Here is a 106497-nt window from a genome sequence, read left to right as displayed (position 1 = left end):
CCCGAGGCCGCCCCGCAGCGCGAGCCGCAGGGTGATCTCGATGTCGTCGGCGCCGCCGCTCGGGCGGCCGAGGCCGCCCGGCGCCTGCCAGCAGGCGGCGAGCGCCGGGTAGAGCTCCGCCAGGGTGTCGGCGGGTCTGGTCGCCACCCGGGCGACCGGCACCGGGACCGTGGCGCGCAGGGTCTGGGGCAGGCTCAGCGGGTAGCCGCCGCCCGGCCCGTCGGCGTAGCCGTAGAAGGGGGCGCCGTCATAGGCCGCGGCGGCCGCCGGGATCAAGCTCAGCAGGAGGATCGAGGCGGCGCGCCGGCCCGGCATGCGGCCGCTACTTGGCCTTCTCGGCGAGCGTCATGCTGACAATCTTGTCGGGATCCTGGACGGCCCCGCCCGGCGCGCCCGGGGCGGCCTTCTTGATCTTGTCGAGGACGTCGAGCCCGTCCGTGACGTTGCCGACGATCGTGTACTGGCCGTTCAGGAACGGCGCGTCGCCGAGGCAGATGAAGAACTGCGAGTTCGCCGAGTTCGGGTCCTGCGAGCGGGCCATGCCCACGGTGCCGCGGCGGAACTGGGCCGACTGCGTGAACTCGGCCGGGATGTTCGGCAGGCTGGAGCCGCCGGTGCCGTTGCCCTTCGGGTCGCCGGTCTGGGCCATGAAGCCGTCGATGACGCGGTGGAACTTGAGGCCGTTGTAGAAGCCCTGCGAGACCAGCGTCTTGATCTGCTTGACGTGCTTGGGCGCGATGTCGGGCCGCAGCTCGATGGTGATCCGCCCGTCCTTGGTCTGGAGATAGACCGTGTTGGCGTCGGCGGCCCGGGCGGCCTGGGCGGTGCCGAGCGTGAGGGCGAGCGCGAGGAGGGCGTGGCGTCGGTTCATCGGAATCCTTTCGGGATCGGGCAATCGTCAGGACTGAGCGGCGAAGCGCTGCCGGAGGCGCGCGGCGACGGGAGCGGGCACGAAGGGCGAGACGTCGCCCCCCATGCCGGCGATCTGGCGCACCAGGGTCGCGGTGATCGGGCGGGCCTGCGTCGAGGCGGGCAGGAACACGGTCTGCACCTCGGGCGCCATGGCGCCGTTCATGCCGGCGAGCTGCATCTCGTAGTCGAGATCCGTGCCGTCGCGCAGGCCGCGGATGAAGATCGCGGCGCCGCAGCGCCGGGCGGCCGAGACGGCGAGATCGTCGAAGGTGACGATCTCCAGCGCCGCGCCCTCGGCCTGGGCCACCGGCCCGCAGGTCTCGGTCAGCAGTGCCGCCCGCTCCTCGGCGGAGAACAGCGGCGCCTTGCCGGGATGGACGCCGATGGCGATCACGAGGCGGTCCACCAGCCGGCAGGCTTGGCGGACCACGTCGAGATGGCCGTTCGTGACCGGATCGAACGAGCCGGCGTAGAGGGCGGTGCGGGTCATCGCGACCCGACCTAGAGCATTTTCGCGCCGGACGGAACCGGGCGGTGCCTCACGCCTCCTCGCCGCCCTCCGGGCTGGCCTCGGCGCCCTCGTCCTCGCCCTCGATGTGCTCCACCGAGACGACCTTCTCGTCCTTGGCGGTGTTGAACACCGTCACGCCCTGCGAGGCCCGGCCGACGATGCGGATGTCGTCCACCGGCACGCGGATCAGCTGGCCGCCGTCGGTCACCAGCATGATCTGGTCCGAGGCCTCGACGGGGAAGGACGCCACGAGGCTGCCGTTGCGGGGATTGACCCGCATCGCCGTGATGCCCTTACCCCCGCGTCCCGAGGTCCGGTACTCGAACGACGAGGAGCGCTTGCCGAAGCCCCGCTCCGACAGGGTCAGCACGTACTGCTCGGCCGCGCCCATCTCGTTGTAGCGGTCGAGCGAGATCGCCGCCGCCTCGGCGCCGTCCTCGGGCTCCGCGTCGCCGTTCTCCTCGGCCTCACCGGTCACGGCGCGACGCATCTTCAGGTAGCCGGCCCGCTCCTCCGCGGTGGCGTCGAAGGCGTTCAGGATGGTCATCGAGATGACCTTGTCGTCCTTGCCGAGCAGGATGCCGCGCACGCCGGTCGAATCGCGGCCCTTGAACACGCGCACGTCCTCGACCGGGAAGCGGATGCACTGGCCCAGCGCCGTAGTCAGCAGAACGTTCTGGTCCGGACGGCAGATCTCGACATGGACGATGTGATCGCCCGGATCGAGCTTCATGGCGATCTTGCCGTTGCGGTTCACCGTGGTGAAGTCCGAGAGCTTGTTGCGCCGGACGTTGCCGCGGGCGGTCGCGAACATCACGTCGAGCGTCTCCCAGGACGCCTCGTCCTCCGGCAGCGGCATGATCGTGGTGATGCGCTCGGAGGTGTCCTGCAATTGCAGGATGTTCACCAGCGCCTTGCCGCGGGCGTTCGGGGCGGCCATCGGCAGGCGCCAGACCTTCTCCTTGTAGGCCTGGCCCTGGCTGGAGAAGAACAGCACCGGCGTGTGGGTGTTGGCTACGAACAGGCGGGTGACGAAATCCTCGTCGCGGGTCGCCATGCCGGAGCGGCCCTTCCCGCCGCGGCGCTGGGCCCGGTAGGTCGAGAGCGGCACGCGCTTGACGTAGCCGGCGTGCGACACGGTCACGACCATGTCCTCGCGGGCGATCAGGTCCTCGTCCTCGACGCTGCCGTCGAAGTCGACGATCTCGGTCCGGCGTGGGGTCGCGAACTGCTCGCGCACCTCCACCAACTCCTGCTTCACGATGGTCTGGATGCGCACCCGCGAGCGCAGGATGTCGAGATAGTCGGCGATCTCGTCGGCGAGCGTCTTCAGCTCGTCGCCGACCTCGTCGCGGCCGAGCGCCGTGAGGCGCTGCAGGCGCAGGTCGAGGATGGCACGGGCCTGGGTCTCGGACAGGCGGTAGGTCCCGTCCTCGGCGACCCTGTGGCGCGGGTCATCGACGAGCGCGATCAGCGGCGCGATGTCGTGGGCCGGCCAGTCGCGGGCCATCAGGGCTTCGCGGGCGGTGTTCGGGTCCGGCGAGGTCCGGATCAGGCGGATCACCTCGTCGATGTTGGCGACCGCGATGGCCAGCCCGCACAAGACGTGGGCCCGCTCGCGGGCCTTGCCGAGGAGGAACTTGGTGCGGCGGGAGACGACCTCCTCGCGGAAATCCACGAAGGCCTGGAGCAGGTCCTTCAGGTTCATCAGCTCGGGGCGGCCGCCGTTCAGCGCCACCATGTTGCAGCCGAAGGAACTCTGCAGCGGCGTGAACCGGTAGAGCTGGTTCAGCACCACGTCGGCCATGGCGTCGCGCTTGATCTCGACGACGATGCGCATGCCCGTCCGGTCGGATTCGTCGCGCAGGTCGGAGATGCCCTCGACGCGCTTCTCCTTCACCAGCTCGGCGATCTTCTCGACCAGCGTCGCCTTGTTCACCTGATAGGGGATCTCGGTGAAGATCAGCGCCTCGCGCTCCTTGCGCAGCTCCTCGACATGCGACTTGGCGCGCATGATCACCGAGCCGCGGCCCGTCGCGTAGGCCTGCCGGGTGCCGGCGCGGCCGAGGATCATGCCGCCGGTCGGGAAGTCCGGACCGGGCACGATCTCGGTGAGCTGCTCGATGGTCAAACCCGGATCGTCGATCAGCGCCACGCAGGCGTCGATCAGCTCGCCGAGATTGTGCGGCGGGATGTTGGTCGCCATGCCGACCGCGATGCCGCCCGCGCCGTTGACCAGCAGGTTCGGGAAGCGGGCCGGCAGGACGGTCGGCTCCTCGCGCGACTCGTCGTAGTTCGGTCCGAAATCGACGGTGTTCTTGTCGATGTCGGTGAGCAGCGCGGTCGCGGGCTTGGCGAGCCTTGATTCGGTGTAGCGCATCGCGGCCGGCGGATCGCCGTCCACCGAGCCGAAATTGCCCTGCCCGTCGATGAGCATGAGGCGCATGGAGAAGTCCTGCGCCATCCGCACGAGGGCGTCGTAGATCGATTGGTCGCCGTGCGGGTGGTAGAGGCCGATCACGTCGCCGACGATGCGGGCCGACTTGACGTATTTCCGCTCGGGCAGATGCCCGGATTCGAAGGCGGAGTAGAGGATGCGCCGGTGCACCGGCTTGAGCCCGTCGCGCGCGTCGGGAAGCGCCCGGCTCACGATCACGCTCATCGCGTAATCGAGGTAGGAGCGGCGCATCTCGTCGGTGATGGAGACGGGGCGGATGTCGCTGGCGGGCGGGGCTGCGCCAGTCGGATCGTTCTCGGCCAAGTCGGTTTCCGTTCTGAAGCCCGGACGGGCGATGCTCTCGGCCGTTCCCGGGCGGCGCGCGATGCGCCGGAACGGCCTCTCGGAAGAGCAGTGATATCAGACGGTTAAATAAGGTTTTCCAAGGCCGCCCGCAAGGTCGCAGCGCGGCTGCCGGCATGGTTGCCGGCATGGTTGCCGGCCGGGGTGCGTCCCGGCCGGATCGGGCCGGGACGCGGAGGGCCGCGCTCAGTAGAACGTGACGTGCCGGTGGCCGTACGGGCGGCCGTACGGGCGGCCATGCCAGACGTGGTGGCGGTGCCAGTGGCGGCGGAAATGGTGGTGCCGGTGCCAGTGATGGCGACGGTGCCAGTAGTGGCGGCGGTGGTGCCAGTGGCGCCGCCAGTGGTGGTGGCGGTGCCAGTGGCGGCGGTAGCGCCAGTGGGCCTGCTGCACCGCCGGCGCGGGCGCGGCGGCCTCGGCGCTCGCGGGGACCGGNGGGCGCACTCGCCAGCCCGCCGAGCAGCGCGGCGAGGAGGACCAGGATCGGCCAGGGTCGCATCGTTTCTCTCCCGTGTGAGCGCCCGTCCGAGTCCAGCGGATCCGGGCCGGCACGAGGCTCGCGCCGTCGCCTGAAACGGCCAAGGTCGGCAAACGGTTCGATCCGTTCTGACTGCGCAGACGCGCCGCCGTCGCGCAGCGCCCTCGCGCACCACCCTCGCTCGCCGCCCTTGCGCGGGGCCGGAAAGCGCCCAGTTTCCGACGACAGGCGCTTCCGGGCCGTCTCCCGCCCGGCTTCCCGATGAGCCGCGTAAGACCCCATGGCGTTCGCGTTCCCCGACACTTTCCGCGCCCTCCTCCCGCGCCGCTTCCGGGACCGACGCCCGCGGGTCGCGGTGGTCCGGCTGTCGGGCACGATCGGCGCGGTCTCGCCGCTCCGGCCGGGGCTCTCGATCGGGGGCGTCGCGGGCAGCCTGGAGCGCGCCTTCGGGATGCCGGGGGTGAAGGCGGTGGCGCTGGTGATCAACTCGCCCGGCGGCTCGCCGGCGCAGTCGCACCTGATCCACCGCCGCATCCGGGCGCTGGCCGACGAGAAGGGTGTGCCGGTGATCGCCTTCGTGGAGGATGTCGCGGCCTCCGGCGGCTACATGATCGCCTGCGCGGCCGACGAGATCGTCGCCGACCCGACCTCGATCGTCGGCTCGATCGGCGTGGTCTCGGCCGGGTTCGGCTTCCACGGTCTCCTGGAGAAGCTCGGCGTCGAGCGCCGGGTCCACACGCAGGGCGAGGCGAAGTCGATGCTCGACCCGTTCCGCCCGGAGGATCCCGCCGACGTGGAGCGCCTGAAGCGCATCCAGGCCGACGTGCAGGACCTCTTCACCGGCCTCGTCACGGCCCGGCGCCCGGGCCTGTCGCGCTCCGAGAACCTGTTCACCGGCGCGGTCTGGACCGGGCGGCAGGCGCTGCCCCTCGGCCTCGTCGACGCGCTGGGCGACGTGCGCACCGCGATGCGCGCGCGCTTCGGCGAGAAGGTCGACCTGCGCCTCGTCGCCGAGGCGCGCGGCGGCCTGCTCTCCCGCATCCTGCGCCGCGGCGGCGCGCCGGGCGGGATCGACCTGGCCGAGGGGGCGATGGCCGCGTTCGCGGAGCGCGCGGCCTTCGCCCGCTACGGGCTCTGAGGGCTCAGGCCGCGACCTGACCGAGGAAGCGCTCGATCTCGCCCTCGAGATCGGCCGCGACCGTGTCGACGGTCTGAGCCGCCTCGGTGACGGTGGCGGCCATGCGGGCCGAGCGCCGTGCGGCGCCGGCGACCGTGGTCAGGCCGCCCGCGATGGCCTCGGTGGCGCCGGCCGTGTCGGCGACGTTGCGGGAGATCTCCGCCGTGGCCGCCCCCTGGGCCGAGACCGCTGACGCGATCCCGCCCGTGGTGGCGCTGACCGCGCGCATCCGCTCGCCCATCCGGCCGATCGCCGCCACGGCCGCGGTCGTCGAGGCCTGCACGCCGGCGATCTGGCTGCCGATCTCCTCGGTCGCCCGCGCGGTCTGCGACGCCAGCGCCTTCACCTCCGCGGCCACCACGGCGAAGCCCTTGCCGGCGGCGCCGGCCCGGGCGGACTCGATCGTCGCGTTGAGGGCCAGCAGGTTGGTCTGCTCGGCGATCTGGCGGATCAGCCCGACCACGGCGCCGATGCGCCCCGCGGCCTCGGCGAGTTCGCCGATCTCGGCGTTCATCGCGTCCGACTCCGCGGCGGCCGTGGCCACCAGGGCCTCGGCCTGATCGAGCTGGGCGCCGATCTCGGCGATGGAGGCGGAGAGTTCCTCGGCGGCGCTCGCGACGGTCTGGACGCTGGCCGAGGTCTCGTGCGAGCCGCGCTCGGTCTCGGCGACGGCGACCTCCGCCTCGGCGGAGCTGGCCGCCATCTCGCCGGCCCGGGCGCGCATCGCGCCGGTGCTGGCGGTCAGCGCGTCCTTCAGGCGGACGACCTGCCCCCGGAACGCCTCGATGGCCCGGTCGAGGGCGGCCCGCCGCCGCGTCTCGTCGGCCGCGCCCGCGCTCTGCAGGCCCTCGAGCTCCCGGGTCCGCAGCCCGGCGACGCGCAGCACCTCGAGGGCGCGCGCCACGGTGCCGATCTCGTCGCCGCGCTCGGCGTGGGGGATCGCCGAGTCCAGGTCGCCGCCCGCGAGGCCCTCGATCCGCGAGGCGATCGCCGAGAAAGGTTGGAACAGCCGCGCCGCCGCGAGCCCGACGAGGGCGCAGGCCAGCACCGCGATGATCAGGGCGGCGACGCTGAGGCTCGTCATCGTCTGGGCATGGGCGTCGAAGTACATCTCGATCGGCAGGCCGACGAACAGGACGCCGTTCACCTTGCCGGCGGCGTCGACCGTCGGCTGGTACACCGTGTAGTAGCGCCGCCCGAACAGGGCCGCCGGCCCCTCGTAGATCCGCCCGGCGCGGATCGCGGCCTGGGCCGGGCTGTCGGCGGCGAGGGCCGTGCCGACCGCGCGGGTCCCGTCCTCCCGGCGCACCGTGGTCTGGCGCCGCACGAAGCTGTCGGAGGCGGGCTCGTAGCTGAACACCGTCGCCAGGCCGCCCGAATAGGCGACGGCGTCGTCCACCACGCCGGCATCGGCGAAGCCCGACAGGCTCGGCGTCGACACCCGGGCGACGCGCGCGCCGTCGAGATCGGCCGCCGCGCCCTCGACCCGCGCCGCCAGGACGAGCGCCAGAGTTCTCAGGTTGCGCTCGCCGTTGCTGCGCTGACGCGCCTCCATCTGCGACCAGGTCTGCCGCGAGACCGTGATCCAGATGGCGCCGGCGGTGAGTGTCACGGCGAGCATCGCCAGCAGGATGACTTTCGTAGACAGAGTCATCCTGCGCAGCGAATAGGAATGTGTGCGCATATATTGGTATCCGTGCCTATAGCCGGCGCGCACACTCGATTGTGAAGTCGAAATGACGGGTTAAGGCTCGCCAGAAAGGCGATGCATCGTCGTCGATCTCAACCCTGACCTGCACGGCGAGCAGAGACGCGGGCGAGCGCCGCGAGGTCCTTCTCGCCGTCGCCGTGGCTGATCGCCTCGATGAGACCGTCCCGCAGCACGCTCGCGAACGGCATCGGCACCCCGGCGCCCTCGGCCGCCTGGAGGGCGAGCCGCACATCCTTGGCCCCGAGCTTGAGGATGAAGCCCGGCGGCTCGTAGCGGTTCTGCGCGATCGAGGCGCCGTAGCCCTTGTAGACCGGCGAGGCGAACAGCGTGTTGGTCATCAGGTCGAGGAAGTCGGCGCCCGGGACCCCGTGGCCCTCGGTGAGGGCGCAGGCCTCGGCCATGGCCTCGATCGCCGAGATCAGCATGAAGTTGCCGGCGAGCTTGACGGCGTTCGCCCGCGTCGGGTCGTCGCCGAAGCGCCAGGTCTTCGCGCCCATCGCGTCGAGGAGCGGGCCCGCGCGGTCGATCAGGGAAGCCTCCCCCGCCGCCACGATGTTGAGCTTGCCGGCCTCCGCGACGTCCGGCCGCCCGAAGACCGGTGCCGAGATGTACGGGACGCCCGCCCGCGCGTGCACCGCGGCGAGCTGCTTCGCCAGGGCCACCGAGACCGTGCTCATCCCGACATGCAGGCCGGGCCGCTCCGGCCGGTCGAGGAGGCCGCCGGCCACGATCACGGCCTCGAGGGCCGCGTCGTCGGCCAGCATGGTGACGACCGCATCGCCGGCGAAGGCCTCGGCGGCGCTCGCCACCGGGGTGACGCCGTCGATGCCGCGCGCGGCCTCCGGCGAGCGGTTCCAGGCGCGGACCGTGTGGCCGGCCCGCGCGAGGTTGGCCGCCATGCCGCGGCCCATCCGCCCCATTCCGATGAATCCGACGTCCATGCCGTGCTCCTCGACGCGCTCTGCCGTCTGGCAACCTGGGAAACCCCGGCCGGCGGTCAACGGCCCCGGCCGCATTTGCGGCGATGTCACGGCGTGGCAAGCTCGGTCCATGCCGCAGAATCGCATCACCGACATTCCCGGCCTGCGGGTCGGTCACGCCACCGACCTGCGGCTCGCCAGCGGCGTCACCGCGATCCTGTTCGATGAGCCGGCCATCGCCGCCGTCGACGTGCGCGGCGGCGGGCCGGGCACCCGCGAGACCGACCTGCTCGACCCCGAGCGCACGGTCGAACGGGTCGACGCCTTCGTCCTCTCCGGCGGTTCGGCCTTCGGCCTCGACGCGGGGGCCGGCGTGGCGGCGTGGCTCGCCGAGGCCGGGCGCGGCTTCGCGGTCGGCGCCGTGCGGGTGCCGATCGTCCCCGGGGCGGTCCTGTTCGATCTCCCCAACGGCGGCGACAAGGCCTGGGGCCGCTATCCGCCCTATCGCGAGCTGGGCTTTCAGGCCGCCGCGGCCGCGGCCGCGGATTTCGCCCTGGGCTCCGTCGGCGCCGGGACGGGCGCGCGCACCGGGCGACTGAAGGGCGGGATCGGATCCGCCTCGGCGCACGTGCCTGGAACGGGCTTCCGCGTCGGGGCGCTCGCGGCCGTGAACGCCTTCGGCAACGCGACGATCGGCGCCGGGCCGCATTTCTGGGCGGCGCCCTTCGAGGTGGGCGACGAGTTCGGCGGCCTGGGCGCGCCGGTCCGGGTGCCGCCGGAAGCCCACGCCTTTCCGGCCCGCGCGCTGCCGGGCGCCGCCACGACGCTGGCCGTGGTGGCGACCGACGCGGCGCTGACAAAGGCGCAGTGCCGGCGCCTCGCGGTCGCCGCGCAGGACGGACTCGCCCGCGCGCTCGTGCCGGCGCACACGCCCCTCGACGGCGACCTGGTCTTCGCCGCGGCGACCGGCGCCGTACCCCTCCCCGAGCCGGTGGTCGACCTCGCCCGCCTCGGCGACGTCGCCTACCCCTCCCCGAGCCGGTGGTCGACCTCGCCCGCCTCGGCGACGTCGCCGCGCGGGTCCTGGCCCGGGCGGTGGCCCGCGGCGTGTTCTCCGCGACGAGCCTGCCCGGACACGCGCCGTCGCCGCCCCTGGCCGGGACGGGGCTTCCGCCGGCCTGGCGCGACGTGTTCGGCGCCTGAGCGGCGGTGCCGGCTCCGCCCGCGCGCGAAACAGCGCCACCGGCCTCGATCCAGGCCCGGTCGAGCGCGGTCGTCACGCATCGGGCCCGCCGCGCGGGCGGCCGCTTCCGTGGGGCCGGCGGTCAGCGCAGGGGCGAGCGTCCCTGGGGGAGCGCGATCGTCGCGGTCGCCTCCGCGATCTGGTCCGGGCCGCCCTTCGGGGGCCAGACCCCCGCTTCGTAGGCGCGGGTCCGCAGCGCGGCCCGCTCCTCCAGGCTCCGGAAGCCCCAGATGTGCGTGATGCGCGGCGCGCCGTCGAGGGCGTACAGGTTCACGACGAGGTGCTGCGTGTAGGCGCCTGCCGGCCCGATCGCGGCCTCCCAGGCCGCGAGGGTCGGCGGCAGGCCCCCCGGCTTCAGGCGATAGGTCCGGACCTCGTACACCCCGCCCCGGTCGCCCGTCCGGACCGGCGGCAGGAAGGGAAACGGGGCGTAGCTGTCCATCTCCAGCGCGGTGATCACGGGCCCGGCGTTGAACGGGTTGGCGCTGAGGAGGGCGCGCCGGCGCTCGGCGGTCATGTCCTCGGGCGCCGCGAACCCGCGCAGCACGATCAGGCGGCCCAGCGTGCCGATCTCGGTGCGCCAGCAGCCGACCAGCTCTCCCTTGGCATCGGGATCGTCCAGCCAAGCCTCGACGCCGGCAGAGACTTGGCCCACCGCGAGCAGCGGGCACGAGAGGGTCGCGAGTTCGTACAGCATGGGCGCCTCGGCGACGTCGTCCCGTCGACGTCAGGCCGTCAAAGCGGGAGAGCGTCTTTCGTTGCCATCCGGACGCCCGGACACGCCTCCGCCCGAGAGGCCCGGCCTCACAGCTCCGCGCGGGCATCCTCCAGCAGCTGCGCCAGCCCGCTGTCGACCTCGTCGGCGAGCATCGCCCGCTCGGCGTCGGTGAGGTCCTTCGCCCAGGCGCCGCTGCCGAACCCGTCCGTGCAGCGTGCCCGCTCCGAGGCGATGTAGGCCTCGGTCTCGACCGGCCGGGTCTTCATCGCGTGGACGAAGCCGAACCACGCCGCCCGCTCCACCACCGCGAGCCGCGCCCGCAGCCGGATGGCCACTGCCTTCTCCGGATCGATCCCGTCCGCACTCATCGTGGTTCTCCCGCGTCCTTCTCGGCGAGCCGATCGAGCAATCCCTGGAGCTGCCCCGGCACCGGCTCGGTCGCCGAACGCGCGTAGAGGACGCGCAGTTGCCGGCCGATCTCCGCGAGGCTCATGGAGCCCTTAGCGATCACCCGATCGGCCTGCCGGTTCAGGCTCTCCTTCTCGGCCGCCGTGACCTCCTTGGCGGTGAGCACCACCACGGGCACGTCGCCGTCGGGCCGCGACCGGAGCGCCCGCAGGAAGCCGAAGCCGTCCATCTCGGGCATCATCAGGTCGAGCAGGATCAGGCTCGGCCGCGCCTGGCTCACCCGCTCCAGGGCGATCCGGCCGTTCTCCGCCTCGTCGACGGTCCAGCCCTCGCGGCCGAGGGACCGGCGCAGGCGGTCGCGGGCATCCGCGTCGTCGTCGACCACGAGGACCCGCGCCTCGTTCGGCGCCGCGGGCCGGTAGCGCTCCATCAGGCCCTTGAGCCGGTCCCAGTCGATCGGCTTGACGAAGTAGTCGGTGGCGCCGAGCGCCTGGCCGAGCCCCTGCTCGGCCACCACCGAGGTCATGATCACCGGCGTCCCGGCGAGGTCGGGGTCGTTGCGCACCGCGTGCAGCACCGCCCAGCCGTCCATGCGCGGCATCTCGACGTCGAGCAGGATCGCCCGCGGCTTCAGGGCCCGGGCGAGCGTCAGGCCGGCACGGCCGTCGTTGGCGCTGCGGACGTGGAAGCCCTCGCGCTCCAGGAAGCGCTGGAGCAATTCCCGGGCGGCCGGGTCGTCGTCGACCAGCAGCACCGTCTCGTGCTGCTCGTGCGGCTCCACCGGCGTGTGCGCCTCGGCCTCCGCCGGCGGCGCGTCCTCGGGCCGCAGGGTCGCGGGCAGGCGGACCGTGAAGGTCGCCCCGGCGCCCGGCGTGCTGTCGACGCCGATATCGCCGCCCATCGTCCGGCAGAAGGCGCGGGTGATGGCGAGCCCGAGGCCGGTGCCGCCGAACTGCCGGGTGGTCGAATCGTCGGCCTGGACGAACCGCTCGAACAGGCGGCCGATCTGGGCCTCGGTCAGGCCGATGCCGGTGTCGGCGACCGCGAAGGACAGCCAGTCGGCCCCCGCGTCCCGGTGCCGTCGCACCGTCAGGGTGATCGTCCCCCGCTCGGTGAACTTCGCGGCGTTGCCGATCAGGTTCAGCAGGCACTGGCGGATCTTGGTCTGGTCCTGGTGCATGGAGCCCAGGCCGTCCGCCCCCGCCGCGCCGGCGTCGAGGACGAAGCGGTTGCCCTTCTTCTCGACCAGGGATCCGGTGGAATCGGAGACGTCCCGGAGCAGGTCGGCCACCGTGAAGGTCTCGGCCGAGGCGGTCATGCGGCCGGCCTCGATCTTCGAGATGTCGAGGACGTCGTTGATCAGCGACAGCAGGTGGCGGGCGGCCGCCTCGATCTTGCGCAGGTCGGGCAGGAGGGCGGCCTGACCGATATCCTCCAACTCCTCGCCGAGCATCTCGGAATAGCCGATCACCGCCGAGAGCGGCGTGCGCAGCTCGTGGCTCATGTTGGCGATGAACTGGCTCTTCGCCCGGTTGGCCGCCTCGGCGGCCTGCCGGGCACGCTCCACCGCCTCCTCGGCCTCCTTGCGCTCGGTGACGTCGACGCAGGTCCCGACCCATTCCCGCAGGGAGCCGTCCTCGGCGAGGACCGGCACGCCGCGCACCTCCATGGCACGCCAGGCCCCGTCGTGGCGGCGCAGCCTGTACTCGACCTCGTAGGTCGCGCGCGCCTCCACGCAGGCGGCCCAGGCATCGGCCGCGTGGCCCCGGTCTTCGGGATGGACGGCATCGAGCCAGCCCCAGCCCTGGTAGGCCTCCTCGGTCTGCCCGGTATAGGTGCTCCACCGGACCTGCGGCGGCATCAGCTCGCCCGCCGCGTCGGTGTTCCAGATCACCGCCGCCGAGGCGTCCACCAGCGCCCGGAAGCGCTGCTCCGAGTGGCGCAGGCGCTCCTCGACCGCGCGGCGGCCCGTGATGTCGGTGTTGGTCCCGTACCAGCGCAGGATCCGCCCGGCTTCGTCCCGGTAGGGCAGCGCCTTCGACAGGAACCAGCGATAGCTCCCGTCGCGACCGCGCAGCGGGAACGTGTCCTCCCAGGACCGGCCCAGCGTGATCGCGGCGCGGTAGCGCTCGGTCACCGCCGCGACGTGGTCCGGGTGGTGGACCGTGCGCCAGCCCCAGCCCCGCATCTCGTCGAGGGAGGTGCCGGTGTAGTCGTACCAGCGCTGATTGTACCAGACGATCGTGCCGTCGGCCTCGGCGATCCAGGCGAGCTGCGGCAGCGTCTCGGCGAGGTTGCGGTAATCGGCGTCCGTGACGGATCCTGGGCCGCTCTCAGTCTCGCTCATCGACCCGACGCTGTCCCGTCACCCGCCCCGGCGGCGGCTTGAACCAGTATTCCTTATACACGCATCGCGTCGGGATCCGACCGCGCCGCCGCGGCCGGCGGGCGGCGGAATCGCAGGGCGTCGACCGTGTAGAGCGCGAGCGCCGCCCAGATCAGCGCGAGCATCAGCGCCCGATGCGGCTCGACGCGCTCGCCGTAGACGAGGACGCTCAGGACGAGCAGGCAGGTCGGCGCCACGTACTGCAGGAGGCCCAGGGTCGTCAGCCGCAGGCGCACCGCCGCGGCGGCGAACCAGATCAGCGGCAGCGCGGTGGTCAGGCCGGTGAGCATCAGCAGGGCGCGGTCTGCCGGCGCGGCCGGCAGGAACGGCTCGGGCGACAGGACGAGCCAGACGACCGCGGCCGGCAGGAGCAGCAGGGTCTCGGCCAGGAAGCCGACCAGCGCGTCGACGCCGACGATCTTCCGGGCGAGCCCGTAGAGCGCGAAGGTCACCGCCAGCGACAGCGACACCAGGGGCAGCTCGCCGGCCCAGACCACCGCGGCGGCGACGCCGGTCGCGGCGATGCCGATCGCGACGGCCTGCGCCGGCCGCAGGCGCTCGCCCAGCACCACCCGGCCGAAGGCGACGCTCACGAGCGGATTGATGTAGTAGCCGAGGCTCGCGTCGAGCAGGTGCCCGCTGCTGACCGCGTGGAGGTAGAGCAGCCAGTTCACGCCGATCATCGCCGCCGAGAGCAGCAGCAGTGCGTGGCGCCTCCGGAGCGGCCGCGGCAGGTTGAGGCGGTGGCGGGCCGCGAGGATCAGCGCCAGCGCGCCGGCGAACACGCTCGACCAGACGATCCGCTCCGACAGGATGTGGTACGGCGAGTAGGCCCCGAGCATCCGGAAATGCACCGGGACCAGCAGGCCCCAGCTCAGGTAGGCGGCGAGCGCGTAGACGAGGCCCACGGAGTCCTCCCGATCGACCCGGATGGAAGGCCGGGTCCGCGGGCTTTAGCGCGCCGGCCCGGGCGCCGTCATGGGGGATGGTGCAGGGCTGCCACCCGGCCGGTTTCAGCCGGCCCGAATGGTCGCGCGGAAGCGCCGGACCTCGCCGATGCGCCCCGCGACGGTCTCGGTCGCCCCGACCTGTCGCGGACCTGTCCGTCGACCCGCGGCCTGGAGGGGCTGCCGCGGCGCCGGCGTCAGGGGGCCCGCCAGCCGCCCTGCCAGCCGGCATCCGAACGGTGCCAGGCCGCCCGCCGGTGGCCCCGTCGGTCGAGGTAGAGGAGATCCAGGCGCTCGGCCCGGACGAGAACGGCGGCGAAGTGCGGCCTGCCGAGCGTCGCGGCCGCGGTCTCGTCCGGAAGGCTGTAGGCGCCGCCCGCCGGCAGCGCCGTGCCGGGACCGGGCTGCGCCCCGTAGCACACCCGGCTCATCGCCCGGGACCCCGTCCAGGCGGCCTCGGCCAGCGCGTCGTCGGTGTGCAGCGCGGCGCGACCCTCGACGCGGATCTGGATCTTCGCCGCCGCGTCGTAGGCGGCGAGGGCGCAGGCGGGATCGGCCAGGATCTCGGAGGCCTTGTCGGAGCGGCGGTCGCAGTGGAACCGGAGCGTTCCCTCGGCCGGGTCGGCGGCGCGCAGGACCACGGTGCGCAGCCGCGGCCCGCCATCGGCCCCGACCGTCGCCAGGGTCGGCAGGTGGAAGCCGCCACGGCCATGGGCGGCGCCGTCCGCGAGCAGCCGCCAGAGTTCCGCGAAGGCGGCGTCGAGATCGTCGTAGAAGGCGGGCAGCGGCGTCCGTGTCATGCGGCGCCCCGCTTCCGCCGCCGCTCGCGGAAGATCAGCGCGAGGTTGCGCAGGTAGATGCCGGTGGAGAGGCCCTGGCCGATGATGATCACCGGCTCGCGGCGCACGAATCCGTAGACCAGCGTCATCATCCCGCCGAGGATCGACAGGAACCAGAACGACAGCGGCATCACGCTCCGCCCGGCCCGTTCGCTCGCGATCCATTGCAGGATGAAGCGCGATCCGAACACCACCTGGGCGACGATGCCGAACACCAGCCAGAAGTCGAGCCGGGTGACGAACACGTCGTAGAAATAGGCCGGCAGATCGTGGGCGAGCTGGATCAGCATCCGACGTCCTGGTCCGCGGGTTGGCCGGCCGGCGGCTCCGCCGACGCGCCGGTCGGGCCGGCGACCTCCTCGGGCCGCGGATCCGCGCGCTTGCGCCGGATCAGCCACCAGACGCCGGCGAGATCGAGGAGCCCGACCCAGAGGCGGTCGAACAGGCCGTAGTTCGACACGCCCGTCAGCCGCGGCCGGTCGACCACGTCGCGGTGGACGACCGAGAAGCCCTCGCGGGCGACCAGCGCCGGCATGAACCGGTGGAGCGCGTCGAAGTACGGCAGCCTGAGATACACGGCGCGGCGGAAGACCTTCAGGCCGCAGCCGGTGTCGCGGGTGGAGTCGTTGAGGATCCGGCCGCGCACGCCGTTGGCGATCCGGGACTGGAGCATCTTGAAGCGGCCGTCCTTGCGGCCGCGCCGCTGGCCCTGGGCGAGGCCGGCCCCCGGTCCCGCCGCCTCCAGGGCCGCGAGCAGCGTGGGGATGAAGGCCGGATCGTTCTGGCCGTCGCCGTCGAGGGTCGCGACGATCCCGCCGCGGGCCGCCAGGACGCCGCTGCGCACCGCCGCCGACTGGCCGCCGCTCCGNTCTACGTGGATGACGGCTCCACCGCCGGCGTGCCGTCGGTGGAGCCGTCATCCACGTAGATCAGCTCGAAGGCGAGATCCGCGCAGGCGGCCTCGATCTCGGCCACCAGGGGGGCGATGTTGCCGGCCTCGTTCTTGACCGGCACGACGACGCTGAGATGCGGGGATGCGCTCACGGGGCCACCGCGTAGGCCGTCACGAAGACCCGGCGGCCGGTGTTGAGGTTGAAGCCCTCGACCTCCGCCAGGGGCGCGGGCGCGCCGCGGCCCACCGGCCAGGCCGCGTTGAAGTCGTCGCGCTCGCGCGACTCCACGTAGAGCAGGCGGCAGCCGCCGCCCTCGAGGAAGGACCGGGCGGCGGCCCCGTCGGGCGGCAGGGCGAGGCCGGTGCCGATCAGGAAGACGAGGCTGGGCTCGCGGTAGCCGAGGCTCGCCACGAGCGGGTTCGCGCACGGCATCCGGTCGCGCAGGGCCGCGAGCCGCGGCGAGACCTTCAGCGCCGGCAGCGAGCGCTGCGCTACGCCCAGCACCGCCGGTCCGAGCAGGACGGAGGCCAGGACCCCCAGGACGAGGGCGCGCTCGGCCGAACCCTGCGCGAAGGCGAGCCAGGCCAGGAATGCGACCGCGCAGGCGGCGGCGAGCAGCGGGAGGGCCGGCCACGGGATCGTGTGGGCGTCGAGCCGCCAGCCGGCGAGGCAGAGGCCGAGGGTCAGGGCGACCGGGATCGCCGGCAACAGCAGGGCCGTCAGGCGCGCGCCCCGTAGGCGGGGGTCAAGCGCGCCCCGCTCCAGCGCCACCACGGTCAGGATCGCCAGCCAGGGCATCAGCGGCAGCACGTAGTGGGGCAGCTTGGTCGGGACCGCCTCGAAGATCAGCCACGCCGGCAGCACCGCGGCGATGAGGAAGGCCGGGGCGGCCTCCCGCCGCGCCCGCCACGCGAAGGGCAGGCTCATGGCGGTGAAGGAAGCCGCCGGCCAGAAGGTCGCGAAGAACACGAGGGCGTAGGCCCCGGGCGGTCCCCAGTGCCGCTCCGCCGCCCCGCCGACCTTGCCGAGCATGTCGTGCCCGACCGCCTCGGCGTAGAAGGCGCCGCCGCTCTTCCAGGCGATCGCCGCGAACCAGGGCGCCACCAGCAGCAGCGTGAGGGCGACGCCCGGCCACGGCCGCAGGGGCAGGAGCCAGCGGCCGGACCGCGCCGCGAGCGACAGGCCGAGCGCCGGAAGCGCGACGAACAGCGGCACCATCGGCCCCTTCACCAGGATCCCGACCGCCATCCCGAGCCAGAACGCCGCGAAGGTCGGTCCCGAGACCGGCCCGCCGTCCCGCGGCGCCAGCCACGCGCGGGCGAGCGCGGCGAGGCTCGCGGTGGCGCAGGCGGCGAGCAGCGCGTCGGTCTTAGCGAGGTGGGCCTCGGCCGAGAGCATCAGGCAGGCGCCGTAGAGGGCGGCCGCCAGCAGCGCCGACCGTCGCGGCAGGAAGGCGAGCGCCGCCCAGTAGGCGAGCAGCACCGAGGCGACGGCGCCGATCAGCGAGGGGATGCGGTACAGGGCGATCTGGGTGCGGGCGCCGGGCACGCCCAGCGCCTCGCCGGCCGCCACGGCGGCGGCCTGCGCCCAGTAGATCCCCACCGGCTTCTTGTGCCGCGCTTCCCCCTGGAAGCGGATATCCACGAGGTCGCCGCTCTCCAGCATCTGCTTCGAGGCCTGGGCGAACCGGGGCTCGTCCCGGTCCATCGGCTGCAGCGAGATCTGGCCCGGCAGGAACAGGATCAGGCACAGCGCCAGAAGGGCGGCGACGGCCCTGGCATGGGTGAGGCTCAGCGCGTCGAGCCCGCGACCGATCCGGTCGACGGGGGCAAGGCGCGGCGCGCCGCCGGCGGAGAGGCTCGTGGTCATGCCGGGCCGGTCAATCAGGAACGCGCCGCGAGGTCAAATACGGCGCTCTCGCCGCGACCGGGATCTCAGGCGCCCCGATCCTCACCTGTCCGGGACGGGGCCGCCCGGAGCGCGGCGCCCGGCCCCGTCCCGCCCTAGGACGCCGCCCGGAGGCGCGCGAAACCGGCGTCGAGGTCGGCCTTGAGGTCGGCGGTGTCCTCGAGGCCGATGTGGAAGCGGAGCGCCGGTCCGCCGGGGGCCCACCGGGTCGCGGTCCGGTAGCCGGCGCAGTCGAACGGGATCACGAGGCTCTCGAAGCCGCCCCAGGAGAAGCCCATCCCGAAGAGCTGCAGCCCGTCCAGCATGGCGGCCACCGCCGCCTCCGGCACCGGCTTGAGGATCACCCCGAACAGGCCCGAGGCGCCGGAGAAGTCGCGCTTCCAGATCGTGTGGCCGGGATCCTCGGGCAGGCCGGGATGCAGCACCCGCAGCACCTCGGGCCGCGCCTGGAACCATCGGGCCATCTCCAGACCGGCGCGGCCGTGCTCGCGCAGCCGCAGGGACATGGTCCGCAGGCCGCGCAGTGCCAGGAAGATGTCCTCGGCGCCGGCGCACATGGCGAAATGGTCGAAGGTGCGGCGCACGGCCGGGTAGTAGCGCGCGTTCGCGGAGGTCAGGCCGATCAGCAGGTCCGAGCCGCCGCTCAGGTACTTGGTGCCCGCCTCCACGGCGATGTCGACCCCGCGCGCGTGCGGCGGGAACAGCAGCGGCGTCGCCCAGGTGTTGTCCATGATCACGCAGGCGTCGTGGGCGTGCGCGACCTCGGCGATGGCCGGGATATCCTGCATCTCGAAGCTCTGCGAGCCGGGCGCCTCGACCAGCACGGCCCGGGTATTCGGGCGCATCAGATCCGCGATGCCGGCCCCGATGACCGGGTCGTAGTAGGTCACCTCGACGCCGTAGCGCGCCAGCACGCCGTCGCAGAACTGGCGGGTCGGCCGGTAGGCGGAATCGGTGACGAGGAGGTGGTCGCCCGCCGAGACCGCGGCCATCAGCGCGACGGTGAGCGCCGCGAGGCCGGAGGGCGTCACGACGGTGCCGGCGGCGCCGGCGAGTTCCGTCCACGCCTCCGTCAGCGAGTCCATCGTCGGCGTCGCCGAGGTCCCGTAATTGTAGCGGCCGCGCCGGTTCTTGATCGCGTCGTAGCTCGGGTAGAGGACCGTGGAGCCGCGGTAGATCGGCGTGTTCACGAAGCCGTGCTGCTCGCCCGGGTCACGGCCCGCGTGGACGAGGCGCGTCGCGGGCGCGAAGGTCTGCTTGGCGTCGGGCGAGGGCTTCAGGGACATCGAGGCTCGGAGATCGCGTTGCGGTGCACCGCACGAAGCGCGCCGCGCCGGGCGAGGTCAAGCCGGACGCGCGGCCTCCCGGCGCCGGCCCGCCGCGTTATCCGCGATCACGGCTTCTCGGGCGGGTCCGAGACGACGGCCTCCTCGTAGGCCTCCATCCAGGCGGCGCGCTCCTGGGAACCCTCGGGATAGGGGCATTCGCTCACGGGCTTCCCGTAGAGGCGCGCGTTGCGGCCCTGGATGAACGGGCTGTCGCTCGCGGTGGCCTGGACGTTGGTCAATATCGCCTCCCGAAGACTTGGAGTGGGGCTTCGTTAACGGCCGCGCCGTAAATCTGTTGCCGTCTCAAGTCGCGCCCCGGGTCGTCGCGTGCGTATCCTGCGTTCCCTTCTCGGCGCCGTCCTCGTCCTCGTCTCGACGGCGACCGTCGCCCTCGTCAGCGCCGACCGGCTCGCCCATCTGGCGCCGGCGCCGGTGGTCCGTGCCGCCCAGGCCGAGCCGTCGGCGACGGGGTCGATCCCGGCCCCGGCGAAGGCCGCGCCCGCGCCGAAGCCGGCCGTGCCCAGCATCCCGAACGGGTTCGACACGGAGCGGCTGCACGCGCTGATGCGCGGCGACCCGATCCTGCCGGGCCGCTGACGGCGGGCCGGATCGCGCTCACCCCGTTCCGGGTCTCATCGCGCGGCGCTCGGCGCGCGGCGCGACGGGGAATCGGGCCGATCGGCCGTGGACCGCCCTACCGCGCCGTCCGGAAAACCTGCAGGTCGAGGTCGCGGACCTTCTTGCGCAGGGTGTTGCGGTTGACGCCGAGCAGCTCCGCGGCCCGGATCTGGTTGCCGCGGGTGGCGGCGAGCGCCGCGCCGATCAGCGGTCCCTCGATCTCCCGCAGGATCCGGTGGTACAGCCCGGGGGGCGGCAGCGTGTCGCGATAGCCGGAGAAATAGTCCGAGAGGTGCCGCTCCACCGCGCTGGACAGGGTCTCCGATTCGCCGTTGGCCTTGCGGGCGGCGCCGTTGGCGGCCGGGGTCGCGGGCGTCGCCAGCGGCAGCGTGTCGAGCTCGGCCTCGATCACCGGGCCGGTGATCGTCTCCTGCGGGTAGAGGGCGGCGAGCCGCCGGACCAAGTTCTCGAGCTCGCGGACGTTTCCGGGCCAGCGGTAGCGCTTCAGCCGCTCCATCGCGTCGCCGTCGAGGGTCTTGCGAGTCAGGCCCTCGCGCTCGACCAGAACGAAGAAGTGGCGGACGAGGTCCGGCACGTCCTCCGAGCGCTCGCGCAGGGCCGGCAGCCGCAGCGGCACGACGTTGAGGCGGAAGAACAGGTCCTCGCGGAAGATGCCCTGCTGGATCGAGACCCGCAGGTCCTTGTTGGTGGCCGCGATGATCCGGACGTTGGTGCGGATCGGGACGCGCCCGCCCACCGTCGTGTACTCGCCCTGCTGCAGCACGCGCAGCAGCCGGGTCTGCGCCTCCATGGGCATGTCGCCGATCTCGTCGAGGAACAGCGTGCCGCCCTCGGCCTGCTCGAACCGGCCGGCGGAGCGCTGGAGCGCCCCCGTGAAGGCGCCCTTCTCGTGGCCGAACAGCTCGGACTCGATCAGGTCGCGCGGGATCGCCGCCATGTTCACCGGCACGAACGGGCCGGTGCGGCGGCGGCCGTAATCGTGCAGCGCCCGGGCGACCAGCTCCTTGCCGGTGCCGGACTCGCCGGTGATCATCACGGTCAGGTCGGTCGGCATCAGCCGGGCGAGCGCCCGGTAGATCTCCTGCATGGCCGGCGAGCGGCCGACCAGCGGGATGTCCTCATTCTCGGGGGGCGCCCCGGCCGGCGCCGCGCCGCGGGGGCGCGAGAGCGCCCGGCCCACGATGGCGATCAGCTCCTTGAGGTCGAAGGGCTTCGGCAGGTACTCGTAGGCGCCCCGCTCCGAGGCGCGGATCGCCGTCATGAAGGTGTTCTGCGCGCTCATGACGATGATCGGCAGCTCCGGCCGCACCCGCTTGATGCGCGGCAGCAGGTCGAACACGTTCTCGTCGGGCATGACCACGTCGGTGATGACGAGATCGCCCTCCCCCTGCGCGACCCAGCGCCAGAGGGTGGCGCAGTTGCCCGTCGAGCGGACCTCGTAGCCCGCCCGGGACAGCGCTTGGTTCAGCACGGTGCGGATGGCGGCGTCGTCGTCGGCGACGATGATGTGGCCGTTCGGCATGACTCTCTACTCAGACCTCCGACGGGGGCCGGATTCGGGGATCGACATCACGGATCGACCGCCGATTCGCGCCCGTCCCGGGCACTCGACATCGGCAGAAGGATGCGGAACGCCGTGCGGCGCGGGGCGGGATCGCACTCGACGATCCCGCCGTGATCGCCGACGATCTTGGCCACCAAAGCAAGACCCAGGCCGGAGCCCTGCGCCTTGGTGGTGACGAACGGGTCGAACAGGTCGGGCAGCAGGTCGGCCGAGATGCCCGGGCCGTTGTCGCGCACCGCCACCTCGATCGGCAGGCTGACCCGCTCCCGCGAGCCCGGGACCTGCAGGCGCAGGCCGGTGCGGAAGGCGGTCGACAGGGTGATCTCGCCCTCGACCGCGTCCGGGCCGATCGCCTCGGCGGCGTTCTTCACGAGGTTCAGGATCACCTGGATCAGCTGGTCGCGGTTGCCGAGCACCGGCGGCAGCGACGGGTCGTAGGTCTCGATGAACCGGATGTGCCGCGCGAAGCCCGACTGCGCCGAGCGCTTCACTTGGTCGAGCACCCCGTGGACGTTGACGGCGCCGCGATCCGAGGGGCGCTCGTCGCCGAACAGCTCCATGCGCTCGACGATGCGGACGATCCGGTCCGACTCGTCGCAGATCAGGCGGGTGAGCAGCCGGTCCTCCTCGGCGCCGGTGCTCTCCAGGAGCTGCGCCGCGCCCCGGATGCCCGCCAGCGGGTTCTTGATCTCGTGGGCCAGCATCGCGCCGAGCGCCACCATCGAGCGCGCCGCGCCGCGATGGGTGAGCTGGCGGTTCATCTTGTCGGCGATGGTGCGCTCCTGGAGCATCATCACCACGGCGTCGCCGTCGTCGCCGAGCGGCGTCGCGAACACGTCGACGCTGCGCTCCAGGCCGAGGCGCGGCTGGGTCAGCTCGACCCGGTACTCGCTGACGCTGGCGCGGCGGCGCCGGACCTCGGCCACGAGCGCGATGATCGGCGAGGCGAAGGGGATGATGTCGCGCAGCCGCCGGCGCTGCATCAGCCGCGCCGAGTAGTCGAAGAACGCCTCCGCGGCGTGGTTGCAGTGGAGGATCTGCTCGTCGGCGCCGATGGTCAGGACCGGCAGCGGCAGCGCGTTCAGCACGGCCTCGGCGGCGGTGTCGCGCCGGGTGCCGGGCTCGCGCGGGAGGGGCTCGTCGGTCACGCGGCCTCCTGGACGGGGTTCGCCGCGCCCGCAAAGGCCCGGGCCAGCAGGGTCAGCGCGATCCCCGGATCGGTCGTGGTGAGGAGAGTCGCGCGCTCCGCGGGGCTCAGCGCGCCGCCGGTCTCGGCGTAGGCGGCGAGGTGCTTGCGGGCGTGGCGCACGCCCATGTCGCGGCCGTAGATCGACAGCAGCCCCGCGTAGTGCTCCGCGGCGAGGGCGGCCTGCTCGGCCGCGACCTGCCCGACCAGCCAGGGGCGGCCGGTCGCCGCGCGGCCGATCATGACCCCCGCGGCGCCCGAGGCGTCCAGGCAGGCGCGGGCGCTGGCGAGGTCGGTCACGTCGCCGTTGGCGATCACCGGGATCGACACCGCCGCGACGACGGCGCGGATCGCCGCCCAGTCGGCGCTGCCCTTGTAGAATTGCTGCCGGGTCCGCCCGTGGACGGTCACGGCGTTCAGGCCCAGGCGCTCGGCCCGGGCGGCGAGATCCGCGGCGTTGCAGCGCGCGTCGTCCCAGCCGAGGCGCATCTTCACCGTCACCGGGACCGACACCGCGCCCCGGACCGCGGCGAGGAGGCGCTCGGCGTGGTCGAGGTCGCGCATCAGCGCCGAGCCCGAGGCGATCCCCGTCACGATCTTGGCCGGGCAACCCATGTTGACGTCGATCACGTGGGCGCCCCCGGCCTCCGCGAGCCGGGCGGCCTCCGCCATCGGGCCCGCCTCGCAGCCGGCGAGCTGGACCACGTGCAGGTCGACGCCCGACCCCTCGGCGCGCAGCGTCGCCTCGCCGGACCCGCGGGTGAGTTCCCGGGCCGCGACCATCTCGGAGACGACCGCGTCGGCGCCGCAGCGGCGGGCGACGCGGCGCATGTGCAGGTCGGTGACGCCCGAGAGCGGGGCGAGCAGGCAGAGCGGAGCGGGGTTCGCCCCTTCCGCGGTCGCTCCGGTGCGGCGAAGCGCGCTCAAATAATGGTCAGTCGTCATTCTGCACAACAATGAGGCAAGGCCGGTCCGCTGGCAAGCGGGACCGCGCGTTGATTTCGGGCCCTCCCCCGCTTAAACGACGGGCACCCTTCGCGGCAGGGTGACGCCGGCACTGCTGGCCCGCGCGCCGGCCGCCCCTCCGCCCCTCAGGACGTCGCGAGTTCGCCGCCCATGCCCGCCACCGGCACGCCAGCCACCGGACCCGCCAGCGCGGGAGCCGGCGTCGCCGCGGTGGTGGTGGCGGCCGGACGCGGCATCCGCATCGGCGGGGGCACCCCCAAGCAGTACCGCCGGGTCGGCGGGCAGGCGGTCCTGACCCGCACCCTGGCGGCGCTCGCGGCGGACGACGCGATCGCGCGGATCCAGCCGGTGATCGCCGCCGACGCGGCGGCGTTCTTCCGCAGCTGCCTGGAGGAACTCGCGCCCGCGATCCGCGCCAAGATCACGCCGCCGGTCGAGGGCGGCGCGACGCGCCAGCTCTCCGTGCGCGCCGGTCTCGAGGCCCTGGCCGCCGGCGACGCGCCCGAGATCGTGCTCGTCCACGATGCCGCCCGCCCCTACGTGGATTCCGCGCTGATCGCCCGGGCGATCGCGGCCGGGCGCGACCACGGCGCGGCCGTTCCGGGCGTGCCGGTGACCGACACGGTCAAGCGCGTCGTCGACATCGCCCCGGGCATCGGCCGGGTGCACGAGACGCCGCCGCGGGAGCACCTGCGCGCGGTCCAGACGCCCCAGGCCTTCGCCTTCGGCCCGCTGCTCAAGGGCCACCGCGACGCCGCCGCGCAGGGCCTCGACGGTTTCACCGACGACGGCGCCCTCGCCGAATGGGCCGGGCTGCCGGTGGTGGTGTTCGCGGGCGACATCGCCAACCGCAAGATCACCCAGCCCGCCGACCTGATCGAGGCGGACCGCGCCTTCGCGACCGACACCACCGCATTGCCAGCGCCGGGAGCCCGCGCCATGACCACCTACGTGACCCGCCTCGGCACCGGCTTCGACGTGCACGCCTTCACCACCGGCGACCATGTCTGGCTCGGCGGCGTGAAGATCCCGGCCGACCGCGGCGTGCTCGCCCATTCCGACGGCGACGTGGCGCTGCACGCCCTGACCGACGCCCTGCTCGGCGCCATCGCGGACGGCGATATCGGCACCCACTTCCCGCCCTCCGACGAGCGCTGGCGCGGAGCCGCCTCGGACCAGTTCCTGGCCCATGCCTGCGACCTCGTCCGCGCCCGTGGCGGCCGCATCGATCATCTCGACATCACCGTGCTCGCCGAGGCGCCCCGCATCGGCAAGCACCGCGAGGAGATCCGCGCGCGCATCGCCGCCATCGCGGGCGTCCCGCTCTCGGCGGTCTCAATCAAGGCGACGACCACCGAGAAGCTCGGCTTCGTCGGCCGGGCCGAGGGGCTCGCCGCCCAGGCGGCCGCGACGGTCCGGCTGCCCGAGGAGGACGGCCCCGCCCTCGACGCGCAGGCCGAGACCGCGATGCGGCAGGGCTGAGCGGTTTCGGGACCGGGCGCGGTTCCCCCTCCCGAGCGGGAGAGCGGCGCGCGTCGCGCTCGGTCTCAGGCCACCCGCACCAGCAGCGCGATCGCCGCGACGCCCAGGGCCGCCATCGTCAGCAGGATGCCGCCGCCCCGGCAGGCGAACTGGCGCGGCGAGTTCGGGGGCGCGAACATCCCGATCGGGTGCAGGATCCGGGCGGCCAGCAGGGCGACCAGCAGCGCCCGAACCAGCCCGTGACTGCCGCCGCTCGCCTCGAGCAGGCCGATGACGATCAGGGCCAGCGGCACGTACTCGGCGAAATTGGCGTGCGAGCGCACGCGCTTGAGGACCGTGTCGTCGCCGCCGTCGCCGAACAGCACGTTCTCGGAGACGCGGGCCCCGATCACCCAACCCGAGAGGCCCAGATACACGAGAGCGAGCAGCCCGGCGTAGAAGGCCGTGGTCGCGGGGAAGATCATGGAAAGGGTGTCTCCGATCGGCGGCCGCCGGTCCTTGAGCCGGGCTCGGCCATGGGCCACAACCACCAGATAGGGCGCAGCCGCCCCGGGGGAGCCCGTTCGCCATGGTCGACGACGCAGAGCTTCTCGCCGGGGCCGAGGCGCTCGTGGCGGCCTACGCGGCGGCGGGGCTGACCGTCGCGACCGCCGAATCCTGCACGGGCGGCCTCTTGGCCGGCCTGCTCACCGCGGTGCCGGGCTCGTCGGCCGTCCTGGAGCGCGGCTTCGTCACCTACTCGAACGAGGCCAAGGCCGAGGCCATCGGCGTCCCCATGGACCTCATCCGCCGGCACGGCGCGGTCAGCGAGCCCGTGGCGCGGGCGATGGCCGCCGGGACGCTCGCGGCGTCGCGCGCCTCCGTCGCGGTGTCGATCACCGGCATCGCCGGCCCCGGGGGCGGGAGTGCCGAGAAGCCCGTCGGGCTGGTGCATTTCGGCCTCGGCCGGCGGGACGGCGAGACGCGCCATCTGGAGCGGCGCTACGGCGATCTCGGGCGGGCGGGAATCCGCCGCGCCGCCGTGGCCGACGCGCTCGGTCTGCTGGAGGACGCTCTCGGCGACTGATCACGGTACGGGAAGGAGGGCCCCATGGACACGGTGACGACCCGCCTCTGCATCGTCGGCGGCGGCCCCGCCGGGATGATGGCCGGCCTGCTCTTCGCCCGCGCGGGTCTCGAGGTCACCGTGCTGGAGAAGCACGCCGACTTCCTGCGCGACTTCCGCGGCGACACCATCCATCCCTCCACCCTCGACCTGATGGACGAACTGGGCTTCACCGAGCGCTTCCGCGCCCTCCCCCAGCGCCGCGTCGAGAGCTTCTCCGGCGTCGTCGACGGGCGCAGCTACCGGGTCGCCGATTTCAGCCGGCTGCCGACCCGGAACCGCTTCATGTCCTTCATGCCGCAATGGGACTTCCTGGATTTCCTGGCCGGCGAGGCCGCCCGCTACCCGGCGTTCCGCCTGATCCGCCGCACCGAGGCGCAGGACCTGATCGAGGCGGAGGGGCGGGTCGCGGGCGTGCGCGCCGCGGGGCCGGACGGCCCGGTCGAGATCCGGTCCGACCTCGTGCTCTGCGCGGATGGCCGTCACTCGCGGATGCGCGCGCAAGCGGGCTTCGCGCCCCGGGCCTTCGGCGCGCCGATCGACGTGCTCTGGTTCCGCCTGCCGCGCCGCGACGGGGACCCCGAGGCGGCGGCGGGGCGGTTCGGGCCGGGACGGATCCTGATCACCCTCGACCGGGGCGACGCGTGGCAATGCGCCTACGTGGTGCCGAAGGGCGGCGACGCCGCGCTCCGGGCGAGGGGCCTGCCGGCCTTCCGGGCCGCGGTGGCCCAGATCGCCCCGTTCCTGGCCGACCGCACCGACGCCATCGCCGGCTGGGACGACGTCAAGCTCCTGACGGTCACGGTCGACCGGCTCGACCGCTGGCATCGGCCGGGCCTGATGTGCATCGGCGACGCCGCGCACGCCATGTCGCCGGTTGGCGGCGTCGGGATCAACCTCGCGATCCAGGACGCGGTGGCGGCGGCCAATCTCCTGGCCGAGCCCCTGCGGGCGGGGCGCCTCGCGGAGGCCGACCTCGCCCGGGTCCAGGCCCGGCGGATGTTCCCGGTGCGGGCCACGCAGGCGCTGCAGCGGATGATCCAGTCCCGCGTGATCGCCGCGTCGCTGGCGGCCGACGCGCCGTTCCGGGCGCCGCTCGCCCTGCGCCTCCTCGACGCCCTGCCGCGGCTCCAGGTCCTGCCGGCGCGGATGATCGGGATGGGCGTGCGGCCCGAGCACGTGCGCCCGCCGCTGCGGGCCTGACCGGACGCCCCGCCGGTCCGGCGGGGCGATGACACCCGGGCTACAGCAAGTGCCAGTCGGCCAGCCGGCCGTTCACGAAGACCAGCTCCAACCGGTTGCCGGCGCCCCGGGCCCTGGCGGACGAGGCCGCGGAGGCGGCGGCGATCGTCTCGACATCGTTGACGCTGTTGCCGGCGCGATAGAGCGCCTCGCCCGCCCGCGAACCGAGCGGCGTCAGGGACGCGATGGCGCCCAGCGTGTCGCCGACCCCGGCCTTGACCGCCTCGGGCCGGATATAGGTCATGACGCTCCGGTCGCCCGACGGGGAGGCGACGTTGTCCCGGCTCGCCGGTGGGCCGTACAGCGCCAGGACCTGATCGACCGTCGTGCGCCTGACCTTGAGGTGAGCGTGGATGAAGGACGGGCCGAAGCGGTCCTCGGCCAGCGCCACCGGTACGGCGCTCGCGGCGGCCGCCGTCGGGGCCGCGCCTCCGCTCGAAGCCGTGCCGGTGCTGTTGCAGGCCGTCAGCGTGATCAGGGCAGCCGCCGACAGAGGAATGGCGAGTAACGCCTCCCGATAGGTCATGATCAGATCCCGAATGTGCTAGTAAATATACGGAATCGACAGGATTCCGGTGCGTTCTGCTGCCACGGCCCCCCAGAGCTGTAAAGCTGAGGGCCGCTGCGACGCCGTCCTGCGCATGGTCTGCGGTTTATCGTCTATTTATTGGTGGGTATAATAGGTACAAATATCTACCGATCGCGAATACAGTGCTGTCGCGATCGCTGCGTGAATTGTGAAATATTGATGCGGACGCGATCGCGAGGTCGCGACGCTGTCAACCCGGTCACCCGACCTAGGCGGTCGTTACCGGATCGCCGGCGGTTCGCGCGCGCAGCGGAGTATCGGACGCGACGGTCCGGGAGCGCGAACCGCTGGGGGGGCGCGTCGCCGCGCCCGTGTGGACGCCGGCGCCGACGGGCCGCCTCAGGCGGTGCCGTACATCCGGTTCGCCCGCCCCTCGAAGGCGTCGGTGAACTTGCGGAAGGCCCGGTCGAACATCGTGCCCATGAGGAGCCCCAGGGTGCGGCTCTTGAACTCGTAGGTTATGAAGAAGTCGACGTTGCAGCCGCCGTCCGGGCCGTCCTTGAACAGCCAGCGGTTCTCCAGGTGCCGGAACGGGCCGTCGATATACTCGGCGACGATCTTCAAGCTCGCCGGATCGAGGGTGACCCGGGTGGTGAAGCGCTCGCGGATCGCCTTGTAGCCGACGCCCATCTCGGCGATCAGCACCTGCCCGCCATCGGGCATGTCCTGACGGCGGATCACCCGCAGGGATTCGCAGAGCGGCAGGAACTCGGGGTAGCGCTCCACGTCGGCGACGAGGTCGTACATCTGCTGCGGCGTGTGCTTCACCGCGCGGGTGACCCGGAAGGACGGCATGGTCTTCGGATATCCTCAGGCCGAGAGCGCGGGCGACAGTTTGGCCAGACGCGCCGCCTGCAAGCGCGCGAAATCCTCGCCGGCATGGTGCGAGGAGCGCGTGAGCGGCGTGGCCGAGACCAGCAGGAAACCCTTGGCGTAGGCGGTGGTCTCGTAGGCCTTGAACTCGTCCGGGGGGACGAAGCGCACGACCTCGTGGTGCTTCTTCGACGGCTGCAGGTACTGGCCGACGGTGAGGAAGTCGACGTCGGCCGAGCGCAGGTCGTCCATGAGCTGGAGGACCTCGTTCCGCTCCTCGCCGAGCCCGACCATGATGCCCGACTTGGTGAAGATCGTCGTGTCGAGCTCCTTCACCCGCTGCAGCAGGCGCACCGAGTGGAAGTAGCGGGCACCCGGCCGCACCGTGAGGTACTTGGCCGGCACCGTTTCCAGGTTGTGGTTGAACACGTCCGGCTTGGCGGCGACCACGACCTCGAGTGCCCCGTCCTTGCGCAGGAAGTCGGGCGTGAGGATCTCGACCGTCGTGCCGGGGCTCGCCCGCCGGATCGCCGCGATGGTGCGGGCGAAGTGCTCGGCGCCGCCGTCCTTCAGGTCGTCCCGGTCCACCGAGGTGATGACCACGTGGTGCAGGCCGAGCTTGGCCACCGAATCGGCGATCTTGTCCGGCTCGCCCAGGTCGAGGGCGTCGGGCAGGCCGGTGCGCACGTTGCAGAAGGCGCAGGCCCGCGTGCAGGTGTCGCCCATGATCATGAAGGTGGCGTGCCGCTTCTCCCAGCACTCGCCGATATTCGGACAGCCCGCCTCCTCGCAGACCGTGACCAGCCCGTGCTCGCGCACGATCTTCTGCGTCTCGGACCAGGCCCTGGAGCCGGGTGCCTTCACGCGGATCCAGTCCGGCTTCTTGGCCTGGACGGGCTGGTCGGGCCGGTGCGCCTTCTCGGGGTGGCGCAGGCGGACCGGCCGCGGATCGTTCTTCAGGGTGTCGAGGACGACGGCCATGGGTCGGGGGCACACCGCGGGCAAGCGCCCCAGGGGCGCGGTCGGGATCGCCCTGACTTAAGGCCCCAGGCCGCGCGCCGCAAACCACCGCGACGCCGGGCCGCCCCGCGGTGGTTGAGGGTGCGGCCGTTCCGTCAGATCCCGAGCACCCGGACGAACAGTCCGGCCAGCACCGCTCCGACCAGGGGCGCGGCCACCGGGATCAGCGCGTAGCCCCAGTCGGAGGTGCCCTTTCCGGCGATCGGCAGCACCGCGTGGGCCACGCGCGGCCCCAGGTCGCGGGCCGGGTTGATGGCGTAGCCGGTGGTCCCGCCGAGCGACAGGCCGATGCCCCAGACCAGCATGCCGACCATGTAGGGCGCGACGGCCCGCGGGATCGCGCCGGCCGAGCCGAGCGTCGTGGTCACGAGGGCGGAGATCGTCAGGATCAGGAAGAAGGTCGCGATGATCTCGGAGATCCAGTTGGCCTTCGCGTCGCGGATCGCCGGGCCGGTGCAGAAGCAGGCGAGCTTGAGGCCCGGATCCTGGGTCGCACCCCAGTGCGGCAGGTAGTGCAGCCAGACCAGCACGGCGCCCACGAAGGCGCCGAGCATCTGGGCCGGGATGTAGACCGGAATCTTGCTGAAATCGCCGGAGCTGACCGCGCCCGCCACGGTGACGGCCGGGTTGATGTGGGCGTCGGCGCTGCCGGTGGCGTTGGCGACGAAGACGCCGGCGAGGACCGCGAAGGCCCAGCCCGCCGTGATGGCGATCCAGCCGGCATTCTCGCCCTTGGAATGCTTGAGCAGGGCGCCGGCCACGACGCCGTCGCCGAGCACGATCAGGGTCATCGTGCCCAGGAATTCGCCCAGGAAGGGTGATGTCATCGTCTCGTCTCCCCCGTTCGCTGCTTTTTGTGAACGTTCAAAGCTTTGGCGAGCGCGTGACCGCCGGGGGCGGTCACCGGTATCGGCGCAGATCCCGTCCGCGTCCCGCATCCTGAGGTGCCGAGGCGCCGCGAAGGTCTCGACGGAGAGCTCCGGGGATCGCGCGGCTGGCCGGAGCCCTCCGTCGAGGCGGCTCCGCCGCAGCTCAGGATGCGGTCGCGTGGGCGATGGAGGCGGTCACGCGGCCGTCAGGCCCGCGCGCCGCGCGGACGAACCCGACGGCCCTCCGCTCAATCCTCGTCGGTCTTCCAGTCGAAGGAGCGCTGCACCGCCCGGCTCCAGGCGGCGGCGATCTTCTCGCGCTGGCCGGCATCCATCTTCGGCGTCCAGCGCTTGTCGACGCCCCAGTTGCGCTTGAGGTCGTCGAGGCCCTTCCAGTAGCCGACCGCGAGACCCGCCGCGTAGGCGGCGCCGAGCGCGGTGGTCTCGGCCACCTTCGGGCGCACCACCGGCACGTCGAGCAGGTCGGACTGGAACTGCATCAGCGTGTTGTTGGCGACCATGCCGCCGTCGGCCCGCAATTCCTTGACGGGGATGCCGGAATCCTTCGCCATCGCCTGCAGCACCTCGCGGGTCTGGAAGGCGGTCGCCTCCAGCACCGAGCGGGCGATGTGGCCGCGGTTGACGTAGCGGGTCAGGCCGATGATCAGGCCGCGGGCGCCCTCGTTCCAGTGCGGCGCGTAGAGGCCCGAGAAGGCCGGCACGAAGTAGACGCCGCCGTTGTCCTCGACCGTCGTGGCGAGCGTCTCGACCTCGGCGGAATCCTTGATCATGTGCAGGTTGTCGCGCAGCCACTGCACCAGGGCGCCCGTGATGGCGATCGAGCCCTCCAGCGCGTAGGCCGGCTTCTGGCCGTCGAGGCGGTAGGCCAGCGTGGTGACGAGGCCGGCCTTCGACGGGACCGGCTCCGCGCCGGTGTTCATCAGCGCGAAGCAGCCGGTGCCGTAGGTGTTCTTGGCCTCGCCGGGCGCGAAGCAGGTCTGGCCGAACAGGGCCGCCTGCTGGTCGCCCAGGATGCCGGCGATCGGCACGCCGGCGAACGGCGCCCGGGTCTCGCCGTAGACCTCGCTCGACGAGACGATCTTCGGCAGCATCGCCCGCGGGATGCCGAAGGTCGTCAGCATGCCGTCGTCCCAGTCGAGTGTCTTGAGCGACATGAGCTGCGTGCGGCTCGCGTTGGTCACGTCGGTGACGTGGAGTCCGCCCTCGGTGCCGCCGGTCAGGTTCCAGACAAGCCACGTGTCGATGTTGCCGAACAGCACGTCCCCGGCCTCGGCCTTCTGCCGGGCGCCCTCGACGTGGTCGAGCAGCCAGCGCAGCTTGAGGCCCGAGAAATAGCTGGCGAGCGGCAGGCCGGTGAGGTCGCGGAACCGGTCGCGGCCGCCGTCACGGGCGAACTCGCCCACCAGCCGGTCGTTGCGGGTGTCCTGCCAGACCAGGGCGTTGTGCAGGGGCTTGCCGGTCGTCCGGTCCCAGATCAGCGTGGTCTCGCGCTGGTTGGTGATGCCGACCGCCGCGAGGTCGGACGGTTGGAGCCCGCCCTTCTCCAGCGCCTCGCGCATCACGCCCTGCGTCTTCGTCCAGATCTCCGTGGCGTCGTGCTCGACGTGGCCGGGAGCCGGGTAGATCTGCGCGTGCTCGGCCTGGGCGAGCGCGATCACGCTGCCCTCCCGGTCGAACACGATGAAGCGGCTGCTGGTTGTGCCCTGGTCGATGGCCCCGACGTAACGGCTCATCGTTCCCTCCCCTGATAGGCCCGACCGGTCTGCCGCCGGATCGGGTTCGAAATCGAAAGCGTCATCGAAAGCGTCAAGCGGCCTCGGCCCTGCGGTCGAGGTAGGCGGCGAGGCGCGCGGCGCTCTCCGCGCCGGTGCGCAGGCCGAGCTTGGACCGCCGCCACAGGATGTCGTCCGCGGTCACCGCCCATTCCTCGGTGCGCAGGTAATCGACCTCGGCCGCCGTGAGGCCGCCGTCGAAGGCCTCGCCGAGATCCGCCAGGGACTGGGCCGTCCCGACGATGTCCCGGGCCCGGGTGCCGTAGGCGCGGGCGAGCCGGCGGGCGGTCTCCTCCGGCAGGAACGGCTTCTCGGCCCGCAGCTTGGCGAGGAACTGGTCGAAATCGGCGTCCTTCATGGCGCCGCCCGGCAGGACCGCGTCGCCGGTCCAGGCCTTCTTGACGTGCGGGAAGTAGGGCTTCAGCTTCTCGAGCGCGTGCTCGGCGAGCCGCCGGTAGGTCGTGATCTTGCCGCCGAAGACCGACAGCACCGCCGCGGCCCCGCCCCGGTCCTCCACGTCGAGGACGTAGTCGCGGGTCACGGCCGACGCGTTCTCGGCCGCGTCGTCGTAGAGCGGGCGCACGCCCGAGTAGCTCCAGACCACGTCGGCCGGGGTGATCGTCGTGTCGAAGGAGCGGTTGATGCAGCCGCAGAGATAGTCGGTCTCGCTCTCGGAGATCGAGACCGGGCCGGGCTCGCCCTCGTAGGGGACGTCGGTGGTGCCGATCAGCGTGAAGTCGCGCTCGTAGGGGATCGCGAAGATGATGCGCTTGTCGGGCTGCTGCAGAATGTAGGCCTGGTCGCCCGCGAACAGGCGCTTGACCACGATGTGGCTGCCCTTGATCAGCCGCACCGCCGCGCGGCTGTTGATGCCGAGGGTGCCGCCCAGCGTCTCGCTGACCCAGGGGCCGGCGGCGTTGACGACGGCCTTCGCGTGGATCGTCCGCTCGGCGCCGCCGCGCTCGTCGCGCAGCGTCGCGACCCAGCCGTCACCCTCGCGCCGGGCCGAGACCACGCCGGTGCGGGTCAGCACCGTGGCGCCGCGCTCGCGGGCGTCCATGGCGTTGAGCACCACGAGGCGGCTGTCCTCGACCCAGCAGTCGGAATAGACGAAGCCGCGCTTCAGGCGCCGCTGCAGCGGCGCGCCGTAGGCGGAACCGCGCAGGTCGACCCCGTGCGAGCCCGGGAGCGTGCGCAGCCGCGCGAGGTGGTCGTAGAGGAACAGGCCGAGCCGCAGCATCCAGGCCGGGCGCAGGCCCTCGTCGTGGGGCAGGACGAAGCGCAGGGGCCAGATCACGTGCGGGGCGAGGCGCAGCAGCCGCTCGCGCTCGGCGAGCGCCTCGCGCACGAGGCGGAACTCGTAATACTCGAGGTAGCGCAGGCCGCCGTGGATCAGCTTCGTCGAGGACGAGGAGGTGAAGCCGGCCAGGTCCCCGCGCTCGGCCAGCAGGACCGACAGACCCCGGCCGGCCGCGTCCCGGGCGATGCCCGTGCCGTTGATGCCGCCGCCGATGATCAGGAGATCGTAGGCGTCGGACGGCTCGCGCTGTCGCGGTTCTGCCGCCATGGTTCCTCCAGCGCCGCCTTGGTGGCGGTTCGGCACTATATTGACGCGGCGGCCGGCTTTCGCAAGCGAAAAATCGATGTTCGTTACGGCTCGTCCGCGCTGTCGGCGACCGCCAGGGTGACGCCCTGGCGGTCCATGAGCGCGGCGATCTCGGCCGGCGGCGCCCGGTCGGTGAAGAAGGTGTCGACCTGCTCCAGGCGCCCGACCTGGACCATCGGGCGGCGCGTGAACTTGGTATGGTCCGCCACCAGGAACGTCTTCCGGGCGTGGGCCAGGATGGTCTGCGTCGCCCGCACCTCCTCATAATCGTAGTCGAGGAGCGCCCCGTCGCCGTCGATGCCGCTGATGCCGATCACCGCCACGTCGACCCGGAACTGGCTGAGCGTGTCGCAGGTGAGCTGCCCGAGCACCGCGCCGTCGCGGTTCCGCACGGTCCCGCCCGCCACGACGATGCGGAACTCGGTGGTCTCCGCCAGCGAGATCGCCACGTTGAGGTTGTTGGTGATGATGCTGAGATCGTCGTGCCGGGTCAGCTCGCGGGCGACGGCCTCCGGCGTCGTGCCGATGTTGATGAAGACCGAGCAGTGCGACGGGATGCGGCTCGCCGCGAGGCGGCCGATTCGGCTCTTCTCCGGCAGCAAGGTCACCCGGCGGTCGGCGTAGTCGATGTTCTCGACGCTGGAGGGAAGGCCGCCGCCGCCGCGGTAGCGTTCCAGGCGGCCCTCGGCGCTCAGTTCGTTGAGGTCGCGCCGGATCGTCTGGACGGTGACGCCGAACTGCGTCGCGAGGGCCTCGATCGTCACGAATCCGCGCTGACGGACCGAGGCAACGATGGCGCTGCGCCGCCCCTCGACGCCGGTCGCCTCGATCCTGTCGTCGGATCGTCGGTCGAGCGGTCGTGACATCGATGCTCCCTCGCCTTCTCTGGGGCTGCCGCGCGATGGACGACCGAGCGATGTTCGTTTGCGAACATTCTCCGAGGTCGCGGCTTTCGCGCGAGCTTGGACCGTGCCGCGTCTGTTCGCAACCGGCAGCCGCGATGCATTATGCTTCACGTCCGCGCGGCCGGCGCTTCGCCTGTGAACGGGCACAAAAAAGGCCTGCCGCGCGTGCGACAGGCCGTGCCACCCGGGCGACGCCGCCTGCGGCGCGCCCCGGTGTCCGCCGCTCACATGTGGTGGCGCATCCGGCGATGATGCTTCATGCGCTTGTGCTTCATGCGCTTGCGCATCATCGGACGCGCGGCCGGAGCGGCACCCTGCTCCATCGCGGCCGCCTCACCGGCGCGCTCCATGCCGCCGCGCGGGCCGCCGGCCTGAGCGCCAGAGGCGTTGTAGGGTGAGTTACCCTGGGCGTAAGCGGAGCCCGCGAGGAGCGTCAGCGACGCGGCGGCCAACAGAAGTTTCCTCATCGTCAATCCCTGGCGTAGACCGGCGCAGGCGAAGCACCGCACCTCGTCAGGCGCGTTGCCGCTGCGTCGGAAAATAAGCGGCTCAGACGAGACTTGGTTCCGCGTCATCGCGCCGGTGCGGCGCACAATTGCCGGCAGCGTTAACTCGGCCTATGTCGCGACCCGTCCCGGCCCGGCCGCGACCGAGCAACAGGGGAGCGGGTGGCGGTGGCCAGCAGCGGTTCGGCCTATCTCCTGCTGGATGTCGCCGGCACGGCCTGCGCCCTGCCCCGCGGCGCGGTCGCCGAGATCCTGCCGCTCCCGGATCTGCACACGCCGCCCGCCGCCGGCGGCTGGCTCATCGGCTTCCTCAATCTCGGTGGCACGCCGATCCCGGTCGTCGACCTCGCGGCCCTCCTCGGCCTCCGCCCGGTCGTCGCGCCGCCCGGTCTCTACGCCCATCTCGTCCTGATGCAGGGCGACGCCGTCGCGTACCTCGTCGATCGCGCGGCCGACCTCACGACGGTCGCCGAGTCCGCGATCCGGCCAGCCGAGGCGGCCGACACGCTGAACGGCTGCGTCGCCGCCGAGCTGGTCCTCGGCGAGCGCCTCGTCCACGCGCTGGCGCCGGAGCGCCTCTTGACCGTGCAGGAACGGGCGCGTGTCGACGCCCTGGCCCGGGCCGCCGCCGAACGTCTGGCCGCGCTGCCGCGCGCCGTCTGACCGCCCGATGGCCCGACCGGGTAATCCCCGTCCCGACCTGAGTGCCGATCCCGCCTACGCGCCGCTCAAGGCGCGGATCATCGCGCGCACCGGCCACCACTACTACACCGACAAGGACGAGTTGCTCATCGAGCGGCTGCACCGCCGCTTCCGCGCCGCGGCCGTGGGCGACTGCGCCGCCTACGCGGCCCTCCTGTCGAGCGGGGCGGAGGGCGAGGCGGAATGGGCCGGGCTCGAGGCGGAGATCACGGTCGGCGAGACGTTCTTCTTCCGCTACGCCGAGCAGTTCAACGCGCTGCGCGCGACGATCCTGCCGGCGCTGATCGCGGCGCGGGCGTCCGAGCGCGTCCTCCGGATCTGGAGCGCGGGCTGCTCCACCGGGGCCGAAGCCTATTCCCTGGCGATCCTGGTGCACGAGCTGCTCGGCGACGCCCGGTCCGACTGGCGGGTCTCGATCCTCGGCACCGACATCAGCGTCGAGGCGCTCGCCACGGCCCGCGCCGCCGAGTACGGCCGCTGGGCTCTCCGGACCATGCCGCCGGAGGAGCGGCTGCGCTACTTCACACGGCTGCCGGCCGCGCCGGGCATCCGGCGCGAGGGCGGCTACGCCCTCCGACCGGAATACCGCGGTTCGGTCCGCTTCGAGCGCGGCAACCTGCTGACCCTCGTCGACCCGGGGCCGCCGCAGGGCGAGCCCTTCGACCTGATCCTCTGCCGGAACGTGCTGATCTACTTCGACGCCCGGACGGTCGCCGCGGTGGTTCGCGGTCTCGGCCGCAGGCTGCGGCCGGAGGGCTGGCTGCTCCTCGGCCACGCCGAGCCGAGTCCCGCCTTCGCGAGCTTCCTCGACGCCGTCAGCCTGCCCGGGACCGTGGCCTACCGACCGCGCGCCGAGGCGCCCCCGGTCGCGCTGCCCGGAATGCCGGTGCCGGATCCCGTCCCTCCGACGGGGCAGGCGCCGGAGCCGCCCGCGCGGGATCCTGGTCGGGGCGGGTCCGCGNGACGGCCCCCAGGTGAAGCGGCCGGAGCGGGATCTGCGCGCCCAGCGCGCGGCCGCCCTCGCGCGGCGCGGTGGCGTCGCGGTCGCGACCGATTCGGGTGTCGATCATCTCGTCTGCGCCTGCGGCGGCGAGCGCTACGGCGTGCCCCTGGCGGCCGTCGCCCAGGTCCTGCCGTCGCGCCCCACCACGCCGATGCCCGGGGCCGTGCCGGCGCTGGACGGCCTCATCGCCCTGTCCGGACGGATCGTCGGCGTGCTCAGCCTCGCCCGGGCCCTCGGCCGGCCGGATTCCGGCGCGGAGGCGGCCGGGCACCTGATCGTGCTGCGCGGCGTCCAGGCCCAGCCGCTCGCCCTCGCGGTGGACCGGGTCCTGGGCATCGCCCGGGCCGGAGGTGCGGCGGCCGCGGAGGCGGTCGATCCCGACGGCTTGGGGAACGAGGCCGCCTCGGTCTATGCCCCGGCTTCCGGGGCCGCGGGCGACGGCCGGCCCGACTTCGTCGTCGTCGACCTCCCCCGCCTCCTGCGCCGCGCGCTGCCCTGACCGGGCCGCCTGCCCCAACCGGAGCCATCCCCGCCCGTGTCGCTCTCGATCGGAAAACGCATCCTTCTCGGCTTCTTCGCCATCACGGTCGTGGTGGTGGCGCTCGGCTTCTACGCGCTGGAGCAGATCGGCGCGGTGCGCGACACGACCGACGCGATCGTCCGGCGGGACATGACGATCCTGCGCCAGCTCGACGATCTCGGGAACGAGGCGCGCGACCTCGGCCTCCTGCGCCGCACCGCCGTGATCGCGATGCTGATGCGGGCCCAGGGGCGCACGAGCCAGGCCGGCGACACCCTGGCGGCCTGGCGCCAGACCGCGGCCCAGGTCGAGAACCGGCTCGCCACGACGATCCAGCTCGCCGGCGAGTACCGGACGCAGGTCGTGTCCGCCGAGCGCGTCGCGGCGTGGGACCGCATCGCCGCGGCGGCGACGGCGGTCCAGGGCTCGTTCCGCGAGGTCAGGGCGCAGGGCGAGGCGCAGTTCGCCGCCATCGCCCAGCAGGACGTCGCGGCGGTCGAGGCGCGCAACGCCGAGATCGCCCGCCTGCAGGCGCCCTTCCTCGAGGGGATCAAGACCCTCCGGTCGCAGCTCGACGGCGGCATGGCGCTGGGCCAGCGCGCCGCGCAGGAGGTCTACGAGCGCTCGCGCCTCTCGATCTACCTGACCCTGGCCGCCGCGGTGCTGCTGGCGATCCTGATCACGTGGCTGATCAGCCGCGCGGTGGTGCGGCCCCTCGAGACGGTCATGGCCTTCGTCGCCCGCGTCGGCGAGGGTGACCTGTCCGGTCAGCTGGCGGCGGGCGGGCGCGACGAGATCGGCCGTCTGAGCACGACTTTGAACACGATGGTGGCGGGTCTTTCGGACTTGGCGCGGACGAACCGCGCGGCGACGGCGGACCTGAACGCGGCCGCGGCCGAGATCCGGGCCTCGGCGCAGGAGCAGGCCGCCTCGGTCGAGCAGCAATTCGCCGCGGTGCAGGAGACGGCCGCCACGGTGGACGAGATCACCCACTCGGGGGCGCAGATCTCCAAGCGCGCCACCGAGGTGATCGCCACCGCCCAGGCGACCGCGCAGACCTCGCGCCAGGGTCTGCGCGCGGTGTCCGACACCGCCAAGGCCATGGACGCGATCCGCGAGCAGGCGGAGGCGGTGGCGGGCAACATCGTCAGCCTGTCGGAGAAGACCCAGACGATCGGCGACATCATCGAGACGGTCAACGACATCTCNCCCCGGGGGCGCCGTGGAGCGCCTCCTGCGCCTGCGGCGCGGCGCGCTGCCGGTCGCCATGGGCCGGACGATCGTGCGCCTCGGCGACGGGGACGCCGCGACGAGCCACCCGGTGACGGACCTCGCCGCGATCCTCGGTCAGGTCGCGGATCCGGCCGATCCCGCCACGCTGACCGCCGTGGTGCTGCGGACCGGCGGCGGCCGTCTGGTCCTGGCGGTCGACCGCCTGCACGACGTCCGCCCGTTCCTGGTCCTGCCCGCGCCGGATTTCGGCGCCGATCCGGGGCTGATCGCCGGCACGGCGGTGCTGCACGGGGACGTGCCGGTGCTCGTCCTCGACCCCGAGGGGCTCGCGGCGCGCGCCCTGGCCGGGATGTCGGGCGGTTCGCTCGGAACGATGGCGCCGGCGCCACGTTCGACGACTCACGCCTCGCCGGGCGCGTCCGCGCGCGCGACGATCCTGGTCGTCGACGATTCGATCACAACCCGGACTCTGGAGAAGGGAATCTTGGAAGCCGCCGGCTACCGCGTGGTCGTCTGCGTCGACGGGCAGGACGCCCTCGACCGGCTGCGCGCCGAGATCGAGCCCGTGAACCTCGTGCTCGCAGACGTGGAGATGCCGCGCCTCGACGGGTTCGGACTCCTCAAGGCGCTGCGGGCCGACGAGCGCTTCGCCCGGCTTCCGACGATCCTGATGACCTCACGCGGGGACGCCGCCGACGTCGCCCGGGGCCTGGATCTCGGCGCCGACGCCTACCTGACCAAGCAGAAGTTCGACCAGCGCCAGCTGCTGGATACGATCGGGCAGCTCCTATGACCCCCGTCCGTGTGATGCTCGTGGAGGACAGCCTCGTGGTGCGCGAGCTGCTGCGCCACATCGTCTCCCGCGATCCCCGCCTCGAAATCGTGGCCGCGGTCGCTTCCGGCGAGGAAGCCCTCGACAGGCTCCGGACCGTGCGGCCGGACGTGATCTCGATGGATATCCGCCTGCCGGGGATCGACGGCCTGGAGACGACCCGCCGGATCATGGCCGAGCACCCGACCCCGATCGTCGTGGTGGCGGATTCGGTCGAGGATTCCTCGCTGCGCATCTCGATGAACGCGCTGCGGGCCGGGGCCCTGTCGGTGGTCGAGAAGCCCGTGGCCACGACCCATGCCGGCTACGAGGGCGTCGCCGGCGAGATCTGCACGCAGCTGCGGATCATGGCCCAGGTGCCGGTCATCCGCCGCCGCCCGATCGGCACCGAGTGGGCCGGTCGCAGCGTCGCCGCACCCCAGGCGGCGCCCGCCGAACTGACCGGGCAGGCCCCGAGTCTCCTGGGCATCGCCGCCTCGACGGGCGGTCCCCCGGCGCTGGCGCGGGTGATCGGCGCCCTGCCCAAGGATTTCCCGCTGCCGGTGCTGGTCGTCCAGCACATGGGCGCGGCCTTCATGGACGGCTTCGCCAGCTGGCTCGACAGCGTCGTGACCCTCCCGGTCTCCCTCGCCCAGGACGGCGAGCGCGCCGAACCCGGTCGGGTCTACGTGGCCCCGGGTGATCGCCACCTGGAGATCGGTGCCGGCCGGATCCTGCGGGTAATCGATTCGGCGCCGGTCTCGGGCCAGCGCCCGGCCGCCACCGTGCTGTTCCGGTCCATGGCCCGCCAGTCCGGCGCGTCCGGCATCGGCGTGCTGCTGACCGGCATGGGCGAGGACGGGGCCCTCGGCCTCGCCGACATGCACAAGGCCGGCGCCCAGACCGTCGCCGAGCACGAGAGCACCGCCGTCGTCTACGGCATGCCGGCGGCGGCCGTGCGGCTCGGGGCCGCCCGCGCCGTCCTCCCCCTGGACCGCGTCGCCGACCACGTCCTGCGCTTGGTGGACGCGGGAGCGCGACCGTGAGCGAGGCCGGCACGGCGGAGGTGCCGGCCCGGATCCTGCTGGTCGAGGATTCGGAGACGCAGGCCCTGGAACTGCGCCTGCTGCTGGAGGCGCACGGCTTCGCGGTGGAGCGCTGCGCCTCTGCCGAGACCGCCCTCGATCATCTCAACCGCAGCCAGCCCGACCTCGTGGTGGCCGATTATCACCTTCCGGGCATGAACGGCGACGAGCTGATCCGGCAGATGCGCCTGTCGCTGCGCACCCGGGCCCTGCCCGTCCTGATGCTGACGGGGGGCAGCGGCGGCGAGCGCCAGGGTCTGGAGAGCGGCGCCGACGCCTACCTGCCGAAATCCGCCGACCGCGACCTGATGATCCTGCGCATCCGCGCCCTGCTGCGCGAGCGCCGGCCGACGACCGACGGCGAGGGGCCGGGCGCGGCCGCGTTCCGGCGCGGGCGAGTCCTGGTGATCGACGGCAGCGCGACCTACCGGACATTCCTGGCCGGCGTGATGGGCCAGGACGGACACCAGGTGGCGAGCGTCGACGGGCCGGAGGCGGCCCTGGCCGCCCTGGACGCGGCCGCCGGCGACGAGGCCTTCGACTGCGTGACCGTCGATCTCCTGGGCCACGCCTACGACGGCCTCGCCCTGTGCCGGGCGATCAGCCAGCGGCGCTCAGGCCAGGCGGCCGGCGCGGGCTTCCACCTCGTCGGCATCGCCGGCAGCGATCCGGCCAAGGACTTCCTGGTCGAGGCCTACGCGGCCGGCGCCGACGACGTCGTCTCGAAGACCGACGCCGAGGTGCTGGCGCTGCGGGTCCGCGGCTTCGTCCGGCGGCGGCTCCTGGAGGAGGACGACCGGCGCATCGCCGGCCAGTTCGGCGAGCGCGAGCGGGCGGTGGAGCGCGCCCGCGCGGAGGCCGAGGCGGCCGAGGCCCGGGCGCGCCTCGCCGATGCCCTGGAACGGGCCAACCGCGACCTCGCCGACGCCAACCGCCAGCTCACCGAGGCGCAGTCCAAGCTCGTCCAGGCCGCCAAGATGGCCTCGCTCGGCGAGCTGGTGGCCGGGATCGCCCACGAGATCAACAACCCGCTCGCCTTCATCCTGGCCCACCAGGGCACGGTCGAGCGCCTGCTCGGCGAGTTGCCGGACGCCGCCCCGGAGGCCGCCGCCCGCGCCATCGACAAGGCCCGGCAGCGGGTCGGCTCGATGCGCATGGGGCTGACCCGGATCCAGGATCTCGTCCTGAACCTCCGCAAGTTCTCGCGCCTGGACGAGGGTGAGCGCGCCCTGGTCAACGTGCCGGAGGCGATCGAGACGGTGCTCGCGCTGATCCAGCACAAGCTCGGCGAGCGCATCGCCGTGGAGCGCAGCTTCGCCGGCCGCGCCGAGATCCACTGCACCCCGGCGCTGCTCAACCAGGTGGTGATGAACATCCTGGGCAACGCCGCCGACGCCATGCCGGAGGGCGGCACCATCCGGATCATCACGCAGTCGAATCCCGAAATCGACGAGATTCGCATCAGCGATACGGGGCCAGGCATCCCGGATACGCTGCGGGAGAAGATCTTCGAGCCGTTCTTCACGACGAAGCCGGTCGGATCCGGTACGGGCCTGGGTCTTGCGATTGCCTACAGCGTCGTTCAAGCGCATAGCGGCTCGCTCACCGTGGAGACGGCCCCGGGTGGGGGAGCCTGCTTCGTTATCGGGATTCCGCGGCAGGCGGCCAGTGCATGAGTGACGGTACGGCAGGTGTAGGGACGATCCTGGCCGTCGACGACGAGCCGGACATCCTGATCGCCCTGGAGGACCTGTTCGAGGATTCCTATCGGGTTCTGACGACCTCGCGCCCGGCCGAGGCGCTGGAGATCCTGCGCGCCGAGCCCGACATCGCCGTGGTGCTCTCGGATCAGCGGATGCCGGGCCTCACCGGCGACGCGCTCCTCGCCGAGGCCCGCACCTTCCACGACGCGCAGGCGATCCTACTGACCGGCTACGCCGACATCACCGCGGTGATCGCCGCCCTCAACCGCGGCGGCATCGTCGGCTACGTGACCAAGCCCTGGGATGCCGGGCTGCTCCGCTCCACCGTCCGGCAGGCCTTCGAGCGCCACCGCCTCGGCCGGGACCTCGCCACCGAGCGGGCGCTGCTGCGCGGCCTCCTCGACCATGCCCAGGACGCGATCAGCTTCAAGGACGCGGACGGCCGGTTCGTGCGTCTGAACGGCCGCAAGGCCGCCCTCCTCGGCCACGACGTCGCCGCCAGCCTCGGGCGGCGCGAGGGCGATCTCCTCGGCCCGAAGGCGGAAGCGGTGACGGCGGCGGACGCGGCGGCGATCCGGTCCGGCGCCGTGGCCGAGAGCCTCATCAGCGACGGCCCGACCGGCGCCGAGCACTGGAGCCACGTGACGCGGGTGCCGATCCGCGACGCGGGCGGGGCGATCAGCCACCTCGCGACGATCGAGCGCGACGTGACCGAGCAGCGAACCCTCGAGGCGCGCCTGCGCCAGTCGGACAAGATGCAGGCGCTGGGCACCCTCGCGGGCGGCATCGCGCACGACTTCAACAACCTGCTGACCGCCATCCTCGGCAGCCTCGAACTCGCCGGCCCGAAGGTCGCCGACCAGCCGCGGGTCCAGCGCCTGATCGAGAACGCCCGGGGCGCCGCCGAGCGCGGGGCGTCCCTGACCAAGCGCCTCCTGAGCTTCAGCCGCGCCCACGACCTCCAGGCGCGCGCCGTTGACGTGAACACCCTGATCGCCGGGATGAGCGACCTGTTCGGCCGCAGCCTCGGCGGCCTCGTCACGGTCCGGACCGATCTCGCGGACGGTCTGCCGGCGGTCCAGGTCGATCCGGACCAGCTCGAACTCGCGGTGCTCAACCTCTGCATCAACGCCCGGGATGCCATGCCGGACGGGGGCGCGATCACGGTCGCGACGCGCCGGCTCGCGATCAGCGGCGACCCCGAGATCGCCGACGGCACCTATCTGGGCATCAGCGTCACCGACGAGGGCACCGGCATCCCGGAGGAGATCCTGCGCCGGGTCTGCGAGCCGTTCTTCACCACCAAGGCCGTCGGCCAGGGCACGGGGCTCGGCCTCGCCATGGTGTTCGGCCTCGCGCAGCAATCCAAGGGCCGGCTGGTGATCGACAGCGTGGTCGGCCGGGGCACCCGCGTGGAACTCGCCCTCCCCTTCGCCGATCAGGCGCCAGAACAGGCGCCCGAGGCTTCCGGTTCGGTCCCGGTCGCCGGGCGGCGGGCCCACGTCCTGATCGTCGACGACGATTCGCAGGTGCGCCACGTGACGGCCTCGTTCCTCACCGGCTTCGGTCACAGCACCACGGAGGCCAGCGACGGCGAGGCCGCGCTCCGGCTCCTCGCGGCGGACCGCTACGACATCGTCGTCGCTGACCTCGCCATGCCCGGCATGAGCGGCATCGAACTGGCCGCCGAGATCCGCGAGCGGGATCCGCGCCTGCCGGTGCTGATTCTCACCGGGCACGCCGAGGCGATGCAGATCCCCGAGGACCTGCCGGTGCTCACGAAGCCGTTCCGCTCAGCCGATCTCGCGGCCCGGGTCGCCTCACTGCTCGACGGCGGGGCCGGACCCGTCAGCTGACGGGGCTTGCAACGGGGCTTGCAACCGATCGATTGCCGGCTCATTCTCTGTCCGTGGGGCTCGGAGGCCCCGGGTTACGAAGAGGAGGTGGACCATGAGCAATCACGGCATCTTCCCGCGCCGCAGGCGTGACAACGACTTGGACCAGGACGGTCCACCGGACGAGTTCCGGCAGGGATAGGGGTTTTCGGAGCGCGGCGCGGTCGAGTTCCCGCCCTGTCTGAGACGGGCCGCGAGCGCGAGCTCCCGCGACGATCCGAGACGTGGACCCTGCTTCAGACCCGTCGGCGCGAGCCGGCGGGTTTTTTGTCATCCGCGCATCGTCGTCGCGCCCGCAGCGAAGTGGCCCGGCAACATGCGATGACTTCGATCGCTTCGCCGCGCCCGCGATGAGACGGGGGCGAAACGCGAGAAGCCGCCCCGGAGGATCCGGGACGGCTTCTCACAGACCCGACGCGTCGGGACGCTCCGTGCCCGATCAGGCGGCTTCGGCGACCTGGCTCGGACCGGAATCCTTGCCGCGGGCCTCGACGTCGCGGTCGACGAACTCGATCACCGCCAGCGGGGCGTTGTCGCCCTGGCGGAAGCCGGCCTTCATGATCCGGCAGTAGCCGCCCGGACGGCCCTTGTAGCGCGGGCCGAGCACGGTGAAGAGCTTCTTGACCATATCGGCGTCGCGCAGCTGCGCCATGGCGAGGCGGCGGGTGTGGACGCTGTCGATGCGGCCCAGCGTGATCAGCTTCTCGACGACCGGACGCAGGTCCTTCGCCTTCGGCAGGGTGGTGATGATCTGCTCGTGCTTGATCAGCGCGGCGGACATGTTGGCGAACATCGCCTTGCGATGCTCGGCGGTGCGGTTGAAACGGCGGCCGCGATAGGCGTGACGCATGGTGCTGGCTTCCTTCTCGTCTCGGCCGCCGTGCCACGGTACGGCCGGGTGCCCCATTGGGGCTGTTGCTCTCCGCTTGACCCCGCGGCGGGATTGGCTGGGACCTCGCGTCGGCTCGGCGAAGTCCCGGGTCTGAGCCGGCCAAACAAGCGGCGCCGTGTGGCGCCGCCCAGTTCAGCCCGAGGCGGCTTCGCCGCTCAGTAGTGCTCCTCGAAGCGCTTGGCGAGGTCCTCGATGTTCTCCGGCGGCCAGCCGGGGATGTCCATGCCGAGGTGCAGGCCCATACCGGCGAGCACTTCCTTGATCTCGTTGAGCGACTTGCGGCCGAAATTCGGGGTCCGCAGCATCTCGCCCTCGGACTTCTGGATCAGGTCGCCGATGTAGACGATGTTGTCGTTCTTCAGGCAGTTCGCCGAGCGGACCGACAGCTCCAGCTCGTCGACCTTCTTGAGCAGCGCCGGGTTGAAGGGCAGCTGCGGCGCGAGCGGCGCGGCCTCTTCCTTGCGCGGATCCTCGAAGTTCACGAAGACCTGCAGCTGGTCCTGGATGATGCGCGCCGCGTAGGCGAGCGCATCCTCCGGGGAGACCGCGCCGTTGGTCTCGACCGTCATGGTCAGCTTGTCCTTGTCGAGATCCTGGCCCTCGCGGGTGGTCTCGACGCGGTAGCTGACCTTGGTGACCGGCGAGAACAGCGAGTCGACCGGGATCAGGCCGATCGGCGCGTCCTCGGGGCGGTTGCGCTCGGCCGGGACGTAGCCCTTGCCGGTGGCGACCGTGAACTCCATGCGGATCTCGGCGCCGTCGTCGAGGGTGCAGATCACGAGGTCGGGGTTCAGGATCTGGATGTCGCCGACGGTGCCGATGTCACCGGCGGTGACGAGGCCCGGGCCGGTCTTGCGCAGGGTCATGCGCTTCGGCGCGTCCGTCTGCGAGCGGATCGCGATGGTCTTGATGTTGAGGACGATGTCGGTGACGTCCTCGCGCACGCCCGGGATCGACGAGAACTCGTGCAGCACGCCGTCGATCTGCACCGAGGTCACGGCCGCGCCCTGGAGCGACGACAGGAGCACGCGGCGCAGGGCGTTGCCCAGCGTCGTGCCGAAGCCGCGCTCAAGCGGCTCGGCGACGACCGTGGCGACCCGCTTGGGGTCGTCACCGGTCGTGACCTGCAGCTTGTTCGGCTTGATCAGTTCCTGCCAATTCTTCTGAATGACCACGATCCTACCTCTCGTCCTTGCCCGGGATCCGCGACGCCCGTCCCCGCGCTTCGGCCGTCCGGCGCAGCCCCCTGGCGCCCCGAACGGTCCCTGAAATCCGTATCCGCCGTTACTCGCCGCCGACCCACAGCACCGGCACGAAGCTGTAGCCAGCCCCGTCCCGATCCACGTAGCCGAGCGCCGGGAATTCGAGGTGGCCGCCGGCGATGAGCGTCCGCTCGCGCGCCACCTCGTCCAGGATCCGCTTGCGCGTCTCCCGCGCCTGGTCGCCGTCGACGTCGAAGCCGACGCCGGCCTCCGGGTTCTTGAACTGGATCGCCGGCAGGTGCACCACGTCGGTCCACATCAGCAGCGACTGTCCACCGGAGACGATGCGGAAACCACAATGGCCCGGCGTGTGGCCGGGCAGAGGGACCGCCGTGATCCCCGGGAGGACCTCGCCGCCCCGGTGCTCGCGCACCTTGCCGGCGTAGGGCGCCAGGGATTTGCGGGCGCCCTCGAAGTAGGGCTTCGCGGCCTCCGGCGCCTTGGCCAGGGCCTCGTCCGGGAGCCAGTGCGCCGCCTCGTCGGCGTGCAGCACGATCTCGGCGTTCGGGTAGCGCGCCGCGCCGTCCTTCACGAGACCGCCGACATGGTCGGGGTGCAGGTGGCTGACGAGCACCGTGCCGATGTCCTCGGGCTCGACGCCGGTGAGCGCGAGCGCCGCGCCGGCGCGACCCAGGGTCGGTGCCGGCGCGAGGTCGCCGTAGCCCGTGTCGATCAGGGTCGGCTTGAGGCCGGGACCCGTGATCAGGAAGGCGTTCAGCGTGATCTTCGGCTGCTCGGTGCGGAAGCCCGCGACCTGGAGCCGCCCGGCCTCCTCCTTGGAGATGCCCGTGACGAGATCGAGGCTGGCCTGAAACCAGCCGTCGTTGAGCGCGGTGACCGTGAGGTCCCCGAGGTTCCAACGCAGCACGCCCGGAAGCGGCTTCGATCCCGTCATGAGCTTCTCCGTCAAAAGGCTTCGCTGGTCTCGGATCAGACGCGGCGGCGCTTGCGCGGCCGGCAGCCGTTGTGCGGGATCGAGGTGACGTCGCGGATCGAGGTCACCGTGAAGCCCGCCGCCTGGAGGGCGCGCAGCGCCGACTCGCGGCCCGAACCCGGACCCGACACCTCGACCTCGAGGGTGCGCATGCCGTGCTCGGCCGCCTTGCGGCCGGCATCCTCGGCGGCGACCTGGGCGGCGTACGGGGTCGACTTGCGCGAGCCCTTGAAGCCCATCGCGCCGGCGGACGACCACGAGATCGTGTTGCCCTGCGCGTCCGTGATGGTGATCATCGTGTTGTTGAACGAGGCGTTCACGTGGGCGACGCCCGACACGATGTTCTTGCGCTCGCGGCGGCGGACGCGTTGCGGTTCCTTGGCCATTCTGGTCTCACTCTTCCTTCAGGCACGCCCGTAACACCAGGCGCTCGGGATTCTTCTTGGGACTTGGCCGGAGCACCCGTGTCGGGCGGTCGAGCCGGCGCCGGACCCGCTGCGGGACACTTGGCGCGACGGGAAGGAGGCCGAGCTGAGCACGGCCTCCCAGTTCCAAAAAATTACTTCTTCTTGCCGGCGATCGGCTTCGCCTTGCCCTTGCGGGTGCGGGCGTTGGTGTGGGTGCGCTGGCCGCGGACCGGCAGCTGCTTGCGGTGACGCAGGCCGCGGTAGGCGCCGAGATCCATCAGGCGCTTGATGTTCATGGAGACTTCGCGGCGCAGGTCACCCTCGACGAGGTAGTCCCGGTCGATCGTCTCGCGGATCGACAGAACCTCGGCGTCGGTCAGCTGGTTGACGCGACGCTCGGCGGGGATGTTCACCTTCTGGGTGATCTCCTCGGCCTTCTTGGCGCCGATGCCGTGAATGTACTGGAGCGCGATGACGACGCGCTTGTTGGTCGGGATGTTGACGCCTGCGATACGGGCCACGATCACTCTCCATGTGAGGCCCGGGGATCCGGGCCGGTGTCGCGCGCGTCCGGTGGAGGCCGGCCCCTGCGCACGTGAAACGACGACGCGGCCCGCGGGCGGCCCTGGACAGGGCACCTCGGACCATCGTTCGGTTGGACGAAGGAGGGCCTGCTAGCGCGCGGGCGGCCCGATGTCAACGACGGCTCGACCCGTCTCTGTCCCGCCCCGCGCCCGAAGCGGGCCTTACTGGAAACACCGAGGAGCGGAAATGGCAGTGGTGACGAGCGATGGCGCGACGCTGCGGTCCTTCGCCGATTCGGTGCTGCGCGCCGCGGAGGAGACTCTGGAGGAGGTCATGCCGGTGACGCTGGCCGTGATCGGCGGCGTCCTCGCCGAGGCGGAACCCGGTTCGGTCGCCCTCCAGGGCGCGGATGACGGGCCGCCCCTGCTCTGGGCGACCTTCGCCGGGCGCCGCATGGTGTTCCGTTACAACACGATGACGGCGATGATCGAACTGCGCGACGGCACCGCGGAGGGCTACCCGTTCCGCCTCTTCGGCCACCGGTCGCTGCAGATGGACATCGTCAACTTCTTCGGAAGCCTCCGCCGCGAAGGGCGGATCTGAGCGACGGTCCCGGGCGAAGTGCCGGTACCCGGGACCGTGCCGACCCGCGCGACGTCTCAGCGGAAGCCCTGGTTCCGCAGCCGGCAATACCCGCCCATGGACTGGTAGCCTGCCGGGCAGCGGCGGACGCAGGTCCCTGCCGCGTACTTGAGCGGCGGCCGGCAGGCGTGCCGGAATCGCTTCTGGCCGTACACGAAGGACTGCGCCGGGCTCTGCGCGAAGGCCGGCAGTGGCGGGACGGCCACCGCGAGCAGCAGGGACGCGGCGGCGAGAAGGCGGACGGTCATGGCGTCTCCGATCGTGGATCCGCCCCATAACCCGCCGAGATACCGCCGGGTTCACGGGCGCGCTTCACCAATCGGTCAACGCGCCGCGATCGCGTCAGGAGACGACGCGCTCCTCGTGCGGCTCCAGCACCGCCATCAGGTCGGCGGTGACCTTGTCGATCGGCTGCATGCCGTCGATGGTCTCCAGCATGCCCTTCTGCGCGTAGTAGGCCGAGAGGGGCGCGGTCTGGGCGCGGTAGGCCTCGAGCCGCTGCTTGAACACCTCGGGGGTGTCGTCCTTCCGCACGGCCTGGCCGCGGGCCAGGGTCTCGGCGGCACGCTTCTCGATGCGGCCGACCAGGGCGTTCTCGTCGACCTTCAGCTCGACGACCGCGGAGAGGCTCATCCCCTTGCCGGCGAGCATCTCGCCGAGGGCCTCGGCCTGCGCGACCGTGCGCGGGAAGCCGTCGAGGATGAAGCCGCGGCGGGCATCCGGCTCCTCGATCCGGTCGGCGACGATGCCAACCACGATCCGGTCGGAGACGAGGCCGCCGGATTCCATCACGGCCTTGGCCTCGAGGCCGACGGGCGTGCCGGCCGCCACTGCGGCGCGCAGCATGTCGCCGGTGGAGAGCTGCGGGATGCCGAAGCGCTGTACGATCCGCTCGGATTGCGTCCCCTTCCCCGCACCGGGCGGACCGAGCAGAATGATGCGCATGGCGTTGTCCTCGTTCGGCCCACTCTCTCAGTGGGCACAAGCCGTGGTGGCGAAGCCTCCCTGGCATCGCCGGGTTCGGGGTTTTCTAGCCGGTCCGGGCCGGTGAGGCATCCAGACCTTTGGGCCAGAGGCGGGCGTGTGCTTAGGGTCGGCCCGCCTCTGTAGCAGGCTCAGCGCCGCCGTTGCGTGGTCGAGGCGCCACGCAGCTTGGCCTTCTTCACCAGGCCCTCGTACTGATGGGCCATCAGGTGGCCGTGGATCTGCGCGACCGTATCCATCGTGACCGAGACCACGATCAGCAGGGAGGTTCCGCCGAAGCCGAGGCTGGCGGCCGCGTAGGACGACAGGATCTCCGGGCAGAGGCACACGAGGGTCAGGTACAGGGCGCCGATCACCGTGATGCGGGTCAGCACCTTGTCGATGAAGGCCGCGGTGCGCTCGCCCGGGCGGATTCCCGGGATGAAGCCGCCATGCTTCTTCAGGTTGTCGGCCGTCTCCTGCGGATTGAAGACCACCGCGGTGTAGAAGAACGTGAAGAAGATGATCAGCGCCGCGTACAGCACCATGAACAGCGGCGTGCCGTGGCCGAGATAGGCCGTGACCGTGCCGAGCCACCCGGTGGCGCCGCCGTTGGCCGAGAAGCTCGCGGCGGTCGCCGGCAGCAGCAGCAGCGACGAGGCGAAGATCGGCGGGATCACGCCCGAGGTGTTGAGCTTGAGCGGCAGGAACGAGGTCTGGCCCTCGTACATCCGGTTGCCGACCTGGCGCTTCGGGTAGTTGATCAGCAGCCGGCGCTGGGCTCGCTCCATGAACACGATGAAGTAGACGAGCGCCACGGCCGCGACGCCGACGCCCAGGATGATCGCCGGCGACAGGGCGCCGGTCCGGCCGAGCTCCAGCGCGCCCGCGATCGCCACCGGCAGGTGGGCCACGATGCCGGCGAAGATGATCAGCGACGAGCCGTTGCCGATGCCGCGCGAGGTGATCTGCTCGCCGAGCCACATCAGGAACAGGGTGCCGCCCGTGAGCGTGATCACCGTCGAGGCCAGGAAGAACGGGCCCGGGTCGATCGCGGCCGAGGAACTCTGCAGGCCGATGGCGATGCCCCAGGACTGGACCAGCGCCAGCACCACCGTGAGGTAGCGGGTGTACTGGTTGATGACCTTGCGGCCGGACTCGCCCTCCTTCTTCAGCGCTTCCAGGCTCGGGATCACCGAGGTCAGGAGCTGCACGATGATCGAGGCCGAGATGTAGGGCATGATGTTCAGGGCGAAGATCGCCATGCGCTCCACGGCGCCGCCCGAGAACATGTTGAACAGGCCGAGCACGCCGCCCGCCTGCTGCTGGAAGTTCCGGGCGAACTGCTCCGGGTCGATGCCGGGGATCGGGATGTACGTGCCCAGCCGGAACACCACGAGGGCGCCGAGAGTGAACCAGATGCGCTTCTTCAGCTCATCGGCCTTGGCGATCGCACCGAAATTGAGATTGGCGGCAAGCTGCTCGGCGGCTGAGGCCATAAGCGTCGCGTCCTGGAAGTGTCGCCGGGCGACCGGCACCCGGATGAAATGAAAACGGCGGCCCGCGTGGTCGCAGGGCCGCCGCTCGAAGGATCGGCTTAAAGGGTGCGCGGAGCCCGTGCAACGGGTCCCGCGGTCGCCCCGTCGCGTCCGTCAGGCCGTGGCCGCCTCGCTGCCGCCGCGGGTGGAGGCACCCTGGGCGTAGACGGTGCTGACCGAGCCGCCGGCCTTCTCGACCGCCTCGACGGCGGACTTGGAGGCGCGGGTGACCTCGAAGCTGAGCTTCGCGGTGAGCTCACCGACGCCGAGCAGCTTCACGCCGTCACGGGGACGGGCGATGATGCCGGCGGCGACGAGGCTCTCCACCGTGACGGTGGCGGCCTTGTCGAGCTTGCCCGCGTCGACGGCCTCCTGGATCCGGCCGAGGTTCACCTCGTTCAGGTCCTGGGCATAGAGGTTGTTAAAGCCGCGCTTCGGCAGGCGACGATGCAGCGGCATCTGACCGCCCTCGAAGCCCTTGATGGACACGCCGGTCCGGGCCTTCTGACCCTTCACGCCGCGGCCCGCGGTCTTGCCCTTGCCGGAGCCGATGCCCCGACCCACGCGCATCCGGTTCTTGGTTGCGCCGGGGTTGTCGCTGATCTCGTTGAGCTTCATCGGGACCTCCTCACGCCACGTCGCCGTGGACGCGCACGAGGTGCGCAACCTTGCGGATCATGCCGCGCACGGAGGGGGTATCCTCCAGCTCGGACACGCGGTGGAGCTTGTTGAGCTTGAGGCCGATCAGCGTCTGGCGCTGGCTGGCCTCGCGGCGGATCGGCGAGCCGATCTGCTCGATGCGGACGGTCTTCTGTGCCATCGGACCCTCCCTCACGCGACCGCGGCTTCGGACTGGTCGGCCGGATCGGCATCGCGGCGACGCGACTGGAGCGTCGACACCTTGATGCCGCGGCGGGCCGCCACGGAGCGCGGGCTGTCCTCGTTCTTGAGCGCCTCGAAGGTGGCGCGCACGAGGTTGTAGGGGTTCGACGAACCCAGCGACTTGGCGACCACGTCCTGCATGCCGAGCGTCTCGAACACGGCGCGCATCGGGCCGCCGGCGATGATGCCGGTGCCCTGCGGGGCCGCGCGGAGGATCACCTTGCCGGCGCCGTGGCGGCCGTTGACGTCGTGGTGCAGGGTCCGGCCCTCGCGGAGCGAGACGCGGATCAGGCCGCGCTTGGCCGCCTCGGTCGCCTTGCGGATGGCCTCCGGCACCTCGCGGGCCTTGCCGTGGCCGAAGCCGACGCGGCCCTTCTGGTCGCCGACGACGACGAGGGCCGCGAAGCCGAAGCGACGGCCGCCCTTCACCACCTTGGCGACGCGGTTGATGTGGACGAGCTTGTCCACGAACTCGCTGTCGCGCTCCTCGCGATCCTCGCGGCGGCCGCGGCCCCCGCCTTCACGTTCACGTGCCATGTTGTCTACCTGTCCATCTCACTGACGCGGCCGGCGGGGCCGCTCGCTCGATCGGGTTTCGGATCTGCCGGGCGGAGAGGATCCGCCCGGCCCGCCGTCGTGACTCAGAACTCCAGGCCGCCCTCGCGGGCGGCCTCGGCCACGGCCTTGACGCGGCCGTGGTAGATGTAGCCGGAGCGGTCGAAGATCACCTTCGTGACGCCCGCGGCCTTGGCGCGCTCGGCGACAAGCTTGCCCACCGCGGTCGCGGCGGCGACGTCGGCGCCGGTCTTGAGTTCGCCCTTGAGAGCCTTGTCGATCGACGAGGCCGAGGCCAGCGTCTTGCCGGCGACGTCGTCGATGACCTGCACGTAGATCTGCTTCGACGAGCGGAACACCGAGAGCCGCGGGCGGCCGTTGGCGGCGGCCCGCAGCGCGCGGCGGACGCGCGCCTTGCGGCGATCGAGGGCTTCGAGCTTGCGAGACATGATGCCCTCCTTACTTCTTCTTGCCTTCCTTGCGGAAGATGAACTCGCCCGCGTACTTCACGCCCTTGCCCTTGTAGGGCTCGGGTCCGCGGTATTCGCGGATCTCGGCGGCGACCTGACCGACCTGCTGGCGGTTGATCCCGGAGATCGTGATCTCGGTGGGCTTCGGGGTTGCGATCGTGATCCCCGCGGGGATCGCGTACTCGATGTCGTGGCTGTAGCCGAGCGACAGCTTGAGCGCCTTGCCGGCCATCGCGGCGCGGTAGCCGACGCCGGTGATCTCGAGCTTCTTCTCGAAGCCCTTCGACACACCCTCGACGATGTTGGCGATCTGCGCCCGCGACGTGCCCCACAGGGAGCGCGCCGGCTTGGACTGGTTGACGGGCTGCACCTCGATGGCGCCGTCCTTCATCGCCACGTTGACGAGGGCGGGAACGACGAACGACAGCTCGCCCTTCGATCCCTTCATCTTCACCGTCTGACCGGTGACCGTGGCGGTAACGCCGGCCGGCACGGGGACCGGCTTCTTGCCTACGCGAGACATGGGATAACCTCCTCCGTCCCGATCAGAACACGGTGCAGAGCACTTCACCGCCGACGTTGCGCTCGCGCGCCTCGTGGTCGGCCATGACGCCCTGCGGGGTGGAGACGATGGTGACGCCGAGGCCGTCGGCCACGTGCGGCAGCTCACCGACCGACGAGTAGACCCGGCGGCCCGGCTTCGACACGCGCTTGATCTCGCGGATCACGGGGCGCCCGTCATAGTACTTGAGCTCGATGGCGAACTCGGTGCGGCCGTTGCCGAGGTCGGTCGCCGCGTAGTCGCGGATGTAGCCCTCGGACTTCAGCACGTCGAGGACGCTGGCGCGCAGGCGCGAGCCGGGCGTCTGGACGACGTTGCGACGGCGCAGCTGGCCGTTGCGGATGCGGGTGAGCATGTCGCCCACGGGATCGTTGACCATGGGGACCTCCTTACCAGCTCGACTTGACCAGGCCGGGGATCAGGCCCCGGTTGCCAAGCTCGCGCAGCGCCACGCGCGAGATGCCCATCTTGCGGTAGTAGGCGCGCGGACGGCCGGTCATGCCGCAACGGTTGCGGATGCGGGTGGCCGACGAGTTGCGCGGCAGTTCCGCGAGCTTGAGGCGCGCCTCGAAGCGCTCCTCCATCTCGAGGGCGTCGTTGTTGGCGATCTCGAGGAGCGCCTTCCGCTTGGCCGCGAAGCGCTTCACCAGCGCCTTGCGGGCCTCATTCTTCTCGACTGAGCTTTTCTTCGACATGTCGTCTATCTCCGGTGTCCGCGTCTGAGACCCGAGGGCCTCACTGCCGGAACGGGAACTTGAAGGCGGCGAGCAGCGCCTTGGCCTCGGCATCGGTCTTGGCGGTGGTCGCCACGACGATGTCCATGCCCCACATCTGCTCGGCCTTGTCGTAGGAGATCTCCGGGAACACGAGGTGCTCCTTGAGACCCAGGGCGTAGTTGCCGCGGCCGTCGAACGAGCGCGGGTTCAGGCCGCGGAAGTCACGCACGCGCGGCAGCGCGATGGTGATCAGCCGGTCCATGAACTCGTACATGCGCTGCTTGCGCAGGGTCACCTTGCAGCCGATCGGCATGCCCTCGCGGACCTTGAAGGTCGCGATGGCCTTGCGGGCCTTGGTGATGACCGGCTTCTGGCCGGCGATCAGGGCGAGGTCGCCCGCCGCCACCGAGGCCTTCTTCGAGTCCGCGGTGGACTCGCCGACACCCATGTTGATCACGATCTTCGTGATCTGCGGCACTTCCATGGGGTTCTTGTAGCCGAACTCTTCGATCAGCTTCTGGCGAACCACCTCGTCGTAGTGCTTGCGCAGGCGCGGGGTGTAGGCGTTCTTGTCGGCCTCAGCCATCGATCTGATCCCCCGTGGTCTTGGCGAACCGGACCTTGCGCCCGTCTTCGAGGATGCGGAAACCCACGCGGGTCGGCTTGCCGTTGGCGTCCGCGACCGCGATGTTCGAGAGCTGGATGGCGGCCTCCTTGGAGATGATGCCGCCTTCCTGGTTCTGGGTCTGCTTCTGGTGCTTCTTCACCAGGTTGATGCCGCGCACGAAGGCCCGGCCTTCCTTCGGCAGAACCTGGATCACCTCGCCCGACCGGCCCGAGTCGCGGCCGGTGAGCACGACGACCTTGTCGCCCTTCTTGATCTTGGCGGCCATCACAGCACCTCCGGAGCCAGGGAGATGATCTTCATGTGGTTGCGGGCGCGGAGTTCGCGCGGCACCGGTCCGAAGATACGGGTGCCGATCGGCTCCTTCTGATTGTTGATCAGGACCGCGGCGTTCTTGTCGAAGCGGATCACCGAACCGTCGGCGCGCTTCACGTCCTTGGCCGTGCGGACGACGACCGCCTTCATGACGTCGCCCTTCTTGACGCGACCGCGCGGGATCGCCTCCTTGACGGAGACGACGATCACGTCGCCCACGCCGGCATACTTGCGCTTCGACCCGCCGAGAACCTTGATGCACATCACACGGCGTGCACCCGAGTTGTCGGCAACGTCCAGATTCGTCTGCATCTGGATCACGTGCGTGACTCCTTGTTTCAGGCGGGTTTCCGCACGCGGACGGTATTGCCCGGCGGACGACGCCTGATGGGGACCTGACGCCCCCGGCTCATGTGTTCGACCGCGCTGACGGTGTTTGAGACACCGGCGCGGTCACCGCGTTCACGGGGTGCGAGCACCCATCGGAAATGTCGCGAAGGCCGGGCGCATACTACGGGCAGCCGGTGATGGCAAGCGGAGCCGCGGGAAATCGTCGCCGCCGCATAGGGGGGGCGATCCGGTTTCGGGGCTCGCCGGCGGGGCCGCGCGCGGCGTCATCGCGGCGTCGGCCGGTTCGGCGGTGCGGCCGCGGACGGCCGGCCCCGACGTGCGACGACCGGCACGCCTGTCGGCGCACCGGTCGGTGGTCGTGCAGCGATCGGGATCGATCAGATCGGCTGGCCGGCCGTCTCGAACAGGAAGCCGTCGAGGCTCGGGATGGTCACCGAAGCCCCGCTCGCGGGCTTCGACAGGCGCCAGGGTCGCTCCGACCGGGCGCGAATCGCCTCTGACGGTCGGAGCCGGCGCATCAGGCCGTCCTCGCCCACCTCCTCGATCGCCAGGAAGCCGTAGACCTGCAGCCGCGAGGCGGTGAGCTTGAGCCCGCGATCCTCCGCGGCGACGACCATGCTGCCGGTGGTGTAGACCGCGTCCAGCAGGGAGCGCTGCTCGCTGCGACGCCGGTTGCGCGCCTCCCTCTCGCCGGGGGGCTGGGGGGGGATCGGCCGCCGGAACGGAACGACGTTGCTGACCGCGACGCAACCCATACGCAACACCCTCGACGCGAACCTGCGGCGGCGACCTGGCCGCCCGATGAGCGCGACATTTCGATGGATCGCTTTAATTCTCCGTAGACCGTGCCGGCGCGCGCCTGCCCCGATCCGGTACGCCTTGCACGTGTGCTCGGGTGAAACGGTCGTGTCGCGCGGGCGGGCCTGGGCACATCGGACCCCGGGCCCGCCGTTCCGTCACTCGGCGCGATGCGCCGGTGCCTTGCCGGGCCTCGTCACCCGGGAGGCCAACCCGTCCAGGGACACGCAGAGGGCCGCGTAGACGCCGCCGACGAAGAGGAAGATCTCGGCCGGGTAGACCATGGCGCGGTTGTTCACCTGCGCCGCTACGAAGGCGAGTTCGGGCACACCGATCACGTAGGCGAGCGACGTGTCCTTGATGAGCGCGGTCCACTGGTTGACGAAGGACGGCGCCATGGTCCGCAGCGCCTGCGGCAGGACGACGAACCGCAGGGCGCCCCAGCGGCCGAGGCCGAGCGCCAGCCCGGCCTCCCACTGGCCGCGGCCGACGCTCGCGATGCCCGCTGCGACCCCATGGGACAGGTAAGCGCCCCCGACGAGCGACAGCGCCGCCGCGACCGTCCCGATCTCGGGGACCGACACGCCGAGCAGGACCGGCAGCAGGAAGTAGGTCCAGAAGATCAGCATCACGACCGGCACGGCGCGGAGGAAGCCGAGCGCGGCGGTGAGCGCTGCCCGGGCCGCGCCCGCGCTCATGGCGAGGGCGATGCCGAGGACGAGCCCGAGCGCGGCCGAGGCCAGACCGGACAAGCCGGAGAGAATCAGCGTCAGGGCCAGCCCGCCGACCGGCCCGTCGGGCCACGCCCCGACAAGCAGGTAGCCGAGATTGTCGGTGATGACCGATGGATTCATCGATGCCGGTCCGCAGGGCGGGCGCGGCGGCCGTGGATCTGCCCGGCCGCCTCCACCGCGGCCGCGGCGCCGACATAGAGCAGCGTCGCGATGCCGAAGGCCTGGAAGGTCTCGAAGGTCTCGGTCTCGACCTGCCGGGACGCGTAGGACAGCTCCGCGAGGCCGATCGTCATGGTCAGCGACGTGTTCTTGAGCGTGTTGAGGTACTGGCCGACGATCTGCAGCCAGGCGACCCGCAGGGCCTGGGGCAGCACGATGTGGCGGAACGCCTGAGCGGGCGTGAGGCCGAGGGCGAGGGCCGCCTCGCGCTGTGTGGGCCGGACGGCCTCGATGCCGGCGCAAACTTCCTCGGCGATGTAGGCCCCCGCGTACAGGGTGAGCCCGCAGAACCCGGCGAGGCTCTCGTAGGCGGGCCAGCGCAGGGCGCCGAGCCCCAGGTCCAGGACGTGCGGCGCGTTGAGCCAGACCGTCACGCTCTGCGGCAGTGCGGCGGCCACCGCGAAGTACCAGACGAAGAGCTGCACCAGCAGCGGCGTGTTGCGGACGATAAGGACGGAGCCGGTGACGACGCCGCGTCCCGCGGGGCCGCCCGCCACCCGGAGCCCGCACGCCGCGAGGCCCAGGGCCGTGCCGGCGAGACAGGCGGCTGCCGACAGGGTCAGGGTCACGCCGAAGCCCTGCAGCAGCCAGACGAGGTAGCGCGGCGCGAGCGGTTCGCCGAACAGCGAGGCCATCGCGGCCGTTCCGTCCCGGTCAGCCGCGGTCCCCGATCCGGAACAGGCGCGGCAGCGGCTGCTCGGTCTCGGGTCCGAACCAGCGGTCGTAGATCGCCGCCGCCCTGCCGCTCGCCTCCAGGCCGCGCAGGGTCTCATTCACGAGGTCCCGCAGGCGCGTCTCGCCTTTCGGGATGCCGACGCCGATGTCGTCGTTGGAGATGCTGAAGGCGGGAATCTCGTAATTCTGCCGGTCAGGGACCTTGGCGAGCAGTCCGACGAGCTTCGGTCCGTCCTGCGTGATCGCCTGGACATTGCCGTTGCGCAGGGCCGTGAACGCGAAGGGCGTGTCGTCGAAGGCGACCACAACCGCCTTCGGGAAGTCGCGGCGCAGGACGATCTCGTTGGTCGTACCCTTGTCGGCGCCGATCCGGAGCCCGTTCAGCTGCTCGGGCGACGACAGCGTGCCCTTCCGCGCCAGGAACTGCTGTCCCGAGGCGAAGTACGGGATGCTGAAATCGAGCTGCTTCGCCCGCTCCTCGGTGATCGTGAAATTCGCCAGGACCAGATCGACCTTGCCGGAGATGAGCAGCGGGATCCGATTCGCCGGGTTGGTGGGCCGGACCTCCAGCTTGACGCCGAGCGTAACGGCGAGGGCCTGCGCGTAGTCGATGTCGAGTCCGGTGATCCGCTTCGTTGCCGGATCGACGAAGCCGAACGGTGGGTTGCTGTCGAAGGTGGCGACGCGGAGGACGCCGGCCCGTCTGATCTCGTCCAGACGGTCTGCCCGGGCGGCCCCGACAGACAGGAGGGTCGCGAGGGCGATGGCGAGGAGGTGGTGCACACGTTGCTCCATCGGATGGTTCGATGTCCGTACAGAGAGAGAAGATTCGGGACCGATCGCGAGAGTTCGATCGATCCAGCGTAGTGGCGGAGTTCTTCCCCGATTTTGTCTGGCATCGATTTACCGATCACGCTCCGACAGAGCCGATCGTGAACGATGAATCGATGAACGCCTCGATCTCACCTTCGGATCGGCGCGAGATCAACGGAGAAAGATTTTGTTTTGTCGGCGATCTGCAGCACGGGCTGTCATGGATGACGGCCGCCGCGGCGCGGATCTTCTCGTCGCACCGGCGCCGGCGCGGCGCCCGAAGCGCCGCGGTCGTCCACCCCGGACCGCGGGCCGACGCGCCTCCTCGATCTTTCTCGGCCTCGCCGACGCGCGGGCGCGAGGACCGAGCGCGCCCTTGACCGATCCTTAACCTCCGCCGCGATGCAGTTTTCTGCCGCGAACGCATTGACCTGCGGGGCAACCGCGTCTAGAAGCGCGCCACTTCGGACGGCCATCGGCTGCCGACGGCCCTTGGGTGCCACCCCGGAAGCCGCCGCGAACGCCCCGAGCGCTCCGAGGGTTCAAATCGCCTGACGCTGTAAGTCAGATCCGTAGGTACGAGCGCGTTCGTTTCGGGCGTGCTCCTCTGCCCACACCGCGCCGAGGGTCCGTGACAGGCCCTCCGGCGCATATTCGTTTTGCGGACTGCCCTGTGCAGTTCGGACTAGGTGACCGAGGAAGAGGGCACAGGATGCCGACGATCAACCAGCTGATCGCCCAGCCGCGGAAGATCCAGCGGAGCCGCAACAAGGTTCCGGCGCTCGACGCTTGCCCGCAGAAGCGCGGCGTCTGCACCCGCGTTTACACGACGACCCCGAAGAAGCCGAACTCGGCCCTCCGGAAGGTCGCCAAGGTGCGCCTCACCAACGGTTTCGAGGTGATCGGCTACATCCCGGGCGAGGGTCACAACCTTCAGGAGCACTCCGTGGTGATGATCCGCGGCGGCCGCGTGAAGGATCTTCCGGGCGTGCGCTACCACATCCTGCGCGGCGTGCTCGACACGCAGGGCGTGAAGAACCGCAAGCAGCGCCGCTCGAAGTACGGCGCCAAGCGGCCGAAGTAAGTCGGACGCCCGGATATTTCCCGGGCGCCGGAACGCGTTTCCACGGCCTCGCAAGGATGTCGCCGGCCTCAGGGCTGAGGCGGCCTGCGCGGGGCGCTTAAGATCTTTTCGTTCGAGAGTCTCAGAAGATGTCCCGTCGTCACTCTGCCGAGAAGCGTGAGATCATCCCGGACCCGAAGTACGGGGACGTGGTGCTGACGAAGTTCATGAACTCCATCATGTACGAGGGCAAGAAGTCGACCGCCGAGCGGATCGTCTACGGTGCCTTCGACATCGTCGAGAACCGCGCCCGCGCCAACCCGATCGAGGTGTTCCGGGCCGCGCTCGACAACGTCGCCCCGATGATCGAGGTCCGGTCCCGCCGCGTCGGCGGCGCGACCTACCAGGTCCCCGTCGAGGTCCGCACCGAGCGCCGTCAGGCCCTCGCGATCCGCTGGCTGATCCAGGCCGCCCGCTCGCGCAACGACCGCACCATGGTCGAGCGCCTCTCGGCCGAGCTGCTCGACGCCGCCAACAACCGCGGCAACGCCGTCAAGAAGCGCGAAGACACGCACCGGATGGCGGAAGCCAACCGCGCCTTCTCGCACTACCGCTGGTAAGCGGTTCCGCCGTCTCTCAGGAGCAATTCGATGCCCCGCACGCACGCGATCGAGGACTACCGCAACTTCGGCATCATGGCCCACATCGATGCCGGCAAGACCACGACGACCGAGCGGATCCTCTACTACACCGGAAAGTCCCACAAGATCGGCGAGGTCCATGAGGGCGCCGCCACCATGGACTGGATGGCGCAGGAGCAGGAGCGTGGCATCACGATCACCTCGGCTGCGACGACCTGCTTCTGGCGCGACAAGCGCCTGAACATCATCGACACCCCCGGCCACGTCGACTTCACCATCGAGGTGGAGCGCTCGCTCCGCGTGCTCGACGGCGCCGTGTGCGTGCTCGACGGCAACCAGGGCGTCGAGCCGCAGACCGAGACCGTGTGGCGCCAGGCCGACAAGTACGACGTGCCGCGCGTCGTGTTCGTCAACAAGATGGACAAGATCGGCGCCGACTTCTTCAAGTGCGTCGCCGACATCATCGACCGCGTCGCCGGCAAGCCCGTCTGCCTGCAGCTGCCGATCGGTGCCGAGTCGAGCTTCCAGGGCGTGATCGACCTCATCAAGATGAAGGCGATCGTGTGGTCGGGTGAGGCGCTCGGCGCCAACTTCGACGAGACCGAGATTCCGGCCGAGCTCAAGGACCAGGCCGTCGAGTACCGGACCAAGCTGGTCGAGGCCTGCGTCGAGCTCGACGACGACGCCATGGCCGCCTACCTCGACGGCAACGAGCCGGACGAGGCGACCATGCGCACCCTGGTGCGCAAGGCCGTCCAGCTGCGCGCCTTCCACCCGGTGCTCTGCGGCTCGGCGTTCAAGAACAAGGGCGTGCAGCCGCTCCTCGACGCCGTCGTGGACTACCTGCCCTCCCCGGCCGATCGCGGCGAGATCAAGGGCATCGACTTCAAGACCGAGGAAGAGACCGTCCGCCACCCGTCGGATTCGGATCCCTTCTCCATGCTCGCCTTCAAGATCATGGACGATCCCCACGTCGGCACGATCACCTTCTGCCGCGTGTACTCGGGCAAGGTCGAGACCGGCGCCAACGTGCTGAACTCGTCGCGCGACAAGAAGGAGCGCGTCGGCCGCATGCTCCTGATGCACGCCAACAACCGTGAGGACATCAAGGAGGCCTTCGCGGGCGACATCGTCGCGCTGGCCGGCCTCAAGGACACCCGCACGGGCGACACCCTCTGCGACCCGCAGAAGGCCGTGATCCTCGAGAAGATGGAGTTCCCCGAGCCCGTCATCGAGATCGCCGTCGAGCCGAAGTCGAAGGCCGACCAGGAGAAGCTCGGCATCGCGCTCTCGAAGCTCGCCGCCGAGGACCCGTCCTTCCGCGTGTCCACCGACCAGGAGTCGGGCCAGACCATCCTCAAGGGGATGGGCGAGCTCCACCTGGACATCAAGGTCGACATCCTGCGCCGCACCTACAAGGTCGACGCGAATATCGGCCAGCCGCAGGTCGCCTACCGCGAGAAGCTGACCCGCCGTCAGGAGATCGACTACACGCACAAGAAGCAGACCGGCGGTACCGGTCAGTTCGCCCGCGTGAAGTTCGTCGTCGAGCCGAACGAGCCGGGCGCCGGCTTCTCGTTCGAGTCGAAGATCGTCGGCGGCGCGGTGCCCAAGGAGTACATCCCGGGCGTCGAGAAGGGCCTCAACTCGGTTCTCGGCGCGGGCGTGCTCGCCGGCTTCCCGGTCGTCGACGTGAAGGTCGAGCTGGTCGACGGTGCGTACCACGACGTCGACTCGTCGGCGCTGGCCTTCGAGATCGCCTCCCGCGCGGCCTTCCGCGAGGCCCTGCAGAAGGGCGGCTCGGTCCTGCTCGAGCCGGTGATGAAGGTCGAGGTCGTCTCGCCGGAAGAGTACACCGGCTCGGTCATCGGCGACCTGAACGCCCGCCGCGGCCAGATCCAGGGCCAGGACATGCGCGGCAACGCCAACGTCATCAACGCGATGGTGCCGCTGGCGAACATGTTCGGCTACGTGAACCAGCTGCGCTCCTTCTCGCAGGGCCGCGCCAACTTCACGATGCAGTTCGACCACTACGAAGAGGTGCCGCGCGGCGAGGCCGACAAGGTCATCGCCAAGTACGCCTGAGGCTCACGCCTAGGCATCTCTTCTTCCGCAACGCGAATTCGAATTTAGGAGGCTCTGATGGGCAAGGAAAAGTTCTCCCGCACCAAGCCGCACTGCAACATTGGCACGATCGGCCACGTTGACCACGGCAAGACGTCTCTGACGGCGGCGATCACGAAGGTTCTGGCCGAGACGGGCGGGGCGACGTTCACGGCCTACGACCAGATCGACAAGGCTCCTGAGGAGAAGGCGCGCGGGATCACGATCTCGACGGCGCACGTGGAGTACGAGACGCAGAACCGTCACTACGCGCACGTGGACTGCCCCGGTCACGCCGACTACGTGAAGAACATGATCACGGGCGCGGCGCAGATGGANCAGGGCCAGCAGGGACAGGCCCGCGCCCAGCGCGGCGCGGCGGCAACACCGAAGATCGCGCGCCGCATCTCTTCTTCCGCAACGCGAATTCGAATTTAGGAGGCTCTGATGGGCAAGGAAAAGTTCTCCCGCACCAAGCCGCACTGCAACATTGGCACGATCGGCCACGTTGACCACGGCAAGACGTCTCTGACGGCGGCGATCACGAAGGTTCTGGCCGAGACGGGCGGGGCGACGTTCACGGCCTACGACCAGATCGACAAGGCTCCTGAGGAGAAGGCGCGCGGGATCACGATCTCGACGGCGCACGTGGAGTACGAGACGCAGAACCGTCACTACGCGCACGTGGACTGCCCCGGTCACGCCGACTACGTGAAGAACATGATCACGGGCGCGGCGCAGATGGACGGCGCGATCCTGGTTGTGTCGGCGGCGGACGGCCCGATGCCGCAGACCCGCGAGCACATCCTGCTGGCCCGCCAGGTGGGCGTTCCGGCGCTGGTGGTGTTCCTCAACAAGGTCGACATGGTCGACGACGAGGAGCTGCTGGAGCTGGTCGAGCTCGAGGTGCGCGAGCTCCTGTCGAAGTACGACTTCCCCGGTGACGACATCCCGATCACCAAGGGCTCGGCGCTGATGGCGCTGGAGGACAAGGAGCCGAAGATCGGCAAGGAGGCGGTGCTGGCGCTGATGGCGACCGTGGACGCCTACATCCCGCAGCCGGAGCGCCCGATCGACATGCCGTTCCTGATGCCGATCGAGGACGTGTTCTCGATCTCGGGCCGCGGCACGGTGGTGACGGGCCGCGTCGAGCGCGGCATCGTGAAGGTGGGCGAGGAAGTCGAGATCGTCGGCATCCGGGCGACCACCAAGACGACGGTGCGGGTTCGGTGAAGCCGCACTCGAAGTTCAAGGCCGAGGCGTACATCCTGACCAAGGAGGAGGGCGGCCGCCACACGCCGTTCTTCACCAACTACCGGCCGCAGTTCTACTTCCGGACCACGGACGTGACCGGCATCTGCACGCTGCCCGAGGGCACCGAGATGGTGATGCCGGGCGACAACGTGACCATGGACGTGGCGCTGATCGTGCCGGTGGCCATGGAGGAGAAGCTGCGCTTCGCCATCCGCGAGGGCGGCCGCACCGTCGGCGCCGGCGTCGTCGCCGCCATCAACGACTGAGCTCGAGCAAGCATCCTTAGCAGGGCGCGGCGGGGTGAGCGCCCCGCGTACCCCGCCGTCCCTCTCAAGGTTCCAGGATCATGAACGGTCAGAACATCCGCATTCGCCTCAAGGCGTTCGATCACCGCATCCTCGATGCGTCGACCAAGGAGATCGTCTCCACGGCCAAGCGTACGGGCGCGACCATCCGCGGCCCGATCCCGCTCCCGACGCACATCGCCAAGTTCACCGTGAACCGCTCGCCCCACATCGACAAGAAGTCGCGCGAGCAGTTCGAGATGCGCACGCACAAGCGGGTGCTCGATATCGTCGATCCGACGCCCCAGACCGTGGACGCGCTGATGAAGCTCGACCTCGCCGCCGGCGTGGACGTGGAGATCAAGCTCTGAGTCCGCTGAGGACTTAGAGCTTACCGTTTCATCGCGCGAGGGAGAGAACCTATGCGCTCAGGCGTCATCGCACAGAAGGTCGGCATGACCCGCGTCTTCACGGACGCGGGGGAGCATGTCCCCGTCACCGTGCTCAAGATCGATCAGTGCCAGGTGGTTGCCCACCGCACCGTCGAGAAGAACGGCTACGTCGCGCTGCAGGTCGGCGTCGGCAAGGCCAAGGTCAAGAACGTCTCGGCCGCCGAGCGGGGCCGCTTCGCGGTCGCCAAGGTCGAGCCGAAGAAGAAGCTCGCCGAGTTCCGCGTGTCCGAGGACGCGCTGATCCCGGTCGGCGCCGAGATCACCGCGGACCACTTCATCCCCGGCCAGTTCGTGGATGTCACCGGCACCACGACCGGTAAGGGCTTCGCTGGCGGTATCAAGCGCTGGAACTTCGGCGGCCTGCGCGCCACCCACGGCGTGTCGATCTCGCACCGCTCGATCGGCTCGACCGGCGGCCGTCAGGACCCGGGCAAGACCTTCAAGAACAAGAAGATGCCGGGCCACCTCGGCGTCGAGCGGGTCACCACCCAGAACCTGCGCGTCGTGCGCACCGATCCCGAGCGCGGCCTGATCCTGGTCGAGGGCGCGGTGCCGGGCGTCGCCGGCGGCTGGATCCAGATCCGCGACGCGGTGAAGCGCAAGCTCCCCGCCGACGTTCCGCTGCCGGGCAAGTTCCGCGAGAACGGCGCCTCCGCCCCGGCGACCGAGGCCCCTGCGGCTGAGGAGACCGCGTGATGAAGCTCGATATCAAGACCCTCGACGGTGCCGGTGCCGGCTCGGTCGAGCTGAACGAAGAGATCTTCGGCCTGGAGCCCCGCGCCGACCTGCTGCAGCGCATGGTCCGCTGGCAGCTCGCCAAGCGGCGCGCCGGCACCCACGCCGTGCAGAACCGCTCGGACGTGAACCGGACCCGCAAGAAGCTCTACAAGCAGAAGGGCACCGGCAACGCCCGCCACGGCGCCGCCTCCGCGCCGCAGTTCCGCGGCGGCGGGCGCGCCTTCGGCCCCGTGCCGCGCGACCACAGCCACGACCTGCCCAAGAAGGTCCGTGCGCTGGCCCTGCGCCACGCGCTGTCGGCCAAGGCCAAGGCCTCGACCCTGATCGTCGTCGACGACATCAAGATCGAGGATCACAAGACCAAGGGTCTCGTCGAGCGCTTCGGCAAGATGGGCCTCTCGAACGCGCTGATCATCGGCGGTGCCGAGGTCGACGTGAATTTCGGCCGGGCCGCCCGCGCCATCCCGCAGATCGACGTGCTGCCCGTGCAGGGCATCAACGTCTACGACATCCTGCGCCGCGACACGCTCGTCCTGACGAAGGCCGCCGTCGACGCGCTGGAGGAGCGTTTCAAATGAGTGCCGATCCGCGCCACTACGACATCGTCGTCTCCCCGGTGATCACCGAGAAGGCGACGAACCTGACCGAGCAGAACAAGGTCGTGTTCCGGGTCGCCCCCAAGGCGACCAAGCCTCAGATCAAGGAGGCCGTGGAGAAGCTGTTCGACGTCAAGGTCACGGCCGTGAACACCCTTGTCACCAAGGGAAAGAAGAAGATTTTCCGCGGCCTCCGCGGACAGCGCTCCGACGTGAAGAAGGCGATCGTGACCCTGGCCGAGGGCCACACGATCGACGTCACGACCGGGCTCTGAGGACGGGTTTTAGGGATCCAAGCCGATGGCCTTGAAGACATTCAAACCGGTCACGCCGAGCCTGCGCCAGCTCGTGCTCGTCGACCGCCGTGAGCTCTACAAGGGCAAGCCGGTGAAGGCGCTGACGGAGGGCAAGTCGTCCTCCGGCGGCCGCAACAATCTCGGCCGCATCACCGTCCGCTTCCGCGGCGGCGGCCACAAGCGCGTGCTGCGCAACGTCGACTTCAAGCGCCGCGAGCAGCTCGGCGTCGCCGCCACGGTGGAGCGGATCGAGTACGATCCGAATCGGACGGCGTTCATCGCGCTGATCAACTTCCCCGACGGGAAGCAGAGCTACATCCTGGCCCCGCAGCGCCTGCAACCGGGCGACAAGGTGGTGGCCGGCGAGAACGTCGACATCAAGCCGGGCAATGCCGGTCCGGTCGGCTCGATGCCGGTGGGCACGATCGTCCACAACGTCGAGCTGAAGATCGGCAAGGGCGGCGCGATCGCCCGCTCGGCCGGCAACTACGCGCAGATCGTCGGCCGCGACCAGGGCTACGTGACGCTCCGCCTGAATTCGGGCGAGCAGCGCCTGGTCCACGGTCAGTGCTTCGCCAGCGTCGGTGCGGTCTCGAACCCGGACCACATGAACATCTCGCTCGGCAAGGCCGGGCGCAACCGTTGGCTCGGCAAGCGCCCGCACAACCGCGGCGTGGCGATGAACCCGGTCGACCATCCGCACGGCGGCGGCGAGGGTCGCACCTCGGGCGGCCGCAACCCGGTCACGCCCTGGGGCGTGCCCACCAAGGGGAAGAAGACCCGGTCCAACAAGCGGACCGACGTGTTCATCCTGTCCAGCCGCCACAACCGCAAGAAGTAATCGCTATGGCACGCTCTCTCTGGAAGGGGCCGTTCGTCGACGGCTACCTCTTCAAGAAGGCCGAGGCGGCGCGGGGCTCCTCGCGCTCCGAGGTCATCAAGATCTGGAGCCGCCGCTCCACGATCCTCCCGCAGTTCGTCGGGCTCACCTTCGGTGTGCACAACGGGCAGAAGCACATCCCGGTCTACGTCACCGAGGAGATGGTCGGGCACAAGTTCGGCGAGTTCTCGCCGACCCGCACCTTCCCGGGCCACGCGGCCGACAAGAAGGCGAAGAGGCGCTGAGATGGGCAAGCAAGCCACCCCCCGCGCGCTCCCCGAGAACGAGGCGAAGGCCGTCGCGCGCATGCTGCGCGTCAGCCCGCAGAAGCTCAACCTCGTGGCGCAGATGATCCGCGGCAAGAAGGTCGACACGGCCCTCGCCGAGCTCCAGTTCTCCCGCAAGCGCATCTCGACCGAGGTCAAGAAGTGCCTCGAGAGCGCCATCGCCAACGCCGAGAACAACCACGACCTGGACGTGGACGACCTCGTCGTCTCCCAGGCCTTCGTGGGCAAGGCGCTGGTTCTCAAGCGTTTCCACGCCCGCGCCCGCGGCCGCGGCGCGCGCATCCTGAAGCCCTTCTCGAACCTCACCATCGTGGTTCGCGAAGTCCGCCAAGCCGAAGCGGCTTGAGGAGGATCTGATGGGTCAGAAAGTCAACCCGATCGGTCTCCGGCTCGGCATCAACCGGACCTGGGATTCCCGCTGGTTCGCCAACAAGGGCGACTACGCGAAGCTCATGCACGAGGACGTCGCGATCCGCGCCGCCCTCATGAAGCAGCTCAAGCAGGCGGCGGTCTCCAAGATCGTCATCGAGCGCCCGCACCGGAAGTGCCGCGTTACCATCCACTCGGGCCGTCCGGGCGTGGTGATCGGCAAGAAGGGCGCGGACATCGAGAAGCTGCGCAAGCTCGTCGGCACGATGACCAAGGCCGACGTCACGATCAACATCGTCGAGGTGCGCAAGCCCGAGATCGACGCCACCCTGGTGGCCGACTCGATCGCCCAGCAGCTCGAGCGCCGCGTCGCCTTCCGGCGCGCCATGAAGCGGGCCGTCCAGTCGGCCATGCGTCTGGGCGCCGAGGGCATCCGGATCAACTGCTCGGGCCGTCTCGGCGGCGCCGAGATCGCCCGCCAGGAATGGTACCGCGAGGGCCGCGTCCCGCTGCACACGCTGCGCGCCGACGTGGATTACGGCACCGCCACGGCGTTCACGACCTACGGCACCTGCGGCATCAAGGTGTGGGTGTTCAAGGGCGAGATCCTCGAGCACGATCCGATGGCCCAGGACAAGAAGGCCCAGGAAGAGGGCGGCCGCTCCGGCGGACGCCGTGAGCGCGATGGCGAGGGCGGCCGCGAGCGCGGACGCCGCGAGCGCGAGCACGCGTAAGGTAGGAAGCCATGCTGCAACCGAAAAAGACCCGCTTCCGCAAGCAGTTCAAGGGCCGCATCCACGGGGCGGCCAAGGGCGGCTTCGAGCTGAACTTCGGCCAGTTCGGCCTGAAGGCGGTGGAGCCCGAGCGCGTCACCGCCCGCCAGATCGAGGCGGCCCGCCGCGCGATCACCCGCGAGATGAAGCGCCAGGGCCGTGTCTGGATCCGGGTGTTCCCGGACGTCCCGGTCTCGTCGAAGCCGACCGAGGTCCGCATGGGCTCCGGTAAGGGCGCCCCGGACTATTGGGCGGCCCGGGTCCATCCCGGCCGGATCATGTTCGAGGTCGACGGCGTTGCCGAGAACATCGCCAAGGAGGCGCTCCGCCTCGGCGCCGCGAAGCTTCCGATCCGCACGCGGGTCGTCCAGCGCATCGCCGACTGAACGGAGGATATCGTGAAGTCGACCCAGAGACTGTCTGATCTGAAGGCGCTGTCGCCGGATCAGCTGAATGACGAGCTGATCAACCTCAAGAAGGAGCAGTTCAACCTGCGCTTCCAGGGGGCCACCGGCCAGCTCGAGAACGTCGCCCGCGTCCGCGAGGTCCGTCGCGACATCGCCCGTGTCCGGACTCTGCAGCGTTCCAAGACGCTGCAGCAGGCCAAGGGCTGAGGCGGGTTTTAGGAGACAACCATGCCGAAGCGCATCCTGCAGGGCACCGTCGTCAGCGACAAGGGTGAGAAGACCATCGTGGTGAAGGTGGAGCGCCGCTTCACCCACCCGGTGATGAAGAAGACCGTCCGGCGGTCGAAGAACTACCACGCGCACGACGAGGGCAACGTCGCCAAGGTCGGCCAGACGGTGTTCATCGAGGAGTGCCGTCCGTTCTCCAAGACCAAGACCTGGAAGCTGGTCGAGGGCGAGACCGCCCAGGCCGAGGCTGGCGAGGCCGCCTGATCGCGGGATCCCGGCGGCTGCGGTCCTCGCAACCGCCAGATCCCGGCCCGCGGCGTCGCGGGATGGTGCCCCACGGGGTGGCCATCCCGGGAGCGCCCGGTGACCGGTACGACGAACGCCCGGACGCAATTCGACTCGCGAGAGCCGGATTCGTGCCGGGCGTCGTCGTTTTCGGCCATCTGTCCGGCAGGCGGATCCCGGTCGCTGGCGGGCCGGGCCCGCTGCGGGGCCGCGGAAGGCGTCGCCATCGCGGCCGGCCATCGTCCCGTCCGGCGCGCGGTGTGGGCGTCCGTACGGGGCTTCGCGGCCGATTTCGGGATTGGATCGATGTCGCGCGGTATCCGGGTCTCGAGCCAGGATTTCGCGAGCTGCGCGCAGCAAAACGGCGTTCCGGCCTTGCTCAACGAGAACAAAACGGGTACATGGAGGCGGTGGCGACGCGCGTTGTGAACTGCGCCCAACCCCTTCATAAGGAGCCCGCCAGATGGCCCAGCCCGCATTGAAAGTGGTCGACATGCCCCCGGTGGACAAGGACAAGTCCAAGGCGATCGACGCCGCCCTGTCTCAGATCGAGCGCGCCTTCGGCAAGGGCTCGATCATGCGGCTCGGCAAGAGCGACAAGGTCCAGGAGGTCGAGACCATCTCCACCGGCTCGCTGGGCCTCGACATCGCGCTGGGCGTCGGTGGCCTGCCGCGCGGCCGGGTGATCGAGATCTACGGTCCCGAATCGTCCGGCAAGACGACGCTGGCGCTCCACACGATCGCGGAGGCCCAGAAGAAGGGCGGCGTCTGCGCGTTCGTGGACGCCGAGCACGCCCTCGATCCGGTCTACGCCCGCAAGCTCGGCGTGAACCTCGACGACCTGCTGATCTCCCAGCCCGACACCGGCGAGCAGGCGCTCGAGATCACCGACACGCTCGTGCGCTCCGGCGCCATCGACGTGCTGGTGGTCGATTCGGTGGCCGCGCTGACGCCGCGGGCCGAGATCGAGGGCGAGATGGGCGAGAGCCAGCCCGGCCTCCAGGCCCGCCTGATGAGCCAGGCCCTGCGCAAGCTGACCGGCTCGATCTCGCGCTCGAACTGCATGGTCATCTTCATCAACCAGATCCGGATGAAGATCGGCGTCATGTACGGCAGCCCAGAGACGACCACGGGCGGCAACGCGCTCAAGTTCTACGCCTCGGTGCGCCTCGACATCCGCCGGATCTCGACCCTCAAGGACCGCGACGAGGCGATCGGCAACCAGGTCCGCGTCAAGGTGGTGAAGAACAAGGTCGCGCCGCCCTTCAAGCAGGTCGAGTTCGACATCATGTTCGGCGAGGGCGTGTCGAAGGTCGGTGAGCTGATCGACCTCGGTGTGAAGGCCGGGATCGTCGAGAAGTCCGGTGCGTGGTTCTCGTACAATAGCCAGCGCCTCGGCCAGGGCCGCGAGAACTCGAAGGGCTTCCTGCGCGACAACCCGAAGATCGCGGCCGAGATCGAGGGCTCGATCCGGCAGAATTCCGGCTTGGTCGCCGAGAAGATCCTGGAGAACGCCGCCCCGACGGCGGACGATCTCGACGACGGCGAGGCTTAAGGCCGCGTCGCCGCGCACCGGGATCGGCGCGCGGCGGAACCTGCCACCGGCGAAGATCGGCGGCCCCGGAGTCTCTCCGGGGCCGCTTCGCTTTCAGGGGCGGAGGGCGGACGCGTCGGGGCGGACCGTCAATCCGCCATCGTCTTCTTCACGGTCTCGACCAGCTGCTTCAGGCTGAAGGGTTTGGGCAGGAAGTTGAAGGTCTCGCCCTCGGGCAGGTTCTTGCGGAACGCGTCCTCGGCGTAGCCGGAGACGAAGATCACCTTCAGGTCGGGCTGGTGCTTGCGCACTTCCCGCAGGAGGGTCGGGCCGTCCATCTCGGGCATGACCACGTCGGAGACGACGAGGTCGATGGTCTGCGCGCCCTCGCGGACGATCGCCAGGGCCTCCAGGCCGGAGGCCGCCTCCAGCACCGTGTAGCCGCGGGCCGAGAGCGCCCGGCTGTTGACCGCCCGCACCGGATCCTCGTCCTCGACGAGCAGGATGGTGCCCTGCCCGGTGTGGTCGGCGGCGGGCTTGCGCGCGGCCGGCTTGGCGGCCGCAGCGGGCGGCGCCTCGCCCCGGCCGGTGCGAGCGGCTCCGCGCGCGGCAGGGCCGGCTCCGCGGCCGCGGCCGGCACCTCCTCGGGCTCGGCTACGGGCACGTGGCGCGGCAGGTAGATGCGGAAGGCCGTGCCCTCCCCGACCTTCGACTGAACGTCGATGGTGCCGCCGGATTGCTTGACGATGCCGAACACCGTCGAGAGCCCGAGGCCCGTGCCCTTGCCGATCTCCTTGGTGGTGAAGAACGGCTCGAAGATCTTCTCCATCAGCTCGGGCGGGATGCCCTGGCCGGTGTCGCGCACCTCGATCAGCACGTGGTCGCCCGCGGGCGCCCCGCCGCGTCCCTCCGTCCCGGCGGCCGCCCCCGGATCGGAAACGTTCTCGGTGCGGATCGTCAGCTTGCCGCCCTCCGGCATGGCGTCGCGGGCGTTGACCGCGAGATTGACGATCACCTGCTCGAACTGGTTGACGTCGGCCTTGACGGGCCAGACCTCGCGGCCGTGCTTCAGCTCCAGGGCGACGCGCTCGCCGAGCAGCCGCTTGAGGAGGAGGGTCAGCTCGGAGAGCGCCTCCCCGACATTCATGACCTCCGGACGGAGCGTCTGCCGCCGTGAGAACGCCAGGAGCTGGCGGACGAGGCCCGCCGCCCGGTTGGCGTTCTGCTTGATCTGCATGATGTCCTGGAAGGCCGGGTCGGTCGGCCGGTGGCTCGCGAGCAGCAGGTCCGAGTAGCCGATGATCGCCTGGAGGACGTTGTTGAAGTCGTGGGCGATGCCGCCGGCGAGCTGGCCGACCGCGTTCATCTTCTGAGCCTGGGCGACCTGCTGCTCCAGTTGCCGCTGCGCCGTCGTGTCGAGGGCGTAGAGGATCACCCGCTCGGCCTCGTCGGTCTGCTGGCCGGGATCGCCGCCGTCGGCCGGGCTCAGCCAGACCCGGGCCGAGCGGCCGCCGGGCCCGTTCAGCTGGACCTCGATCGGCTCCGGATCGGTACGTCCGCTCGCCGCGCGGGCGAGCCCGGCCTCCAGGGCGGTCCGGTCGGCCACAGAGTCGGAGACGTTGGGCTCGACCCGGGGCACGCCCTCCCCGTCCGGGGCGCCGTCGTCGGCCTGCCGCGGGACCGTGCCGAACAGGCGGGTGAACGAGGCGTTGGCGCGGGCGATCCGGCCGCCGCTGTCGAGGGTCGCGATCGCGATCGGCGAGTTGTTCAGGAAGCGGGCGAGTCGGACCTCGGCGGCGCGTTGCGGCTCGTCGGTCTCGGCCCCGGCGGAGCGGTTGATCACGAAGGTCCGCGACGAGCCGGGCTTGCCGTCCTTGCCGAAGGCGACCCGGTGGTAGAGCCGGACCGGGAGCGTGTGGCCGTTGCGGCGGCGCAGGTCGAGGTCGAAGCGATCGGTCCGGACCTCGCCCGGCAGGCCCGCGGTGCGCACGAGGACATCCGCCTCCGGGGCGATCTCGGTGAGGTGCGGGCCGCCGGGGCCGACGCTGGCGAGGTCGTAGCCGAGCCAGGCCGCCAGGGTCGCGTTCATGTAGACGATGGCGCCGGCCGGATCGATCGACAGGAAGCCCGCCGGGGCGTGGTCGAGATAGTCGATCGCGTGCTGGAGTTCCTGGAAGACGTTCTCCTGCCGCTCGCGCTCGGCGGTGATGTCGGCCACTGTCCAGAGGGAGGCCGCCCGGCGCGGGCGCGCGAGGGGCCGCACCGAGACCCGGTACCAGCCGAAGCCGCGCTCGCCGGCCGTGGGGCCGAGGGGCGGCGACATCCGCACCTCCTCGGTGTGGGCGCGAGCGTCGCGAGAGGCCTGCGACAGGCGGTAGACCGCCTCGGAGACCTCGGGGGAGCCGACGAGGATGCGCTCCACAGGCACGAGGTTGGAGAAGGTGTCGCCGCTGGCGATCCGGAGATAGGCCTCGTTGGCGTAGATCAGCCGGCCGCCGTCCTCGACGACCAGCTGGCCGTCCGGCGAGGCGTCGACGATGCCCTTGGTGATGTCGTCCCGGGCGGCGCTGCCGCTGAGCTGGAGCGCCCCGATGGCGAGGGCGAACAGGAAGAACACGCCCGCCATGGCCAGCAGGGCCAGCAGCCAGACGATCAGCGACTGGGCCTGCTCGTTGGCCACGAAGGACAGGCCGATGGCCGCGCCGACCAGCAGGCCGGCGAGCACGAGCAGCAGCCCGACCCGGCCCGGCTGCTCCGAGCGGTCGATCGAGCCCGTTCCCAGCAGGGCGGAGGTCTGCGCGACCGGGGGACCCGGATTCTGCGGGCCCGCGGCGGGCGCCGGAGGTCCAGTGACGTCGGCCATCGGCTTCATTCCAGAACAGTCACCCGGTTAGTCCGCCGGCCATATCAGGACATGCGGGGCGCGGCATCAGTCTCGTCGCGCCAAGCCTTGACACAGGCTCGCGAAAAAAGGTGGAGGAAGCGTGGCTTTCGCTGGCCCGGCTGTTCGGCGAGAGGGCCCGGCGGAAAGGCTCTGCGGCGAGCGGGCGCGGGGGCCTACGCCGCCCGCCTCCGCAGACGCAGCACGAACCCGATGACCTCCGCCACGGCCCGGTAATGCTCGGCCGGGATCTCCCGGTCGATCTCCACGGTGGCGTGGAGCGCCCGGGCGAGCGGCGGGTTCTCGATCACCGCGACGCCGTGCTCGGCCGCGACCGCGCGGATGCGCAGCGCGAGCGCGTCGACGCCCTTGGCGACGCAGACCGGGGCGGCCATGCCGGTCTCGTAGCGCAGCGCCACCGCGTAGTGGGTCGGGTTGGTCACCACGACGGTGGCGGTGGGGACTGCGGCCATCATGCGCTTCTTCACCCGGGCCATCCGGAGCTGCTTCAGGCGCCCCTTGACCTCGGGATTGCCCTCCGACTCCTTCATCTCCTGCTTGAGCTCCTCCTTCGACATCCGGTGGCGCTTGCGCCAGCGGAACCGCGCGTAGAGCGCGTCGCCGAGGGTGATCGCGAGGTGCATGCACAGCATGCCGGCGAGCAACTTCAGGCTGAGGGACAGGATCGCCGGCATGGAGGCGGCCGGGTCCAGGCGGGCGAACACCTCGAGCCGGTCGCGGTCGTTCCACAGCATCACCGCGCCGACCACGCCCACGGCGGCGATCTTGGCCAGCCCCTTGCCGAACTGGAACAGGGCCTCGACGCCGAGGAGCCGCTTCACGCCGGCCATCGGCGAGAGGCGCGAGAATTTCGGCATCAGCGTCTCGGCGGAGAAGACCAGCGGGTGCTGCAGGAGCCCCGCGGCCAGCCCGGCCACGACGGCCAGTCCCACCGGCACCGCCACAGCCTGGAGCCACAGCCACAGGCCGCGCGTCATGGCCGCCTTCATGGCCGTGGCGTCGTCCGGCAGGGTATGGGCGTTGGCGAGGTAGGCCCTGAGCCCGTGCAGGAGGTTCGTGGCGATGGTCGGGGCCGCGACCAGCAACGCCAGGGTGAACGCGGCCAGCATCGCGAACGTGTWGATCTCGGTGCTGGTCGCGACGTCGCCGCGCTCGATCGCCTGGTCGAGCCGCCGTTGGGACGGCTCCTCGGTCTTGTCCTCGTCGTCGGTATCGTCGGCCATCGCGCGTCGGGCTCAGAGCGGGGACATCGTCGGGTCGCGGGCGGTCCGGCCGCTCAGCGACCGACGTAATCCCCGAGATACCGGCCCAGGTCGTCCAGGAAGACGCCCATCATGACGCCGAGGCAGCCCATCAGCAGCAGCATGCCGATCAGCACCGAGGCCGGGACCGCCAGGAAGAACACCTGCATCTGGGGCATCAGCCGCGACAGCACGCCGAGCCCCAGGTTGAACAGGATCCCGAAGGCGATGAACGGGCCGGAGATCTGCACCGCCAGGGTGAAGCCCCTGGCGAGCGCCTTCGTCGCCAGCATCAGCGCGTCCGAGAAGGACGGCACGCCGTCGGGCGGCAGCACCACGTAGCTGCGGGCCACGCCCTCGATGGCGAGGTGGTGCAGGTCCGCGGCGAAGATCAGCGTGATCCCGAGAAGCGACAGGAAGTTGCCGATCGCCACCTGCTGGCCGCCCTGACTCGGGTCCACCGTCATGGCGTAGGACAGCCCGACCTGCGCCGAGATGATCACCCCGGCGGTCTGAAGGGCGGCGAGGATCATGCGCACCGTCAGGCCGAGCACCAGCCCGATGATCGTCTCGCCGAACAGGAGCCCGATCAGCCGTGGGCCGGCCACGCCCTCGGTGCCGCCGAGCAGCGGGCGCACGGTCGGGAACAGCACCAGCGCCGTGAGCAGCGCGAAGGCGAGGCGCAGGCGCGGCGACACAGACTGCTCGCCGATCCCCGGCATCAGCATGATCAGCGTGCCGATGCGCGCGAAGGTGATCAGGTAGGCCGAGGCGATGCCGGGCAGGAGCAGGTTCATCGCGGCCCCTATGGCACGCGGCGGCCGCGCCTGTCCCGGCCGGCGCGCGCATCAGCCGCCGGCCGCGATGCGGGCGGCGATGCGGGTCATGTAGCCGGCCATGGCGTCGCCCATGAAGGGCAGCATCAGCAGCAGCGCGGCGAACACGGCCACGACCTTCGGCACGTAGATCAGGGTCTGCTCCTGGATCTGCGTCAGGGCCTGGACCAGGGAGACGGCGAGGCCGACCGCCAGGGCGACCAGCATCAGGGGGCCGGCCACCTTGAGGAACACGAAGATGCCGTCGCGGGCGACGTCGAGGATGGCGAGGCCGGTCATGGGGGTGCGATCTGTGCGGGGGAGTGGGCGGGGAAGCGGTCGGCCGGTCAGATCTGCATCCGCATGATCTCCTCGTAGGCGGAGATCATGCGGTCGCGCACCGCCACCATGGTCTGCAGTGCGGTCTCGCTCTCGGCCACCGCGGTGACCACGTCCACGACGTTGGCCTTGCCGGCGGCCGCCGAGACGGCCTGGGTATCGGCCCGGCGGCCGGCATCGCCGACGCTGTCCAGGGTCTGCCCGAGCATCTGCATGAAGTCGGTGCCGGTGCCGGTCGTCGGCTGCACCCGGGGCGCGGGCCGGCCGCCGGCGAGGCCCTGGACGGCCGCGTAGGCACCCGCCGCGAAATTGCTCGAAGCCATCGCCGTGCGTCCTTGCTATGCGGCCCTGCCGCGGGCTTCGGAGCTCACTTCAGGATGCCGAGGGTCTGCGCCAGCATCTTGCGGGTGGAGCTGATCATGTTGAGGTTCGCCTCGTAGGAGCGCTGGGCCTCGCGCAGATCCATGTTCTCGATCAGCGCGTTGACGTTGGGCATCTGCACCACGCCCTGGGCGTTGGCCGCGGGGTTGCCCGGCTCGTACTTGGTCCGGAAGGCCGACGGATCGCGCTTGACGCGCCCGGCTTCGACGAGCTTGGCACCGGTCTCGTCGTCGAGGTGGCTGGTGAAGGTCGGGATCTTGCGCCGGTAGGGCTGCGCCCCGGCGGAGGCCGGCGCGGAATCGGCGTTGGCGATGTTCTCGGCGATGATGCGCATCCGGCCCGACTGGGCCTTGAGGCCCGCGGCCGCCACCGCCAGCGACTTGGTGAATTCCATGGCTCAGGACCCTCCCGCTGCCGCGACATCGCGGCCGTCAGCGCTCCGCCGTCGTCCCGCGCGCATCAGCTCTTGCCGATCGCGATCTTCAGGGTGGTCAGGCTGTGCTGGTACAGCGAGGCGGCGAGCTGGTAGTCCGACTGGTTCTCGCCGGCCTTCATCATCTCGTCCTCGAGGTTGACGCCGTTGCCGCTGGGGCGGATCTCGAAGCCCTTGGCGCGCTTGGAATCGGCCCCGACCGTCTGGCCGGGCGGGGCCATGTGGCCGGCGCTGGTGAGCGTCAGGCTGGAGCCGGTGGTGGCGAGGGCGCCGGTCGCGCGGTCGAAGCGCGGCTCCACGAGGTCGCGGGGCTTGAAGCCCGGCATGTCGGCGTTGGCGACGTTCTCGGCGATCACGCCCTGGCGCGCCTGGGCCCATTGCATGCGCGTGCGCAGCATGCTCAGCACGGGCAGATCGGTGAGGGCCATGGTCGCCTCCGGATGGCGTGGCCGCGCCGGGACGAGCGGGCTCGGCAAAATCTGCCGCCTGCATGGTTAACGGCGCGTTAAGCCCGGTCTCAGGGCCGAGCCGCGCCGGATCGCCCCGGGGGCTGGGGCTCCTCGGTGCAGCGCGCGAAGAAGCACCCCGGCACGCCGCCGTCGACCGGCGGCGCGGCGTGGCCGAAGGGCTGGGACTCGCCGTGGGGCTCGACCGACGAGTCGAGATGCGCCGCGACCGTGACGTCCCGGCCGTAATCGCAGAGCGGCGTGTAGGCGATGTCGCACACGGCCCGGACGGGCCGGCCGCAATCGTTGAACAGCTGGAAGACGTACCAGCGCGCGGTCCCGGCCTGAACGGTGCCGCGCCGCTGCTGGAGGCAGCGCGACGGCGCACCGTCCGGCCCGGCGCTCCGCTCGTAGGGGGTCCAGGTCGGAAGCCGCGGTGCCGCCGCGGCGGGGACGCCGGCGGCCAGGAGGACGAGGATGGAGAGCGGGAGGGGACGCATCATCGCGGGAGCCTGCGGCAACCCGCGGGCGCGGGTCGGGGGGACGGCTTCTGGGCGCCCGATGTGTCCGCTCTGTCTCCCCCGGCCCGATGCCGGTCGCGTGCGGCGGCCGCGGACAGCCGGATGCCGATCCGGCCGGGGCGGCGCCGCAGTCCCGAGCTATTGTCTTGCGGCCGCTCAATTAAAAGGTCTGTTAACGAACTCTTAACGTCGTTTGCCTTGCCGCCCCTCCGGCGTGATATGGATTCGGTCCGTGCCGGCGCGCACCCGCGCCGGTCGGAACGTGCGAGTGCGTAATCTTGCGATGGCTGCAATCCGTGTTCGGCTCTGACGGCTCCCCCATCGTCCAGTATATCGTGATCTTCGCCGTCATCTTCACGGCGCTCGCGGCGATCGTGTTCACGGTGCGCCGGCTCACCGGCCGGAGCCTCGCCCTGCCGGGCCGATCCGGGAGCCGCGGGCGACAGCCGCGGCTCGGGATCGTCGACGTGTACGAGCTCGACCGGGCCCGGCAGCTGATCCTGCTGCGCCGGGACAATGTCGAGCACCTGCTGCTGGTGGGCGGTCCCAACGACGTGGTGGTCGAGCGCAACATCCAGCGCGGTCAGCGGCCGCTGCCGGAAGCCGCGCTCCGGCCGGAGCTGGCGCCGGAGCCGCTGGACGAGCCGCTCCCGGACCCGCTCGTGCAGGGTGGCCGCCTGCCCGAGCCGCCCAGGGTCCTGCCGGAATCCGGCGGGCGGCGCGCGGAGCCGCTGTTCGACCCGGGCTTCGCGATGCCGGTGGTGGTGCCGTCGCCGGTGCCGCGCTCGGCCTCCGCCCCNGAGCCGCAGGGCGCGCCACCGCCTCCGCCACCGCCTCCGCCCCCGGCCAAGCCCGTGCCGCCGCCGGCGATGCCGAAGGCCGATCCCGTTCCGACCGCGCCGGCTCCGCCTGCCCCGCCACCACCCGACGCGCCGCCGCCCGACGCGAAGGGATCGGGTAACCCGTTCTCGGTGGAGGAGATCGAGGCCGAGTTCGCCCGCCTCCTCGGTCGTCCGCTCGACAAGCGGAGCTGACGCACCCGCCGCCCGCAGCAGAGCGGGCGCGCGACGGACCGCGTCCCCGGTCGAGACAGCTGCGGTTAACCGATGGTTAACCGTCTTCCGGGACGCTCGGTCCCGGAGGATCACGCAATGCTCGCGCTGGATGCTGGTACGGCTCACCGGAGCCGCGCTTACAGGGCCTTCAGGCTCGACCGGGCCGGTCGTGTCTGCGCGGCCGAGATCCTGTCGGCCGCGGACGACACGCAGGCGCGCCGTCGCGCCCGGGCGTTGGTCGGGCGCGACGCGATCGAGCTGTGGGATCGGACCCGCTTCCTCGGGCGCTTCGAGCCTACCGTCACGGCGGCTCAGGATCGTGCCGGCCGCTGAGGCCGGCGCCCGACCGCCCCGTCAGCGGCCTGCGGTTTCCGGCATGGCCAGCACGGCGAGGAAGCTGAGGATCGCGGCCCCGGCCAGGTAGAACCCGACGAAGCCGATGCCGCCGTAGGCCGCGAGCTGCTGCGCGATGTAGGGCGCGCCCGAGGCCCCCAGGATCCCCGCGAGGTTGTAGGTGACCGAGGCGCCGGTGTAGCGCACCCGCGTCGGGAATAGCTCCGGCAGGACGGCGCCCATCGGCCCGAACACCCAGCCCATCGTCAGCAGGCTGAGGCAGAGAAAGCCCAGCACCGGTGGCCAGGTGCCGGTGCCGGCGGCGTGGCCCAGCATCGGCCCCATGAGGAAGCCCAGCAGGAACGTCACGGCCATGCCGGAGAGCAGCACCGGCCGGCGGCCGAAGCGGTCGGCCGCGGCCCCCGACGCGACGGTGCCGAGCGCCATGAAGCAGACCGCGATGCACTCGAACAGCAGGAAGATCGGCCGGCTGTAGCCGAGGGTGCCGGTGCCGTAGCCCAGGGCGAAGACGGTGGAGAGGTAGAACACCGCGTAGACCGCCACCATCGCGAAGGTGCCGACGAGGACGGCGTGTCCGTGCCGGGTCAGCATGGTGGCGAAGGGCACGCGCTCCGGTCGCGCCTGGCTGAGCGCGGCCTTGAAGGCCGGCGTCTCGGTGAGCTTGAGGCGCACGTAGAGCCCGACGCCGACGAGCGCCGCCGAGGCCAGGAACGGCAGGCGCCAGCCCCAGGCCTGGAAGCTCTCAGGCGTCAGGCCGAAGCTGAGGGCGAGGAAGCCGAGATTGGCCAGGATGAAGCCGACCGGCGCCCCGAGCTGCGGGAAGATGCCGTACCACGCGCGGCGGCCCGGCGGCGCGTTCTCGACCGCCAGCAGGGCCGCGCCACCCCACTCGCCGCCGAACCCGATCCCCTGCCCGCAGCGGAGGAGGCACAGCGCCGCCGGCGCCCACCAGCCGACCGACGCGTAGGTCGGCAGGCAGCCGATCAGCACCGTGGAGATGCCCATGATCAGCAGGGACGCCACCAGCGTCGCCTTGCGGCCGACCCGGTCGCCGAAATGCCCGAACAGGGCCGCGCCGACGGGCCGCGCGATGAACGCGATGGCGAAGGTCGCGAAGGCACTGAGCTGCTGCACGCCGGGCGCGCCGGCGGGGAAGAAGACCGGACCGATCACCAGGGCGGTGGCGGTGGCGTAGATGTAGAAGTCGAAGAACTCGATCGCCGTCCCGACGAAGCTCGCGGCGAGGATACGCCGAGCGCTCGGAGGGGCGCTCGGGGCGGCCTGCGAGGGGTCTGCGGTGTTGCCCGCGGGGTCGATGGTCTGCAGCATGATCGGGACGGGGGGATCCAAGTCGGTGGCGGCGCTTTCGCACGGGCCGCCCCGGGGCCGATAGCCCGCTCCGGACATGGGCATTTGACCTCAACGCGGAGGTCGCTGTGCGGTGCACCGACGGCGGCCTTGCGTTCCCCTTCCCCCTTCGCCAAGCTGAACGGCCATATTCCGCGACGGCCGCCGGCCGCGGCGCCGTCCCTACCACTTGAGTATTGCGATGAGAGTCACTGTCGAGCGCGCGGCCCTGCTCAGGTCGCTCGGCCACGTGCACCGGGTCGTCGAGCGCCGCAACACGATCCCGATCCTGTCGAACGTGCTCCTGCGCGCGGAAGGGTCTGGACTCCAGCTGCGCGCGACGGATCTGGACATCGAGGTGACCGAGAGCGTGCCGGCGGACGTGGCGGACGCGGGCGCCACGACCGTGCCGGCGCACGTGATCTACGACATCGTGCGCAAGCTCCCCGACGGCGCGCAGGTCTCCCTGGAGACCGGCGGCGAGTCCGGCCAGATGACGATCCGGTCCGGCCGCTCGCGCTTCGCCCTGGGCGCCCTGCCGGAGGGCGACTTCCCGGACCTCGCCGCCGGCGAGATGCCGCACGGGTTCGAGATCGCCGCCGCCGACCTGAAGCGGCTGATCGAGAAGACCCAGTTCGCGATCTCCACCGAGGAGACCCGCTACTACCTGAACGGCATCTACCTGCACACGCTGGAGACCGAGAGCGGCCCGGCGATGCGGGCTGTGGCGACCGACGGCCACCGGCTCGCCCGCGTCGAGATCCCGGCCCCGCAGGGCAGCGTCGGCATGCCGGGCGTGATCGTGCCCCGCAAGGCGGTCTCCGAGATCCAGAAGCTCCTCGACGACGGCGGCGAGACCGTCGCGGTCGACCTGTCGCCCGCGAAGATCCGCCTGCGCTTCGCCGGCGGCCTGACGCTGATCTCCAAGCTGATCGACGGCACCTTCCCGGATTATCAGCGGGTGATCCCGGCCAACAACGACAAGCGGCTGACCGTCGAGCGCGACGCGTTCGCGAAGGCGGTCGACCGGGTCTCGACGATCTCGTCGGAGCGCGGGCGCGCGGTGAAGCTCGGGCTGGCCGAGGGGCGCCTCGCGCTCTCGGTGAACAACCCGGATTCGGGCAGCGCCACCGAGGAGCTCGACGTCGACTACGAGGCGGCCGGCCTCGATATCGGCTTCAACGCCCGCTACCTCCTGGACATCACCGCGCAGCTCGAGGGCGACACCGCCCTGTTCAAGCTCGCGGATCCCGGCTCGCCGACCCTGATCCAGGATCGCGAGGGCGCGCCGGCGCTGTACGTGCTGATGCCGATGCGGGTTTGAGGCGGCCGCGCGGATCCCGGCCCCGCCCTCGTCCCGAGGTGCCGGGGCGTAGCCGAGGCCTCGCGAGGGGGCTCCACGCGGCGACGCGGTCTCGGGAGCCCGCCCGCGCGGCCCGCTGACGCGGGCCCTTCGGGTTGCGGTGGTTGGATAGGATGTCAGACAGCAAGGGACGGTTGAGCACGACGCGTCTCGGCCCCTCGGTTCACCCCTCGGTTCACCGATGAGCGACATCCCCGATCCGCGGGTCGAGCCCGACGGGGCCGCTCTGCGCGTCACCCGCCTGATCGCCCGCGATTTCCGCAACCACGCGGACCTCGAGCTGACGCCCGAGGCCCGCTTCGTCGCGCTGGTCGGGGAGAACGGCGCGGGCAAGACCAACCTGCTCGAGGCGCTCTCGCTGTTCGTGCCGGGCCGCGGCCTGCGCCGGGCGGAATTCGCCGCCATGGCGCGCAGCGGCGGCCCGGGCGGCTTCGCGGTCTCGCTCACGCTCGACCGCGAGGGCGCCGAGCACCGGCTGGGCACCGGGCTGGAGCCGCCGGGCCCGGACGGACGGGCGAGCCGGCTCTGCCGGATCGACGGCGCGACCGCCGCCTCGCCGGTGGCGTTCAGCGAGTTCCTGCGGGTCGTCTGGCTGACCCCCGACCTCGACGGGCTGTTCCGCGGGGCGGCCGGTGACCGGCGGCGGTTCCTCGACCGGCTCGTGCTGGCGGTCGACGCCGCCCACGGCGCCCGGGTCTCGGCGATGGAGCGGGCCCTGCGCTCCCGCAACCGCCTGCTGGAGGAGCGGCCCGACGACGAGCGCTGGCTCGACGCCATCGAGCGGGAGGTTGCGGAGCTTGGCGTTGCCGTGGCCCTCGCCCGGCGCGAGACCGCCGAGCGCCTGGACCGTCTGATCGCCGAGACCCGGGACGACGCGCAGCCGTTCCCCTGGGCGGCCATCCGCCTCGAGGGCGACCTCGACGATCTCGTGGCGGTCTGGCCGGCCATCGAGGCCGAGGACCGCTACCGGATGGCGCTCCGCAACGGCCGCAATCGGGACCGGGCCGCCGGCCGCACCCTGATCGGGCCGCAGAGCAGCGACCTCGTGGTCCGCCACGGTCCCAAGGATGTGCCCGCCGGCACGGCGTCCACGGGGGAGCAGAAGGCGCTGCTGATCGGGCTCGTCCTCGCCCACGCCCGACTGGTGCGGGCCATGAGCGGCATCGCCCCGCTGATCCTCCTCGACGAGGTGGCGGCCCACCTCGATCCCCGCCGCCGGGCCGGCCTGTTCGAGGCGCTGGAGGCGCTCCCGGGCCAGGTCTGGATGACCGGCGCCGACCCGGACGCCTTCGCGCAGGCCGGCACCCGGACGGAGGTCCTGCGGATCGGGGCGTGAGCCGGCCTCACGCGGCCCGGACCGTCCCGAGGAAGCGCGAGACTTCGGCGCCGAGATACTCGGACTGGCGCGACAGCTCGCCGGCCGCGCCCAGCACCTGGGCGGCCGCCGCGCCGGTCTCCTCCGAGGCCTTGGCCACGCCCGTGATGTTGCTGGTGACCTCGTCGGTCCCGGCCGCCGCCTGCGACACGTTGCGGACGATCTCCTGCGTGGCCGCGCCCTGCTGCTCCACCGCCGCCGCGATGGTCGTCGCGACCGCGTCGATCTCGCGGATGCGCGCCGTGATCCCACCGATGGCGGTGACGGCCTGCCCGGTCACGTCCTGGATCTGCCCGATCTGCTGGCTGATCTCCTCGGTCGCCCGGGCGGTCTGCCCGGCGAGTTCCTTGACCTCTGCGGCGACCACCGCGAAGCCGCGCCCGGCATCGCCGGCGCGGGCCGCCTCGATCGTGGCGTTGAGCGCGAGCAGGTTGGTCTGCCCGGCGATGGTCGAGATCATCCCGACCATGTCGCCGATGCGGGTCGCCGCCTGGCTCAGGGCCTGCACGAGGTGCTGGGTCTCGTCCGCCTCGCCGACCGCCGTCTGCGCGAGGTTGGCCGAGCCGAGGACCTGTCGGCCGATCTCCTGCACCGACGTGCCGAGCTCCTCGGCGGCGGCCGCCACGGTCTGGACGTTGGCGGAGGCCTCCTCGGCGGCCGCCGCGACGGTGGTGGACTGGCTCGCCGTCTCGGTGGCGCTCGACGTCATCGCCTGCGCGGTGGCCTGGAGTTCCGTCGCAGAGGACGAGACCAGCCCGACGATGCCGCCGACCGCCCGCTCGAACCCGTCGGCGAGGTCCAGCATGGTGCGCCGCCGCTCGGCGAGGGCCGCGGCGTCGGCGATGCGCCGGACCTCCGCCTCCTCCGCCGCCTTGCGGGCGACCATCGCCTTGATCCCCTCCACCGCACGGCCGACCGCGCCGATCTCGTCCCGTCGCGCCGCCTCCGCGATGTCGGCGTCGACTTCGCCCTGCGCCATGCGCTGCAGGACCTTGACCAACCGGTCGAGGGGCCGCGTGATCCCGACGGTGGCGATGACCACCGCCGCGAGCAGGCCCGCCAGCATCCCGAAACCGCTGACGGCGATCAGGGTCCGGCGGGTGGCGTTGGTCTCGCCGGTGAGATCGTCCGACCCATCCCGTATGTAGGCGGCGATGTCGTCGGCGATCCTGTTGCCCTCGGTCAGCAGGTCCGAGAAGGTCGGATCGATCGCCGTGTGGACCAGCGCGATGGCTTGCTCGTTCTGGTTGATCGTGCCGAGCCGGCGGACCTCGCTCACGTCCCGGAGATAGCGCTCGATCCGCACCGTCTGCGCGTCGATGCGCGCGGCGAAGGTCGGCGCGTGCGACCGGAGGACCGGGAGCAGCGCCTGCAAGCGGGGCCGGACAGCCTCGAAACCCGCGTTGGCGTCCCGCATCTGGTTCTGATCTGTCTCGGCGATGATCCGGTAGACCCAGTAGTTCAGCTCGATCACAAGCCGGTTCAGCCGGCGCGCGTCTGCCACGGCCGCCGCCTCGTTGGCGATGAACCGACTGTAGCCGTCGTCGATCGTCGTCATCCGCGCCTGCGCGTACCAGATGCATCCGCCGACGATCGCGCTCATCAGGGCGATGACGGCCGCGATCTTTGGCATAAGATCGATATTGGATAGCCGAAACACGGTATTCATGCCCTTGTGCTTAGTCTCTGGACGGATTTGTGATCAGATTGTTTTCATGATGTTGATAGGATTCAAGGATGATCCCAATGGACTGGTGGAGTCAAGCGTTAAAATATTAACTTCTGGTGTCAAATTTGATTTGCAGATGGAGTATTGTTCGTACTCAAATACAGAGTGTGAATTACTGATCCGAATATATTTCCTGGAACGGTTAAATGGACGAATGAAACTGTTCGTCTGTCATTACAGGATCGCGGCTGTCTCGAGACGGTTCCCGATCTCACCGCCCGCGCCTGTACACTGCGCGACACCGGAGCCGCGCAGGGCGGCCTTCCCGCGGCCGCGCGCGGCGCCACATAAGAGGCGCGCACGCCGGCCGCGTGCCCACGGAATCCCGAGCGCATGTCCAAGCCCGTCCACGCCATGATCCGCGTCCTCGAGGAGGAGCGCGCGCGCGACTATTATGCCCGGGCCTTCGGCCTCGAAGTCTCCGGCCGGTTCGACTTCCCGGACTTCACCCTCGTCTACATGCGGGATCCGGCCTCGCCGTTCGAGCTGGAGCTCACGGTGAACAAGGGCCGCGACAAGCCCTACGACCTCGGCGACGGCTACGGGCACATCGCCTTCGTGGTCGACGACGTGGAGGCCGAGCACGCCCGTCACCGGCGCGAGGGCTTCACGGCCACCGACGTCAAGGCTCTCCAGCACGGGGACGACGTGCTCGCGCGCTTCTTCTTCGCCACCGACCCGGACGGCTACAAGATCGAGGTCATCCAGCGCGGCGGCCGCTTCGCGTGACTCTGCCGGCGCGCCCCTCCCATCCCGACACGTCTCCGAGATCCATGCCGGACAAGACCCGCATCGTCTGCATCCGCCACGGGCAGTCGACCTTCAACGCCGCGCACAAGCTCGGGCGCGGCGATCCCGGCCTGCCCGACGCGCGCCTGACCGAGCTCGGCCAGGCCCAGGCCCGGGCCGCGCGGGAGCACCTCCGGCCGATCCCCTTCGACCTCGTGGTGGTCTCGCCCCTGACCCGCGCCATCGAGACCGCCGCGATCCTGTTCGGCGACCATCCGAGCCGGCCGCGGGTGCTCGTCGAGGTGCTGCACCGCGAGTGTCAGGAGAGCAGCTGCGACGTCGGCCGGGCCGCCTCGGAGATCGCCGCGGAGTTCCCGCACCTCGATGTCGGGCACCTGCCCGAGGTCTGGTGGCACGCGGAGCCGGGCTGCGAGGTCGGCGGCTACCCGGTGGAGCCGCGCCCCCTGTTCGACGCCCGGATCGCGGCGTTCCGCGACTGGCTGCGGGCCCGCCCGGAGACCACCATCGCGGTGGTCGGCCACGGGACGTTCTTCTACCACCTCACCGGCACGTTCCTGGAAAATTGCGGCACCATCGACCTCGATCTCGACGCCGCGCCCGCGGCGGCCTGATCAGGCCGGCATCCGGGCGCGCGCCGCGTCCATGCGCTGACGGGCGCCGACGAGGGCGATCTCCGGCGCCTGCCGGCCGATGGCGAGGACGTCCGCGAGGATCGCGCAGGCCTCTCCCCAGGTCCCGTTCCCCGACACTTTCCGCGCCCTCCTCCCGCGCCGCTTCCGGGACCGACGCCCGCGGGTCGCGGTGGTCCGGCTGTCGGGCACGATCGGCGCGGTCTCGCCGCTCCGGCCGGGGCTCTCGATCGGGGGCGTCGCGGGCAGCCTGGAGCGCGCCTTCGGGATGCCGGGGGTGAAGGCGGTGGCGCTGGTGATCAACTCGCCCGGCGGCTCGCCGGCGCAGTCGCACCTGATCCACNGCCAGGCCGGCGACGGCGCAGAGCGGCGCCAGGATGCGGCGGACGCTCTCCAGGGCGAGCTGCCGGGTGCGGGCGGCCTCGATCTCCGCCGTGTCGGCGCTGCCCGACAGGCGCAGGACGAAGGCCATCAGCTGGGGCCGCGCCTCGTCCGGCATGGCGTCGTTGAGTCCGAGGGCGTAGGCGGCGGCCGGCCGCGAGAAGCAGGGCGGGCAGTCGGCGCTGGAGCGGATCGCCCGGTAGGGCAGGCCCGCGGCGACGATCGCGGCCTCGTTGATGCAGGTCCCGCCGTCTGGCCCGGGGAAGGGATGCGATCCGGCGAGCAGGCGCCAGTTCAGGATCGTCGCGAAGTCGGGATGCATCGGCGCGCTCTCCGTCTCGGTGGCGCAGCGTGGCACGCCGCGCCCCGGAAGGCGAGACCCTTCAGCCGCCGAGGCCCGGCGCGAGGCCGGAGAGCATCGCGGCGCCCAGGACCAGCACGAAGGCGGCGGCGACGAGTTCGAGGCCGCCGAGCGCCAGCAGCCCGGCCTGCCCCCGACCGCCCGCGAGGCGCAGCGCCATCCGCTTGGCGAAGACCGCGAGGCAGGCCAGCGCGGTCGTGGTCAGCGCGGTGCCGAGGGCCATCGCCAGGACCGCCAGCACGCCCGCCCCGGGCACGCCCTGCGACACCGCGAAGACCAGGACCAGCACCGCCCCCGCGCAGGGGCGCGTGCCCGCCGCCAGCACCACCCCGGCCCGCTCGCGCCACGTGTCGAGGGTGTCGAGGGCCTGCGGTCCCGGGAGGTGGTTGCAGCCCGGGCCGCAGCCCGCGCCGAGATTGGCGAGGCGACCGGCCTTGCGCCATGTCAGGACCAGCCCGATCAGGGCGACGAGGGCGAAGCTCACGGTCTCGATCAGGGTGCCGGCCCGGGTGATGCTCGCCGCGGTGGCGTTGAGGACCAGCGTGCCGAGGCCGATGATCGCCCCGGCCACGCAGGCCTGGAGCAGAGCGGCGCAGACGCTCAGCGCGGCACCGCGCCGGAGCGCCCGCTCCCCCGCCAGGATGTAGCCGGCGATCACCGCCTTGCCGTGGCCGGGACCGGCGGCGTGGAACACGCCGTACGCGAAGGCGAGGCCGACCAGCGGGGTCCAGCTGCCGCCGCCCCGCAGCGCGCTCACCGCGGCGTTGAGGCTGCGGGAGAAGCTCGCCTGCAGCGCCAGGATGACGCCGCCGAGACCCGTGGCGGCCGGCGCGGCCTCGCGGAAGCCGATACCGAAGGGCGAGCGCGGGGGCGGCGCCGCGAGGCCGGGCGCGACGAGCCACGCGATCGCGGCCGCCAGCAACGCGGCGAGCCCGATGGCCAGGGCCATGAGGCCGAGCCGCAGGCCCAGCCGCCCCGCCCCCGCGGGGGCGACGATCCCGATGCCTACGGACATGCCACGAGAACCCGGCTGGCGAACTGCACCCCATAGGTCGAGGCGGCGGTGAGCGCCTCGAAGAAGGCCTCGGTCATGCCCGGCGACCCGGCATCGGCCGTCTTCGGCTGCTCGGTCTTCGGCCGGGTGACCGTGGCGGCGCAGCCCTGTGGCGCCCCGGCTAGGGTCGCGGCGTCGGCGCCCTCGGCGAACGAGAAGGCGACGAAGTAGGTCGGGTCGTAGACCTCCAGCGCGGCGACCCCCCGCCCCTGCTGGACCGGAGTCTTCAGGGGCAGCAGGAAGGTCATGACCAGCGCCCGGTCGTCCATGTGCGCGGCCGGCTCCTTCGGCTCCGCGAAGGCCTGCTCCTTGCCGCCGACCTTCAGCTTCGTGAAGTAGCCGAACTCGGCGAGGTTGGCGGTGTTCTCGGCGGCGAGCCCGGCGAGTTCCTCCGGGCTGAGCTTGCCGTCCTTGTTGGTGTCGAGGCCCTGCGTGACGAAGGCCGTGTACTCGGGATCGAAGCTCCACGTGTCGCGGACGCCGACGAGCTTGCCGTCGGCGTAGACGAGCTGCGCCTTGGCGGTCACCCAGACGTGCGGGTGGGCGGAGGCCGCGGAGGCGGCGCAGCCGAGGGCGGCGGCCAGTACCAGGGCGAGCGGTTTCGGGCAGGGCGCGGCGATCAGCATGGACGGTGGCACGCTCGCGACGGGAGGGAGGCGGTCAGGCCGGGTCTTCCTCGCGTGCCGGTTGGGCGAAAGCGAGGCGCCGTCCCGTCTCCGCGCCGCTCACTCGCCGCCGTCGAGGCCCATCAGCTGGAAGCTCACCCGCAGGTCGTTCGACATCGGGATGTCGAGGCGCTCGCCGTTGGGCAGGCGCTTGAGGAACCAGCGCTCGTAGGTCCAGCGCAGCGCCCGGGACTCGGCGAGCCGCGTGAAGGTCTGCTGCACGATGCCGGCGAGCTCCGGGTCGTCCTTGCGGAACATGATGCCGTAGGGCTCGTAGGAGAGCTTGTCGGGCAGCACCGTGTAGTTCACCCCGTCCTGCGCGTCCGTGGCGATCAGGCCGTAGAGCAGCACGTCGTCGGTGGCGAAGGCGTCGGCCTTGCCGGCCTTGACCATCGCGTAGGAGGCGGCGTGGTCGGGGGCCGTCACCACCTGCGCGTCGATCTTCAGGCGGGCGAGCAGGTCGCGCACGGCCCTCTCGTTGGTGGTGCCGGCCGTCACCACCACGGTCTTGCCGCCGAGATCCCGGTAGGAGGCGATGCCCGCGCCGCGCTTCACCAGCAGCTGCGTCGCGCTGATGTAGTCCACCGGCGAGAAGGCGACCTGCCTTCGGCGCTCGGCATTGGCGGTGGTCGAGCCGCACTCGAGGTCGATCTTGCCGGAGGTCACCGCCTCGATGCGCGTCTCGGCGGTGACCGGCGCGTAGCGGACCCGCACCGGCCGGCCGATCGCTGCCTGAACATCGTCGGCGATCTCGTTGCAGAGGTCGATGGCGTAGCCGATCGCCCGGGGGCTGCCGTCCGGCCGTCTGCCCTCGACGAAGGAGAACGGCACCGAGCTCTCCCGGTAGCCGAGCACGATCTCCCCGCGCTCGGCGACGCTCCTGAGCGTCCCGGTGAGCACCTCGACGGCCGCGGCGGGCGTCGCCGCCAGCGCCAGGACCAGAAACGCAAGGGAAAGCCGCGCCATCACCCGCCCTCCAGGGCGCACCGCATGTGCCACACCGCGTTCGAGAGCGCCCGGGCGCTCCCACCCCCACCCTCCTATCGAGGCGCCGGGGCGCGGCGGAGGCCTCGAAGGAGCCCTCCAGCCGGCACCGAGATCCCTGGCGCTCTCCTGCCGGGACCGATCCGCGCCTCAGCCTGCCGGGCGGCGCAGCCGCCGCCCGCGCCTACTCCGCCGGCGAGGCCACCGTGCCGACATGGTCGAGGCGCTGGTCGGTGGTGGAGAGCTGGCCCTCCCACTTGGCGACCGCCACGGTGGCGACGCTGTTGCCCAGCACGTTGGTGGCCGAGCGCCCCATGTCGAGGAACTGGTCGATGCCGATGATCAGCAGCAGCCCCGCTTCCGGGATGTTGAAGTGCGACAGCGTCGCCGAGATCACCACCAGCGAGGCGCGCGGCACGCCGGCCATGCCCTTCGACGTCACCATCAGCAGGAGCAGCATCGTGAGCTGCTGACCCCAGCTCAGCGGGATGTTGTAGGCCTGCGCGATGAACATCACCGCGAAGGTGCAGTACATCATCGAGCCGTCGAGGTTGAACGAGTAGCCCATCGGCAGCACGAACGACGTGATGCGGTTCGGCACCCCGAACTTCTCCAGGTTCGTCAGCATCTTCGGGTAGGCGGCCTCGCTCGACGCCGTCGAGAAGGCGAGCACGAAGGGCTCCTTGATCAGGTTGAACAGCCGCACGATGCCGCCGCCGCCGAGCAGCAGGAAGCCGACGCCCATCAGCAGCGCCCAGAGCACGGCGAGGCCGATGTAGAATTCCACCAGGAACTTGCCGTAGGTCACGAGCACGCCGATGCCCTGCGTGGTGATCGTCGCCGCGATGGCGGCGAACACCGCCACGGGGGCGAACATCATCACGTAACCCGTCACCTTCAGCATCACGTCGGCGACGCCCTCGATGCCCTGCGCGAGGAGCCGCCCCTTCTCGCCGAGGGCGGCGAGGCCGACGCCGAAGAAGATCGAGAAGACCACGATCTGCAGGATCTCGTTGTTGGCCATCGCCTCGACGGCGCTCTTCGGCACGAGGTGGGTGACGAATTCCTTGAGCGAGAGCGAGGCCGCCTTGAGGCCCGTGCCGGCGCCGGCATCGGGCAGGGGCAGGTTCAGGTTCACGCCGGGCTGCATGATGTTGACCAGGATCAAGCCCAGCATCAGCGAGCAGAACGAGGCGCCGACGAACCAGAGCAGCGCCTTGCCGCCGACCCGGCCGACCGCGGCGGTGTCTCCGAGATGCGCGATCCCGACCACCAGCGTCGAGAACACCAGCGGGGCGATGATCATCTTGATCAGACGCAGGAACACGTCGGAGACCAGCGCGATGTAGCCGGCGATCTCCTTGGCTGTCTGCGGGTCGGGCCAGGTGATGCTGCAGGCGTAGCCCACGGCGATGCCGAGGAGCATGCCGACGAAGATCATCGTCGTGAGTCGCGACCCTGCCATCGGTACTGCTCCTCGCCTCGCCCGGGATGATCGAGCATTTCAATTCGTTAACGTGTCGCAGGAACTGCGCCACACGCAAGCCCGGGCAGGGGGCGTTACTGGCGTGGTCGACTGTTTTCACGCGACGCTCGGGCGGCGATGAAACCTGTGGCTGGTGTGCTACGGCTGCGGTACGAGACTTGCCCCGCCAAGCTGCCTGCGCTCTCCGTAGGCGGCCCAAGCAACCTGCGCGCGAGAGTTCATGGACGTCTTCGTACAGCAGCTCATCAACGGGCTGACGCTCGGCTCGATCTACGGCCTGATCGCGATCGGCTACACGATGGTGTTCGGCATCATCGGCATGGTGAACTTCGCCCACGGCGACGTCTTCATGGTCTCCTGCTTCATCGCGCTCATCACCTTCCTGCTGCTGACGGTCTGGCTCGGGGTCAGCTCCATCGCGCTGGCCTTCCTGGTGGTGCTGGTGGTCGCCATGGTGCTGACCGCCCTGTGGGGCTGGGCGATCGAGCGGGTGGCCTACCGGCCGCTGCGCGGCTCGTTCCGCCTCGCCCCGCTGATCTCGGCGATCGGCGTCTCGATCTTCCTGTCGAATTTCGTGCAGGTCGTGCAGGGCGCGCGCAACAAGCCGACCCCGCCCATGCTGTCGGGCGGCATCACCCTGTTCGAGCGGGACGGCTACGCGGTGTTCCTGGCCTGGAAGCAGGTGCTGATCATGGCGGTCACCGCCGTGCTGCTCACCGGCTTCTGGTACCTCGTGCAGCGCACGCCCTTCGGCCGGGCGCAGCGCGCCTGCGAGCAGGACCGCAAGATGGCGGCGCTGCTCGGGATCGACGTCGACCGCACGATCTCGCTGACCTTCGTGCTCGGCGCGGCCCTCGCGGCCGTCGCGGGCGTCCTCTACCTCATGTACTACGGCGTGGTGTCCTTCTCGGACGGCTTCGTGCCCGGCGTGAAGGCGTTCACGGCGGCGGTCCTCGGCGGTATCGGCTCCCTGCCCGGGGCGGTGCTCGGCGGCCTGATCATCGGCCTGATCGAGACCTTCTGGTCGGCCTACTTCTCCATCGAGTACAAGGACGTCGCCGCCTTCTCGATCCTGGCGATCGTGCTGATCTTCATGCCCTCGGGCATCCTGGGCCGGCCCGAGGTCGAGAAAGTCTGATGGCCGCCTCGCAGACTGCCCTCCCCGGCTCCGCGATGGCCGGCATCCTGCGCGATGCAGCCCTCTACGCCCTCGTCACCTTCGGCCTCTGCGTCCCGATCATCGCCTACCGGACCGATCCCGGGCCCGGGACCGAGCTGGTTCTCGTGCCGCGCTGGGGGCTGGTGGCGGCGCTCTGCGCGGCGATCTTCGTGCTCCGCCTCGTCCAGCGCCTCGTGCTGCTGCGCCGCGACGCGCGCCGGGCGCTGACGCCCTCCCCGGCCCAGGCCACCGAGGCCGTGCACGGCGAGCCCGACGCCGGTCAGAAGACCTCGAAGGTCGGTCTCTGGCTGTTCATCTTCGTCGCGCTGACCCTGCCGATGATCTCCACCCTGGCGACGGGTGGCCTGTCCTCGGCCCGCTACTGGATCGACCTCGGCATCCTGATCCTCACCTACGTGATGCTCGGCTGGGGCCTGAACATCGTGGTCGGCCTCGCCGGCCTGCTCGACCTCGGCTACGTCGCCTTCTACGCGGTCGGGGCCTATTCCTACGCGCTACTCTCGACCACCTTCGGCCTGTCGTTCTGGGTCTGCCTGCCGCTGGCCGGCCTGTTCGCCGGCTTGTGGGGGATGATCCTCGGCTTCCCGGTGCTGCGCCTGCGCGGCGACTACCTCGCCATCGTCACCCTGGCCTTCGGCGAGATCATCCGCCTCGTCCTGATCAACTGGACCGACGTCACCGGCGGCGGCGCCGGCATCTCGTCGATCCCGCGGGCGACCTTCTTCGGCATCCCGTTCACGGCGGGCGAGGGCGGGTTCGCCGCGACCTTCGGCATCCCGTACGATTCGATGCACCGCCTCGTGTTCCTGTACTACCTGATCCTGGCGCTCGCCCTGATCACCAACTTCGTCACCCTGCGCCTGCGCCGCCTGCCGATCGGGCGGGCCTGGGAGGCCCTGCGCGAGGACGAGATCGCCTGCCGGTCGCTGGGCATCGACACGACCGCCACGAAGCTCACGGCCTTCGCGTTGGGCGCGGCCTTCGGGGGCTTCGCGGGCTCGTTCTTCGCGGTGCGCCAGGGCTTCATCAGCCCGGAGAGCTTCAACTTCCTGGAGAGCGCCATCATCCTGGCGATCGTCGTCCTCGGCGGCATGGGCAGCCAGGTCGGCGTCGCCATCGCCGCGGTGGCGATGGTCGGCGGCCCCGAGATGCTGCGCAACCTCGGCTTCCTGAAGGCCGTGTTCGGCGAGGGCTTCGACCCCAGCGAGTACCGCCTGCTCCTGTTCGGGCTGGCCATGGTCGCCATGATGGTCTGGCGCCCGCGCGGCCTGATCTCGGAGCGCATGCCGTCGGTCTCGCTGGGCCAGCGGCGCGCGGTCTCGGGCGCCCATGTCAGCGAGGGGCACGGCTGATGGCGACGTCACCCCTCCCCCCGCCGGTGCTGGCCGTCGAGCACCTGACCATGCGGTTCGGCGGCCTCACCGCCGTCTCCGACCTGTCCTTCGAGGCGCGCCGCGGCGACATCACCGCTTTGATCGGCCCGAACGGGGCCGGCAAGACCACCGTGTTCAACTGCATCACCGGCTTCTACAAGCCCACCGAGGGCATGCTGACGCTGGCGCACGCCGACGGCACGACGCACCTGCTGGAGCGGCTTCCGAACCACAAGGTGAACCGAACCGCGCGAGTGGCCCGCACCTTCCAGAACATCCGCCTGTTCCAGGGCATGACCGTCCTGGAGAACCTGCTGGTCGCGCAGCACGCGCCGCTCATGCGGGCCTCGGGCTACACGATCCTCGGGCTTCTCGGTCTCAAGACCTACCGGGACGCGCAGGCCGCCGCGATCGAGCGGGCCAAGGCCTGGCTCGAGCGCATCGACCTCATGGCGCGCGCGGATGACCCGGCGGGCGCCCTGCCCTACGGCGCGCAGCGGCGCCTGGAGATCGCCAGGGCGATGTGCACCGACCCGGTCCTGCTCTGCCTCGACGAGCCGGCGGCCGGCCTCAATCCCCGGGAATCGGCGGAGCTGAACGGGCTCCTGCGCCACATCCGCGACGCGCACGACACCTCGGTGCTGCTGATCGAGCACGACATGTCGGTGGTGATGGAGATCTCCGACCACGTGGTCGTCCTCGATTACGGCGTGAAGATCGCCGACGGCTCCCCGGCCGAGGTGCGGGCCGATCCGAAGGTGATCGCCGCCTATCTCGGCGTCGAGGACGAGGAGGTGGAGGCCGTGGAGGCCGAGGTCGGGATCAGCGTGCCGCACGGGGACGCGGCGCACACGGGGGCACCGGCATGAGCGTCGCCGGCATCAATGTCCTGGTCGAGGAGACCCGGGCGATCCAGGCGGGGAAGAAGCCGCCGCTCCTCGCGGTGCGCGACGTCTCGACCTATTACGGCAGCGTCGCCGCCCTGCGGGGCGTCGATCTCGACGTGGCCGAGGGCGAGATCGTCACGCTGATCGGCGCCAACGGTGCCGGCAAGTCGACCCTGATGATGACGATCTTCGGCAGCCCCCAGGCGCGCTCGGGGACGATCACCTACGACGGCCGCGACATAACCCGGATGCCGACCCACGCCATCGCCCGGCTCGGCATCGCGCAGTCGCCGGAGGGCCGCCGGGTTTTCCCGCGCATGACCGTCTACGAGAACCTCCAGATGGGCGCCGCGCTCCATGACGGGCGCTTCTTCGCCGAGGATCTGGAGAAGGTCTGCACCCTGTTCCCGCGGGTGAAGGAGCGTCTCAACCAGCGCGCCGGCACCATGTCGGGGGGCGAGCAGCAGATGCTGGCCATCGCCCGGGCGCTGATGAGCCGCCCGCGCCTGCTGCTCCTCGACGAGCCGTCCCTCGGCCTCGCGCCGCTCGTCGTGAAGGGCATCTTCGACGCGATCCGGGAGCTGAACCGGACCGACGGCATGACGATCTTCCTCGTCGAGCAGAACGCCTACCACGCCCTGAAGCTCGCCCATCGCGGCTACGTGTTGGTCAACGGTCGGGTCACGATGAGCGGGACGGGTCGGGCGCTGCTCGACGATCCGAACGTCCAGGCCGCCTATCTGGAAGGGGGCCATAGCGGCCCGGTGGAAGCGTGAGCATGCTGCAGGGGATCCTGTACGAGGAGCCGTCGGCCTGGCTGTTCCTGCTCGTGACCGTGGTGATGGGCGGCTGGGCCGGCTGGATGGCGGCCCGCGGCATCGCCCGGGGCTGGCGGCCGTTCTGGCACTGCGCCCTGGCGCTGCTCCTGGTGGCGGCCGCCGTGCGCTTCATCCACTACGCCCTGTTTTCGGGCACCCTGCTGTCGCTGCACTACTATGCGGTCGACGCGGTCGTCGTCATGATCATCGGCGCGGCGGGCTTCCGCTACACGCGGACGCGCCAGATGACGAGCCAGTACCGCTGGCTCTACGAGAAGACCTCACCGCTGACATGGCGCGCACGGGCGCCCGCGGCCGGCGAGGTCCGATGAGTGCGGCCGGATCCGCACGTGCGGTCCTGACAGTTAGGGGAAGTACGCGATGAGATCGATTCTGCTGGCCGGGCTCGCCCTCGGCGCCATGGTGGCGGCCGCGCAGGCCGCCGAGGTCAAGCTCGGCGTCGCCGCGCCGATCACCGGCAACAGCGCCGCCATCGGCGCGCAGCTCAAGAACGGCGCGAGCCAGGCGGTCGAGGACCTCAACAAGGCCGGCACCCTGAAGGGCACGACGCTGACCGTGACGGTCGGCGACGACGCCTCCGACCCGAAGCAGGGCGTCTCGGTGGCCAACAAGTTCGCCAGCGACGGCGTGAAGATGGTTGTCGGCGACTACAATTCCGGCGTGTCGATCCCGGCCTCCGACGTCTACCTCGACGCCGGCATCATCCAGGTCACGCCGGCCTCCACGAACGTGAAGTTCACCGAGCGCGGCATGTGGAACACGTTCCGCACCTGCGGTCGCGACGACCAGCAGGGCGCGGTGGCCGGCAACTACCTGGCCGATCACTTCAAGGGCAAGAAGGTCGCCTTCGTCCACGACAAGACCCCCTACGGCAAGGGCCTGGCCGACGAGACGCTGAAGGCCTTCAAGGCCAAGGGCGGCAAGGAGGTCATGTTCGAGGGCATCAACCCGGGCGAGAAGGACTACTCGGCGCTCGTCTCCAAGCTGAAGTCGGCCAATGTCGACGTCGTCTATTTCGGTGGCTACTACACCGAGGCCGGGCTGATCCTGCGCCAGATGCGCGATCAGGGCCTGAAGGCGCCGATGATGGGCGGTGACGGCATGGTCGACCGCGAGCTCGTGGCGATCGCCGGTCCCGCGGCCGAGGGCACGCTGACCACCTTCCCGCCGGACGCCCGCAAGAACCCGAACGCCAAGGCGGCGCTCGCCGCGTTCAAGGCCAAGAACATCGATCCCGAGGGCTACACGCTCTACTCGTACGCGGCCGTGCAGGTCCTGGCCAAGGCGATGGCGGAGACCGGCTCCAGCGACGGCAAGAAGCTCGCGGACTGGCTGCACCAGGGCAAGGCGGTGGACACCGTGGTCGGCCCGATCGCCTACGACAAGAAGGGCGACATCACCCGGCCCGACTACGTCATGTACGAGTGGAAGAAGGGGCCGGACGGCAAGATCGACTACAGCGGCAATGAGCTGACGAAGTAAGCCGCGGTCACAGACCGGGTTTCCAGTCCGGCGCCGCCTCCCGATACCGCGGGGGGCGGCGCCGTCGTTTTCTATGCCGTGGATTCGTCAGCCTTCCGGGCGGATCCGTCCTCCACACCGCGTGCGTACGCCTAAGAAGTGTGCATGATGCCGCCGGCGCGAGCGTGAGGCCGGCTCAGCGCCCGGGAGGAGGCCATGAGGACGGCAGGGACCGCGTCTGAGGACGTGCGCACGAGCTTGGCTGCAACTTGTCCGTACTCAGCCGCAGGCTCGCGCGGCGCTTCGACCCTTCTCCCGGCACCATCATTGCAAAGGCGTCGCCCGAGCGGGCGGGCCCGCGTACCCCGCCGCCGGCCGATGTCATTCGGCCCGATCCAGGAGTTCCGTACCGATGCAGTCTGATATCGCTCGCCGCGGCGTCGCCGCGGCGCTGGGCCTGACCCTCGCCCTCGCTCCGATGAGCCTCAGGGCGCAGGAGCTGACCGGCACCCTCAAGAAGGTGAAGGACGCCAACGCCATCGTCATCGGCTACCGCGACGCCTCCGTGCCGTTCTCGTATCTCGGCGGCGATCAGAAGCCGATCGGTTACGCGATGGACATCTGCTACAAGATCGCCGACGCCGTGAAGGCCAAGCTCAACCTCCCGAATCTCGAGGTGAAGCTGAACCCGGTCACCTCCGCCACCCGCATCCCGCTGATGGCGAACGGCACGATCGACCTCGAATGCGGCTCGACCACCAACAACGCCGAGCGCGAGAAGCAGGTGTGGTTCACCAACTCGCACTTCCTGACCGCGACCCGCTACGTCGCGAAGAAGTCGGCCAACCTGCACACGATCGAGGACCTGAAGGGCAAGACCGTCGTGTCGACCTCGGGCACCACGAACATCAAGCAGATCAACGAGGCCAACACGGAGCGCAAGCTCGGCCTGACGATCCTGCCGGCCAAGGACCACGCCGAGGCGTTCCTGATGGTCGAGACCGGCCGCGCCGCCGCCTTCGTCATGGACGACGTGCTGCTCGCCTCGCTCGCCGCCTCGTCGAAGGATCCGTCCGCCTACGAGATCTCCACCGAAGCCCTGTCGAAGCCCGAGCCCTACGGCATCATGCTCCGCAAGGACGACACGGAGTTCAAGAAGGTCGCGGACGACGCCACCGCCAAGCTCTACACGAGCCCCGAGGGCAAGGCCCTCTACGACAAGTGGTTCACCCAGCCGATCCCGCCGCGCAACATCAACCTCAACCTGCCGATGAGCGCGGAAATGAAGAAGCAGTTCACGACCCCGATCTCGAGCCCCGATCCGGCGGCCTACTGAGATCCGTTCGGTACGGTTTCATGCCAAGATGCGCACCGCGGGCTCCGGCCCGCGGTGCGTCTCTATAAGTTCACAGTAGAAGCGGCGCGATGAACTACAACTGGAACTGGCGGATCTTCTTCGACGCCTCGCCGGAGGGCAACGGCACGTATCTCGACATGCTGCTCTCGGGGCTCATGTGGACGATCACGACCGCGCTCTGCTCCTGGGTGATCGCCTTCTTCCTGGGCTCCCTGGTCGGCGTGCTGCGCACCCTGCCGTCGAAGTCCGCGAACGCGATCGGCACGGCCTATGTCGAGCTGTTCCGCAACGTCCCGCTGCTGGTCCAGATGTTCCTCTGGTACTTCGTGCTGCCCGAAGTGGTGCCGACCCGGATCGGCGACGCGATCAAGCAGTTGCCGGACGCGCCGTTCTACACGGCGGTGGTCTGCCTGGGCTTCTTCACCGCGTCCCGCGTGGCCGAGCAGGTCCGCGCCGGCATCCAGTCGCTGCCGCGGGGCCAGCGCATGGCCGGCACCGCCATGGGCTTCACCACCTATCAGACCTACCGCTACGTGCTGCTGCCCAACGCCTACCGGATCATCCTGCCGCCGATGACCTCGGAATTCCTCAACAATCTCAAGAACACGTCGGTGGCGCTGACCATCGGCCTGCTGGAGCTGACCGCCCGGGCCCGCTCGATGCAGGAATTCTCGTTCCAGGTGTTCGAGGCGTTCACGGCCGCGACGATCCTCTACGTGATCATCAACCTCGTGGTCGTCACGGCGGCGACCTTCCTGGAGAAGGCGGTCGCCATCCCCGGCCAGCGCTGAGGGCCGCCCGCTTCCGCTCCGCCACCCCGCCCGACGGCCACCGGTAACAGGCCCCGATGCTCTCGAATTTCGACTTCTCCGTCATCGTCTCGTCCCTGCCCTACCTGTTCGGGCAGGGCATGGTCTTCACCGTGACGCTCACCGCCATGGCGGCCGTCGGCGGCGTGATCATCGGCACGCTCCTGGCGATGGCGCGGCTCTCGGGCATTCCCGGCCTGTGGCACGTGGCCAAGGGCTACGTCGAGCTCTGCCGCTCGCTGCCGCTGGTTCTGGTGATCTTCTGGTTCTACTTCCTGGTGCCGTATATCGGCGCCTACCTGACCGGTTCGTCGACGCCGATCCAGGTCGGCGCATTCCCGTCTGCCCTGATCACCTTCATGGCCTTCGAGGCGGCCTACTTCTCGGAGATCATGCGCGCCGGCATCCAGTCGATCCCGAAGGGTCAGACGGCCGCCGCCCAGGCTCTCGGGATGAACTACTGGCAGACCATGGGCAACGTGATCCTGCCCCAGGCCTTCCGCAACATGCTGCCGCTGCTGCTGACGCAGACCATCATCCTCTTCCAGGACACGTCGCTGGTCTACGTGCTCTCGCTCACCGACTTCATGGGCGCCGCCTCGAAGATCGCCCAGCGCGACGGCCGTCTGGTCGAGATGTATGTCTTCGCCGCGGTGGTCTATTTTGCGATCTGCTTCTCGGCCTCGTACCTCGTGCGCCGCCTGCAGCGCCGCGTGGCCATCATCCGCTGACCGACACTGGAGACCGTGTCATGACCTCGTCCCCGATGCCGGCCCCCACCGCCGCCGAACCCGTCGCCGATGCCAGCCACGCGCCGAAGGATGCCGGCCTGCAGTCCGGCAACCTGATCTCCGGCGCGCCCGTCGTGGCGCCCGGCGAGACGATGATCGCCATCGACAACATCAGCAAATGGTACGGCGACTTCCAGGTGCTGACGAACTGCAGCACCCAGGTCGCCAAGGGCGAGGTCGTGGTCGTCTGCGGTCCCTCGGGCTCGGGCAAGTCGACCCTGATCAAGTGCGTGAATGCCCTGGAGCCCTTCCAGAAGGGCCAGATCACAGTGGCCGGCACCAAGGTCGCCGATAAGGGGACCAACCTGCCGAAGCTCCGCTCGCGGGTCGGCATGGTGTTCCAGCATTTCGAGCTGTTCCCGCACCTGTCGATCACCGACAACCTCACCATCGCCCAGCGCAAGGTGCTCGGCCGCAGCGGTGAGGACGCGAAGAAGCGCGGCCTCGACCTGCTCGCCCGCGTCGGTCTCGGCGCCCACGCGAACAAGTTCCCGGGCCAGCTCTCGGGCGGTCAGCAGCAGCGCGTCGCCATCGCGCGGGCGCTCGCCATGAACCCCGTGGTGATGCTGTTCGACGAGCCGACCTCGGCGCTGGACCCCGAGATGGTCGGCGAGGTGCTCGACGTGATGGTGGAACTCGCCAAGGAGGGCATGACCATGATGGTCGTGACCCACGAGATGGGCTTCGCCCGCAAGGTCGCCGACCGGGTGATCTTCATGGATCGCGGCGAGATCGTCGAGGACGCCCGGAAGGACGAGTTCTTCGGCAGCCCCCGCTCCGAGCGGGCGCAGACCTTCCTGTCGAAGATCCTGCAGCACTGACGGCGGACCGTCAGGCCAGCGACTCCTGCGCGGCCCGGTATTCCCGGCCGTGCCGGCAGTAGCCCTCGACGATGCGGATCATCATGGCGCGCTTCTCGGCGTCGAGGGGCGCCAGGATGCGGGCGGGACGGCCGCCCCAGAGGTAGCCGGCCTCCAGGATCTGCCCGGGATCGGTGGTGGCCCCGGCCGCCAGCATGACATCGTCGGCGATGAGGGTCCCAGAGGCGATCGCGGCGCCGATGCCGATCAGCGCCCGCGCGCCGATCCGGCAATCGGCGATCCGGACATTGTGGGCGATGGTGGTATCGCGCCCGATCACCACCCCGTCTGCCCGGGTGCGGACGACCGTGTTGTCTTGGATGTTGGTGTCCGCGCCGACCACGATCGGTCCGACTTCCGCGTTGAGGTCGCAGCAGAACAGCACGCTCGCGCCGGCGCCGAGGCTCACCCGCCCGCGCAGGCGGGCGGTGCGCGCCACGAAGACGCTGTCCTCGACGTCCGGCGCGTCCCCCGGCGGAAGCGCCGGCCCGTCGCCCATCCGCTCGCGCAACCGCTCGGCGCGCTCGGCGACCTCGTCGGATCCGATCGCGCGGCTGGGTCTGGCCGGGCTGCCCGCGTAGGCGAAGCCGCCGGGCAGCGTGGAGCGCGGAAAGACGGTCGCGCCGGCCTCGATCACCGCGCCGTCGCCGATGTCGGCGCCGTCGAGGATCACCACGTCGTCCTCGACGACGACGTCGGAGCCGAGCGTGCAGGCGTGGACCACGCAGTTGCGCCCGACGGTGACCCGGTCGCCGCACCGGGTGCCGTGCGTCGCGGTGGCGATGTGCACCGTCGAGCGGGGACCGAGCCAGAAGCGGTCGCCGAGTGTGACCGCCTGCCCGTCCGCGCGAATCACCGCCTCGTCGCCGATCCAGGCCTGCGCGCCGATCCGGGCGGCGCCGATCACCGTGCTGCCGCGGCCGCACCAGACGGGGCGGCTGGCGAAGTCCGGCTGCACGCCGTCGTAGGGCAGGATCAGGTCGGGGGTCACGCGGGCATCCTTCTCCGGCGCCGTCCGGAGCACGCGGGGACATCCGGACGATGGCGGGCCGCGCGCCGGGCCGGCAGGGCGCGACGGACCGTCTCATATAGAGGCGGGGCCCGGTGTGACAGGGACGGGGCTGGCCCGCGACGCCGCGGGCTCCTATGGATCGGGCCATGAGCGCCCCCGTCCCGAGCGTCGGCATCCAGGCCGAGCCCTTCGACACCGCGGCCGAGATCGCCGGCCTGAGCGCCGCGCTGGGGGGGCGGGCCGGCGCGATCGTGACCTTCACCGGCCTGTGCCGCGACGAGGGCGGCCGGCTGACAGCCCTGGAGCTGGAGCACTATCCCGGCATGGCCGATGCCGAGATCCGGCGGGTCGCCGACCAGGCGATGGCCCGCTGGCCGCTCCAGGCCCTGCGGGTGATCCACCGGCACGGCCTGGTCCGCCCGGGCGACGGCATCGTGCTGGTGGTCACCGCCGCCAGCCACCGGGTCGCGGCCTTCGAGGCCGCGGACTTCCTGATGGACTATCTCAAGACCCGCGCCCCCTTCTGGAAGCGGGAGCACCTCGCCGACGGTACGACCGGTGGTTGGGTCGACGCGACGGCCCAGGACGAGGCCGCGGCCGGCCGCTGGGACTGAGGCCGCCGCGGCCGAGGGCCGGACCCGAGCCGCCGCCGACGGGCGCTTCACACCGGGAACCCGCGCGCCCGCACTTGACCCCCGCGGGCCCGCGGCGTTCGTGAACCCGCGGTTTAGGAGCGACGATGTCGGACAGCAGCCTTCAGGAACTGGACGGTCCCGTTGGACCCTGGCGCGGAGCGGCGCCGCTGGCCGCCTCCGGCATCGCCGTGGTGTGCTTCGTGGCGGCGATGGCCCTCGCCTGGATGTCGGCGGGCACGCTCCTCCTGATCTTCGCGGGGGTGCTCCTCGGCGTGTTCCTCGACGGCCTGACCCGCGGGCTCGGCCGGATCCTGCCCCTGCCGCGGGCCCTGCGCTTGTCCGTCGTCAGCCTCGCGGTCGCGATCGCGGTGGTCGGATTCGGCAGCTACGGCGGCGCCACCATCGTGCAGCAGGGGCGCGACCTCGGCACCACGATCAAGGACCAGGCGACCACGGTGTCGGCCTGGCTGTCCGAGCGCGGCATCGACGTGCCGAGCCTCGCGCCGCAGGGCGGGTCGAAGGACGGGTCGACGGATTCGGGCCAGCGGGAGGGCGGTCTCGCGGGCCTCGCCTCGGGCCTGCTCAAGGGCGGGAGCTCCGTCGTGTCGGATGCCGGCAGCGTCCTCGGGCCGGCCGCGGCCGTGATCCTGGGCCTGTTCGACGCCCTCGGCAACGTGCTGGTGATCGCCTTCCTGGGGCTTGCCTTCGCGGCCGACCCGAAGGCCTACCGGGACGGGGTGGTCCGGTTCGTGCCGCCGGCGAAGCGCTGGCGGGCCAGCCAGGTCCTCGACGGGGCCGGCGAGACCCTCCGCCACTGGCTGTTCGGCCAGCTGATCATCATGGCGGTGATCTTCCTGTGCACCTGGGCCGGCCTCGCGTTCCTGGGCCTCGGCGGGGCGCTGATCCTCGGCCTGCAGGCCGGCCTGCTCGCCTTCGTGCCCACGGTCGGGCCGCTCGTGGCGGGCCTCGTCATCATCCTGGCCGCGCTGGCCTCGGGCACGAAGGCGGTGATCGGCGCGATCGGCGTCTATCTCGCGGTCCAGTGCCTGGAGAGCTACGGCCTGACGCCGTTCATCCAGAAGCGGGCGCTCGACATCCCGCCGGCCACGATCTTCGCCGGCCAGCTGATCCTCGGCGTGATCTTCGGGCTGTGGGGCATCGCCCTCGCGCTGCCGCTGATGGCGGTGATCAAGGTCCTGCTGGAGCAGCTCTACGTGGAGGACACGCTCCACGAGCAGCCGAGCAGCTGAGCCTTGCGAATGCCCGCGCCGTCGAGCGGCGCGGGCGCCCGGTCAGCCGCGCAGCGCGGCCTCGATCATCCGTGCCACCGCCAGGGCCCGGCCGTCGTCGCCGAAGCGCCCGATCACCTGGACGCCCACCGGCAGGCGGTGGCCGGGCACCGGCACGTTCACGCACGGCACGCCCATCAGCGTCCAAAGCTGGTTGAAGCGCGGGTCGCCGGTCGAGACCAGCGTCGCGGGCGCCGGGCCCGGCGCCGAGAAGGTCAGGATCGCGTCGTAATCGGCGAAGAGGCCCTTCAGCACCCGCCGGGCGTGGTGGCCGTGGCGGCGCCCGTCGTCGTACTGGGCCGGGCTGATCGTCGCCCCGTCATCGAGATGCGCGCGGGTGCGGGGCGGGAGCGCGTCGGCCTGCGTGTCGTATTCCCAGGCCAGTGCCAGTCGACCCTCGTAGTTCTGGATGAGACGGTGGCGCTCCCAGGCCTGCGCCAGCTCCGGCGGCAGGGCGAGGTCGCTCACCCGCGCCCCGGACCGCTCGGCCGCCTGCCGGGCGCGGGTGAGCGCGGCCTCGGCCTCCGGCTCGGGAGCGCCGGCGAAATCCTGCCGCACCACGGCGATGCGCGGCGCCGAGCCCGTCTCCGCCCGCTCGATCTCCGGCCGCCCGGTGACGAGCGCGAGGGCGTGGGCGACGTCCGCGACCCCGGCGGCGAACAGCCCGACCGTGTCGAGGGCCCACGAGTAGGTCTTCACGCCGACCGTGGGGATCAGCCGGAACGACGGCTTCACCGCCGCGCAGCCGCAGAAGCTCGCGGGCCGGATCACCGAGCCCGCCGTCTGCGTGCCCAGAGCGAGCGGCAGCATCCCGGCGCCGACGGCGGCGGCCGAGCCCGCCGAGGAGCCCCCCGGCGTGTGGCCGGGATCGTGCGGGTTGACCGTCTCGGTCGGATCGCTGCTCGCGAAGGCCGTGGTGGTGGTCTTGGCGAGGGCGACGGCGCCGAGCTGCTTCAGCCGGCTCACGACCGCGGCGTCGCCCCGGGGCTTCCAGCCCGCGTAGATCGGCGAGCCCATCTGGGTCGGCAGGCCCGCGCTGTCGATGATGTCCTTCACGCCGACCGCGATGCCGGCGAGCGGCCCGGTCTCGGGAATCGCCGGCGCCGCGTCGAGGGTGACCAGCGCGTGCAGGTCCGGCTCCCGCGCGGCGATCGCGGCGCGGCACAGGTCGATCGCGCCCGCGGGCGTCAGGGTGCCGGCTTCGATGCGGGCGCGGAGGTCGAGGAGCGAGAGCATAATGCATTCAGTCCGCGGTCCGCGGCGCTGTCAACCGAGACGCCACAGCCCGCGGCATTCCCGAAACGCCGTTGACGAACGCTTTACGTGACCGTGCGCATCGTCCGGGTCATGTGGCGTGGCGTATCCCTGTTCTCGGCCCTGGCGCTGTTCGGCGCGGGCCTCACCGCGTGCTCGATCAACCACTTCGAGCGACGCGAACCGTGGCGCGATCAGGCGGAGCAGGTCTGCCTGGCCAAGAAGCTCGTCGAACCCTCGGAGTACATCACGCCGATCGCCGCGATGGACGGCCCCGGTCCCTGCGGCATGCAGCAGCCCTTCCGGGTGACGCGGCTCGGCGGCGGCTCCGTGCTGCTGAAGCAGCGGATGACGCTGGGATGCCCGGCGCTGGCCGAGGCCGAGGCGTGGCTCGCCGACACGATCCAGCCGGCCGCCAACCTCTACTTCGGCGTGCCGGTGGCCGAGATCAACGCCGGCTCCTATTCCTGCCGCGGCCGCAACAACCAGCCCGGCGCCAAGCTCTCCGAGCACGGCTTCGGGAACGCGATCGACGTCATGTCGATCAAGCTCGCGGACGGCCACGTGATCACCGTCAAGGGCGGCTGGCGCGGCACGGAGGCCGAGCAGGGCTTCCTGCGCGAGATCTTCCTGGGTGCCTGCCAGCGCTTCACCA

Annotated in this window: 112 protein-coding genes and 10 pseudogenes (1 of these 122 cut by a window edge); 55 read left to right on the top strand and 67 right to left on the bottom strand. The window is 71.0% G+C overall.

Annotated features, from left to right (window positions below):
• From MMR14E_RS27325 to gyrA, 4 genes and pseudogenes are all read right to left on the bottom strand, one after another.
• A pseudogene (locus MMR14E_RS27325) lies at positions 1 to 315 on the bottom strand (hypothetical protein); the annotation flags it as partial.
• A 7-nt stretch (positions 316 to 322) separates the two neighbouring features.
• On the bottom strand, positions 323 to 871 hold the full coding sequence (locus tag MMR14E_RS27320) for a peptidylprolyl isomerase (RefSeq protein ID WP_020095390.1): 549 nt from the start codon (positions 869 to 871) through the stop codon (positions 323 to 325).
• Between the two features lie 27 nt (positions 872 to 898).
• Entirely contained in the window at positions 899 to 1402 is a 504-nt protein-coding gene (gene coaD, locus MMR14E_RS27315) for a pantetheine-phosphate adenylyltransferase (RefSeq protein WP_331318582.1), read from the bottom strand.
• 49 nt (positions 1403 to 1451) lie between these two features.
• Entirely contained in the window at positions 1452 to 4184 is a 2733-nt protein-coding gene (gyrA, locus tag MMR14E_RS27310; protein ID WP_331318581.1) for a DNA gyrase subunit A, read from the bottom strand.
• 797 nt (positions 4185 to 4981) lie between these two features.
• Between gyrA and MMR14E_RS27305 the strand changes: the two genes are divergently transcribed.
• The gene (locus MMR14E_RS27305) at positions 4982 to 5839 is read left to right on the top strand and encodes a S49 family peptidase (RefSeq protein WP_331318580.1); all 858 of its coding nucleotides are present in this window, start codon (positions 4982 to 4984) and stop codon (positions 5837 to 5839) included.
• Positions 5840 to 5843: 4 nt separating this feature from the next.
• Here MMR14E_RS27305 and MMR14E_RS27300 read toward each other — a convergent pair whose 3' ends face one another.
• Together MMR14E_RS27300 and MMR14E_RS27295 are read right to left on the bottom strand one after the other, a co-directional pair.
• Positions 5844 to 7532 carry a methyl-accepting chemotaxis protein gene (locus MMR14E_RS27300; RefSeq protein WP_331318579.1) on the bottom strand — a complete coding sequence of 563 codons (1689 nt, stop codon included), beginning with the start codon at positions 7530 to 7532 and terminating at the stop codon, positions 5844 to 5846.
• A gap of 128 nt (positions 7533 to 7660) precedes the next feature.
• Positions 7661 to 8530 (bottom strand): NAD(P)-dependent oxidoreductase, encoded by an 870-nt coding sequence (locus MMR14E_RS27295; RefSeq protein ID WP_331318578.1) that lies wholly within the window; start codon positions 8528 to 8530, stop codon positions 7661 to 7663.
• Here MMR14E_RS27295 and MMR14E_RS27290 point away from each other — a divergent pair.
• Both MMR14E_RS27290 and MMR14E_RS29400 read left to right on the top strand, forming a co-directional pair.
• Positions 8415 to 9434: pseudogene (locus MMR14E_RS27290) on the top strand (P1 family peptidase); the annotation flags it as partial. The gene MMR14E_RS27295 and the pseudogene MMR14E_RS27290 overlap by 116 nt on opposite strands.
• 116 nt (positions 9435 to 9550) lie before the next feature.
• On the top strand, positions 9551 to 9712 hold the full coding sequence (locus tag MMR14E_RS29400; protein ID WP_419539443.1) for a hypothetical protein: 162 nt from the start codon (positions 9551 to 9553) through the stop codon (positions 9710 to 9712).
• 122 nt (positions 9713 to 9834) lie between these two features.
• Here MMR14E_RS29400 and MMR14E_RS27285 read toward each other — a convergent pair whose 3' ends face one another.
• From MMR14E_RS27285 to MMR14E_RS27240, 10 genes and pseudogenes are all read right to left on the bottom strand, one after another.
• Positions 9835 to 10449: an NIPSNAP family protein gene (locus MMR14E_RS27285; protein ID WP_331318577.1), complete on the bottom strand. Its 615-nt coding sequence runs from the start codon at positions 10447 to 10449 to the stop codon at positions 9835 to 9837.
• A gap of 107 nt (positions 10450 to 10556) precedes the next feature.
• On the bottom strand, positions 10557 to 10838 hold the full coding sequence (locus MMR14E_RS27280; RefSeq protein WP_331318575.1) for a hypothetical protein: 282 nt from the start codon (positions 10836 to 10838) through the stop codon (positions 10557 to 10559).
• Positions 10835 to 13225, bottom strand: a complete 2391-nt coding sequence (locus MMR14E_RS27275) for a response regulator (RefSeq protein ID WP_331318574.1) — start codon at positions 13223 to 13225, stop codon at positions 10835 to 10837. Before MMR14E_RS27275 ends, MMR14E_RS27280 begins: the two co-directional genes overlap by 4 nt.
• A 53-nt stretch (positions 13226 to 13278) precedes the next feature.
• The gene (rarD, locus tag MMR14E_RS27270; RefSeq protein WP_331318573.1) at positions 13279 to 14172 is read right to left on the bottom strand and encodes an EamA family transporter RarD; all 894 of its coding nucleotides are present in this window, start codon (positions 14170 to 14172) and stop codon (positions 13279 to 13281) included.
• Between the two features lie 236 nt (positions 14173 to 14408).
• Positions 14409 to 15011 carry a pyridoxamine 5'-phosphate oxidase family protein gene (locus MMR14E_RS27265; protein ID WP_331318572.1) on the bottom strand — a complete coding sequence of 201 codons (603 nt, stop codon included), beginning with the start codon at positions 15009 to 15011 and terminating at the stop codon, positions 14409 to 14411.
• A complete protein-coding gene (locus MMR14E_RS27260) occupies positions 15008 to 15340 on the bottom strand; it encodes a lipid-A-disaccharide synthase N-terminal domain-containing protein (RefSeq protein ID WP_012319136.1) in 333 nt (110 codons plus the stop codon). The genes MMR14E_RS27265 and MMR14E_RS27260 overlap by 4 nt, the downstream gene beginning before the upstream one ends.
• Positions 15334 to 16094 (bottom strand): annotated as a pseudogene (locus MMR14E_RS27255) (glycosyltransferase). Before MMR14E_RS27255 ends, MMR14E_RS27260 begins: the two are co-directional and overlap by 7 nt.
• Positions 16091 to 17812, bottom strand: a complete 1722-nt coding sequence (locus tag MMR14E_RS27250; protein WP_331318570.1) for an ArnT family glycosyltransferase — start codon at positions 17810 to 17812, stop codon at positions 16091 to 16093. The pseudogene MMR14E_RS27255 and the gene MMR14E_RS27250 overlap by 4 nt, the downstream one beginning before the upstream one ends.
• A 134-nt stretch (positions 17813 to 17946) precedes the next feature.
• The gene (metC, locus tag MMR14E_RS27245) at positions 17947 to 19137 is read right to left on the bottom strand and encodes a cystathionine beta-lyase (protein WP_331318569.1); all 1191 of its coding nucleotides are present in this window, start codon (positions 19135 to 19137) and stop codon (positions 17947 to 17949) included.
• Positions 19138 to 19244: 107 nt separating this feature from the next.
• Positions 19245 to 19418, bottom strand: coding sequence for a ribosome modulation factor (locus MMR14E_RS27240; protein WP_012319140.1), 174 nt, complete (start codon positions 19416 to 19418; stop codon positions 19245 to 19247).
• 88 nt (positions 19419 to 19506) lie between these two features.
• Between MMR14E_RS27240 and MMR14E_RS27235 the strand changes: the two genes are divergently transcribed.
• The gene (locus MMR14E_RS27235; RefSeq protein WP_273563933.1) at positions 19507 to 19776 is read left to right on the top strand and encodes a hypothetical protein; all 270 of its coding nucleotides are present in this window, start codon (positions 19507 to 19509) and stop codon (positions 19774 to 19776) included.
• Positions 19777 to 19873: 97 nt separating this feature from the next.
• Here the strand turns inward: MMR14E_RS27235 and ntrC are convergent, their stop codons facing one another.
• The 3 genes from ntrC to MMR14E_RS27220 are packed head-to-tail and all read right to left on the bottom strand — an operon-like array spanning position 19874 to position 23513.
• The gene (gene ntrC / locus MMR14E_RS27230; protein ID WP_331318568.1) at positions 19874 to 21340 is read right to left on the bottom strand and encodes a nitrogen regulation protein NR(I); all 1467 of its coding nucleotides are present in this window, start codon (positions 21338 to 21340) and stop codon (positions 19874 to 19876) included.
• 47 nt (positions 21341 to 21387) lie between these two features.
• Positions 21388 to 22530: a two-component system sensor histidine kinase NtrB gene (locus tag MMR14E_RS27225; RefSeq protein WP_331318567.1), complete on the bottom strand. Its 1143-nt coding sequence runs from the start codon at positions 22528 to 22530 to the stop codon at positions 21388 to 21390.
• Positions 22527 to 23513, bottom strand: a complete 987-nt coding sequence (locus tag MMR14E_RS27220) for a tRNA dihydrouridine synthase (RefSeq protein ID WP_331318566.1) — start codon at positions 23511 to 23513, stop codon at positions 22527 to 22529. The genes MMR14E_RS27225 and MMR14E_RS27220 overlap by 4 nt, the downstream gene beginning before the upstream one ends.
• A 171-nt stretch (positions 23514 to 23684) precedes the next feature.
• Here MMR14E_RS27220 and MMR14E_RS27215 point away from each other — a divergent pair, with 171 nt between their 5' ends.
• Complete coding sequence (locus tag MMR14E_RS27215) at positions 23685 to 25016, top strand: bifunctional 2-C-methyl-D-erythritol 4-phosphate cytidylyltransferase/2-C-methyl-D-erythritol 2,4-cyclodiphosphate synthase (RefSeq protein WP_331318565.1); 1332 nt, start codon at positions 23685 to 23687, stop codon at positions 25014 to 25016.
• A 65-nt stretch (positions 25017 to 25081) separates the two neighbouring features.
• On the opposite strand, the gene MMR14E_RS27210 is transcribed toward MMR14E_RS27215, so the two are convergent.
• Positions 25082 to 25480, bottom strand: a complete 399-nt coding sequence (locus MMR14E_RS27210; protein ID WP_331318564.1) for an MAPEG family protein — start codon at positions 25478 to 25480, stop codon at positions 25082 to 25084.
• A gap of 104 nt (positions 25481 to 25584) precedes the next feature.
• Here MMR14E_RS27210 and MMR14E_RS27205 point away from each other — a divergent pair, with 104 nt between their 5' ends.
• Positions 25585 to 26082 carry a CinA family protein gene (locus MMR14E_RS27205; protein ID WP_331318562.1) on the top strand — a complete coding sequence of 166 codons (498 nt, stop codon included), beginning with the start codon at positions 25585 to 25587 and terminating at the stop codon, positions 26080 to 26082.
• 24 nt (positions 26083 to 26106) lie between these two features.
• Positions 26107 to 27324, top strand: a complete 1218-nt coding sequence (locus MMR14E_RS27200) for an FAD-dependent oxidoreductase (protein WP_331318561.1) — start codon at positions 26107 to 26109, stop codon at positions 27322 to 27324.
• 40 nt (positions 27325 to 27364) lie between these two features.
• On the opposite strand, the gene MMR14E_RS27195 is transcribed toward MMR14E_RS27200, so the two are convergent.
• The 8 genes from MMR14E_RS27195 to MMR14E_RS27160 all read right to left on the bottom strand — a co-directional run bounded on the left by MMR14E_RS27195 (position 27365) and on the right by MMR14E_RS27160 (position 35425).
• The gene (locus MMR14E_RS27195) at positions 27365 to 27889 is read right to left on the bottom strand and encodes a hypothetical protein (RefSeq protein WP_331318559.1); all 525 of its coding nucleotides are present in this window, start codon (positions 27887 to 27889) and stop codon (positions 27365 to 27367) included.
• 402 nt (positions 27890 to 28291) lie between these two features.
• A complete protein-coding gene (locus tag MMR14E_RS27190; RefSeq protein ID WP_331318557.1) occupies positions 28292 to 28747 on the bottom strand; it encodes a type II toxin-antitoxin system RatA family toxin in 456 nt (151 codons plus the stop codon).
• 15 nt (positions 28748 to 28762) lie between these two features.
• Positions 28763 to 29746, bottom strand: coding sequence for a lipoyl synthase (gene lipA, locus MMR14E_RS27185; protein WP_331318556.1), 984 nt, complete (start codon positions 29744 to 29746; stop codon positions 28763 to 28765).
• A gap of 134 nt (positions 29747 to 29880) precedes the next feature.
• A complete protein-coding gene (locus MMR14E_RS27180; protein ID WP_331318554.1) occupies positions 29881 to 30612 on the bottom strand; it encodes an MIP/aquaporin family protein in 732 nt (243 codons plus the stop codon).
• A 290-nt stretch (positions 30613 to 30902) separates the two neighbouring features.
• Positions 30903 to 32408 carry a glycerol kinase GlpK gene (gene glpK / locus MMR14E_RS27175; protein WP_331318553.1) on the bottom strand — a complete coding sequence of 502 codons (1506 nt, stop codon included), beginning with the start codon at positions 32406 to 32408 and terminating at the stop codon, positions 30903 to 30905.
• Positions 32409 to 32481: 73 nt separating this feature from the next.
• Complete coding sequence (gene glpD / locus MMR14E_RS27170) at positions 32482 to 34014, bottom strand: glycerol-3-phosphate dehydrogenase (protein WP_331318551.1); 1533 nt, start codon at positions 34012 to 34014, stop codon at positions 32482 to 32484.
• Between the two features lie 83 nt (positions 34015 to 34097).
• Entirely contained in the window at positions 34098 to 34919 is an 822-nt protein-coding gene (locus tag MMR14E_RS27165) for a DeoR/GlpR family DNA-binding transcription regulator (protein WP_331318549.1), read from the bottom strand.
• A 263-nt stretch (positions 34920 to 35182) separates the two neighbouring features.
• On the bottom strand, positions 35183 to 35425 hold the full coding sequence (locus tag MMR14E_RS27160; RefSeq protein ID WP_331318547.1) for a hypothetical protein: 243 nt from the start codon (positions 35423 to 35425) through the stop codon (positions 35183 to 35185).
• A 207-nt stretch (positions 35426 to 35632) separates the two neighbouring features.
• Here MMR14E_RS27160 and MMR14E_RS27155 point away from each other — a divergent pair, with 207 nt between their 5' ends.
• The 8 genes and pseudogenes from MMR14E_RS27155 (at position 35633) to MMR14E_RS27120 (ending at position 44377) form a co-directional block, all read left to right on the top strand.
• Positions 35633 to 36127, top strand: a complete 495-nt coding sequence (locus MMR14E_RS27155) for a chemotaxis protein CheW (protein WP_331318545.1) — start codon at positions 35633 to 35635, stop codon at positions 36125 to 36127.
• Positions 36128 to 36134: 7 nt separating this feature from the next.
• Positions 36135 to 37100: pseudogene (locus MMR14E_RS27150) on the top strand (CheR family methyltransferase); the annotation flags it as partial.
• Positions 37101 to 37140: 40 nt separating this feature from the next.
• Positions 37141 to 37668 carry a chemotaxis protein CheW gene (locus tag MMR14E_RS27145; protein WP_331318543.1) on the top strand — a complete coding sequence of 176 codons (528 nt, stop codon included), beginning with the start codon at positions 37141 to 37143 and terminating at the stop codon, positions 37666 to 37668.
• A gap of 36 nt (positions 37669 to 37704) precedes the next feature.
• Positions 37705 to 38961 (top strand): annotated as a pseudogene (locus tag MMR14E_RS27140) (methyl-accepting chemotaxis protein); the annotation flags it as partial.
• Positions 38900 to 39715 (top strand): annotated as a pseudogene (locus MMR14E_RS27135) (response regulator); the annotation flags it as partial. The pseudogenes MMR14E_RS27140 and MMR14E_RS27135, both read left to right, overlap by 62 nt.
• On the top strand, positions 39712 to 40779 hold the full coding sequence (cheB, locus tag MMR14E_RS27130) for a chemotaxis-specific protein-glutamate methyltransferase CheB (RefSeq protein ID WP_331318675.1): 1068 nt from the start codon (positions 39712 to 39714) through the stop codon (positions 40777 to 40779). The pseudogene MMR14E_RS27135 and the gene cheB, both read left to right, overlap by 4 nt.
• Positions 40776 to 42494 (top strand): response regulator, encoded by a 1719-nt coding sequence (locus tag MMR14E_RS27125; protein ID WP_331318541.1) that lies wholly within the window; start codon positions 40776 to 40778, stop codon positions 42492 to 42494. The genes cheB and MMR14E_RS27125 overlap by 4 nt, the downstream gene beginning before the upstream one ends.
• On the top strand, positions 42491 to 44377 hold the full coding sequence (locus tag MMR14E_RS27120) for a response regulator (protein ID WP_331318539.1): 1887 nt from the start codon (positions 42491 to 42493) through the stop codon (positions 44375 to 44377). Before MMR14E_RS27125 ends, MMR14E_RS27120 begins: the two co-directional genes overlap by 4 nt.
• A 478-nt stretch (positions 44378 to 44855) precedes the next feature.
• On the opposite strand, the gene rplQ is transcribed toward MMR14E_RS27120, so the two are convergent.
• The 5 genes from rplQ to rpsM all read right to left on the bottom strand — a co-directional run bounded on the left by rplQ (position 44856) and on the right by rpsM (position 48432).
• On the bottom strand, positions 44856 to 45266 hold the full coding sequence (gene rplQ / locus MMR14E_RS27115) for a 50S ribosomal protein L17 (RefSeq protein ID WP_331318537.1): 411 nt from the start codon (positions 45264 to 45266) through the stop codon (positions 44856 to 44858).
• Positions 45267 to 45463: 197 nt separating this feature from the next.
• Positions 45464 to 46483 carry a DNA-directed RNA polymerase subunit alpha gene (locus MMR14E_RS27110; RefSeq protein ID WP_010686165.1) on the bottom strand — a complete coding sequence of 340 codons (1020 nt, stop codon included), beginning with the start codon at positions 46481 to 46483 and terminating at the stop codon, positions 45464 to 45466.
• A 109-nt stretch (positions 46484 to 46592) separates the two neighbouring features.
• Positions 46593 to 47465, bottom strand: a complete 873-nt coding sequence (locus MMR14E_RS27105) for an MBL fold metallo-hydrolase (RefSeq protein ID WP_331318536.1) — start codon at positions 47463 to 47465, stop codon at positions 46593 to 46595.
• A gap of 35 nt (positions 47466 to 47500) precedes the next feature.
• Positions 47501 to 47890, bottom strand: coding sequence for a 30S ribosomal protein S11 (gene rpsK, locus MMR14E_RS27100; protein WP_010686167.1), 390 nt, complete (start codon positions 47888 to 47890; stop codon positions 47501 to 47503).
• A gap of 173 nt (positions 47891 to 48063) precedes the next feature.
• The gene (gene rpsM, locus MMR14E_RS27095) at positions 48064 to 48432 is read right to left on the bottom strand and encodes a 30S ribosomal protein S13 (RefSeq protein ID WP_010686168.1); all 369 of its coding nucleotides are present in this window, start codon (positions 48430 to 48432) and stop codon (positions 48064 to 48066) included.
• Positions 48433 to 48682: 250 nt separating this feature from the next.
• Here rpsM and MMR14E_RS27090 point away from each other — a divergent pair, with 250 nt between their 5' ends.
• A complete protein-coding gene (locus MMR14E_RS27090) occupies positions 48683 to 49039 on the top strand; it encodes a hypothetical protein (protein ID WP_331318535.1) in 357 nt (118 codons plus the stop codon).
• Between the two features lie 56 nt (positions 49040 to 49095).
• Here MMR14E_RS27090 and MMR14E_RS27085 read toward each other — a convergent pair whose 3' ends face one another.
• The 17 genes from MMR14E_RS27085 to MMR14E_RS27005 form a co-directional block, all read right to left on the bottom strand.
• Entirely contained in the window at positions 49096 to 49326 is a 231-nt protein-coding gene (locus MMR14E_RS27085; protein WP_331318534.1) for a hypothetical protein, read from the bottom strand.
• A gap of 94 nt (positions 49327 to 49420) precedes the next feature.
• Positions 49421 to 50023 carry an adenylate kinase gene (locus MMR14E_RS27080; RefSeq protein WP_331318533.1) on the bottom strand — a complete coding sequence of 201 codons (603 nt, stop codon included), beginning with the start codon at positions 50021 to 50023 and terminating at the stop codon, positions 49421 to 49423.
• 170 nt (positions 50024 to 50193) lie between these two features.
• Positions 50194 to 51540: a preprotein translocase subunit SecY gene (gene secY, locus MMR14E_RS27075; protein WP_210034108.1), complete on the bottom strand. Its 1347-nt coding sequence runs from the start codon at positions 51538 to 51540 to the stop codon at positions 50194 to 50196.
• Between the two features lie 153 nt (positions 51541 to 51693).
• Entirely contained in the window at positions 51694 to 52197 is a 504-nt protein-coding gene (gene rplO, locus MMR14E_RS27070) for a 50S ribosomal protein L15 (protein ID WP_020096281.1), read from the bottom strand.
• Positions 52198 to 52207: 10 nt separating this feature from the next.
• A complete protein-coding gene (gene rpmD / locus MMR14E_RS27065) occupies positions 52208 to 52399 on the bottom strand; it encodes a 50S ribosomal protein L30 (RefSeq protein WP_020096280.1) in 192 nt (63 codons plus the stop codon).
• Between the two features lie 11 nt (positions 52400 to 52410).
• Positions 52411 to 52998: a 30S ribosomal protein S5 gene (gene rpsE, locus MMR14E_RS27060; RefSeq protein WP_012319173.1), complete on the bottom strand. Its 588-nt coding sequence runs from the start codon at positions 52996 to 52998 to the stop codon at positions 52411 to 52413.
• Positions 52999 to 53102: 104 nt separating this feature from the next.
• A complete protein-coding gene (rplR, locus tag MMR14E_RS27055) occupies positions 53103 to 53465 on the bottom strand; it encodes a 50S ribosomal protein L18 (protein WP_012319174.1) in 363 nt (120 codons plus the stop codon).
• Between the two features lie 10 nt (positions 53466 to 53475).
• Positions 53476 to 54009: a 50S ribosomal protein L6 gene (gene rplF, locus MMR14E_RS27050; RefSeq protein ID WP_331318532.1), complete on the bottom strand. Its 534-nt coding sequence runs from the start codon at positions 54007 to 54009 to the stop codon at positions 53476 to 53478.
• Between the two features lie 22 nt (positions 54010 to 54031).
• A complete protein-coding gene (gene rpsH / locus MMR14E_RS27045) occupies positions 54032 to 54427 on the bottom strand; it encodes a 30S ribosomal protein S8 (RefSeq protein WP_010686178.1) in 396 nt (131 codons plus the stop codon).
• Positions 54428 to 54437: 10 nt separating this feature from the next.
• Entirely contained in the window at positions 54438 to 54743 is a 306-nt protein-coding gene (gene rpsN, locus MMR14E_RS27040; protein WP_010686179.1) for a 30S ribosomal protein S14, read from the bottom strand.
• A gap of 40 nt (positions 54744 to 54783) precedes the next feature.
• Positions 54784 to 55350 (bottom strand): 50S ribosomal protein L5, encoded by a 567-nt coding sequence (rplE, locus tag MMR14E_RS27035; protein ID WP_020096277.1) that lies wholly within the window; start codon positions 55348 to 55350, stop codon positions 54784 to 54786.
• On the bottom strand, positions 55343 to 55657 hold the full coding sequence (gene rplX / locus MMR14E_RS27030) for a 50S ribosomal protein L24 (RefSeq protein ID WP_012319178.1): 315 nt from the start codon (positions 55655 to 55657) through the stop codon (positions 55343 to 55345). Before rplX ends, rplE begins: the two co-directional genes overlap by 8 nt.
• Entirely contained in the window at positions 55657 to 56025 is a 369-nt protein-coding gene (gene rplN, locus MMR14E_RS27025; protein ID WP_010686182.1) for a 50S ribosomal protein L14, read from the bottom strand. Before rplN ends, rplX begins: the two co-directional genes overlap by 1 nt.
• Positions 56026 to 56432: 407 nt before the next feature.
• The gene (locus MMR14E_RS27020) at positions 56433 to 56810 is read right to left on the bottom strand and encodes a hypothetical protein (RefSeq protein ID WP_331318531.1); all 378 of its coding nucleotides are present in this window, start codon (positions 56808 to 56810) and stop codon (positions 56433 to 56435) included.
• A 201-nt stretch (positions 56811 to 57011) separates the two neighbouring features.
• Positions 57012 to 57707, bottom strand: coding sequence for an amino acid ABC transporter permease (locus tag MMR14E_RS27015; RefSeq protein ID WP_331318530.1), 696 nt, complete (start codon positions 57705 to 57707; stop codon positions 57012 to 57014).
• A complete protein-coding gene (locus MMR14E_RS27010) occupies positions 57704 to 58441 on the bottom strand; it encodes an amino acid ABC transporter permease (protein WP_331318529.1) in 738 nt (245 codons plus the stop codon). The genes MMR14E_RS27015 and MMR14E_RS27010 overlap by 4 nt, the downstream gene beginning before the upstream one ends.
• Before the next feature lie 19 nt (positions 58442 to 58460).
• Complete coding sequence (locus tag MMR14E_RS27005) at positions 58461 to 59276, bottom strand: ABC transporter substrate-binding protein (RefSeq protein WP_331318528.1); 816 nt, start codon at positions 59274 to 59276, stop codon at positions 58461 to 58463.
• Positions 59277 to 59347: 71 nt separating this feature from the next.
• Between MMR14E_RS27005 and MMR14E_RS27000 the strand changes: the two genes are divergently transcribed.
• From MMR14E_RS27000 to recA, 19 genes and pseudogenes are all read left to right on the top strand, one after another.
• Positions 59348 to 59674, top strand: a complete 327-nt coding sequence (locus MMR14E_RS27000; RefSeq protein ID WP_331318526.1) for a hypothetical protein — start codon at positions 59348 to 59350, stop codon at positions 59672 to 59674.
• 332 nt (positions 59675 to 60006) lie between these two features.
• Positions 60007 to 60378: a 30S ribosomal protein S12 gene (gene rpsL, locus MMR14E_RS26995; protein WP_007557568.1), complete on the top strand. Its 372-nt coding sequence runs from the start codon at positions 60007 to 60009 to the stop codon at positions 60376 to 60378.
• Between the two features lie 128 nt (positions 60379 to 60506).
• Positions 60507 to 60977, top strand: a complete 471-nt coding sequence (rpsG, locus tag MMR14E_RS26990) for a 30S ribosomal protein S7 (protein WP_012319183.1) — start codon at positions 60507 to 60509, stop codon at positions 60975 to 60977.
• Between the two features lie 30 nt (positions 60978 to 61007).
• A complete protein-coding gene (gene fusA / locus MMR14E_RS26985) occupies positions 61008 to 63083 on the top strand; it encodes an elongation factor G (RefSeq protein WP_331318524.1) in 2076 nt (691 codons plus the stop codon).
• Between the two features lie 57 nt (positions 63084 to 63140).
• Positions 63141 to 63437: pseudogene (locus MMR14E_RS26980) on the top strand (GTP-binding protein); the annotation flags it as partial.
• Positions 63438 to 63548: 111 nt separating this feature from the next.
• Positions 63549 to 64621: pseudogene (locus MMR14E_RS26975) on the top strand (elongation factor Tu).
• Positions 64622 to 64701: 80 nt separating this feature from the next.
• Positions 64702 to 65010, top strand: coding sequence for a 30S ribosomal protein S10 (gene rpsJ / locus MMR14E_RS26970; protein ID WP_007569268.1), 309 nt, complete (start codon positions 64702 to 64704; stop codon positions 65008 to 65010).
• A 51-nt stretch (positions 65011 to 65061) separates the two neighbouring features.
• The gene (rplC, locus tag MMR14E_RS26965; protein ID WP_020094259.1) at positions 65062 to 65787 is read left to right on the top strand and encodes a 50S ribosomal protein L3; all 726 of its coding nucleotides are present in this window, start codon (positions 65062 to 65064) and stop codon (positions 65785 to 65787) included.
• Positions 65787 to 66407, top strand: a complete 621-nt coding sequence (gene rplD, locus MMR14E_RS26960) for a 50S ribosomal protein L4 (RefSeq protein ID WP_043351248.1) — start codon at positions 65787 to 65789, stop codon at positions 66405 to 66407. Before rplC ends, rplD begins: the two co-directional genes overlap by 1 nt.
• Positions 66404 to 66700, top strand: coding sequence for a 50S ribosomal protein L23 (locus MMR14E_RS26955; protein WP_012319188.1), 297 nt, complete (start codon positions 66404 to 66406; stop codon positions 66698 to 66700). Before rplD ends, MMR14E_RS26955 begins: the two co-directional genes overlap by 4 nt.
• 25 nt (positions 66701 to 66725) lie before the next feature.
• Positions 66726 to 67562: a 50S ribosomal protein L2 gene (gene rplB / locus MMR14E_RS26950; protein ID WP_091783717.1), complete on the top strand. Its 837-nt coding sequence runs from the start codon at positions 66726 to 66728 to the stop codon at positions 67560 to 67562.
• Between the two features lie 5 nt (positions 67563 to 67567).
• The gene (gene rpsS, locus MMR14E_RS26945; RefSeq protein WP_012319190.1) at positions 67568 to 67846 is read left to right on the top strand and encodes a 30S ribosomal protein S19; all 279 of its coding nucleotides are present in this window, start codon (positions 67568 to 67570) and stop codon (positions 67844 to 67846) included.
• A 1-nt stretch (position 67847) separates the two neighbouring features.
• Positions 67848 to 68234, top strand: coding sequence for a 50S ribosomal protein L22 (gene rplV, locus MMR14E_RS26940; RefSeq protein WP_012319191.1), 387 nt, complete (start codon positions 67848 to 67850; stop codon positions 68232 to 68234).
• 10 nt (positions 68235 to 68244) lie between these two features.
• Positions 68245 to 68991 (top strand): 30S ribosomal protein S3, encoded by a 747-nt coding sequence (gene rpsC / locus MMR14E_RS26935; RefSeq protein WP_012319192.1) that lies wholly within the window; start codon positions 68245 to 68247, stop codon positions 68989 to 68991.
• An 11-nt stretch (positions 68992 to 69002) separates the two neighbouring features.
• On the top strand, positions 69003 to 69416 hold the full coding sequence (rplP, locus tag MMR14E_RS26930) for a 50S ribosomal protein L16 (RefSeq protein WP_012319193.1): 414 nt from the start codon (positions 69003 to 69005) through the stop codon (positions 69414 to 69416).
• A 12-nt stretch (positions 69417 to 69428) separates the two neighbouring features.
• A complete protein-coding gene (gene rpmC, locus MMR14E_RS26925) occupies positions 69429 to 69644 on the top strand; it encodes a 50S ribosomal protein L29 (RefSeq protein WP_020094255.1) in 216 nt (71 codons plus the stop codon).
• Positions 69645 to 69665: 21 nt separating this feature from the next.
• Positions 69666 to 69929: a 30S ribosomal protein S17 gene (gene rpsQ, locus MMR14E_RS26920; RefSeq protein WP_331318519.1), complete on the top strand. Its 264-nt coding sequence runs from the start codon at positions 69666 to 69668 to the stop codon at positions 69927 to 69929.
• A 99-nt stretch (positions 69930 to 70028) separates the two neighbouring features.
• Positions 70029 to 70379, top strand: a complete 351-nt coding sequence (locus tag MMR14E_RS26915) for a hypothetical protein (protein ID WP_331318517.1) — start codon at positions 70029 to 70031, stop codon at positions 70377 to 70379.
• Positions 70380 to 70413: 34 nt separating this feature from the next.
• Positions 70414 to 71505, top strand: coding sequence for a recombinase RecA (gene recA, locus MMR14E_RS26910; protein WP_331318516.1), 1092 nt, complete (start codon positions 70414 to 70416; stop codon positions 71503 to 71505).
• Between the two features lie 128 nt (positions 71506 to 71633).
• Here the strand turns inward: recA and MMR14E_RS29395 are convergent, their stop codons facing one another.
• The 9 genes and pseudogenes from MMR14E_RS29395 to MMR14E_RS26870 form a co-directional block, all read right to left on the bottom strand.
• Positions 71634 to 71963, bottom strand: a complete 330-nt coding sequence (locus MMR14E_RS29395) for a response regulator (protein WP_419539428.1) — start codon at positions 71961 to 71963, stop codon at positions 71634 to 71636.
• Positions 71964 to 72211: 248 nt separating this feature from the next.
• A pseudogene (locus tag MMR14E_RS26905) lies at positions 72212 to 74110 on the bottom strand (PAS domain-containing protein); the annotation flags it as partial.
• A 431-nt stretch (positions 74111 to 74541) separates the two neighbouring features.
• Positions 74542 to 75609, bottom strand: a complete 1068-nt coding sequence (gene flhB / locus MMR14E_RS26900) for a flagellar biosynthesis protein FlhB (protein ID WP_331318514.1) — start codon at positions 75607 to 75609, stop codon at positions 74542 to 74544.
• Between the two features lie 53 nt (positions 75610 to 75662).
• On the bottom strand, positions 75663 to 76424 hold the full coding sequence (gene fliR / locus MMR14E_RS26895; RefSeq protein ID WP_331318512.1) for a flagellar biosynthetic protein FliR: 762 nt from the start codon (positions 76422 to 76424) through the stop codon (positions 75663 to 75665).
• 51 nt (positions 76425 to 76475) lie between these two features.
• The gene (gene fliQ, locus MMR14E_RS26890; RefSeq protein WP_273563973.1) at positions 76476 to 76742 is read right to left on the bottom strand and encodes a flagellar biosynthesis protein FliQ; all 267 of its coding nucleotides are present in this window, start codon (positions 76740 to 76742) and stop codon (positions 76476 to 76478) included.
• A gap of 47 nt (positions 76743 to 76789) precedes the next feature.
• Positions 76790 to 77104, bottom strand: coding sequence for a flagellar hook-basal body complex protein FliE (gene fliE / locus MMR14E_RS26885; RefSeq protein ID WP_091784121.1), 315 nt, complete (start codon positions 77102 to 77104; stop codon positions 76790 to 76792).
• A gap of 44 nt (positions 77105 to 77148) precedes the next feature.
• Positions 77149 to 77556 (bottom strand): flagellar basal body rod protein FlgC, encoded by a 408-nt coding sequence (flgC, locus tag MMR14E_RS26880; protein ID WP_331318508.1) that lies wholly within the window; start codon positions 77554 to 77556, stop codon positions 77149 to 77151.
• Between the two features lie 65 nt (positions 77557 to 77621).
• Positions 77622 to 78023, bottom strand: a complete 402-nt coding sequence (gene flgB / locus MMR14E_RS26875; RefSeq protein WP_331318506.1) for a flagellar basal body rod protein FlgB — start codon at positions 78021 to 78023, stop codon at positions 77622 to 77624.
• Between the two features lie 89 nt (positions 78024 to 78112).
• Positions 78113 to 78544, bottom strand: a complete 432-nt coding sequence (locus MMR14E_RS26870) for a hypothetical protein (RefSeq protein WP_331318505.1) — start codon at positions 78542 to 78544, stop codon at positions 78113 to 78115.
• A gap of 314 nt (positions 78545 to 78858) precedes the next feature.
• On the opposite strand from MMR14E_RS26870, the gene MMR14E_RS26865 reads away from it, so the two are divergent.
• Positions 78859 to 79596 carry a hypothetical protein gene (locus MMR14E_RS26865; RefSeq protein WP_331318504.1) on the top strand — a complete coding sequence of 246 codons (738 nt, stop codon included), beginning with the start codon at positions 78859 to 78861 and terminating at the stop codon, positions 79594 to 79596.
• Between the two features lie 117 nt (positions 79597 to 79713).
• Complete coding sequence (locus MMR14E_RS26860; RefSeq protein ID WP_331318502.1) at positions 79714 to 79950, top strand: hypothetical protein; 237 nt, start codon at positions 79714 to 79716, stop codon at positions 79948 to 79950.
• Between the two features lie 21 nt (positions 79951 to 79971).
• Here the strand turns inward: MMR14E_RS26860 and MMR14E_RS26855 are convergent, their stop codons facing one another.
• Positions 79972 to 81300, bottom strand: coding sequence for an MFS transporter (locus MMR14E_RS26855; protein WP_331318501.1), 1329 nt, complete (start codon positions 81298 to 81300; stop codon positions 79972 to 79974).
• A 220-nt stretch (positions 81301 to 81520) separates the two neighbouring features.
• On the opposite strand from MMR14E_RS26855, the gene dnaN reads away from it, so the two are divergent.
• Both dnaN and recF read left to right on the top strand, forming a co-directional pair.
• On the top strand, positions 81521 to 82642 hold the full coding sequence (gene dnaN / locus MMR14E_RS26850) for a DNA polymerase III subunit beta (protein ID WP_331318499.1): 1122 nt from the start codon (positions 81521 to 81523) through the stop codon (positions 82640 to 82642).
• Between the two features lie 220 nt (positions 82643 to 82862).
• Entirely contained in the window at positions 82863 to 84017 is a 1155-nt protein-coding gene (gene recF / locus MMR14E_RS26845; RefSeq protein ID WP_331318497.1) for a DNA replication/repair protein RecF, read from the top strand.
• A gap of 7 nt (positions 84018 to 84024) precedes the next feature.
• Here recF and MMR14E_RS26840 read toward each other — a convergent pair whose 3' ends face one another.
• On the bottom strand, positions 84025 to 85689 hold the full coding sequence (locus MMR14E_RS26840; protein ID WP_419539427.1) for a methyl-accepting chemotaxis protein: 1665 nt from the start codon (positions 85687 to 85689) through the stop codon (positions 84025 to 84027).
• Between the two features lie 429 nt (positions 85690 to 86118).
• On the opposite strand from MMR14E_RS26840, the gene MMR14E_RS26835 reads away from it, so the two are divergent.
• From MMR14E_RS26835 to MMR14E_RS26825, 3 genes and pseudogenes are all read left to right on the top strand, one after another.
• A complete protein-coding gene (locus MMR14E_RS26835; RefSeq protein WP_331318493.1) occupies positions 86119 to 86514 on the top strand; it encodes a VOC family protein in 396 nt (131 codons plus the stop codon).
• Positions 86515 to 86558: 44 nt separating this feature from the next.
• A complete protein-coding gene (locus MMR14E_RS26830) occupies positions 86559 to 87146 on the top strand; it encodes a histidine phosphatase family protein (protein ID WP_331318491.1) in 588 nt (195 codons plus the stop codon).
• A gap of 79 nt (positions 87147 to 87225) precedes the next feature.
• Positions 87226 to 87507 (top strand): annotated as a pseudogene (locus tag MMR14E_RS26825) (S49 family peptidase); the annotation flags it as partial.
• A gap of 421 nt (positions 87508 to 87928) precedes the next feature.
• Here the strand turns inward: MMR14E_RS26825 and MMR14E_RS26815 are convergent.
• The 4 genes from MMR14E_RS26815 to MMR14E_RS26800 all read right to left on the bottom strand — a co-directional run bounded on the left by MMR14E_RS26815 (position 87929) and on the right by MMR14E_RS26800 (position 92074).
• The gene (locus tag MMR14E_RS26815) at positions 87929 to 88921 is read right to left on the bottom strand and encodes a nickel/cobalt transporter (protein ID WP_331318489.1); all 993 of its coding nucleotides are present in this window, start codon (positions 88919 to 88921) and stop codon (positions 87929 to 87931) included.
• Complete coding sequence (locus MMR14E_RS26810) at positions 88912 to 89586, bottom strand: DUF1007 family protein (protein WP_331318488.1); 675 nt, start codon at positions 89584 to 89586, stop codon at positions 88912 to 88914. Before MMR14E_RS26810 ends, MMR14E_RS26815 begins: the two co-directional genes overlap by 10 nt.
• 99 nt (positions 89587 to 89685) lie before the next feature.
• Positions 89686 to 90591: an amino acid ABC transporter substrate-binding protein gene (locus MMR14E_RS26805; protein WP_331318486.1), complete on the bottom strand. Its 906-nt coding sequence runs from the start codon at positions 90589 to 90591 to the stop codon at positions 89686 to 89688.
• A 202-nt stretch (positions 90592 to 90793) separates the two neighbouring features.
• Positions 90794 to 92074 (bottom strand): dicarboxylate/amino acid:cation symporter, encoded by a 1281-nt coding sequence (locus MMR14E_RS26800; RefSeq protein ID WP_331318485.1) that lies wholly within the window; start codon positions 92072 to 92074, stop codon positions 90794 to 90796.
• 241 nt (positions 92075 to 92315) lie between these two features.
• Here MMR14E_RS26800 and MMR14E_RS26795 point away from each other — a divergent pair, with 241 nt between their 5' ends.
• The 10 genes from MMR14E_RS26795 (at position 92316) to MMR14E_RS26750 (ending at position 101613) form a co-directional block, all read left to right on the top strand.
• A complete protein-coding gene (locus MMR14E_RS26795) occupies positions 92316 to 93233 on the top strand; it encodes a branched-chain amino acid ABC transporter permease (RefSeq protein ID WP_020094234.1) in 918 nt (305 codons plus the stop codon).
• The gene (livM, locus tag MMR14E_RS26790) at positions 93233 to 94627 is read left to right on the top strand and encodes a high-affinity branched-chain amino acid ABC transporter permease LivM (protein ID WP_331318483.1); all 1395 of its coding nucleotides are present in this window, start codon (positions 93233 to 93235) and stop codon (positions 94625 to 94627) included. Before MMR14E_RS26795 ends, livM begins: the two co-directional genes overlap by 1 nt.
• Positions 94627 to 95517, top strand: coding sequence for an ABC transporter ATP-binding protein (locus MMR14E_RS26785; RefSeq protein WP_331318482.1), 891 nt, complete (start codon positions 94627 to 94629; stop codon positions 95515 to 95517). The genes livM and MMR14E_RS26785 overlap by 1 nt, the downstream gene beginning before the upstream one ends.
• The gene (locus tag MMR14E_RS26780; RefSeq protein WP_331318480.1) at positions 95514 to 96311 is read left to right on the top strand and encodes an ABC transporter ATP-binding protein; all 798 of its coding nucleotides are present in this window, start codon (positions 95514 to 95516) and stop codon (positions 96309 to 96311) included. The genes MMR14E_RS26785 and MMR14E_RS26780 overlap by 4 nt, the downstream gene beginning before the upstream one ends.
• A gap of 5 nt (positions 96312 to 96316) precedes the next feature.
• Positions 96317 to 96685: a DUF6867 family protein gene (locus MMR14E_RS26775; RefSeq protein ID WP_029360016.1), complete on the top strand. Its 369-nt coding sequence runs from the start codon at positions 96317 to 96319 to the stop codon at positions 96683 to 96685.
• Between the two features lie 49 nt (positions 96686 to 96734).
• The gene (locus tag MMR14E_RS26770) at positions 96735 to 97856 is read left to right on the top strand and encodes a branched-chain amino acid ABC transporter substrate-binding protein (protein ID WP_331318478.1); all 1122 of its coding nucleotides are present in this window, start codon (positions 96735 to 96737) and stop codon (positions 97854 to 97856) included.
• 391 nt (positions 97857 to 98247) lie between these two features.
• Entirely contained in the window at positions 98248 to 99171 is a 924-nt protein-coding gene (locus MMR14E_RS26765; RefSeq protein WP_331318477.1) for an amino acid ABC transporter substrate-binding protein, read from the top strand.
• 89 nt (positions 99172 to 99260) lie between these two features.
• Complete coding sequence (locus MMR14E_RS26760; RefSeq protein WP_331318475.1) at positions 99261 to 99983, top strand: amino acid ABC transporter permease; 723 nt, start codon at positions 99261 to 99263, stop codon at positions 99981 to 99983.
• A gap of 56 nt (positions 99984 to 100039) precedes the next feature.
• Entirely contained in the window at positions 100040 to 100732 is a 693-nt protein-coding gene (locus MMR14E_RS26755; RefSeq protein WP_331318474.1) for an ABC transporter permease subunit, read from the top strand.
• Positions 100733 to 100884: 152 nt separating this feature from the next.
• Positions 100885 to 101613, top strand: coding sequence for an amino acid ABC transporter ATP-binding protein (locus MMR14E_RS26750; RefSeq protein WP_331318672.1), 729 nt, complete (start codon positions 100885 to 100887; stop codon positions 101611 to 101613).
• Positions 101614 to 101623: 10 nt separating this feature from the next.
• On the opposite strand, the gene MMR14E_RS26745 is transcribed toward MMR14E_RS26750, so the two are convergent.
• Entirely contained in the window at positions 101624 to 102643 is a 1020-nt protein-coding gene (locus MMR14E_RS26745) for a gamma carbonic anhydrase family protein (protein WP_331318670.1), read from the bottom strand.
• Between the two features lie 167 nt (positions 102644 to 102810).
• Between MMR14E_RS26745 and MMR14E_RS26740 the strand changes: the two genes are divergently transcribed.
• Entirely contained in the window at positions 102811 to 103278 is a 468-nt protein-coding gene (locus MMR14E_RS26740; RefSeq protein ID WP_331318473.1) for a molybdenum cofactor biosynthesis protein MoaE, read from the top strand.
• 125 nt (positions 103279 to 103403) lie between these two features.
• Positions 103404 to 104549: an AI-2E family transporter gene (locus MMR14E_RS26735; protein ID WP_331318472.1), complete on the top strand. Its 1146-nt coding sequence runs from the start codon at positions 103404 to 103406 to the stop codon at positions 104547 to 104549.
• A 42-nt stretch (positions 104550 to 104591) separates the two neighbouring features.
• On the opposite strand, the gene MMR14E_RS26730 is transcribed toward MMR14E_RS26735, so the two are convergent.
• On the bottom strand, positions 104592 to 105824 hold the full coding sequence (locus MMR14E_RS26730; protein ID WP_331318470.1) for an amidase: 1233 nt from the start codon (positions 105822 to 105824) through the stop codon (positions 104592 to 104594).
• 111 nt (positions 105825 to 105935) lie between these two features.
• Between MMR14E_RS26730 and MMR14E_RS26725 the strand changes: the two genes are divergently transcribed.
• Positions 105936 to 106497: the 5' portion of an extensin family protein gene (locus tag MMR14E_RS26725; protein WP_331318668.1), read on the top strand. Its footprint extends 443 nt past the window's final position; the window shows 562 of its 1005 coding nt (coding positions 1–562); its start codon is at positions 105936 to 105938; the stop codon falls past the right edge of the window.

Origin of the sequence: Methylobacterium mesophilicum (assembly GCF_036441335.1) — a bacterium.
Taxonomy (GTDB): Bacteria; Pseudomonadota; Alphaproteobacteria; order Rhizobiales; family Beijerinckiaceae; genus Methylobacterium; species Methylobacterium mesophilicum_B.
The sequence above is the reverse complement of the archived record's forward strand: the minus strand, read 5'-3'. Positions and strand labels throughout refer to the sequence as shown.

Bases quoted from the DNA above. Each gene is read 5' to 3' on its own strand.
- rplX (WP_012319178.1), bottom strand. From the start codon at position 55,657: ATGGCCGCCAAGATCAAGAAGGGCGACAAGGTCGTCGTGCTCACCGGC.
- MMR14E_RS27265 (WP_331318572.1), bottom strand. From the start codon at position 15,011: ATGACACGGACGCCGCTGCCCGCCTTCTACGACGATCTCGACGCCGCC.
- MMR14E_RS27285 (WP_331318577.1), bottom strand. From the start codon at position 10,449: ATGCTGTACGAACTCGCGACCCTCTCGTGCCCGCTGCTCGCGGTGGGC.
- MMR14E_RS26755 (WP_331318474.1), top strand. From the start codon at position 100,040: ATGCTCTCGAATTTCGACTTCTCCGTCATCGTCTCGTCCCTGCCCTAC.
- MMR14E_RS26780 (WP_331318480.1), top strand. From the start codon at position 95,514: ATGAGCGTCGCCGGCATCAATGTCCTGGTCGAGGAGACCCGGGCGATC.
- rpsE (WP_012319173.1), bottom strand. From the start codon at position 52,998: ATGGCACGTGAACGTGAAGGCGGGGGCCGCGGCCGCCGCGAGGATCGC.
- MMR14E_RS26855 (WP_331318501.1), bottom strand. From the start codon at position 81,300: ATGCTGCAGACCATCGACCCCGCGGGCAACACCGCAGACCCCTCGCAG.
- MMR14E_RS26955 (WP_012319188.1), top strand. From the start codon at position 66,404: ATGAGTGCCGATCCGCGCCACTACGACATCGTCGTCTCCCCGGTGATC.
- flgC (WP_331318508.1), bottom strand. From the start codon at position 77,556: ATGGAATTCACCAAGTCGCTGGCGGTGGCGGCCGCGGGCCTCAAGGCC.
- MMR14E_RS26765 (WP_331318477.1), top strand. From the start codon at position 98,248: ATGCAGTCTGATATCGCTCGCCGCGGCGTCGCCGCGGCGCTGGGCCTG.
- ntrC (WP_331318568.1), bottom strand. From the start codon at position 21,340: ATGCCGAACGGCCACATCATCGTCGCCGACGACGACGCCGCCATCCGC.
- MMR14E_RS27015 (WP_331318530.1), bottom strand. From the start codon at position 57,707: ATGAATCCATCGGTCATCACCGACAATCTCGGCTACCTGCTTGTCGGG.
- MMR14E_RS27105 (WP_331318536.1), bottom strand. From the start codon at position 47,465: ATGACGGGATCGAAGCCGCTTCCGGGCGTGCTGCGTTGGAACCTCGGG.
- rplB (WP_091783717.1), top strand. From the start codon at position 66,726: ATGGCCTTGAAGACATTCAAACCGGTCACGCCGAGCCTGCGCCAGCTC.
- MMR14E_RS26735 (WP_331318472.1), top strand. From the start codon at position 103,404: ATGTCGGACAGCAGCCTTCAGGAACTGGACGGTCCCGTTGGACCCTGG.
- MMR14E_RS27200 (WP_331318561.1), top strand. From the start codon at position 26,107: ATGGACACGGTGACGACCCGCCTCTGCATCGTCGGCGGCGGCCCCGCC.
- MMR14E_RS26795 (WP_020094234.1), top strand. From the start codon at position 92,316: ATGGACGTCTTCGTACAGCAGCTCATCAACGGGCTGACGCTCGGCTCG.
- MMR14E_RS26830 (WP_331318491.1), top strand. From the start codon at position 86,559: ATGCCGGACAAGACCCGCATCGTCTGCATCCGCCACGGGCAGTCGACC.
- MMR14E_RS26785 (WP_331318482.1), top strand. From the start codon at position 94,627: ATGGCGACGTCACCCCTCCCCCCGCCGGTGCTGGCCGTCGAGCACCTG.
- MMR14E_RS27210 (WP_331318564.1), bottom strand. From the start codon at position 25,480: ATGATCTTCCCCGCGACCACGGCCTTCTACGCCGGGCTGCTCGCTCTC.
- MMR14E_RS27205 (WP_331318562.1), top strand. From the start codon at position 25,585: ATGGTCGACGACGCAGAGCTTCTCGCCGGGGCCGAGGCGCTCGTGGCG.
- MMR14E_RS27085 (WP_331318534.1), bottom strand. From the start codon at position 49,326: ATGACCGTCCGCCTTCTCGCCGCCGCGTCCCTGCTGCTCGCGGTGGCC.
- metC (WP_331318569.1), bottom strand. From the start codon at position 19,137: ATGTCCCTGAAGCCCTCGCCCGACGCCAAGCAGACCTTCGCGCCCGCG.
- rpsJ (WP_007569268.1), top strand. From the start codon at position 64,702: ATGAACGGTCAGAACATCCGCATTCGCCTCAAGGCGTTCGATCACCGC.
- MMR14E_RS27120 (WP_331318539.1), top strand. From the start codon at position 42,491: ATGAGTGACGGTACGGCAGGTGTAGGGACGATCCTGGCCGTCGACGAC.
- MMR14E_RS27320 (WP_020095390.1), bottom strand. From the start codon at position 871: ATGAACCGACGCCACGCCCTCCTCGCGCTCGCCCTCACGCTCGGCACC.
- MMR14E_RS26805 (WP_331318486.1), bottom strand. From the start codon at position 90,591: ATGGCGCGGCTTTCCCTTGCGTTTCTGGTCCTGGCGCTGGCGGCGACG.
- lipA (WP_331318556.1), bottom strand. From the start codon at position 29,746: ATGGCCGTCGTCCTCGACACCCTGAAGAACGATCCGCGGCCGGTCCGC.
- fusA (WP_331318524.1), top strand. From the start codon at position 61,008: ATGCCCCGCACGCACGCGATCGAGGACTACCGCAACTTCGGCATCATG.
- MMR14E_RS26835 (WP_331318493.1), top strand. From the start codon at position 86,119: ATGTCCAAGCCCGTCCACGCCATGATCCGCGTCCTCGAGGAGGAGCGC.
- rpsG (WP_012319183.1), top strand. From the start codon at position 60,507: ATGTCCCGTCGTCACTCTGCCGAGAAGCGTGAGATCATCCCGGACCCG.
- rplV (WP_012319191.1), top strand. From the start codon at position 67,848: ATGGGCAAGCAAGCCACCCCCCGCGCGCTCCCCGAGAACGAGGCGAAG.
- MMR14E_RS27260 (WP_012319136.1), bottom strand. From the start codon at position 15,340: ATGCTGATCCAGCTCGCCCACGATCTGCCGGCCTATTTCTACGACGTG.
- MMR14E_RS27080 (WP_331318533.1), bottom strand. From the start codon at position 50,023: ATGCGCATCATTCTGCTCGGTCCGCCCGGTGCGGGGAAGGGGACGCAA.
- MMR14E_RS27215 (WP_331318565.1), top strand. From the start codon at position 23,685: ATGCCCGCCACCGGCACGCCAGCCACCGGACCCGCCAGCGCGGGAGCC.
- MMR14E_RS27090 (WP_331318535.1), top strand. From the start codon at position 48,683: ATGGCAGTGGTGACGAGCGATGGCGCGACGCTGCGGTCCTTCGCCGAT.
- MMR14E_RS27160 (WP_331318547.1), bottom strand. From the start codon at position 35,425: ATGAGGAAACTTCTGTTGGCCGCCGCGTCGCTGACGCTCCTCGCGGGC.
- rpsQ (WP_331318519.1), top strand. From the start codon at position 69,666: ATGCCGAAGCGCATCCTGCAGGGCACCGTCGTCAGCGACAAGGGTGAG.
- MMR14E_RS26810 (WP_331318488.1), bottom strand. From the start codon at position 89,586: ATGCTGATCGCCGCGCCCTGCCCGAAACCGCTCGCCCTGGTACTGGCC.
- rplF (WP_331318532.1), bottom strand. From the start codon at position 54,009: ATGTCTCGCGTAGGCAAGAAGCCGGTCCCCGTGCCGGCCGGCGTTACC.
- fliE (WP_091784121.1), bottom strand. From the start codon at position 77,104: ATGGCTTCGAGCAATTTCGCGGCGGGTGCCTACGCGGCCGTCCAGGGC.
- coaD (WP_331318582.1), bottom strand. From the start codon at position 1,402: ATGACCCGCACCGCCCTCTACGCCGGCTCGTTCGATCCGGTCACGAAC.
- MMR14E_RS27275 (WP_331318574.1), bottom strand. From the start codon at position 13,225: ATGAGCGAGACTGAGAGCGGCCCAGGATCCGTCACGGACGCCGATTAC.
- MMR14E_RS26870 (WP_331318505.1), bottom strand. From the start codon at position 78,544: ATGATGCGTCCCCTCCCGCTCTCCATCCTCGTCCTCCTGGCCGCCGGC.
- rplQ (WP_331318537.1), bottom strand. From the start codon at position 45,266: ATGCGTCACGCCTATCGCGGCCGCCGTTTCAACCGCACCGCCGAGCAT.
- MMR14E_RS26740 (WP_331318473.1), top strand. From the start codon at position 102,811: ATGAGCGCCCCCGTCCCGAGCGTCGGCATCCAGGCCGAGCCCTTCGAC.
- recF (WP_331318497.1), top strand. From the start codon at position 82,863: ATGAGCGACATCCCCGATCCGCGGGTCGAGCCCGACGGGGCCGCTCTG.
- MMR14E_RS26800 (WP_331318485.1), bottom strand. From the start codon at position 92,074: ATGGCAGGGTCGCGACTCACGACGATGATCTTCGTCGGCATGCTCCTC.
- MMR14E_RS27195 (WP_331318559.1), bottom strand. From the start codon at position 27,889: ATGACCTATCGGGAGGCGTTACTCGCCATTCCTCTGTCGGCGGCTGCC.
- MMR14E_RS26730 (WP_331318470.1), bottom strand. From the start codon at position 105,824: ATGCTCTCGCTCCTCGACCTCCGCGCCCGCATCGAAGCCGGCACCCTG.
- rplO (WP_020096281.1), bottom strand. From the start codon at position 52,197: ATGAAGCTCAACGAGATCAGCGACAACCCCGGCGCAACCAAGAACCGG.
- dnaN (WP_331318499.1), top strand. From the start codon at position 81,521: ATGAGAGTCACTGTCGAGCGCGCGGCCCTGCTCAGGTCGCTCGGCCAC.
- rpmD (WP_020096280.1), bottom strand. From the start codon at position 52,399: ATGGCACAGAAGACCGTCCGCATCGAGCAGATCGGCTCGCCGATCCGC.
- MMR14E_RS26860 (WP_331318502.1), top strand. From the start codon at position 79,714: ATGCTCGCGCTGGATGCTGGTACGGCTCACCGGAGCCGCGCTTACAGG.
- cheB (WP_331318675.1), top strand. From the start codon at position 39,712: ATGACCCCCGTCCGTGTGATGCTCGTGGAGGACAGCCTCGTGGTGCGC.
- rpsH (WP_010686178.1), bottom strand. From the start codon at position 54,427: ATGGTCAACGATCCCGTGGGCGACATGCTCACCCGCATCCGCAACGGC.
- rplE (WP_020096277.1), bottom strand. From the start codon at position 55,350: ATGGCTGAGGCCGACAAGAACGCCTACACCCCGCGCCTGCGCAAGCAC.
- MMR14E_RS27295 (WP_331318578.1), bottom strand. From the start codon at position 8,530: ATGGACGTCGGATTCATCGGAATGGGGCGGATGGGCCGCGGCATGGCG.
- rplC (WP_020094259.1), top strand. From the start codon at position 65,062: ATGCGCTCAGGCGTCATCGCACAGAAGGTCGGCATGACCCGCGTCTTC.
- MMR14E_RS27005 (WP_331318528.1), bottom strand. From the start codon at position 59,276: ATGGAGCAACGTGTGCACCACCTCCTCGCCATCGCCCTCGCGACCCTC.
- rplD (WP_043351248.1), top strand. From the start codon at position 65,787: ATGAAGCTCGATATCAAGACCCTCGACGGTGCCGGTGCCGGCTCGGTC.
- fliQ (WP_273563973.1), bottom strand. From the start codon at position 76,742: ATGACCGGCCTCGCCATCCTCGACGTCGCCCGCGACGGCATCTTCGTG.
- MMR14E_RS27190 (WP_331318557.1), bottom strand. From the start codon at position 28,747: ATGCCGTCCTTCCGGGTCACCCGCGCGGTGAAGCACACGCCGCAGCAG.
- rpsK (WP_010686167.1), bottom strand. From the start codon at position 47,890: ATGGCCAAGGAACCGCAACGCGTCCGCCGCCGCGAGCGCAAGAACATC.
- MMR14E_RS27280 (WP_331318575.1), bottom strand. From the start codon at position 10,838: ATGAGTGCGGACGGGATCGATCCGGAGAAGGCAGTGGCCATCCGGCTG.
- livM (WP_331318483.1), top strand. From the start codon at position 93,233: ATGGCCGCCTCGCAGACTGCCCTCCCCGGCTCCGCGATGGCCGGCATC.
- MMR14E_RS26770 (WP_331318478.1), top strand. From the start codon at position 96,735: ATGAGATCGATTCTGCTGGCCGGGCTCGCCCTCGGCGCCATGGTGGCG.
- MMR14E_RS26840 (WP_419539427.1), bottom strand. From the start codon at position 85,689: ATGCCAAAGATCGCGGCCGTCATCGCCCTGATGAGCGCGATCGTCGGC.
- rplP (WP_012319193.1), top strand. From the start codon at position 69,003: ATGCTGCAACCGAAAAAGACCCGCTTCCGCAAGCAGTTCAAGGGCCGC.
- rpsC (WP_012319192.1), top strand. From the start codon at position 68,245: ATGGGTCAGAAAGTCAACCCGATCGGTCTCCGGCTCGGCATCAACCGG.
- rplR (WP_012319174.1), bottom strand. From the start codon at position 53,465: ATGTCTCGCAAGCTCGAAGCCCTCGATCGCCGCAAGGCGCGCGTCCGC.
- MMR14E_RS27250 (WP_331318570.1), bottom strand. From the start codon at position 17,812: ATGACCACGAGCCTCTCCGCCGGCGGCGCGCCGCGCCTTGCCCCCGTC.
- MMR14E_RS27300 (WP_331318579.1), bottom strand. From the start codon at position 7,532: ATGACTCTGTCTACGAAAGTCATCCTGCTGGCGATGCTCGCCGTGACA.
- fliR (WP_331318512.1), bottom strand. From the start codon at position 76,424: ATGAACCTGCTCCTGCCCGGCATCGCCTCGGCCTACCTGATCACCTTC.
- MMR14E_RS27220 (WP_331318566.1), bottom strand. From the start codon at position 23,513: ATGACGACTGACCATTATTTGAGCGCGCTTCGCCGCACCGGAGCGACC.
- rpsS (WP_012319190.1), top strand. From the start codon at position 67,568: ATGGCACGCTCTCTCTGGAAGGGGCCGTTCGTCGACGGCTACCTCTTC.
- MMR14E_RS27165 (WP_331318549.1), bottom strand. From the start codon at position 34,919: ATGTCACGACCGCTCGACCGACGATCCGACGACAGGATCGAGGCGACC.
- MMR14E_RS27180 (WP_331318554.1), bottom strand. From the start codon at position 30,612: ATGACATCACCCTTCCTGGGCGAATTCCTGGGCACGATGACCCTGATC.
- MMR14E_RS26815 (WP_331318489.1), bottom strand. From the start codon at position 88,921: ATGTCCGTAGGCATCGGGATCGTCGCCCCCGCGGGGGCGGGGCGGCTG.
- recA (WP_331318516.1), top strand. From the start codon at position 70,414: ATGGCCCAGCCCGCATTGAAAGTGGTCGACATGCCCCCGGTGGACAAG.
- rpsL (WP_007557568.1), top strand. From the start codon at position 60,007: ATGCCGACGATCAACCAGCTGATCGCCCAGCCGCGGAAGATCCAGCGG.
- MMR14E_RS26760 (WP_331318475.1), top strand. From the start codon at position 99,261: ATGAACTACAACTGGAACTGGCGGATCTTCTTCGACGCCTCGCCGGAG.
- MMR14E_RS27010 (WP_331318529.1), bottom strand. From the start codon at position 58,441: ATGGCCTCGCTGTTCGGCGAACCGCTCGCGCCGCGCTACCTCGTCTGG.
- MMR14E_RS27305 (WP_331318580.1), top strand. From the start codon at position 4,982: ATGGCGTTCGCGTTCCCCGACACTTTCCGCGCCCTCCTCCCGCGCCGC.
- MMR14E_RS26750 (WP_331318672.1), top strand. From the start codon at position 100,885: ATGATCGCCATCGACAACATCAGCAAATGGTACGGCGACTTCCAGGTG.
- rpsN (WP_010686179.1), bottom strand. From the start codon at position 54,743: ATGTCGAAGAAAAGCTCAGTCGAGAAGAATGAGGCCCGCAAGGCGCTG.
- flgB (WP_331318506.1), bottom strand. From the start codon at position 78,023: ATGGCCCTCACCGATCTGCCCGTGCTGAGCATGCTGCGCACGCGCATG.
- glpK (WP_331318553.1), bottom strand. From the start codon at position 32,408: ATGAGCCGTTACGTCGGGGCCATCGACCAGGGCACAACCAGCAGCCGC.
- secY (WP_210034108.1), bottom strand. From the start codon at position 51,540: ATGGCCTCAGCCGCCGAGCAGCTTGCCGCCAATCTCAATTTCGGTGCG.
- glpD (WP_331318551.1), bottom strand. From the start codon at position 34,014: ATGGCGGCAGAACCGCGACAGCGCGAGCCGTCCGACGCCTACGATCTC.
- MMR14E_RS27020 (WP_331318531.1), bottom strand. From the start codon at position 56,810: ATGGGTTGCGTCGCGGTCAGCAACGTCGTTCCGTTCCGGCGGCCGATC.